This is a genomic window from Pseudomonas sp. 24 E 13, from assembly GCF_900004715.1.
GTDB classification, from domain to species: Bacteria; Pseudomonadota; Gammaproteobacteria; order Pseudomonadales; family Pseudomonadaceae; genus Aquipseudomonas; species Aquipseudomonas orientalis_A.
Map to the genome: position 1 here is coordinate 1 of NZ_CVTO01000150.1, position 89,216 is coordinate 89,216.

General features: G+C 60.6%; 84 protein-coding genes, 1 tRNA gene and 2 pseudogenes. 39 read left to right on the plus strand and 48 right to left on the minus strand.

Annotated elements, in window-relative coordinates; genetic code table 11:
• The first annotated feature begins 149 nt into the window (after positions 1-149).
• From BFP90_RS21525 to BFP90_RS21545, 5 genes are all read left to right on the plus strand, one after another.
• On the plus strand, positions 150-608 hold the full coding sequence (locus BFP90_RS21525; protein WP_057722310.1) for an Hsp20 family protein: 459 nt from the start codon (positions 150-152) through the stop codon (positions 606-608).
• Between the two features lie 341 nt (positions 609-949).
• Entirely contained in the window at positions 950-1,165 is a 216-nt protein-coding gene (locus BFP90_RS21530; protein ID WP_065897936.1) for a hypothetical protein, read from the plus strand.
• Between the two features lie 516 nt (positions 1,166-1,681).
• Entirely contained in the window at positions 1,682-4,369 is a 2,688-nt protein-coding gene (locus tag BFP90_RS21535; protein ID WP_065897937.1) for a phosphoenolpyruvate carboxylase, read from the plus strand.
• Between the two features lie 76 nt (positions 4,370-4,445).
• Entirely contained in the window at positions 4,446-5,501 is a 1,056-nt protein-coding gene (locus BFP90_RS21540; RefSeq protein WP_065897938.1) for an NAD(P)-dependent oxidoreductase, read from the plus strand.
• Between the two features lie 27 nt (positions 5,502-5,528).
• Positions 5,529-6,182 (plus strand): RraA family protein, encoded by a 654-nt coding sequence (locus tag BFP90_RS21545; RefSeq protein WP_065897939.1) that lies wholly within the window; start codon positions 5,529-5,531, stop codon positions 6,180-6,182.
• 91 nt (positions 6,183-6,273) lie between these two features.
• Here BFP90_RS21545 and BFP90_RS21550 read toward each other — a convergent pair whose 3' ends face one another.
• From BFP90_RS21550 to BFP90_RS21560, 3 genes are all read right to left on the minus strand, one after another.
• Entirely contained in the window at positions 6,274-6,837 is a 564-nt protein-coding gene (locus tag BFP90_RS21550; RefSeq protein ID WP_065885604.1) for a cytochrome b, read from the minus strand.
• Between the two features lie 96 nt (positions 6,838-6,933).
• Positions 6,934-8,388 carry an aldehyde dehydrogenase family protein gene (locus BFP90_RS21555; RefSeq protein ID WP_065885606.1) on the minus strand — a complete coding sequence of 485 codons (1,455 nt, stop codon included), beginning with the start codon at positions 8,386-8,388 and terminating at the stop codon, positions 6,934-6,936.
• 42 nt (positions 8,389-8,430) lie between these two features.
• A complete protein-coding gene (locus BFP90_RS21560; protein WP_065897940.1) occupies positions 8,431-9,807 on the minus strand; it encodes an aspartate aminotransferase family protein in 1,377 nt (458 codons plus the stop codon).
• A 214-nt stretch (positions 9,808-10,021) separates the two neighbouring features.
• Between BFP90_RS21560 and BFP90_RS21565 the strand changes: the two genes are divergently transcribed.
• Complete coding sequence (locus BFP90_RS21565; protein WP_065897941.1) at positions 10,022-10,984, plus strand: helix-turn-helix domain-containing protein; 963 nt, start codon at positions 10,022-10,024, stop codon at positions 10,982-10,984.
• Between the two features lie 34 nt (positions 10,985-11,018).
• Here BFP90_RS21565 and BFP90_RS29695 read toward each other — a convergent pair whose 3' ends face one another.
• The 3 genes and pseudogenes from BFP90_RS29695 to BFP90_RS21575 form a co-directional block, all read right to left on the minus strand.
• Positions 11,019-11,774, minus strand: a complete 756-nt coding sequence (locus BFP90_RS29695; RefSeq protein WP_370671706.1) for a methyl-accepting chemotaxis protein — start codon at positions 11,772-11,774, stop codon at positions 11,019-11,021.
• A gap of 102 nt (positions 11,775-11,876) precedes the next feature.
• A pseudogene (locus BFP90_RS29700) lies at positions 11,877-13,157 on the minus strand (HAMP domain-containing protein); the annotation flags it as partial.
• 104 nt (positions 13,158-13,261) lie between these two features.
• Positions 13,262-14,752 (minus strand): MFS transporter, encoded by a 1,491-nt coding sequence (locus BFP90_RS21575; protein WP_065891981.1) that lies wholly within the window; start codon positions 14,750-14,752, stop codon positions 13,262-13,264.
• A 264-nt stretch (positions 14,753-15,016) separates the two neighbouring features.
• Here BFP90_RS21575 and BFP90_RS21580 point away from each other — a divergent pair, with 264 nt between their 5' ends.
• From BFP90_RS21580 to BFP90_RS21590, 3 genes are all read left to right on the plus strand, one after another.
• On the plus strand, positions 15,017-16,465 hold the full coding sequence (locus BFP90_RS21580; protein ID WP_065897943.1) for an APC family permease: 1,449 nt from the start codon (positions 15,017-15,019) through the stop codon (positions 16,463-16,465).
• Between the two features lie 83 nt (positions 16,466-16,548).
• Complete coding sequence (locus tag BFP90_RS21585) at positions 16,549-17,970, plus strand: aldehyde dehydrogenase family protein (RefSeq protein WP_065897944.1); 1,422 nt, start codon at positions 16,549-16,551, stop codon at positions 17,968-17,970.
• An 89-nt stretch (positions 17,971-18,059) separates the two neighbouring features.
• Positions 18,060-19,382 (plus strand): hypothetical protein, encoded by a 1,323-nt coding sequence (locus tag BFP90_RS21590; protein ID WP_065891978.1) that lies wholly within the window; start codon positions 18,060-18,062, stop codon positions 19,380-19,382.
• Between the two features lie 26 nt (positions 19,383-19,408).
• Here BFP90_RS21590 and BFP90_RS21595 read toward each other — a convergent pair whose 3' ends face one another.
• Positions 19,409-20,167 carry an IclR family transcriptional regulator gene (locus BFP90_RS21595; RefSeq protein ID WP_065891977.1) on the minus strand — a complete coding sequence of 253 codons (759 nt, stop codon included), beginning with the start codon at positions 20,165-20,167 and terminating at the stop codon, positions 19,409-19,411.
• 302 nt (positions 20,168-20,469) lie between these two features.
• Between BFP90_RS21595 and BFP90_RS21600 the strand changes: the two genes are divergently transcribed.
• The 9 genes from BFP90_RS21600 (at position 20,470) to BFP90_RS21640 (ending at position 30,033) form a co-directional block, all read left to right on the plus strand.
• Positions 20,470-22,011: an acetolactate synthase large subunit gene (locus tag BFP90_RS21600; protein WP_065885618.1), complete on the plus strand. Its 1,542-nt coding sequence runs from the start codon at positions 20,470-20,472 to the stop codon at positions 22,009-22,011.
• Positions 22,012-22,022: 11 nt separating this feature from the next.
• Positions 22,023-23,513 (plus strand): aldehyde dehydrogenase family protein, encoded by a 1,491-nt coding sequence (locus tag BFP90_RS21605; protein ID WP_065897945.1) that lies wholly within the window; start codon positions 22,023-22,025, stop codon positions 23,511-23,513.
• A gap of 27 nt (positions 23,514-23,540) precedes the next feature.
• Positions 23,541-24,335 (plus strand): SDR family NAD(P)-dependent oxidoreductase, encoded by a 795-nt coding sequence (locus BFP90_RS21610; RefSeq protein WP_065897946.1) that lies wholly within the window; start codon positions 23,541-23,543, stop codon positions 24,333-24,335.
• A 12-nt stretch (positions 24,336-24,347) separates the two neighbouring features.
• Positions 24,348-25,388 (plus strand): WD40/YVTN/BNR-like repeat-containing protein, encoded by a 1,041-nt coding sequence (locus BFP90_RS21615; protein ID WP_065897947.1) that lies wholly within the window; start codon positions 24,348-24,350, stop codon positions 25,386-25,388.
• An 11-nt stretch (positions 25,389-25,399) separates the two neighbouring features.
• Positions 25,400-25,858, plus strand: coding sequence for a VOC family protein (locus BFP90_RS21620; RefSeq protein ID WP_065885625.1), 459 nt, complete (start codon positions 25,400-25,402; stop codon positions 25,856-25,858).
• 15 nt (positions 25,859-25,873) lie between these two features.
• Positions 25,874-26,476, plus strand: coding sequence for an amino acid synthesis family protein (locus tag BFP90_RS21625; RefSeq protein ID WP_065897948.1), 603 nt, complete (start codon positions 25,874-25,876; stop codon positions 26,474-26,476).
• 157 nt (positions 26,477-26,633) lie between these two features.
• A complete protein-coding gene (locus BFP90_RS21630; protein ID WP_065891974.1) occupies positions 26,634-28,241 on the plus strand; it encodes a bifunctional 3-(3-hydroxy-phenyl)propionate/3-hydroxycinnamic acid hydroxylase in 1,608 nt (535 codons plus the stop codon).
• Complete coding sequence (locus BFP90_RS21635) at positions 28,238-29,017, plus strand: 2-keto-4-pentenoate hydratase (protein ID WP_065891973.1); 780 nt, start codon at positions 28,238-28,240, stop codon at positions 29,015-29,017. Before BFP90_RS21630 ends, BFP90_RS21635 begins: the two co-directional genes overlap by 4 nt.
• A 74-nt stretch (positions 29,018-29,091) precedes the next feature.
• On the plus strand, positions 29,092-30,033 hold the full coding sequence (locus BFP90_RS21640) for a helix-turn-helix domain-containing protein (RefSeq protein WP_065885629.1): 942 nt from the start codon (positions 29,092-29,094) through the stop codon (positions 30,031-30,033).
• A gap of 1 nt (position 30,034) precedes the next feature.
• Here the strand turns inward: BFP90_RS21640 and BFP90_RS21645 are convergent, their stop codons facing one another.
• From BFP90_RS21645 to BFP90_RS21665, 6 genes are all read right to left on the minus strand, one after another.
• Positions 30,035-30,943: an ABC transporter six-transmembrane domain-containing protein gene (locus BFP90_RS21645; protein ID WP_065885630.1), complete on the minus strand. Its 909-nt coding sequence runs from the start codon at positions 30,941-30,943 to the stop codon at positions 30,035-30,037.
• Complete coding sequence (locus BFP90_RS21650; RefSeq protein ID WP_240997021.1) at positions 30,931-31,233, minus strand: hypothetical protein; 303 nt, start codon at positions 31,231-31,233, stop codon at positions 30,931-30,933. The genes BFP90_RS21645 and BFP90_RS21650 overlap by 13 nt, the downstream gene beginning before the upstream one ends.
• Before the next feature lie 102 nt (positions 31,234-31,335).
• Positions 31,336-31,545, minus strand: coding sequence for a hypothetical protein (locus BFP90_RS27705; RefSeq protein ID WP_083203298.1), 210 nt, complete (start codon positions 31,543-31,545; stop codon positions 31,336-31,338).
• A gap of 62 nt (positions 31,546-31,607) precedes the next feature.
• On the minus strand, positions 31,608-32,684 hold the full coding sequence (locus BFP90_RS21655) for a sensor histidine kinase (RefSeq protein ID WP_065891970.1): 1,077 nt from the start codon (positions 32,682-32,684) through the stop codon (positions 31,608-31,610).
• On the minus strand, positions 32,681-33,409 hold the full coding sequence (locus BFP90_RS21660; protein ID WP_065885633.1) for a response regulator: 729 nt from the start codon (positions 33,407-33,409) through the stop codon (positions 32,681-32,683). Before BFP90_RS21660 ends, BFP90_RS21655 begins: the two co-directional genes overlap by 4 nt.
• A 167-nt stretch (positions 33,410-33,576) precedes the next feature.
• Positions 33,577-34,401: an AraC family transcriptional regulator gene (locus BFP90_RS21665; RefSeq protein ID WP_065898012.1), complete on the minus strand. Its 825-nt coding sequence runs from the start codon at positions 34,399-34,401 to the stop codon at positions 33,577-33,579.
• Positions 34,402-34,585: 184 nt separating this feature from the next.
• Between BFP90_RS21665 and BFP90_RS21670 the strand changes: the two genes are divergently transcribed.
• From BFP90_RS21670 to BFP90_RS21690, 5 genes are all read left to right on the plus strand, one after another.
• Positions 34,586-35,725: a tyramine oxidase subunit B gene (locus BFP90_RS21670; protein WP_065897949.1), complete on the plus strand. Its 1,140-nt coding sequence runs from the start codon at positions 34,586-34,588 to the stop codon at positions 35,723-35,725.
• 33 nt (positions 35,726-35,758) lie between these two features.
• Complete coding sequence (locus tag BFP90_RS21675; protein ID WP_065891967.1) at positions 35,759-36,181, plus strand: RidA family protein; 423 nt, start codon at positions 35,759-35,761, stop codon at positions 36,179-36,181.
• 58 nt (positions 36,182-36,239) lie between these two features.
• Positions 36,240-37,532 (plus strand): NAD(P)/FAD-dependent oxidoreductase, encoded by a 1,293-nt coding sequence (locus BFP90_RS21680; RefSeq protein ID WP_065891966.1) that lies wholly within the window; start codon positions 36,240-36,242, stop codon positions 37,530-37,532.
• 157 nt (positions 37,533-37,689) lie between these two features.
• Positions 37,690-38,544, plus strand: a complete 855-nt coding sequence (locus BFP90_RS21685) for an alpha/beta fold hydrolase (RefSeq protein WP_065897950.1) — start codon at positions 37,690-37,692, stop codon at positions 38,542-38,544.
• Positions 38,545-38,959: 415 nt separating this feature from the next.
• Entirely contained in the window at positions 38,960-39,571 is a 612-nt protein-coding gene (locus BFP90_RS21690; protein ID WP_240997020.1) for an alginate export family protein, read from the plus strand.
• Positions 39,572-39,692: 121 nt separating this feature from the next.
• Here the strand turns inward: BFP90_RS21690 and BFP90_RS21695 are convergent, their stop codons facing one another.
• The 3 genes from BFP90_RS21695 to BFP90_RS21705 are packed head-to-tail and all read right to left on the minus strand — an operon-like array spanning position 39,693 to position 45,337.
• Positions 39,693-41,132: an efflux transporter outer membrane subunit gene (locus BFP90_RS21695; RefSeq protein WP_065897951.1), complete on the minus strand. Its 1,440-nt coding sequence runs from the start codon at positions 41,130-41,132 to the stop codon at positions 39,693-39,695.
• Positions 41,133-41,134: 2 nt separating this feature from the next.
• Entirely contained in the window at positions 41,135-44,275 is a 3,141-nt protein-coding gene (locus BFP90_RS21700; protein ID WP_065897952.1) for a multidrug efflux RND transporter permease subunit, read from the minus strand.
• Between the two features lie 15 nt (positions 44,276-44,290).
• A complete protein-coding gene (locus BFP90_RS21705) occupies positions 44,291-45,337 on the minus strand; it encodes an efflux RND transporter periplasmic adaptor subunit (protein ID WP_240997019.1) in 1,047 nt (348 codons plus the stop codon).
• A 459-nt stretch (positions 45,338-45,796) separates the two neighbouring features.
• Between BFP90_RS21705 and BFP90_RS21710 the strand changes: the two genes are divergently transcribed.
• Complete coding sequence (locus BFP90_RS21710; protein ID WP_083203300.1) at positions 45,797-46,747, plus strand: helix-turn-helix domain-containing protein; 951 nt, start codon at positions 45,797-45,799, stop codon at positions 46,745-46,747.
• Between the two features lie 72 nt (positions 46,748-46,819).
• Here BFP90_RS21710 and BFP90_RS21715 read toward each other — a convergent pair whose 3' ends face one another.
• Genes BFP90_RS21715 through BFP90_RS21730 form a run of 4 tightly spaced genes read right to left on the minus strand, consistent with a single transcriptional unit; the run spans position 46,820 to position 51,115 of the window.
• Entirely contained in the window at positions 46,820-47,770 is a 951-nt protein-coding gene (locus tag BFP90_RS21715) for an HlyD family secretion protein (RefSeq protein ID WP_065892124.1), read from the minus strand.
• Complete coding sequence (locus BFP90_RS21720; protein WP_065897953.1) at positions 47,767-48,519, minus strand: ABC transporter ATP-binding protein; 753 nt, start codon at positions 48,517-48,519, stop codon at positions 47,767-47,769. The genes BFP90_RS21715 and BFP90_RS21720 overlap by 4 nt, the downstream gene beginning before the upstream one ends.
• A 5-nt stretch (positions 48,520-48,524) precedes the next feature.
• On the minus strand, positions 48,525-49,655 hold the full coding sequence (locus BFP90_RS21725; protein ID WP_065892128.1) for an ABC transporter permease: 1,131 nt from the start codon (positions 49,653-49,655) through the stop codon (positions 48,525-48,527).
• Positions 49,655-51,115 carry an efflux transporter outer membrane subunit gene (locus BFP90_RS21730; RefSeq protein WP_065897954.1) on the minus strand — a complete coding sequence of 487 codons (1,461 nt, stop codon included), beginning with the start codon at positions 51,113-51,115 and terminating at the stop codon, positions 49,655-49,657. The genes BFP90_RS21725 and BFP90_RS21730 overlap by 1 nt, the downstream gene beginning before the upstream one ends.
• Before the next feature lie 277 nt (positions 51,116-51,392).
• Between BFP90_RS21730 and BFP90_RS21735 the strand changes: the two genes are divergently transcribed.
• Positions 51,393-51,986, plus strand: a complete 594-nt coding sequence (locus tag BFP90_RS21735; protein ID WP_065897955.1) for a GNAT family N-acetyltransferase — start codon at positions 51,393-51,395, stop codon at positions 51,984-51,986.
• Positions 51,987-52,075: 89 nt separating this feature from the next.
• Here the strand turns inward: BFP90_RS21735 and BFP90_RS21740 are convergent.
• Together BFP90_RS21740 and BFP90_RS21745 are read right to left on the minus strand one after the other, a co-directional pair.
• Positions 52,076-52,162 (minus strand) — tRNA-Leu (locus BFP90_RS21740).
• Positions 52,163-52,298: 136 nt separating this feature from the next.
• A complete protein-coding gene (locus BFP90_RS21745; protein ID WP_065897956.1) occupies positions 52,299-52,826 on the minus strand; it encodes a DinB family protein in 528 nt (175 codons plus the stop codon).
• A 123-nt stretch (positions 52,827-52,949) separates the two neighbouring features.
• Here BFP90_RS21745 and BFP90_RS21750 point away from each other — a divergent pair, with 123 nt between their 5' ends.
• On the plus strand, positions 52,950-53,639 hold the full coding sequence (locus BFP90_RS21750; protein ID WP_065897957.1) for a tellurite resistance TerB family protein: 690 nt from the start codon (positions 52,950-52,952) through the stop codon (positions 53,637-53,639).
• On the opposite strand, the gene BFP90_RS21755 is transcribed toward BFP90_RS21750, so the two are convergent.
• The 6 genes from BFP90_RS21755 to BFP90_RS21780 all read right to left on the minus strand — a co-directional run bounded on the left by BFP90_RS21755 (position 53,636) and on the right by BFP90_RS21780 (position 60,545).
• The gene (locus BFP90_RS21755; RefSeq protein WP_065897958.1) at positions 53,636-54,457 is read right to left on the minus strand and encodes a hypothetical protein; all 822 of its coding nucleotides are present in this window, start codon (positions 54,455-54,457) and stop codon (positions 53,636-53,638) included. The genes BFP90_RS21750 and BFP90_RS21755 overlap by 4 nt on opposite strands.
• 19 nt (positions 54,458-54,476) lie before the next feature.
• Positions 54,477-54,824, minus strand: a complete 348-nt coding sequence (locus BFP90_RS21760; protein WP_065892147.1) for a DUF2493 domain-containing protein — start codon at positions 54,822-54,824, stop codon at positions 54,477-54,479.
• 61 nt (positions 54,825-54,885) lie between these two features.
• Positions 54,886-57,603 (minus strand): magnesium-translocating P-type ATPase, encoded by a 2,718-nt coding sequence (gene mgtA / locus BFP90_RS21765; RefSeq protein ID WP_065897959.1) that lies wholly within the window; start codon positions 57,601-57,603, stop codon positions 54,886-54,888.
• A gap of 234 nt (positions 57,604-57,837) precedes the next feature.
• Positions 57,838-58,131, minus strand: coding sequence for a hypothetical protein (locus BFP90_RS21770; protein WP_065885662.1), 294 nt, complete (start codon positions 58,129-58,131; stop codon positions 57,838-57,840).
• Positions 58,132-58,436: 305 nt separating this feature from the next.
• The gene (locus BFP90_RS21775; protein WP_065892152.1) at positions 58,437-59,048 is read right to left on the minus strand and encodes a LysE family transporter; all 612 of its coding nucleotides are present in this window, start codon (positions 59,046-59,048) and stop codon (positions 58,437-58,439) included.
• 213 nt (positions 59,049-59,261) lie between these two features.
• Positions 59,262-60,545, minus strand: coding sequence for an arsenic transporter (locus tag BFP90_RS21780; protein ID WP_065892154.1), 1,284 nt, complete (start codon positions 60,543-60,545; stop codon positions 59,262-59,264).
• A 348-nt stretch (positions 60,546-60,893) separates the two neighbouring features.
• On the opposite strand from BFP90_RS21780, the gene BFP90_RS21785 reads away from it, so the two are divergent.
• From BFP90_RS21785 to BFP90_RS21800, 4 genes are all read left to right on the plus strand, one after another.
• Positions 60,894-61,109, plus strand: a complete 216-nt coding sequence (locus tag BFP90_RS21785; protein WP_065885664.1) for a hypothetical protein — start codon at positions 60,894-60,896, stop codon at positions 61,107-61,109.
• A 71-nt stretch (positions 61,110-61,180) separates the two neighbouring features.
• On the plus strand, positions 61,181-61,876 hold the full coding sequence (locus tag BFP90_RS21790) for an AzlC family ABC transporter permease (protein ID WP_065897960.1): 696 nt from the start codon (positions 61,181-61,183) through the stop codon (positions 61,874-61,876).
• Positions 61,873-62,184 (plus strand): AzlD domain-containing protein, encoded by a 312-nt coding sequence (locus BFP90_RS21795; protein ID WP_057722326.1) that lies wholly within the window; start codon positions 61,873-61,875, stop codon positions 62,182-62,184. The genes BFP90_RS21790 and BFP90_RS21795 overlap by 4 nt, the downstream gene beginning before the upstream one ends.
• 171 nt (positions 62,185-62,355) lie before the next feature.
• Complete coding sequence (locus tag BFP90_RS21800; RefSeq protein ID WP_065892159.1) at positions 62,356-62,709, plus strand: hypothetical protein; 354 nt, start codon at positions 62,356-62,358, stop codon at positions 62,707-62,709.
• Positions 62,710-62,864: 155 nt separating this feature from the next.
• On the opposite strand, the gene BFP90_RS21805 is transcribed toward BFP90_RS21800, so the two are convergent.
• The 11 genes from BFP90_RS21805 to BFP90_RS21850 all read right to left on the minus strand — a co-directional run bounded on the left by BFP90_RS21805 (position 62,865) and on the right by BFP90_RS21850 (position 72,596).
• Positions 62,865-63,569 (minus strand): YoaK family protein, encoded by a 705-nt coding sequence (locus BFP90_RS21805; RefSeq protein WP_065897961.1) that lies wholly within the window; start codon positions 63,567-63,569, stop codon positions 62,865-62,867.
• A gap of 66 nt (positions 63,570-63,635) precedes the next feature.
• A complete protein-coding gene (locus BFP90_RS21810) occupies positions 63,636-65,270 on the minus strand; it encodes an ATP-binding cassette domain-containing protein (protein WP_065897962.1) in 1,635 nt (544 codons plus the stop codon).
• Positions 65,271-65,395: 125 nt separating this feature from the next.
• A complete protein-coding gene (locus BFP90_RS21815; RefSeq protein ID WP_065885669.1) occupies positions 65,396-66,445 on the minus strand; it encodes a DNA topoisomerase IB in 1,050 nt (349 codons plus the stop codon).
• Positions 66,446-66,520: 75 nt separating this feature from the next.
• A complete protein-coding gene (gene modC / locus BFP90_RS21820) occupies positions 66,521-67,600 on the minus strand; it encodes a molybdenum ABC transporter ATP-binding protein (RefSeq protein ID WP_065897963.1) in 1,080 nt (359 codons plus the stop codon).
• A 5-nt stretch (positions 67,601-67,605) separates the two neighbouring features.
• Positions 67,606-68,286 carry a molybdate ABC transporter permease subunit gene (gene modB, locus BFP90_RS21825; RefSeq protein WP_065892172.1) on the minus strand — a complete coding sequence of 227 codons (681 nt, stop codon included), beginning with the start codon at positions 68,284-68,286 and terminating at the stop codon, positions 67,606-67,608.
• Positions 68,287-69,039, minus strand: a complete 753-nt coding sequence (gene modA / locus BFP90_RS21830; protein WP_065897964.1) for a molybdate ABC transporter substrate-binding protein — start codon at positions 69,037-69,039, stop codon at positions 68,287-68,289.
• Between the two features lie 105 nt (positions 69,040-69,144).
• Complete coding sequence (locus BFP90_RS21835) at positions 69,145-70,203, minus strand: NAD(P)H-dependent flavin oxidoreductase (RefSeq protein WP_065897965.1); 1,059 nt, start codon at positions 70,201-70,203, stop codon at positions 69,145-69,147.
• A gap of 109 nt (positions 70,204-70,312) precedes the next feature.
• Positions 70,313-71,359 (minus strand): bifunctional DNA-binding transcriptional regulator/O6-methylguanine-DNA methyltransferase Ada, encoded by a 1,047-nt coding sequence (gene ada, locus BFP90_RS21840; protein WP_065892177.1) that lies wholly within the window; start codon positions 71,357-71,359, stop codon positions 70,313-70,315.
• 75 nt (positions 71,360-71,434) lie between these two features.
• The gene (alkB, locus tag BFP90_RS21845; RefSeq protein ID WP_065897966.1) at positions 71,435-72,100 is read right to left on the minus strand and encodes a DNA oxidative demethylase AlkB; all 666 of its coding nucleotides are present in this window, start codon (positions 72,098-72,100) and stop codon (positions 71,435-71,437) included.
• Positions 72,101-72,103: 3 nt separating this feature from the next.
• A complete protein-coding gene (locus tag BFP90_RS28870; RefSeq protein WP_163001619.1) occupies positions 72,104-72,268 on the minus strand; it encodes a hypothetical protein in 165 nt (54 codons plus the stop codon).
• A 25-nt stretch (positions 72,269-72,293) separates the two neighbouring features.
• The gene (locus BFP90_RS21850; RefSeq protein ID WP_003173824.1) at positions 72,294-72,596 is read right to left on the minus strand and encodes a DUF1883 domain-containing protein; all 303 of its coding nucleotides are present in this window, start codon (positions 72,594-72,596) and stop codon (positions 72,294-72,296) included.
• A gap of 212 nt (positions 72,597-72,808) precedes the next feature.
• On the opposite strand from BFP90_RS21850, the gene BFP90_RS21855 reads away from it, so the two are divergent.
• Both BFP90_RS21855 and BFP90_RS21860 read left to right on the plus strand, forming a co-directional pair.
• Positions 72,809-73,159, plus strand: coding sequence for a hypothetical protein (locus BFP90_RS21855; RefSeq protein WP_065885676.1), 351 nt, complete (start codon positions 72,809-72,811; stop codon positions 73,157-73,159).
• A 245-nt stretch (positions 73,160-73,404) separates the two neighbouring features.
• The gene (locus BFP90_RS21860) at positions 73,405-73,635 is read left to right on the plus strand and encodes a hypothetical protein (RefSeq protein ID WP_065885677.1); all 231 of its coding nucleotides are present in this window, start codon (positions 73,405-73,407) and stop codon (positions 73,633-73,635) included.
• Positions 73,636-73,644: 9 nt separating this feature from the next.
• Here BFP90_RS21860 and BFP90_RS21865 read toward each other — a convergent pair whose 3' ends face one another.
• Both BFP90_RS21865 and BFP90_RS21870 read right to left on the minus strand, forming a co-directional pair.
• Positions 73,645-73,926, minus strand: coding sequence for a hypothetical protein (locus tag BFP90_RS21865; RefSeq protein WP_065885694.1), 282 nt, complete (start codon positions 73,924-73,926; stop codon positions 73,645-73,647).
• Positions 73,927-74,088: 162 nt separating this feature from the next.
• On the minus strand, positions 74,089-74,274 hold the full coding sequence (locus tag BFP90_RS21870) for a hypothetical protein (protein WP_003173828.1): 186 nt from the start codon (positions 74,272-74,274) through the stop codon (positions 74,089-74,091).
• 299 nt (positions 74,275-74,573) lie between these two features.
• Here BFP90_RS21870 and galU point away from each other — a divergent pair, with 299 nt between their 5' ends.
• Complete coding sequence (gene galU, locus BFP90_RS21875; RefSeq protein ID WP_003230743.1) at positions 74,574-75,413, plus strand: UTP--glucose-1-phosphate uridylyltransferase GalU; 840 nt, start codon at positions 74,574-74,576, stop codon at positions 75,411-75,413.
• 106 nt (positions 75,414-75,519) lie between these two features.
• Entirely contained in the window at positions 75,520-76,878 is a 1,359-nt protein-coding gene (gene gorA, locus BFP90_RS21880; RefSeq protein ID WP_065892179.1) for a glutathione-disulfide reductase, read from the plus strand.
• Here gorA and BFP90_RS21885 read toward each other — a convergent pair whose 3' ends face one another.
• Positions 76,879-77,886, minus strand: a complete 1,008-nt coding sequence (locus tag BFP90_RS21885; RefSeq protein WP_065897967.1) for a DNA-binding protein — start codon at positions 77,884-77,886, stop codon at positions 76,879-76,881.
• A gap of 171 nt (positions 77,887-78,057) precedes the next feature.
• On the opposite strand from BFP90_RS21885, the gene BFP90_RS21890 reads away from it, so the two are divergent.
• The 3 genes from BFP90_RS21890 to ahpF all read left to right on the plus strand — a co-directional run bounded on the left by BFP90_RS21890 (position 78,058) and on the right by ahpF (position 81,387).
• Positions 78,058-78,990 carry a site-specific integrase gene (locus BFP90_RS21890; RefSeq protein WP_065897968.1) on the plus strand — a complete coding sequence of 311 codons (933 nt, stop codon included), beginning with the start codon at positions 78,058-78,060 and terminating at the stop codon, positions 78,988-78,990.
• 145 nt (positions 78,991-79,135) lie between these two features.
• Positions 79,136-79,699 carry an alkyl hydroperoxide reductase subunit C gene (gene ahpC, locus BFP90_RS21895; protein ID WP_005788226.1) on the plus strand — a complete coding sequence of 188 codons (564 nt, stop codon included), beginning with the start codon at positions 79,136-79,138 and terminating at the stop codon, positions 79,697-79,699.
• A 122-nt stretch (positions 79,700-79,821) separates the two neighbouring features.
• A complete protein-coding gene (ahpF, locus tag BFP90_RS21900) occupies positions 79,822-81,387 on the plus strand; it encodes an alkyl hydroperoxide reductase subunit F (RefSeq protein WP_065885681.1) in 1,566 nt (521 codons plus the stop codon).
• Between the two features lie 108 nt (positions 81,388-81,495).
• Here ahpF and gloA read toward each other — a convergent pair whose 3' ends face one another.
• Positions 81,496-82,017: a lactoylglutathione lyase gene (gene gloA, locus BFP90_RS21905; protein WP_065897969.1), complete on the minus strand. Its 522-nt coding sequence runs from the start codon at positions 82,015-82,017 to the stop codon at positions 81,496-81,498.
• A gap of 179 nt (positions 82,018-82,196) precedes the next feature.
• Between gloA and BFP90_RS21910 the strand changes: the two genes are divergently transcribed.
• Positions 82,197-82,727, plus strand: a complete 531-nt coding sequence (locus tag BFP90_RS21910) for a DUF4946 domain-containing protein (protein ID WP_065898014.1) — start codon at positions 82,197-82,199, stop codon at positions 82,725-82,727.
• A gap of 270 nt (positions 82,728-82,997) precedes the next feature.
• Here BFP90_RS21910 and BFP90_RS21915 read toward each other — a convergent pair whose 3' ends face one another.
• Both BFP90_RS21915 and BFP90_RS21920 read right to left on the minus strand, forming a co-directional pair.
• Positions 82,998-83,363, minus strand: coding sequence for a histone-like nucleoid-structuring protein, MvaT/MvaU family (locus BFP90_RS21915; RefSeq protein WP_065892186.1), 366 nt, complete (start codon positions 83,361-83,363; stop codon positions 82,998-83,000).
• A 199-nt stretch (positions 83,364-83,562) separates the two neighbouring features.
• On the minus strand, positions 83,563-85,104 hold the full coding sequence (locus tag BFP90_RS21920; RefSeq protein WP_065897970.1) for an EAL domain-containing protein: 1,542 nt from the start codon (positions 85,102-85,104) through the stop codon (positions 83,563-83,565).
• Between the two features lie 395 nt (positions 85,105-85,499).
• Here BFP90_RS21920 and hppD point away from each other — a divergent pair, with 395 nt between their 5' ends.
• Positions 85,500-86,576, plus strand: coding sequence for a 4-hydroxyphenylpyruvate dioxygenase (gene hppD, locus BFP90_RS21925; RefSeq protein ID WP_065892196.1), 1,077 nt, complete (start codon positions 85,500-85,502; stop codon positions 86,574-86,576).
• Between the two features lie 47 nt (positions 86,577-86,623).
• On the opposite strand, the gene rarD is transcribed toward hppD, so the two are convergent.
• The 3 genes and pseudogenes from rarD to BFP90_RS29320 all read right to left on the minus strand — a co-directional run.
• Positions 86,624-87,505 (minus strand): EamA family transporter RarD, encoded by an 882-nt coding sequence (gene rarD / locus BFP90_RS21930; RefSeq protein ID WP_065897971.1) that lies wholly within the window; start codon positions 87,503-87,505, stop codon positions 86,624-86,626.
• 148 nt (positions 87,506-87,653) lie between these two features.
• Positions 87,654-88,664, minus strand: a complete 1,011-nt coding sequence (locus BFP90_RS21935) for an aldo/keto reductase (RefSeq protein WP_065892197.1) — start codon at positions 88,662-88,664, stop codon at positions 87,654-87,656.
• An 81-nt stretch (positions 88,665-88,745) separates the two neighbouring features.
• Positions 88,746-88,856 (minus strand): annotated as a pseudogene (locus tag BFP90_RS29320) (LysR family transcriptional regulator); the annotation flags it as partial.
• Between the last annotated feature and the right edge of the window lie 360 nt (positions 88,857-89,216).

Consider the following 89,216-nt stretch of genomic DNA (forward strand, 5'->3'; position numbering starts at 1 on the left):
CCGCCGTTCCTGCGATAGCGATATCAGCCAAGAAAAATTTTTTTCCGCCCCCCCTTGAAATCCTTTTGAGCGTCCATAAATTTTTGATCACGCGATGCCGAATGCGGGTCGCGTACTAAATCACTTGGAGAAACTCAGGAGATTTTAAAATGGCTACTACCCTTTCGTTGGCCCCACTGTTCCGTCAATCGGTGGGCTTTGATCGCTTCAATGACCTGTTCGAGTCGGCGCTGCGCAGCGAGGCTCCGAATTCCTATCCACCTCACAACGTGGAAAAGCACGGTGATGACGCCTACCGGATTGTCATCGCAGTGGCTGGCCTGACCGAGGAGGATCTGGATATCCAGGTCGAACGAGGTGTATTGACGGTTTCCGGCGGCAAACGCGAAACCGACGAGAAGGTCGCTTACCTGCACCAGGGCATCGCCCAGCGTGCTTTCCGGTTGTCGTTCCGCCTGGCGGACCACATCGAAGTGCGTGGCGCGGCCTTGAACAACGGGCTGCTGAGCATCGACCTGCTGCGCGAGGTGCCTGAAGAGGCTAAACCGAAGCGCATTATGATCGGTGGCGAGGCCAAGCCCGAGCTGCGTCAGGTCAGTTTGCAGTAAGGCAATCGGCGGTAAAAAAGGCGCTCTTCGGAGCGCCTTTTTTGTATGCGCGCAGAGTCGCAACCACACGGTCGCGGCCCGCGCGACCATTCATTTTGAACTGCCCGCGCCGCAGAGTGCCGAATCTCTACAACCTGGAGGAATCAGCCATGACCGAAGAAAAGCCCAAGGAACCCGAAGAGCAAACACCGGCGCACTCCACCGAAGAGGAGCGTGAGCGACTGAAGGATTTCAACAAGGACGGTATCCCGCCGGGCGCGTGCTGAAGGGCACTCTCACGTTCTGTCTGAACAGCCCACTTAGCCCTGTGCGCAACCGCGCTAGTGAAATAGAGGTGATTTATGGTCGATGACAATAACGGTCCCGCAGCGCCCTATCCCGGACCGGAAAAGCTAGTGCCCGACCTGGGCGAAGGCCACGCGTCAGGTCTGGAGCAAGCTGAATCCGAGCCCAAGCAGGGCACAGGCGAGAAGCCGGAAGATTGGAACCCCCCGCCGGGCAATCCCGGATCGGATCAGGACGCCCAGACCGACCGTAACAATGGCGGTGCGAAGTAGTTCATCCCACAGCATGAACTGACAAAACCCGGCCAAGCGCCGGGTTTTTCTTTTGCAGGCAGGAAGGATGTCTGCTCCCTGAGTAGGAAATGGTGTTTATGAAGAATTATTTAGGTTGCGCCCGCGGGTGATTCCTACTCGATATCCCCCTCGGCTCAGCCGGTTTTCGTGCCTGCAGATTAATGTCAAGTAATCAGCACGTTAGAAAATATGCAGGCAGTTAACCGGACTTCAGTGCCGTTATTTTTATTAGCTTCCTATCTTTATTTTCAAGTTGGCTATTCCAAAAAGGTCTTTTGTGGAGAAATCCAAGCCATGTTTTATTGCGGGCGGATGTAACAATTTGTTTCAGTTTTCAGCCGTTTTTCGGTACCGGCTAGGGGGCTTTCTGTCGGCGAACAGGTAATTTCCGTTCGTTGCGACGCTGTGGGTTAAGCCTGGGACATTGATGATTTTGCGTGTGTCTGTCCGGCGCACTGCAAACAAGGGATTTGACAATTATCGAGGCTTGAACCCATGAATCATGTGATCAATTCCATACTGGAAAATGCATCAACTCGCCCCTCAATCGGCCATACCAACCCCGCGCTACTGCATGACGTTCTATGGCGAGCACTGGAGCACGCACTCAAGGCCAACACGGATGATGCTTCCCAAGCCCCGCACACCCGCGCCTGCCTGAGAATCTATGCTGAAATCGATACGCTGTCGTATCTGGACAAGGGGGATTCGAAATTGGCCGCTGCCCTGGGCAAGGCGTTCTTTGAATCCCGTTCCAGCAAAGACGTCGAGGCGTTCTGGAAGTTGTTGCTGATCAAGCAACTGCTGTTCGAATTGTCGGTCAGGAGCGTGGCGACCCAGATTGCGTCGCAGGCCAGCCTGCCTCGTCAGTTGCTCACGCTTGACCCGCAGTTGATTACAGCGCCTGCGGGAGTAAATATCAGCCTGGGAGTGCTGTGCAAAGAGACTGACCAGCTCAAGCATTCCGTTGTGCTGGTCTTGCAGAAACTGGCCCAGCACGTCGAAGACCGTGGCCTCAAAAAGCCTCAAGTCACTGCGCAGCTCCTGCTGGAGCTGTACAACGCCGTGTGGTCGGGCAGTAATGGCACGGATATCGAATCACAGATTTTTTACGCCGACAGTGTGTATGACGCGTTGCCCGACGTGCATCACGCCCTGGGCCTGGCGCCGCAGGAAAAATGGCTGACCTTGTTCACCTGGTTATACGGCGACAAGGATGGCCGCCCTTATGACACCAACCAGCACACCGAAACCCTGGTGCTGGCGCTGGAAACGGCGCTGCGCAATCGCTACATCGCCGATATCGACAGCCTGATCAAGGACGGCGGCGCACGGCATCGCCTTGAAGAGATTCGTGCCCGTGTGGGCCGGGATCATCCCGAGCATTTCGAGCGTCCCGCCGAACTGATAGATGCACTGAGCAGCATTCGTTTTACCCAGCCGGCCGCCATCGACCGTCTGCTGCTGCGGGTGCATGCGTTTGGCTTTCACTATCTGGATATCGAGTTTCGTGAAAACGCCGAGATGTTCAGCAGCGTGGTCGATGAGATTCTGTCCAGCCAGTGGCTGGAAACCATTGGCCTGGGCCAGGGCCGGCACTATCACGAACTGGATGAGCGTGCGCGTCAGGCCGCACTTGAGGTCGCGCTGGAAGGCGGATCGGCCCAGACGCCCGCTGGCCTGTGGCAGGAGTATCTGCAACGCACCACGCCGCTTTACACCCGCAAAGTCGAGCAATACGCCGGCCAGGATTACATTGCGCTGATGGAGCAGGACCCAAGCTATATCCGCATGCACGATGCGCGCAACGCGGTGGAACGGTTTGAAATGATCGACCATTATCGCGACCGCATGAAAATCCACGGAATCGCCGAGTACACCTCGGCCCTCAGCGCGCTGGAGGTGCTGTTTCTGATGAAAGCGGCCCAGGTGCGGGATGGGATCGACATCGCCCTGCAACCCGAAGACCTGGCAGGTGCCGAGCGCACGCTGGCCACCGTGCATGAGGTGTACGAAAACCCGGTGTACCGCCAGCACCTGGCAACGCGCGGCAACCGCCAATACATCACGTTTGGCCCCAGCGACACGGGCAAGCAGGGCGGCAAGGCCATGCACAAACTGAACATGGCGATTGCCAACCAGCACAAGCTGATCGCGGCCCGTTATGGCATCGAGGTGGTCGTCCACGTCATCATGGGCGGGGAACACGCACGGTGTAATGGGGTGATCGCCGAGACCTTGCAGGAGTTCGGCGCGCTGGAGGGCCCGGAAACCCGCTTCATGCTGGCCGGCTGCGCGGAGATGCGCGCGCATCTGCTGACCCGCAACCAGTCCGTCAACTTTCTCAGCCAGTTGTACCGTATGCACGCCGAGCCCCAGCCGAAGCTGTCCGAGGAGGTCATTGCCGGCAGGATTCAACGTTGGGGGGACGTAGTGCGCCGCTACCAGGCGACGTTCTTCGAGCATCCTGCGCTGCCTTCCCTGCTGCGCGACCTGGCGCGATTCGATGTGGTCAGGGCCACCGCCAAAGGCACCCGGCCGCCTTCTCGTATCTTCAACATCAAGGTATTCGAGTCGCGCCCCGATGCCATTCGTGCGATTCCCTGGACCCGCGCCTTGCTGGCCGGTGGGTTGCACAGCGAACTGATCGGCGTCGGGCAGTTCGCGCCAGCGCCGGCAACGCAGCTGTCGAAGGCTTTTAACGAGGATGAGAGCTTTCATACCTATGTCAAAGGGATGGCCTACGCCATTGCGCGAACCGACCTCAAATGCGCCTGGCTGACCCTGACCGGCAGCATTCCGGAGAAGGCCCACATCCTGGCGCTGGCGCAGGCCTTGAAGACTGAAGCTGTCGGCACGGCCGAACAGTTGCTGGCCAGCCTGCACCTGGAAGTGATTGAAGGTAAGCGCTTCGTGTTCAAGGCCACCACCGGTACCGAGCCGGCGGACCCATGGAAAATCAAGGAAAACAGCGTGCTCAACCTGTGGCCCAGTCTCAAGGCCGAGGTCTACCGCAAGGAAAAGAACCTGCGAATCTATCGGTTGTTCCTGATCTACGCCAAAAGCAATCCCTCGTTCATCCAGTCTTCATCGCTGAATGATTTCTACAGCGGGTTCCTCGCGGCCGTGAGTACCGACGCGGGCCTGGTCGATCCTGCAAGTGCGCACCATTTCACCTGGTGATTAACCCGATGGTTAACCCCGATGCCTGGGGCAACCCGGGTATCGGCAGGCGCTACCCTCCAAGAGGATCAACGGTATGACATTGACCACCCTGATACTGGATGCCCCCGGGCCGCCGTTACTGTTTGAGGAAGTCGATCGCTTTCTCGAACGGGGCCTGGGCGTCACCCTCAACCTGCACTATTTCGCGGACAAAGAGCGCATTCGGCAGCACTACGGCACGCGCATTGACTATGCCGAGATCAACTGCCATGACGAGCCTGGATTTATCGCCGCCGTGAGTCAGGCCGGGGGTTACAGCGTGTTCAAGACGCGCCTGAACATCCCCCTGGGCGCCGGCCTGATCCGAGCCGCCACCTCGTCGGCGCTGGCCACGCCACTGCGCGCCATTGCCCAGGCTGGCACAGGGGTCAATCATATTGATCGGCTGGCGTGCGAGCAGTGCGGCGTGGTGATCCTTAATACGCCGGGCTCCAACGCGGCCGCTGTTGCCGAGTACGTCCTGGCCCAGGCGCTGTTTCTGTCGCGCGACCTGGATGACTACAACGCCGAAACGCACAACGGCCATTGGGCAAAAGGCACCTTGGCACCTGCCTCCGAATACGCCGAACTGACGCTTGGGCTGGTGGGCACCGGCAGCATTGCCCGGCAGGTGGCGCGCAAGGCTGCGGCGCTGGGCATCAAGGTGATCGCCACCGGGTCCGAACGTTTTACCGAACCGGTAGCGCACAGCCTCGGACTTGAACGACGCGCAGGTCTTGAACAGTTACTGGCCGAGGCGGACATCGTCTCGATCCACGTACCGCTCACCCCCCAGACCCGAGGCTTGTTCGGCACTGCCGAGTTCCGGCAGATGCGCCAGGGCTCAATCCTCATCAATACCGCGCGCGGCGGGATCGTCGACGAGCAGCAATTGGCCGCCTTCATGCGCCAGTTTCCCAGGCACGTCAAAGCCGTGGCCATCGATACCTTTGCCCTGGAAAAAGACCGTTTCGCCTCGCCATTGACCGCTATTGCCAATGCGCAATTGACGCCGCACATCGCCGGCAATACCAGCACGGCAATCCGGACGGCGTCACGCCAGATCGTCGACAAAATCCACGCATTCAGTGCCGCCGCCACCGCGCGTTAACCCACAGGACACAAGGAAGGCCCCATCATGCAAACCTCTATTTTTACCCGTCTTGACGCCCTGAGCTGCACCGACCTCAGCGATGCGATGGACCGCCTCAATATCGTTTGCCAATGCACCGACATCATGCCCCTGGACCGCACGTTCAAGCTCACGGGCAAAGCCTGGACCCTGCGCTACGGCCCTATTGGCCTGGACGGTGGTTCGGTGGGTGATTACATCGATGACCTCGAAGCCGGCCAGGTGGTGGTGATCGACAATCAGGGACGGCAGGACACCACCGTGTGGGGGGATTTGCTGACCTCGACCGCCTCGCGCCAACACTTGGCCGGCACGGTGATTGACGGCATCTGCCGCGACGTTGACCGTGCGCTGGAACTCGGCTACCCGATCTTTTCCCGAGGTAACTGGATGCGCACCGGCAAGGACCGCGTGCGTGTCGAAGCGATCCAGGCACCCGTGACGCTGGGCGGCGTGCGGGTACAACCCGATGACTGGTTGCGCGGTGATGGTGATGGCCTGGTGGTGATTCCATCCGGTTCACTGAGCCAGGTGCTGGCGGTGGCCGAAGAAATCCACCAGGCCGAAGAGCATATTCGTGCGGCGATCGAGGCGGGCGTGCCGTTACGCCAGGCCCGCGCCGATTACGGCTACCACGCCTTGCAGACGCCGCGCCGCTGACAGCCCAACGACAGAAGCCGCAGTGGACGCGGCTTTCGTCTTGGGTACAACTGCCGGCCTCATCGCAGACGCGTGCCCGGGATGTATCCGTTCACAGCATGCGGCGCAGTACGTCGTTGCGAGGGTCGCGGTCGAACAAGCGGTGTTTGAGCGCGCCCGCGATATGCAGCACGATCAGGACCAGCAAGGTATAGGCCAGGACTTTGTGCAGCCATTGGAATACCACAAACCAGTTGTCATTCTTCGGCAGCAGCTCCGGCAGGTTGACGCCGAAAAAGAACACGCCGTCGCTCATGGTGAAGGTGCTCGACATCGAGTACCCCATCAGCGGCACGGCCACGATCAGTACGTACATGGAGCGTTGTACGAACCGTGAGAGGAATCGCTCATGCGCCGCCAGGGTGAGCGGTGGCTGCGGAAGGGCCGGGGTGCGAACACGCAGGGCGATCTGTACCAGCACCAGCAGAAACGCCAGCACGCCGAACGATTTGTGCCACGGGTAGTAGAGGGTGAATTTACTCACGACTTCATCATCAAGCCCGGTCATGTGCCAGCCGGCCCAGAGCAGCCCGGCTATGACGACGGCACGCACCCAGTGCAGGATGCGCAGGGACACGGGATACCGATCGATTGCCGTTTGTGTTTGGTTGTTCATCGCAGTCTCTTTATTGATCATCAAGGCGTCGAAACGCACGGCTGAATCCCACCCTCTGCGACCAGGGCCGAGAGGGTGGCAGGTGCAGTGACTGTTCTAGGCAGGCAGCAGCACGGTGATCACTTTCTCCTCGGTGTAGGCCAGCGCGCCGCTGATTCCGCCTTCGCGGCCAATACCGCTGGCCTTGACGCCGCCCCACGGCAGGTTGGCGTCCAGCGGGCTCCAGCAGTTGACGCCGATGGCGCCGGCCTTTACCGCTGCAGCCACGCGGTGCGCGCGCGCAAGGTCGGTGGTCCACACCGTGGCGGCCAGGCCGTAGGCAGAGTCGTTAGCCAGTGCCACGGCCTCTTCTTCGCTGTCGAAGGTGATCACCGTGCCGACAGGGCCGAAGATCTCGTCCTGGGCGATCGCCATGTCATTGCGGGCATTGGCGAAAATCGTCGGACGCACGAACCAGCCCTGGTCAGGGGTGGATACGCCGCCGGCCAGCAGCGAGGCGCCTTGGTCGATACCCAGCTGGATGTAACGGTTGACGCGATCAAATTGCGCTTTCTTGGCCACCGGCCCCATCTGGATGTCAGGCTGGCGAGGGTCGCCGACCTTGATCGAGCGAGCGGCCTCGGCCAGGGCGGCCGCGAAGCGCTCGGCGAGGCTGCGCTGGACCAGGATGCGCGAGCCGGCGGCACAGATCTGCCCCTGGTTGACGAACAAACCCAGTGTGCAGCCGAACAATGCATCGTCGAAGGGCGCATCGTCGAACACAATCTGCGGGCTCTTGCCGCCCAGTTCCAGGGCCACGCGCTTGAACAGCACACCCGCAGTGCGCTGGATCTCACGCCCGGCCTCGGGGCTGCCGGTGAAACTGATCTTGGCCACATCCGGGTGTTCGCACAGGGCCCGACCGACCTGCGCACCGTAACCGGTCACCACGTTGATCACGCCGTCGGGAAATCCCGCTTCCTGCGCCAGCGCCGCCAGGTGCAAGGCCGATTGCGGGGTTTCTTCCGAGGGTTTGATCACCACGGTACAGCCTGCCGCCAGCAATGCGGCGAGCTTCCACACGGTGATCATCAGCGGTGAGTTCCACGGCACAATCGCGCCCACCACGCCTACCGGCTCGCGGACGGTGTACGAGAGGGTCTTGCGACCGAAGTAGCCGCCGGTGGGAATGGTGCGCCCTTCAAGCTGATTGGCCCAGCCGGCGGCCGCGCGCAGGTTGGCGATGGCGTTGGGCAGGTCCATCCGGCGCGGTTCGAGCGGTGAGCGGCCGATGGCGTCGGCGTCCATGTCGGCCAGTGATTCGCTGTCGCGCTCCACCAGGTCGGCGAGTTTGGATAGCAGCCGACCGCGCTGGGCGCCGTCAAGCTGGCTCCAGGCGCCACCTTCCAGTTGGGCGCGCGCCGCTGCCACGGCACGGTCGACATCGTCGGCGGTGCCGCTTGCGCAACTGCCGTATACCTGTTCGGTCACGGGGTTGATGAGGGGGATGCGCGCTCCGTCGCTGGCGTCGCAGGGCGCGCCCTGGATAAAGTGTTTCAGGTGCTCGGTCATGTGGGTGTCCATGCGTGATGGGAGGGGTTGGAGATGACGCACTCAGGCCTTGAGGGAGGCCAGGGCATCGCCGAAAATGTCCAACGCCTTGAAGAACAGCTCGCGCGTGATCGTCAGCGAAGGCATCACACGCATCACGTTGCTGTAACGCCCGCAGGGAATCATCAGTACGCCGTGGTTCATCAGGTAGCCCATGAGCTGGCCGATCTTGGCGCCTTCGAGCGGTGTCTTGGTGGCGGCGTCTTCAACCAGCTCGATACCGATCATCAGGCCGCGACCGCGAACTTCGCCGACGAACGGGCTGTTGAACCCGCGGATACGTTCCTGCGCTTCCAGGCCCAGGGTGTGGGCGCGATCGAGTAGGCCGAGTTCCGGGTCCTGCAGGATGCTGATATTGGTCAACGCCACGGCCGCAGACAGCGAGTTGGCGGCGAAGGTATTGGGCATCGAACCGTCGGGAATCTGTGCGGCGAGGTCCGCTCGCATGATCAGCCCGGCCATCGGCAGGTCGCTGCCAATACCCTTGCCGAAGGTGAGCATGTCGGGTTTGACGCCGGAGTGCTCGACCGCCCACATCTTGCCGGTGCGGCCCGCACCGGACTGGACTTCGTCAACGATCAGCAACGCGCCGGCGCGGTCGCAGGCCTTGCGCAACAGTTGCAGGAATTCGGGGGAGGGCGGCACGTAGCCGCCTTCGCCCTGCACCGGTTCCACAATCACGGCGGCCACGTCATCGGCGGCGGTGTAAGGGCTGTTCAGCAGGTAGTCCACGTAGTCGCCGGCAATCTGCTCGGCACTTTTTTGCGTGGTGTCGAAAGGAAAACGGTAGGCATAGGGGTAGGGTGCGTGAATCACGCCGCCCATCATCGGACCGTAGCCCTTGCGGTAGGCCGTGCCGGTGGTCAGCGCGCCCGAGGCGTTCCACACGCCGTGGTAGCCGCCGTGGAAGGCGAGGATCTGGTGGCGCCCGGTGATGCGCTTGGCAAACTTGATGGCCGCTTCCAGCGCATCGCTGCCGCTTTGCGTGAAGAACGTGATGCAGTCACCGCGCAAGCCCTCTGGCGCGATCTCGGACATCTTGGCGGCCAGTTCGGTGCGGCGGGTGCTGTTGATTTCCAGGGCATGCATCAGCACTTCGGACTGTTCGCGGATGGCTTTTACCACCAGCGGATGACAGCGCCCGACGCTGCTGACGCCCACGCCTGCGGAAAGGTCGATGTAGGCGTTGCCGTCGGGGTCCTTGAAGGTCGCGCCGAACGCGCGGTCCATGGCAATAGGCATACGGCCGCCGCCGCGCGCCATCGATTCGGTACTCGCCGACAACGCCAGCGCTTCGCGGGTCAGCGGGCCGGGCAGGGTGCTGGAAATAATGTGCGGGGCATCCGCGAAATGCAGGGGTTCTAGTTTGGACTCAATCATGACGCACTCTCTGGAATGTCGGTTTCAGTATGTGGATCATTCTCATGGAGTGTGCCTGTCCGTTAGCCCGAATCGGCAAATGATGAATCGGTCCATCGGCAGGCTCCGCCAAAGGCCCTATTTGAGAAGAAACTTCGCGGTAATTGATCTATGTGCGAATATTGCAAGGTAGCTTGAAATAAAAACAAAAATTGGCAGAGGCTTTTCGCACATTATGAAAAATCATCATATAAGCCATTTTCGCGATATCCACGTCCATGCGGCCAATGTCCAGGAGTGGAGCCAGGATTACAGCCAGTTGACGGCCGGTCCGGCCGAGAGTTCGTTGATGCAGCTGACCACTGCGCGTTGCCACGTGTTTCGCGAGCAGATCAACCAGCGGGTGGTGCAGCGCGGTGTGGCACCGCGAGACAAGATGTGCTTTGCCGTGCCGATCAGCGTGCCGGGTTCGACGCGCATGCAGGGTCGCGAAGTCGATGACAGCAGCCTGTTCTTTCTGCAGGGGGGCGAGGAGTTCATGTTCCATATGCCGATGGGCATGGAACTGCTGTCCGTGACCTTCGAGCGCGAGTGGTTCGAGCAGGTACTGGAGCAAACGGCGTCGGCCAGTGAGATCAGTCGGTTGCTGCGCCAACCGGTGATCCGGGTGTCTGCGCAACGCTTCGCCCAGGCTCGGCTTGGATTGCTCGCCGTGCTCTCCCTGGCGGAGGCCGGCGAGGAACTCGACAGCGCGGGCGAGCAGGGGCTGGAGCGGGCATTGCTCGGTGAGTTGTTGCAATTGCTCACCGACCCGGCCTGCGACAAGCTCCAACGCAGCCCCAGTTCCACGCGCAGCTTCATTGTCGAGAAATGCCACCGACTGGCGACCGCCGAAAGAATCGACGTGCCCAGCGTCAACGAGTTGTGCCAACGCCTGCAGGTGAGTCGGCGCACCGTGCAGAACAGCTTCCGCTCGGTAGCCGAGACCACGCCGCTGAACTACTTGCGCTCTGTCCGGCTCAATGGCGTGCGTCGGACCCTGATGTGTACCCTCGCGTCCCGCCTCTCCATCGGTGATGCCGCCGCCCAATGGGGCTTCTACCACCTCAGTCATTTTGCCGAGGAGTACCAGGCACTGTTCGCAGAGTTACCGTCCCATACCGTCCGCGCCGCCATCCCCGTCTGCGCGCGCGCCTGATGGCCTGCACGGCGGCGCAACTGCACGCCACGCGCTAAGCGCGGAACTGATCCATCAGTTTCATTTGCTGATTGGCCCGTTCGTTGAGCTGGCTGCTGATCTGCGCCGACTCGCCCGCCTGTTCGGTCAATGTCTCGGTGACACCGCGAATGGTCGAGACATTGCGATTAACCTCTTCAGCCACCGCGCTCTGCTCCTCTGCCGCGCTTGCGATCTGCAGGTTCATGTCATTGATCACCGTCACCGCATCGCTGATTTTACCGAGCGCCTCCACCGCCAGGTGGATCTGGCTGGCGTTGCTCTGGGCCTGAGTCTGGCTTGAATGCATGGTTGCCACCACGCCACGCGTGCTGGCCTGGATGCGCTCGATCACCAGGCGAATCTCCTCTACCGAATCCTGGGTGCGCTTGGCAAGGTTGCGTACTTCGTCGGCCACCACTGCGAAACCTCGGCCGCTTTCGCCGGCCCGCGCGGCCTCGATCGCGGCGTTGAGGGCCAGCAGGTTGGTCTGTTCGGCGATGCTGCGAATCACTTCCAGCACTGAGCCGATCTGTTCGCTGTTGACCGCCAGGGCTTCGACTTCCGTCACGGCCTTGCTGACTTCGCTGGCCAGCGCGTTGATGTCACGGGTGCTGCGCTCGATGATGGTGATGCCTTCCCTGGACGCCTGGTCTGCGCCCCGGGCCGCCATCGCTGCGTTTGACGCGCTGTTGGCGACTTCGTGGGCCGTGGCGCTCATTTCGTTGGACGCGGTTGCCAGTTGATCGATCTCGCGAAATTGCACCTGCATCCCTTCGCTGGTCTGGCGCGCGATGTGCGACGACTGGTCGGCGGTGCCGCGCGCAGCGATGATGCTCTGCTTGAGCTGCGCAATGGTGGGTTGCAGTTTGTCGAGAAACCGATTGAACCAGTTCACCAGTTCGCCCAGTTCATCTTTCTTGCGGTAATCCAACCGCTGGGTGAGGTCGCCGTCGCCGCTGGCAATCGCCTTGAGCATCCGAGCGACGCTGTTGATCGGGCGTGTCACACCGGAGGCGGTGAACCAGATGAGCAGCAAGCCCAACAGCCCTGCACCGACGGCGACCACCAGCGACTCCAGGGTGTCCCGGGTTTGCGTCTGGTCAAGCAAGGTCTGCAGCTTCATCGAGTCCGCCAGCAAGACATCCTTGGGCAGGTCGATGGCCACTCCCCACGCCGGCGCTTCGGCGATGGGTGCAACGGGGTACACAGCGCGAATCAGCGCATCACCGACCAGCACCACAGGTTTTTGTTGCGCCAATGCCGCAAGCACGACCTTGCCCTCATCCTTCAACGGAACGTCGATATTTTTGCCGACCTGGCTCGCATCCGCGCTGTAGGCGGCAAGTACGCCACTGTCGGAAACAATCAGCATGCGCCCTGAACCGTTGAACAGGGTGCGCTGGGCATCGCTCGCGGCAGCTTGCAGGGCGCCGAGCGCGAGGTCGACCCCAAGGGTGCCGATCACCTTGCCATCGGCGATCAGGGGCATCGACAGCGTGGTCATCAGTTGAACCTGCCCGGCCTGGGTGTCGGCATAGGGGGCCATCAGGCAAGTGCGTCGCGTGTCTCGCGGGCAGGTGTACCAACTGTTGTAGGGCGTGCCGCTGATGCTCAACTCGGTCTTCTGCAAATCGCTTTCGGGAACCAGAATATTCATCGCTTGACCCGCGCCGCGATTCCAGGCGCTGGCAAAACGTCCGTTCTCGTTGGCGGCGCGTGCGGCGTCGTTGACGAACTCACTGTCTTTGCCATCCAGCGCATCAGGTTCGTACACCAGCCAAAGCCCGAGAATCTCGGGATTGCGTTCGAACGTGGTCTTGAGCGCCAGGTTAAGTTCTTCACGCAATGTCGCAGCCGCCAACCCCCGCTGGGCGGCCATGGTGCGCAAGCCGGCCGCCTGGTCGGAAAAAGCGGTGATGATCTGCCGGCTGCGGGCGAATTCGCCCTGCAGGTTCTTCGCCTGTTCCGCCGCCCTGGCCAGCAGCAGGGTCTTGCCGCTGTCAGTCAGCATCGTACTGCTCGAGGTGCTGATCAACTGGTTGTTCTGGTTGCCCTGGTAGAGATTCATGCCGACGATCAGACCGATCACGCCAAGCAGGCACAAACCCGACAAGAGGACGAATTTCAAACGGATGGAAAGGGCGTCGAGCATTGGGCTATCTCACTGGTAAACCGCGTGTTGATCGATCATCGGTTGGTGTGGCACCACCGACTTTTTTTATTGGATGTGTTACTGCATCGGCTGATGTCACTGATTCATGACACCCGGTTGCGTGGCCTGACCAGCAGCGCTGCCATCAACAGCAATGCCGCACAGGTGGCCAGTACGGCGACGAAACCCGCGTCGAATGCCGAACGGGCCGACCCGATCAGCATCGCCGCGTCCTCCGGCGCCAGCGTCGCGGCGACCACCAGCGCATCGTCGAGGCTCTCGAAGATCATGGGGTTCAGGGCCAGCCATGGCGCAATCGTCTGGCTCGCCGAGTACGCGTAGATGGCCGATAACAGGCTGCCCGCCAACGTCACGCCTGCGGCGCCGCCCAGTTCAAAGGAGACTTCCTCAAGGGAGGCGGCCATGCCGGCTTTGTCGGCGGGCACGCTGAGCATGATCGTGCTGGACGCTGCGGTCAGTGCGGCGCCCATCGTAAGGCCCAGCAGCGCGAGGCTGACGATCTGCACTGGCACTGCGGCGTTGTGCGCCAGCAAGTAGGTCAGCATTGCGGCAGCCGAAAGCAGCAGCGTCCAGAACAGCATGCGCTGCTCTCCCAGGCGCGGCAGGTAATGCCCGGCTAGCGGCCCGGCGACGAACGAACCCAGCGGCAGCGGCAGGATGAACAGCGCCGCCTCCAGCGGCGACAGGTCCAGCACCAGTTGCAGGCGTTGGCTGAAGACCAGTTCCATGCCGATCAAGGCGGCGGCTGATACCACTGCCGAAATCACCGCATTTCTGAAGCCAGACGTGGAGAACAGCGACAGATCCAGCATCGGCTGATCGGCCCGCCGTTGACGTCGAATGAAAAGCGCCAGAAATAGCGTGCCCAGGACCAGTGCTATCAGCATGGCCTCGAAGGAGGGTTGCCGTTTACCCAGCTCCTTGACCGCATAAGCTACGCTGATCAAACCGATCATGACCTGCAGCGAACCCAGCCAGTCCCAGCGTGTCTGGCTATTTCCCGGATGATCGGGAATGGCTATCGCCCCCAGCAGCAAGGCCAACAGCACAATTGGCACATTGATCAGGAATACCGAACCCCACCAGAAATGCTCCAGCAACAATCCACCTACGACCGGTCCGAATGCGGCGCCCCCTGAAGCCACTGATGCCCATAGTCCGAACGCCATCGCCTGTTCGCGTCGGTCGGTAAACGTCAACCTTACCAGGGCCAATGTGGCGGGCATCATCATCGCCGCGCCCACCGCCAGGAACCCACGGGCAACGATCAAGACGCTGGCCGATGGCGAGAACGCAGCGATCAGCGAGAACAGGCCGAAAACGCTCAGGCCGCCGATAAACAGCCGTTTGTGCCCGAGACGGTCGCCGAGGGTGCCCATGCCCAACAGCAGGCCGGCGGCGATCAACGCGTAGATATTGATGATCCAGAGCTTTTGCGACGCCGTGGCGCTGAGCTCCCGCGTGAGTGTGGGCAGCGCGGTGTACAGCACCGTCATGTCAATGACGATAAGCAGCAGCGCGCTTGAAATGATGGCAAGTATCAGCCAGCGACGTTTGGAGTCGGTAAAGGGCATGGCTGGCGTCCGTAAAAGAGGGCTGGACCTAGCATGCCTGAATGCACAAGGGCGCCGTTATCCCAAATCGGCCGTGACTTTCGGGGCATTGCCGGTCGGGGGTGACGCCGGCGATGTTACCGATTTGGGATAGCGGGGTGTTCGTGGGCGGGCATAGGATCGAATACAGCGTGCAATCCCAAAAACAAAAGCGCTATCTGGTACCGATGGCGCCTTGATCGGTCCTATACCACAGCGACTGCCTCATACAATAAGGTTAATAAGATGAGTGTATCTATCCCGGTCAACAGCTCCACGGAGCTCAAGCGTGGCGCCTTGGGTGTCGGCTTTATCATCTTCTTCGTGATTTCGGCGGCGAGCCCGCTCAGCGTCATCGCCGGAGGTTTCCCGATTGGCATCATGCTGGGCAACGGTGCCGGCACCCCGGCCTTGTTATTGCTGGCCCTGGCGGTGCTGCTGGCGTTTTCGGTCGGTTACACCACCATGGCCAGGCATGTCACCAACGCAGGTGGTTTTTACGCCTTTACCTCGCGCGGCCTGGGCGGCCTGGCCGGAGGGGCGGCGGGCGTGCTGGCGATGTTTGCCTACAACATCCTGCAGGTCGGCCTCTATGGCATGTTCGGCGGCGTGGTCAGCGGCACCATGGAAAGCGTATACGGCTTGGTATTGCCCTGGTGGTCCTACTCGCTGATGGCGATGGTCAGCATCGCGATCCTGGGCTATCGCAAGATCGATCTGTCCGCCCGCGTCTTGTCGGTGGTCGTGATTGCCGAATACCTGGCGATCCTGACCCTGGATATTGCGATTCTCAAGACTGGCGGCGACAGCGGTGTCAATCTCGACTCGTTCACCAGCCAGCATGTGCTCAGCGGTACCCCGTCGATCGGCCTGCTGTTCTGCTTCGCGGCCTTTATCGGCTTCGAGGCCACGACGATTTACGGCGAAGAAGCGAAAAATCCGCACCGCACCATTCCGATTGCCACCTACAGCTCGGTGCTGCTGATCGGCGGCTTCTACGCGCTGTCGGTCTGGTCGATGGTGGTGGGCGTAGGTACGGATAAAATCGTGCCGATGCTGCAAGCCCTGCAGGACCCAACCACCTTTATCTACGGCATGTCGGACCACTTTGTCGGCCCGTATCTGACGCAGATTATCCGGGTGCTGTTCATGGTCAGCATTTACGCCGGGATGCTGGCATTCCATAACGCCGCGGCGCGCTATTTCTACGCTATCGGGCGCGACGGTCTGCTGCACAGTCTGTTGGGCACCACCCACCGTGTGCACCAGAGCCCGCATATGGGCTCGGCGTTGCAAAGTCTGATCGCCGCCGTGGTGGTACTGATCTTCGCCGCGATGGATGCCGATCCGATCCTGCAACTGTTCGCCTGGTTCTCCAACCTCGCCACCTTGTGCGTGATCTTGCTCATGGCGATGACTTCGATCTCGGTGTGTGTGTATTTCCACCGGCACCCGGAACTCAATGTCGGCCTCTGGCGCGGGCGTATCCTGCCGATTTTCTCCAGCCTGGCCTTGCTGATGGTGCTGATACTGGCGGTGGTGCATTTCGATGTGCTCACCGGCGCCAGCCAGCTCTTGTCCTACGCACTGTGCGCGGTCATTCCAGCGGCGCTGCTGGGCGGCATTTTTCTCGCCGTGCGACTGCGCAAGGTCTCGCCACAGCGCTTCCTGGCGCTGGGCAGCCACAAACTCTAAGGCATCAAGCGATACCGCCCCACTGCACACTGTTCGCTTGCCGTTGTCCGGCAAGGCTCGCCAGCGTTAAAGGAAGATGACACATGCACCACTATAAGATGCTTATCAATGGGATTCAGGTTGCCGGTGAAAACGGGCAGTTTGATGTGATCAATCCGGCTACCGGCGCCGCATTCGCCCAATGCCCGGCCGGCTCGCTGGCTCAATTGGACGACGCGGTGGCCGCCGCTCAAGTGGCCTTCAAGGCGTGGCGTCACGTTTCCCATGCTCAGCGCTGCGAGCGACTGTTGGCGATTGCCGAGAGTATCGAGCAGGGCGCCGATGAGTTGGCCCGGTTGATCGTGCAGGAACAAGGCAAACCGTTGGAACTGGCGTTTTCCGAAGTCATGGGCGCCGCCGCGTGGACCCGCTATGCGGCCGGGCAGCAGATTGAAGTGGAGCTGGTGGAAGAAACCCCGACCCAGCGCATTGAGCTGCACCGCAAACCCCTGGGTGTGGTGGCGTCCATCACGCCATGGAACTGGCCGTTCATGATTGCCGTGTGGCACATCATGCCGGCGCTGCGGGCCGGCAACTGCGTGGTCAGCAAGCCGTCGAGCCTGACGCCGCTGAGTACCCTGCGCCTGGTGGAAATCATTGCGAAGCATGTACCCAACGGTGTGATCAACTGCGTGACCGGCGAGCGGGGTTTCGGCAGTGCGATCACTTCGCACCCCGGCATTCAGAAGATTGTCTTCACCGGTTCCACCGCCACCGGCCAGAGCGTGATGCGCGGCGCTGCGACCAATCTCAAGCGCCTGACCCTTGAACTGGGCGGCAACGACGCTGCGATTGTATTGCCCGGCACATCGGTGGAAGAGGTCGCCGAGGAAATTTTCCAGGCGGCCTTCCTCAACATGGGCCAGACGTGCGCAGCGCTCAAGCGTTTGTACATTCACGAATCCCAATACGAGGCCTTCGCCGACGCGCTGACGCTGATTGCCCAGCGCCAGGTGGTGGGGGATGGCCTGGAGCCCGGCGTCAACTTCGGGCCGGTGCAGAACCTTGAGCAATTGCAGTTGGTTGAAGCCCTGGTCGCCGATGCACGGGATCAGGGGGCGCGGGTCCTGTGTGGCGGCGCCCGTCTGGACCGTCCGGGGTTCTTTTACCCACCGACATTGGTTGCGGATGTGACCGATGGCCAGCGCCTGGTGGACGAGGAGCAATTCGGCCCGGTGTTGCCGCTGATCGCTTACAGCGACGTCGAGGACGTGCTGCGCCGCGCGAACGCCGGTGACATGGGCCTGGGCGGCTCGGTATGGGGCCCGGATGTCGAGCAGGCGCAGGCGTTGGCCAGTCGCCTGGAAAGTGGCGTGGCCTGGGTCAACTGTCACGCCCGGATCCAACCGAATACGCCATTCGGCGGAAGCAAGATGTCCGGCTTCGGTGTCGAGTTCGGCCTCGAAGGGCTGTTGGAGTTCACCGGCCAGCAATTGCTGTTCGTCAATAAGCGCGCGGGCGAGTAACCCTCGGCCAACAGGGGCGCAGCGTTGCTGCACCCCTGTTGCCGCTATCTGAGACAGCCTTTAACGACGCGCTTCAAGGAGCTTCGATCATGCGCTACCCATCCACTTTATTCTTCGGCGGTACGCTGGCATGCAGCTTGACGCTCTGCGCCATCAGCCAGGCCCAGGCCTATGAGCTGTACAGCGATGACAGCCGCCATCTCAACGCAGACATGACTGCCGTATTCGGTATGTTCAACAGTCGCAAGAACTACAACGGCACGTCGGGCGGCTCAACCTGGCGTGAAGGCTTTATCAAATACGGCCTGAGCGGCGACCAGTCCCTGGCAGGCAACGGCACCGCCTACGGTGCGTTCGCCCTGCTCAGCTCCGCCACCTGGGGCGACGGCGACGCGGCCGGCAATACCCTGGGCACCGAACGCACCACCAAAATCGAAGACGCTTACCTCGGGTGGCGCTCCGGCGACCTGTTCCCGGCACTGGGCCAGGACGGCGTGGATATTTCCGGCGGGCGCCAGGTGGTCAAGCTCGGCAGGGGCTTCCTGGTCAACGACGACGGGCCGAACCTGGGCAAGGGCCCGGCCGATGGCGCGCTGAACCGGGGCGGTGCCTACTATCTGGCGGCGCGGCATGCGTTCGATCAGACCGCGTTCCTGCGCCTGGGTGGCAAGGACGGCCTGCATGGCAGTCTGTTGTGGCTCAAGTCCGACAACCGCGCCCAGGCCGAAACCGAAGTGGCCGCCGGTACCCTCGATTACACCACCAAGCCCGGCACCCTGGGGTTGACCTGGGTGCATGGCATTGATGTAAACGATCGCTGGGCCAGTGATTTTCAGCGCCAGCGCAAGGGTATGAATATCTACAGCGTGCGTGGCGAAGGCGACGCGGGCCTGCCCAATGTCAGCCTGGCCTTCGAATACGCCTGGCAGGACAAGGACAGCGGGCCGGAAAAAGCCTGGTACGGCGAAGCCGGTTACACCTTTGCCGATGTCGCCTGGGCACCCAAGGTCACCTACCGTTACGCCCGCTACTCACAAAAATGGGATTCGCTGTTCACCGGGCAAAGCACGGGCTACGGCACCTGGCTGCAAGGCGAAGTCGGCGGCAACTATTCCGGACCGTTCAACAGCAACACCCGCATCCATCATGTGGGCCTCAAGGCCACGCCGCTGGAAAACCTGACCCTGGGCGCGTTGTACTTCGACTTCGAGACCGTGCGCAAAAGCAATGCACTGAACCTCGATGCTCGGGAGCTGGACGTGTACGCCGAGTGGGCGGTCAACCCGCACCTGATCATCACGCCCCTGATCGGTCTCTACAAACCGAAACAGGACTCCACCACGGGCGGCAACCAGGCCGTCGGCAACGGCACCAATGTGTACAGCCAAGTGACCGTCGCCGTACCGTTCTGATCCACCCTGGCTGTCGCGTCTTGACCTCAGGACGTGGCGGCGCCCGGCTGATTGCGCATGTTCTCGGCAATCCGCCGGGTGGTGTCCATCACCATCTCGATCACGGTTTCCTGGCGCAGCAGCTTGAAGCTCTGGGTGCTGCCGACAGCGGACAGGCTGCCCACCACCTCGTCGATATCCGGCTGGATGATCGGCGCCGCGATGCCGGTCAGGCCCAGGTTCAGTTCATCGTGGGTCATGCAATAGCCGTCCTTGCGAATCTTCTTCGTGGCCTTGGAAAAGCTTGCCCAGTCGTAGGCACTGTCCGCATCGCCGGCCATGTGTTCTTCGAACAGGCGTTGCAGGCGACGACCTTTCTGAAAGGCGATCAATACCTTGGATTGCGCGCCACGAAAAAACGGCAGCGGGTGACCGCGCCCGAAGGAGAAGTGGTAAGTGTCGGTGGGTTCGGCGATGTAGGTGTTGATGATGCGTCCGTCATAGAAAACGCTGGCGAACACCGCAAGGCCGGTCTGCGCCGACAACTCATGCATCAGTTCGCGCCCGGCGAGGAGGATGGGGTCGTACTGTCGCATCATCCAGTCCAGCTCGATCACGCGCGGCCCCAGGCCATAGTTGCCGGCGTCCACGCGCGTCAGCAGCCCGGCGTCGCATAACTCCTTGACGTAGCGGTACGCGGTGGCACGCGACAGGCCCATGCGCTCGGCGATGGTGTCCGGGTCGATCTTCAACGTCTGTGGACCGATCAGATCCAGGACCCTCAACAACTTGTTCAGACTGCTCATTTCGTTCCTAGAGAAGGGGTTGCACGCGGGTATGCACTATAGGCGAAAACGCCCCGGATCCACTGTAGGAGCGAGCTTGCTCGCGAAAAACTCACAGGCACCGCGTTCCTTCAGGAGGCACGCGTTATCGCTGACGTTTTTCGCGAGCAAGCTCGCTCCTACAGGTCATCACATTAACTTATCTCGGTTTAAATATCGCATAAATCTCAATATAAGAGATTTATGATTAAAAATACTTGTCCTGTATGGTTTTATGTGTGATAAATCTCATCAAAGAAAACGCTCAAGTGAGAGGGCTGACAATGAATGGTGCGCAACTGATAGTGAATGCGGCAGCGGCAAGCGGTATCGAGTACTGCTTCGCCAACCCGGGAACCACCGAGATTCCACTGGTGGCCGCGATGGCCAGTGCACCCGCCCTCAAGCCGGTGTTGTCGTTGTTCGAAGGGGTGTGTACCGGTGCCGCGGACGGTTACGGCCGCATCGCCGGCAAACCGGCAATGACCCTGACGCACCTGGGCCCTGGCTTTGCCAACGGCATCGCCAACCTGCACAACGCACGGCGCGCCAACACGCCCATCGTCAATGTGATTGGCGACCACGCGTCATGGCACGTCAATTACGATCCGCCTTTGGCCAGCGACATCCAGGCCCTGGCCGGTACTGTGTCCAGCTGGGTACGCACCTCGCGCACCGCGTCGGGTGTGGGCGAAGACTTGCAGGAAGCCATGCGCGCCGCCTGGCAAGCCAAGGGCCAGATCGCCAGCTTGATCCTGCCCATGGACCTGCAATCCAATACCGTGACCCACAACGGCCAGTTCAGCCCGCTGCGTGCGCCGGTGCGGCGCTTTGCCGGCGACCGCATCGAAGCCGTGGCCCAGGCCCTGCGCGACGGCCAGCGCCTGGTGTTCATCGTCGGTGACCAGGGCTTGTCGGTGGCCGGCCTGGAAGCGGCGGGGCGCCTGGCGCAGCTGCCCGGCGTGCGTATGTTTGCCGAAACCTTCCCGCGCCTGAGCTACCGGGGGGGTGGCTTGCCCGACCTGGATCGCCTGCCGTACTTCCCGGAAGTGGCCATCGAGATCCTCGAGCAGTACGACAAGGTCGTGTGCGCCGGTGTCGTGGAGCCCATCAGTTATTTCGGCTACGAAGGTATCCCGTCGCGACTGGCTGAGCGTGAGCGTCTGTTGTCGCTGGCCGAAGTGGGCGACGATGTGGCCGGGGCGCTGACCGCGCTGGCCGATGCGCTGGACGCGCCTGCCTACATACCGACGCCGCAGGACATCCAGCTGCCGCCGGGCGAGGCCGCGTTGAGCCCGCAGTCGGTGGGACAAGTGTTGGCCGCCGCGCTGCCGGACGACTGCATTGTCTCGGTCGAGGGCGGCACCTGCGGCTATCCGTTTTTCACCGCCTCTGCCCGTGCCGCGCGGCACCGTGTATTGACCAATACCGGTGGCGCGATCGGCCAGGGCATTCCGGTGGGGTTTGGCGCGGCCCTGGCTGAGCGTGGCAACCGGGTGTTCTGCCTGCAATCGGACGGCAGCGCCCAGTACACCATCCAGACCCTGTGGAGCATTGCCCGCGAGCAGTTGCCGGTGGTGATCCTGATTGCCGCCAACCACCGCTACGCAATCTTGCAGAACGAACTGCGCCGTTTCGGCATGACCGAGCTCGACCCGCAGTCGCTCAAGCTGACCGTGCTCGACACTCCGCGCATCGACTGGAAGGCCCTGGCCAAAGGCTACGGCGTGCCGTCCTGCACCGTACACACCAATGCCGAACTGCAACGGGCGCTGGCCAATGCCGCCGCCGATGCCGGGCCTTGCCTGATCGAAATGGCGCTTTGAAGGAGTCGACCATGAACCAGCTCCCATTATTACCTGCCGTCCAGGCGTTCCTGGACCAGCCCGGTCGCCTGTTCATCGGCGGTACCTGGCAGGACGCCGCCAGCGGTCGCCGCTTTGCGGTGGAAAACCCGGCCACTGAACAGACCCTGACCGAAGTCGCCCAAGGCGATGAGCGCGATGTGAATGCCGCCGTTGCGGCCGCCCGTGCAGCGTTTACCGGCGCCTGGGCCTTCCAGTCACCGGCGCAACGCGGACTGTTGCTGTTTCGCCTGGCCGATCTGTTGGACCAGCACCGCGAGGAGCTGGCGCAACTGATCACCCTGGAGAACGGCAAGCCGATCGCCAACGCACGGGGTGAAGCGGCCAGCGCGGCCAACATCATTCGCTACTTCGCCGGCTGGCCCAGCAAGATCGAAGGCAGCACGCTGCCCGTCTCGCCGGCCAGCGGCGCGCCGATGCTCAACTACACGTTGCGTGAACCGGTCGGTGTCTGCGCGTTGATCGTGCCGTGGAACTTCCCGTTGACCATGTGCGTGTGGAAGCTCGGCCCGGCGCTGGCCACCGGTTGCGTGGCGGTGCTCAAGCCCGCCGAGCAGACGCCGTTGGTGGCGATTCGCCTGGTGCAACTGATCGAGGCCGCCGGTTTCCCCGCCGGCGTGGTCAACCTGATCACCGGCCTGGGCGCCGACACCGGCGCACCGCTGGCACAGCACCCGGACGTGGACAAGATCGCCTTTACCGGCTCGACCCAGGTCGGGCGGCTGATCGCCCAGGCGGCCACCGGCAACATGAAAAAGGTTTCGCTGGAGCTGGGCGGCAAGTCACCGAACATCATTCTTCCAGACGCCGACATTGTGCGCGCCGCCAAGGGGGCCGCCGATGGGATTTTCTACAACCAAGGGCAGGTGTGCACGGCGGGTTCACGCCTGTATGTACACGCCAGTGTGCTCGACCAGGTGCTCGAAGAATTGCAGCGCCATGCCGCCGCCTATGTGCTGGGTAACGGCCTGGACCCGGCCAACAGCATGGGGCCGTTGGTCTCCGCGCGGCAGTTGAACACCGTCAAGGGTTACCTGCAGCGGGGCCAGGAGGAGGGCGCCGAACTGATCTGCGGCGGCGGCCGTCCCGAACACCTGGAGCAAGGGCATTTCATTCAACCGAGCGTGTTCCTCGACCGTGCCGAGCGCGCCTGTGTAGCTCGCGAAGAAATCTTCGGCCCGGTACTGACCGTCATGAGCTGGAACGAAATCGACGACCTGGTGCTGCGCGCCAACGATTCGCCGTATGGCCTCGCCGCGGGCCTGTGGACCCGCGACCTGCGCTCGGCGCATCGCGTGGCCGCACAGCTCAAGGCCGGCTCGGTATGGATCAACTGCTGGAACGTGGTCGATCCCTCTTCACCGTTCGGTGGCTACAAACAATCCGGCTGGGGCCGGGAAATGGGCAAGAACGTGATCGATGCCTACACCGAGACCAAGAGTGTGTTTGTCGATCTGGCCTGAACTGAATAATCACAAGAGGTAATTGCTATGGATCTGGAATTGAAAGGCCGCGTGGCCATTGTCACCGGTGGCGGTATGGGCATCGGCAAGGAAGTCGCACGTTTTCTCTCCGAGGAAGGCTGCAAGGTGGTGATCTGCGCACGGCGCATGGCGTTCCTGCAGCTGGCGGCCGAAGAGATCACCGCACAGACCGGCAATGAAGTGCTGCCGCTGTTCTGTGACACCAATGACATGAAGGCCGTGTCCGAGATGGTCGATGCGGCGTACAAGCATTTCGGCCGTATCGACATCCTGGTCAACGGTGCTGCGGCGCCATCGGGTGTGGTGCGCAATGACATCGAACACGCCGGCGACGATGAACTGCTGTCGGACCTCAACACCAAGGTGATCGGCTATTTCCGCTGCGCCAAGGCTGTGACCCCGCACATGAAGGCGGGCGGCTTCGGTCGCATCATCAACATCGGCGGCCTCACCGGGCGCAGCAGCAAAGTGCTCTCGGGCATGCGCAACCTGGCCATCGCGCACATGACCAAGACCCTGTCCGACCAGCTTGGCCCGTCGGGCATTACGGTCAACCTGATTCACCCCGGCGTCGTCGATACCCCGCATATCCAGGAGCTGTACGAGCGCGAAGCAGTCAAGCAGGGCAAGACTGCCGAGCAGGTCGAGCAGGCCTACATCGACGCCACACCGATTCGCCGCACCCTCGCACCGATTGAAATGGGCTGGTTGATTGGCTTCCTGGCGTCGCCGAAAGCCGGCGCGGTAACCGGTGAGTCCATCGGCATCGACGGTGGTTTGACGCGCGGCATCTATATCTGAGGAGTATCAGAGATGAGTAACGGAACCCTTTTGGTCGCCACTGTCGGGCAAGCGGTGATTCGCAGCGCCGACGATGGCAAGACCTGGCACCGCCTGGGCCTGGGGCAGGACCTTGAGTTCGATGCAATCACCCGGTCCCTGAGTGTGCATCCTGGCACGCCGGAGCGGATCTACGCCGGTACCGACGTGGGCTTGTGTGTCAGCCAGGACACCGGCGGGCATTGGCAGCGCATCGATTCGCCGTTCAACGGGCAGACCGTGTGGAAGGTAGCGGTCGACCCACAGGACGCCCAGCGGATTTTCGTCGGCACCGGCGCGCCGTCGCGTGCCGTGTTGTGGCGCACCCTGGACGGTGGCCTGAGCTGGGATCGCGCTCCGGTGGAGATCCCGGAGTTCTGCGACGGCGTCAGCCGTCCCCGCTTGCTGGCCTTCGCCTATGACCCCACCGACCGCAACCAACTGTGGTTCGGCCTGGAAGAGGGTGGGCTGTTTCACTCCCGTGACGGCGGTGACAGCTGGACCCGCGTCGACGACCGGCTGCTGTGGGACTACAACTCGGACATCCACAACATTGTGGTACTGCCCAATCACGGTGAAAAAGTCATCGTGGTGGTTTGCGTCAATGCGGTTTACCGCAGCCTGGACGAGGGGCTGACCTGGACCGGCATTGTCGGTCGCGAAGCCTTCGGCCTGTATTACCTGCGCGCCATGAACGCGCCGCTGGGCACGGAAAACGAGCTGTACCTGAGTATTTCCGATGGTACGCCGGGCACCACCAGCAAGATCCTGATATCCCGTGACGCTGCACTCACGTGGACCGTGCTGCCCCTGCCGCAACAACCCAACTCCTGCGTTTGGGCGATTGCCTTCAACCCGGCCAACCCGCGCCAGATCGTGGCGGGCACCAAGTATGGGCACTTGTTCACCTCCGACAATGGCGGGGATAGCTGGCAGAAGCACTGGCGCGAATTCAGCGAGATCGCAGATGTGCTCTGGACGCCTGCCGTGGCGCAGATCAAGGCCGGGCATCAATCCATCGTCAAGAAGAACTGAGGTAATCAGTGATGAAAGTCAAAATCCTTCGGACTCACTTATCGCTATTTGTGAGTGATCCTGATGTGTCGGCACTGTGGTACGCCGACATCCTGGGCATGCACGAAAGTGCCCGGGGCGAAAGTTGGGTCATGATGGCATTTGGCACCAAGCATCACGACATCGCCTTGATTCGTGCAGAACCGGGCGCCCACCAGGGCGGCCTGGGCCTGCAGCACTACGGATTGGAAATCGAAGGTGACATGACCACCTTGCGCCAGCTCTACGGCATGTTGCTGAAGAAGGGGGTGGAGGTGGTGAAAATTACCGATCATGAAATCGGCAACGGCCTGTATTTCAACGACCCCGATTGCAATCGCATGGAATTCTTTCTCGAGACCGAGCATGACGATGCGTGCGGCAAGGCCCGCTTCAAGGCCGCCCGTGCGCCGAGTCGCAACATCACGCTTGATCCCCTTGACCCGATTTGAACCGAGGTTCACCTGATGAAAACCGCGAATTTCGCCAGCTATCACATCCGCAAATGGTACAGCTTCGTCGAAGAAACCCTGGCTAACGAAAGTGGCCAGTTGGCCGATGGCGAACCGGTGTTCAAATACGCCGTGGCCGCCGTGATCGCCAACCCGTACGCCGGCCGTTACAGTGAAGACCTTGCGCAATTGATCGAGCCGTCGCCGTTGCTGGGCGAAGAGTTCGGCCGGCGCATTCAGGCCCTGGCCGGTGCCCGCACGATCGAAAGCTACGGCAAGGCTATCCTGGTAGGCAGCGCGGGTGAGTACGAGCACGGCAACGCGTTCCTCACCAACCCGGCCGCCGACCCGATCCGCGTTGCCCTGGGCGGTGGCAAGTCGTGGGTGCCGTCCACCGGCAAGCGTGGCGGCCCGGGTTCGACCATCGACGTGCCGCTGGCGCACAAGGATGCACTTTACGTGCGTTCGCACTACGACACGTTCTCGGTGACATTCGGCGACGGCCCCTCGCCGGATGAGCTCGTCGTGATCTGGGCTTTCGCCACGCGTGGACGTCTGCATGCACGCTTGGGCGGGCTGAAAGTAGAAGATGTAAAGGGCCTTGACGGCCTGCACTGATAAAAGCACAGCAATTGTAGGAGCGAGCTTGCTCGCGAAGAACCCACAGGCGCCGCGTTCGCTCAGCAAGAACGCGTTATCGTTGAAGTTCTTCGCGAGCAAGCTCGCTCCTACGCGGTGCCGGACCCAAACCACAACAAGAAAGCGGTGAATAGCGATGAAGCAGGAGAAAACCCAGGTTGTCATCGTGGGCGGTGGCCCCAACGGCATTACGGCCGCGCACTATATGGGAATGTACGGTATCGACTGCATCGTCCTTGAACTGGCCGATGGCATACTGCCTTATCCGCGTGCCGTGGGCATGGACGATGAGGCATTGCGTGTGTTGCAGGGCATCGGTATCGCCGAACTGGCGGTACGCGACATGATTTGCGATGTGCCGCTGCGCTACTACAACGCGCGCGGTGTGTGTTTTGCCGAGGTCAAGCCAAGTGCTGCGCAATACGGCTGGCCGATGCGCAATATTTTCATGCAGCAACTGCTCGAAGGCACCTTGCGCGAAAACCTTGGGCAGCACACCAGTGTCGAGTTGCGCCAGGGGCATGAACTGCTTGAACTTGAGCAGGACGGGCAGGGCGTGACGCTGCAGGTGCGCGGCGCCGACGGCGAGCTCTACCAGCTCCAGGCCGACTATGCGATCGGCGCCGACGGCGGCCGCTCCACGGTGCGTAAAAAGCTTGGCATTGAACTGCTGGGGTTGACCCATCCACGCAAATGGGTGGTGGTCGATACCGCCAACGACACGCTGGACGCACCTTATACAGCCCTGCATGCCGATCCGCAGCGGCCCTTCGTGTGCATCTACTTGCCTTACCAGCAGCGGCGCTGGGAGTTCATGCTGATGGAAGGCGAGGACGAAGCGAAAATGTGCGAAGAGGCGACGATTCGCAAGCTGATCCACGGGCATATCGGCGACGCCGTCGACCAACTCAACGTCATTCGTATTCGTGCCTATACGCACCACTCGCGCGTCGCGGCGCGCTTTGTCGAAGGGCGTGTGGCACTGGTGGGTGATGCGGCGCATATTTCCCCGCCCTGGGCCGGGCAAGGCCTCAATTCCGGCCTGCGCGACGTGGCCAACGTGGCCTGGAAGCTCGCCGCGATCATCCAGGGCCGGGCGGCGCCATCGATCCTGGCCAGTTACGACCAGGAGCGACGTGGCCACGCCACCGAACTGGTCGCCCTGGCCGACAATATGGGTGCTGTCCTTGGCTTGACCAACCCGCTGATGGCCGGCGTGCGCGACTGGCTGTTCCAGGCCGTCAACAGCGTCGACAATCTGCGCTCGCACTTGCTGGAGTTCAAATTCAAACCCAAGGCGACCATCACCAAGGGGCTGGTCTATCACGAGCGGGCCGAATTGCGTGAGGATGACCTGGTCGGGCAACTGTTCATCCAGCCCAATATCGAGGACGCCCAGGGCCAGCGCCGGCGCCTGGACGAAGTCCTCGGCAACGGCTATGCCGTGCTGGGTTATCGAGTGAACCCGCGCGCACACCTCAGCGAACCGATGGCCGAGTATTGGGCTCGTTGGGGCACGCGTTTCATCCAGGTCAATCGGTCGCGCAGCGGCGTGGGGCGTAACCAGCCGCTGACGGCCAATGACGCCGTGAGTGTGGAGGACGTGGATAACCGCTTGGGCGAATGGTTCTCCAAGGTGCGCGACTGCATCGTGGTGGTGCGTCCGGACCGTTTTGTCGCGGCGATTACCACCCCGGAGCGGCTTGATGGGGTACTGCGCAAGCTGGCGGAGCAACTGTCATGAGCGGCGCCAACGCGTTGCTCGTTGAACTGGACGAGGCCTTGCGCAGCGTCCAGCCCATTGCTCCTTTGGCGCCCGAAGCGCTGGACCGGCTGGAAGGCTACGGTCTGCAGCGCCAGGGGCTCGTGCGGCGCCAGGCCGGCGGCGAGCGGTTGAGCGGCTGGAAGGTCGCCTTTGCCGGCCGTGCGGCGCAAGCACGCTTCGGCCTCGACGAACCGGTGTACGGCGGCCTCACCACGGTCATGCAGGTCGAGCCGGGCAGTGCGGTGTCACTTGGGCGGTTGATCCAGCCCAAGCTTGAGATCGAACTGGCGTTCGTCTTCGGGCGCGCGCTGGAACCGGGCGACTACGCGGATGAGGAGATTCTTGCGGCCATCGCCCAAGTGGCGCCGGCGTTCGAAATCGCCGACTGCCGCTGGCAAGGCTGGCGTTTCGGGCTTGGCGCGTTCCTGGCCGATAACGCCGCCGCCGCACTTTACTGTGTAGGACCGCATGTGCCGTTCGACCCTGTGCGGCATGCCTGCGTGGCGTATCACCTGGAACATGAGGGTGTGTATCTGGGGAGCGGCGATACCCTGGACCGAGAAGACACGCCCCTGTTCAACCTGTGCTGGCTGGTGCGACGCCTGCTGGCCGATGGTCATCGCGTGGAGGCCGGGCAGGTGGTGCTCTCCGGTGCGCTACTGGCGCCGATGGATATTCAACCGGGCACTTATCATCTGCACATGCTTGGCACGGAACTGGCTTTGGTTTTCCAGGCGGGCGTTGTGCCTGTCTAACGCCAACCAATGTCACGGACGACTGAGCCCCTTCGGGCCAATAGCAATAACCCGGCGGCCGAGGAGTGACGAATATGCTCGCTGAAGTCCGAACCTTCAATGACTCCCAACAGCACGCCGGCTCGATCCATGGCTGGCAGCAGGTGTATGACCAGCTCGGTCGTGGCTGCCTGACCAGTGAGCTGCGGCAGCTGTCCGGCGATCGCTTCCAGATCTTCCAGGAGGTGCTGGACAAGCGCGTGGTGCAGCATGGCCGCTCGCCCCAGGGCCGCTTGTGCGCAGCCATGTCACTGGGCAACCCTCCGGTGGTCCAGGGGCAGCGGGTAAGTGCGCAAAGCGTAGTGCTGCTGCGTGATGCCGAAGAGTTCGTATTGCATGCGCCGGAAGGCACGCATTTTTTCGCGTTCAACGTCGATGCCGTGCGTTTCGCCAAGCTGGCGGCCTTCGAGTTATCCAATGAGCAACTCAAGCGTTTGACCAGCGTGCCCGCGCTTAACGTGGATGAAACGTTACTGCTGCGCATTCGTCAGCGCATTCACCCCTTGTTTCGTCACTTTCTGCAACACGCGGACGCCATCAGCCCGGCGTCGGAAAAAATCCTCGAAGACGAGCTGCTCGGTGCGTTCCTCGACCTGTTCAGTCACGCCAGCGATGAAGTCCGTTGCCGGCGTGGCAATTTTGCCGTCAGCGCCTATCTGGTCAGGCGCAGCCAGGAATTGATCATCGCCAGTGGCGATACCCCGTTGAGCATCCTGGACCTGTGCGAGCAGTTGCGTGTCAGTCGCAGGACGCTGCAGAACAGTTTTCAGGCGGTAACCGGCATGCGGCCGGTTGAATACTTGCGCAATTTGCGCCTCAACGCGGTCAGGCGACGCCTGATCGAAACCTGCCCGAGCCAGAAAAACGTCGGAGATATCGCCGTGGCCATGGGCTTTTTTCACCTGAGCCATTTCGCCACGCATTACCGCGAGCTGTTCGGTGAATCGCCCTCCGAAACGCGCAGGTCACCGCGCTGAATCACGCCAGGCCTGGGTCCACGCGCTTGCCGATATCCTTGAGCCGCGCCAGTTGGTCGATCATCGAGGGGGCTTCATCCAGGCAACTGACGAAGGTCCACAGGTAGGTCATCACCGCATAGATATGCCCGGCTTTCACCGCCGGCGCCAAGGCCAGTTGGGTGATCGCGACCACGAACAGCAGCGCCGCCAGAATGCCGATGGACAGGAAAGCCACGGCTTCACGATCCGATAGCCAGATGCGCAGCCGCGACAGCACCTGATAGTGGCGGTGCAAGGTGTGCGCACCGACCGTTTCCACCAGGCCGATTTCCTTTTCCAGTCGATTGTTCAGGCGTTCATGCAGGCGTTGATTGCGTCGCGCAAAACCCGGCATGAGCGTGACGCACAGCAGCAGCGCCAGCAGACAGGCCAGGCCGACCCAGGGCTCGATCACCAGCAGCATGCCCGCCGCCCCGACGATTGACACCAGCGCGGTGGCGATTGTCGGCACGTGCTTTTCAAAAAAGTCGACGAAGTCCCGTGCCAGCACGACCCGCGCCGCCGCCTTGGAGGTGCTGTGGCGCTGCAGGCGCTGGTTGAGAATCACCGGCACTGCAAGGTCTGCGTAGATGCGCGTAAAGGTCCGCGTGTCCAGCGCCCGCCGCGCCGCGCCGACTACCCAGAAGCCAAGGACCACGGCGGCATACCACAATGCACTGGCGGCATCGCCGCGGATGATCGAGTCCACGGCAAACCCGGCGAACAGCGGGTAGGCCAGCAACAGCGCATTTTCCAGTGCGACAAGCGACAAGGTGCCGAACAATTTACCGGGGTAGGCCCGGGCGATGGCCTTGAGCGTCTGGCTGGCGGATTGCTGCCCCAGCTTTTTACTTTCTTCGAGCAGAATCGGCGGTGTTACGGATGCCATGGTGCACCTGTGGCGCGCGTTGCGCGTTGATCATCGTCGCGGGAGATGCCCAGGCGATAACGCGCTTCATCGGTCATCAACAACAGATCGGTCTGGACTTCTTCGATAATGATTTCCAGGGTGATCAGGATGCAAATGGCCGGCGCCATCAACAGCCAGTGATAATAGGACTGAGTGATCAACGACGCACAGACGCCCACCAGCCACAGCGCCAGGACACACGAGGGCGCATGCCGCTGCAATGGAATCCAGAAACGCTGCAACTTTCTGAGTTTGAACGTATAGAGCATCAATGATGCTTCCAGTTGTTTAAGGGTAATAGTGTTGCGAGCTGAATGCATTGTAGGCATAACAGTTATCCACGCTAGAGCGTTAAACAAGGGAGCCAGGCGTTACACAGTGCGGTTATTCGCTGCCTGGCGTTCCAGTTCAGGCAGCGTTTTATTGAGCCAGGCGAGATTGACTGCTTCGACTTCCACCCAGTCACCCGGGCTTGGTACTCCTTCGCAACTCATGAAAGCGATACAACGTCCGTGTATGTCCAGTAAGGCAAAGTGGCGATATTTAGTTGCTCTTTTGAATAGGGAAATACACAGGCGCATGCCATCACCTTGGTGAGTGCTGATAAAGCAAACCTCGCTCTACGGTTGTCAGGATTGGATAGTCAAATGGGTGCCGTTGGCCAACTGAGTTCAAATAACGTGCCGCCATGTACAAGTGTTCGACAGGCCACGGCGCCGCCATGGGCCAGTGCAATCGAACGCACCACGGCAAGGCCAAGGCCACTGCCGCCCTGGGCACGGGAACGCGAACTGTCGCCGCGTTGAAACGCATCGAAAATAAGCTCGGCGAACGGTTCGGCGACACCCGGCCCCTCATCCGCAACCCTGAGGAAATGACCGCGTTCGTCACTGCCGAGCTGGACGCTGACCTTGCCCGGCGTGGCATGCCGGCGCACGTTGTCCAGCAGCGCGAGCAATGCCTGGCGAATGCGGGCAGGGTCGCAGTTCACGGGGCCTTTGCGCAGGTCCAGCAGCAGCACGAACCCGGCAGCGTTCAGGCTGGGTTCGAACAACCGCGCTTCGGCCTCCAGCGCATCGGACAACTCGACTTGCCGGATTTCAAGTTTCAGGTAGCCGTTATCCCCCATGCCCACGACACGTAAGTCTTCGACCATGCGGGTCAAGCCTTCGACCTGGCTCAGCAGGCTGTAGAACTGCGCGGTGTCCGGCTCGAATACGCCCTCGGCCAACCCCTGCAGACGGCCACGCAGGATGGTCAGCGGGGTGCGCAGTTCATGGCCAATCGCGGCGTTCCAGAAGGCTTGTTCTTCGGCCATGCGTTTCAATCGGTTCGCCATGCTATTGAAGTCATTCACCAGCCGGGCGGCTTCGCCCGGAGAAACGTCGGGCGCCACTGCCCGTGCATCCAGGTCGCCGTCAGCCAGGCTGCGCAGACTGGCCGCCACCGAGTTCAGCGGCATGAGAATGCGTCGGGCCAATTTGACGGCCACCGCCACGCCGACGCCCAGGCTGACGCAGGTGATCAAGCCCATCCAGGCCCATTCCACGCCGCTGGGCAGCCATTCATCCGACTCCAGCTCCAACTGCGTCGGCGGCGACAGCGCCCACAGCAACGAATAGAACACGTAGGTACCGACGACCGCGAGTGCGATGACGCAGAGCACCACGGCGGTCATCGACAAGATAATCTGGCGGCTCATGCCGCTGCCGACGTTCATGCCTGGCTCCCGAAGCGGTAACCGACGCCACGGATGCTGGTCGGTACGCCGCGCAGGCCGAGGTCTTCGATCTTGCGGCGCAGCTTGCTGATATGGCTGTCGACCGTGCGCTCCAGGCTGTCGCTCTCGGGGGAGCAGAGCACCAGCAGTTCGGCTCGGCTGAACACACGACGCGGCGACTTTGCCAACTGCGCGAGCAACCTGAATTCGGTCACCGTCAGCTGCAACGGCTGTTTTCGCGTGCCGATGCGCACGCTCACCTCATGGTTGTCGATGTCGATCTCGAAGGGGTCGACGCGCAGCACACTGTGGCCACCGCCATGCCCCTGGTCGGCGCATCGACGCAGCACGGCCTGGACCCTGGCGATGACTTCCGCCGGGTTGAAGGGTTTGACGATGTAGTCATCGGCGCCTATGCGCAGCCCCATGAGCTTGTCCATGTCCTGATCCTGGGCCGTCAGCATGATCACGGGCGTGTTACCGCGATGACGAACTTCGGCCAGCACCATCCAGCCGTCAAGCTTGGGCATCAGCACATCGAGCAGCAACAGATCGGGCTTGAGCGTCTGATGCAGCTCCAGCGCGCGCCGCCCGTCCTGAGCATGCGCGGTTTTAAAGCCGGCGCGCTTGAGGTAGGCCGAGAGGATGTCGGCAATTTCCGGCTCGTCTTCGGCGATCAGGACCAGTGCCTGGTTGGAGCTCGATGCAAGGAGTGATTCAGTCATGGTGTGCTCGGTCGATGTGCTGGGCGGTGGCTCAATGCTGCAACGGCGCGCAGGCGTTCAGCAACGGATAGGATGATGCCTCGTCAGCATGCACGTTCAGCGTAGGATTTATGGAGAAATGATGGAGGTGCTAAATAATTTTTTCGGCGAGGGCAGGGGACAGGGATTCAGGCGAAGCAGATGCGGTCGTTATAGGCGTTTCGCAGCATTTTGCGTTGGTATTCGCAGGGCGTGGTACTGACCAGTTTCTTGAAGTCGCGCAGGAAGTGCGACTGATCGGAAAAGCCCAGGTCCAGGGCCAGTTCCGAGAACGACACATCGTGTTGGGTATTGAGGGTTTCCAGCGCCGCCTGGCAGCGGATGATCCGGCAGAAGGTCTTGGGCGACAGGCCCGTGTCCTGGCTGAACTGACGATGAATGGTGCGGCTGGTGTAGCCACTGAGGTGTTCCAGCTGTTGGATGCGCAGGTCGCCGCGATGGGCGAGCGCCTGTTGAATGACCATGGCCGTCAACTTCGAGGTCCTGCCCATCAGGCGCGGGATCAGATAGTCGTTGAACAGCTTCATTTGCTCCTGCAACTGCGGGGCCTGGACGATGCTCTCGAAAATGCGCTGAGCAAACGCAGACACCTCCAGCAGGTCCCATTCCCGTTCGGTCAGGTCCTCGGCCATTACGGTGATAAAGCCGGGAATCACCCCCGGCGAAAAGCGCACGCCAAAATAATGATGACCCTGCAGCAACTCCACGCGCTGCGCCACCAACGGCGTGCCGCAAATCCTCACGCTGGGGCGCGTGGGGTCACAGTCGAACACGATGTCCACACAGCCATCCGGAACCGCCAGCAGGTCGGCCGAGTGGGCAACGTCGAAGGCGTAAAAATGCGAGATCGCCGGGTGATCCGAAGGCATTACCGAATAGCGCGATGAATTGAGTACGAACCAGGGTTGTTCGTATGCAGTGTGGTGCTTCAGCGGCGCACACAGGTTGACCATGACCGGACCTTTAAATGGTGTTATGCGCGAATATTCACGCATTTATCGCGCCAATTCCTGCGCGCGGAATAGATGTCGATGTCCGAAATTTACAATACCGCCCAGGTTCGCCCGCTGATACTCAAGGTCGATAGCGTGGAGCCGCGCCTACCGCGGTGATATCACCTTCAGTCCGAGAATAATTATGTCCATTACTACAAAAATAGACTTCATCTACTTGTCCGAGCAGGACATGATCCGCGCCGGCGTGACCGACATGCTCGCCTGTGTGAACACCATGGAAGAGATGTTCGCGCTGCTGTATAGCGGCGACTATCGCATGGCTGGCCCGAACAACGATTCCCACGGCGCAATGGTGATATTCCCGAAGGAATCGCCGTTCCCGAACATGCCCAAGCCCACCGCTGACCGGCGCATGATGGCGATGCCGGCCTACCTGGGCGGCAGTTTCTGCACCGCAGGCGTCAAATGGTACGGCTCCAATATTGCCAACCGCGACAAGGGCCTGCCCCGCTCGATCCTGATGTTCACCCTCAACGACCCCGACACCGGAGCACCGTTGGCGCATATGTCCGCCAACCTGCTGTCGGCCTATCGCACCGGTGCGATCCCCGGTGTGGGTGCACGCCACCTGGCGCGCAAGGACTCGAAAGTGGTCGGCCTGCTCGGCCCGGGCGTGATGGGCAAGACCACGCTCGCCGCATTCATCGCCGTTTGCCCGTTAATCGATACCTTGAAAATCAAGGGCCGTGGCGAGAAGAGCCTGAATGATTTTCTTGCCTGGGTGAAGGACACCTACCCGCAGATCACCACGATTAAAGTGGTCGACAGCCTCGAAGAGGTGGTCCGTGATTCCGACCTTGTTACTTATTGTAGCTCCGGTGAGACGGGCGACCCCTCAAAGTACCCAATTGTGAAGCGCGAGTGGGTCAAGCCGGGTTGCTTCATGGCGATGCCGGCGGCCTGCTCGCTGGACGAAGGCATGGAGCGCGCCGACGTGCGCAAGGTGCTGGACAACACCGGCCTTTACGAAGCCTGGTTCGAAGAACTGCCCAAGCCTGCGCACCACAACGTGCCGGTGATTGGCGTGCGGTTCATGGACATGATCGCCGAAGGCAAGATGCAGCTCGAGGAGCTTGAAGACATCGGCAAGATCATCGCCGGCGATGCCCGGGGCCGCCGCAACGATGAAGAAATCATCATCATGTCGGTCGGCGGCATGCCGGTCGAAGACGTGGCCTGGGGCACGGTGGTGTACCGCAATGCGATCGAAAGAGGCATCGGCGTGAAGTTGAATCTGTGGGAAACCCCGGAGCTGCGCTGAGCCATTCCCTTTACAACTGACGAGACCTTCGACATGACAAAAATCATCAAGCTCAAGACCGGTTCCCCGTTTGAAGACCAGGCCAGCTATTCGCGCCTGGTGGTGGTGGACAACTGGATCTATGTGTCCAACACCGCCGGCCGCAACCCGCAAACCAAGCTGATCCCCGAAGACATCCTCGAGCAGACGCACCAGGTGTTCGCCAACATCGAATCGGCCTTGAAGGCAGTCGATGCCAGCCTGGCCGATGTGGTGTGCTCGCGGGTGTTCATCCAGGACCCCAAGGATGTGCCGGCGGTAATGGCCTTGATCGGCGAGAAGTTTCGCGGCGTCGACCCGGCCAGCACCGTCACGTGCCCGCCGCTGGGCTCGACGGTCTACAAGGTGGAACTGGAAGTGACGGCTTATCGCAACGCTTCCAAGGCGCAAGTCGAAGTCATTCGCCTGTCGCAGTAACCCGTTATGCGGCCGTGCGTGTGCGCGGCCGACCTCTATTGCTTATCGAGTCTTGATCATGGCCCCGACGATTGCGCCCGTGAATACGTCCACCGAGTTTCCCACTGCGACCAGCGTCGTCATTATCGGCGGCGGCATCATTGGCCTGACGGCTGCACTGACGCTGGCCGAACGCAATATTCCGGTAGTGGTGCTGGAAAAAGGCCGTATCGCCGGCGAGCAGTCCTCACGCAACCTGGGCTGGGTGCGCAAGACCAGCCGCCACGCGCACGATATCCCGCTGGCCCTGGCCGCAGACCGCTTGTGGGCACAAATGCCTGAGCGGGTGGGTGCGGATGTGGGCTACCGGCAAGAGGGCATCATGTTCGTCGCCCGCAACGACACGCAGTTGGCCATGCATGAAGGCTGGCTCAAGTCGGTCGACCACCTGTCCCTTGATTCTCGGATGCTGAGCAAACGCGAGATCGAACAGTTGGTGCCGGGCGGCGCGGGCAATTGGTCCGGCGGCATCTACACGCCGTCCGACGCGCGTGCGGAACCGACGCTGGCCAGCAGTGCGATTGCCAAGGCCGCGATGGCCCTGGGCGTGGTCATCATCGAGCAGTGTGCAGTGCGTACGCTGCAGATGTCCGCCGGCAAAGTCAGTGGCGTGGTCACGGAAAAAGGCGAGATCCGCTGCGACCAGGTATTGCTCGCGGGCGGTATGTGGTCGCGGCGCTTCTTGGGTAACCTCGGGGTGTCATTGCCGACCCTGGCCTTGACCTGCTCGGTGTTGCGTACCCACCCGATGGAGGGCCCGACGGAAATTGCCGTGGGCGCACCGGACTTTTCGTTTCGCAAACACAAGGATGGCGGTTTCATCGTTACTCAGCGAGGCAAGCTGGACGCTTTTCTGACCCTCGATCACCTGTTGCTTGCCAAGCAATACATGCCGCAATTTCGTGCGCAGCGCAGCGTGTTGAACGTGTCGCTGGGCAAGTATTTTTTCAACGACCTGGCGCTGCCCAGGCGTTGGTCGGCCGACAGTGTCAGCCCGTTCGAACGTGTACGCATGCAAGACCCCGCCGCCAACCCGCGGCTCAACAATGATGCGATGAACAACCTCAAGGCGGCCTGGCCGGTATTCGAGCAAGCCCGGATCGCCCAGACCTGGGCAGGCACTATCGACGTGACTCCGGATTCCAACCCGGTAATAGGCCCGGTCGCACAGATTCCCGGGCTGACCGTGGCGACCGGTTTTTCCGGGCACGGCTTTGGTACTTCACCGGCGGCGGGTCACCTGGCGGCGGATATCGTCAGCGGGCACACGCCCATCATCGATCCAAGCCCTTATCGTTTCGACCGTTTCTAAGTCGACCCAGGCCCCTGATGCCACTGTAGGAGCGAGCTTGCTCGCGAAGAACTCAAATGCACCGCGTTCATACAGGATGCCCGCGTTATCGTTGACGTTTTTCGCGAGCAAGCTCGCTCCTACAGGAAAATCTTAACTGTACTTACGGAGCAAACCCATGTCCCCAGACAGCCGCTTTTTCATCAATCGCACCGGCTTGCGTTTGCATTTTCTACGTTGGGGCGATCCGAGCGGCGTGCCGCTGGTGTTGTTGCATGGCTTGCGCGCCTATGCACAGACCTGGGAGTCGCTGGTCGAGGCCTTGGGTGCCGGTTATTGTGTCTACGCGCTCGACCAGCGCGGTCGCGGCCTGAGTGACTGGGGCCCGGCCGCGAGCTATCACACGCAATCCTATGTCGAGGACCTGCAGGACTTCGTCGCTGATGTCGGCTTGCAGCGCTTCGTGTTGCTGGGCCATTCGCTGGGCGGTGCCAATGCCCTTGAATACGCACGGCAGGCACCGGGACGCTTGATGGGGCTGATCATCGAAGACATCGGCCCCGGGTCGTCGAGCCAGGGCGACGGTGCGGCGCGCATCCGCCGCGAGATGAACCAGACCCCCCTGCGGTTCGACGATTGGCAAGCCGCCCACGCTTTCTGGCAGGCGTCCCGCCCGGGCTTGTCGGAGCAGGGCCTGGCGTCACGCCTGGCGCATTCGATGAAGGAGAGCGAGGGCGCGATCATTTGGCGCCACGATCAGCAAGGCATCGCCGAGGCGCGCCTGAGCATCGAACCGACGGACTTGTGGCCGGCGGTGCGCGCCCTGGATTGCCCGACCCTGTTTATCCGCGGCGCGCGTTCGGACTTTTTGCCGGCGGCGACGCTGCAGGCGATGCGCGACTGCAATGCGCAGGTGCGCACCGCCGAAGTCGCGGATGCCAGCCATTATGTGCATGACGATCAAGGCGAGGTGTTCAACGGGCTGGTCATTGAGTTTCTTGAGAGCCTGGCGACGTCGGCCCCGTCAGCGTAGGTATCTATTTACAGCGCTCCTGGTCCAAATGTGGGAGGGGCGGTGCGACGATTCGACTTGCTCCCAATGGCGGCCTCAGAGCCGACCAGGATTTGAGTCGATCCTGGCTCAAATGTGGGAGGGGGCTTGCTCCCGATGGCGGCCTCAGGGCCGACCAGGATTTTGTGTCGATCCAGGCCCAAATGTGGGAGGGGGCTTGCTCCCGATGGCGGCCTCAGAGCCGACCAGGATTTTGAGTCGATCCTGGCTCAAATGTGGGAGGGGGCTTGCCCCCGATGGCGGCCTCTGGGCCGACCAGGATGCTGGATCAGTCGAGTACATATCCGTTGCTGCGGTAACGGCCACTTAGGGTTCCGCCCTGACGGCGGCTCACTTTTGAAAAGCGCAAAAGTAAGGTTCTATCGGTTCGACCTACGTGCACGGCCTGGATGTGGAAGAGAAATACGCCTTCGGAGATCGGGCTGAGCGCAAGGGCATGAACGTCTACAGCATCCGTGGACAGGGCAATGCCGGGATCGAGAACGCCGATTTTGCGTTCGAAGTGGCCCGTCAGGAAAAGCGTTCGGGCTCGCAGCGGGCGATGTTCTTCGACGCGGGTTACACCTTCGTCGACAAGCCATGGCAACCGACCGTCAGCTATCGTTATTCGCGCTATTCCGAAGGCTGGGACTTCCTGTTCCAGGGCGGTTATCGCAAGCGCCTGCAGGGAGAAATCGGGCTTAATTATGCGGGCTCCGTGACCTCGAATATGGAGATCCACGACGTGCTCCTCTCGGTCAAGCCGACCGAGAAGTTGACCCTTAATGCGATGGCGTTCAACTATCACCAGCTGTCCCGTCGCCATGAGTTGGACTTCGCTGCGCAGGAGGTCGATTTTTTTGTCGATTGGGCGGTCACGGAGAACATCACGCTGTCGCCGCTGATTGGCTTCTACAAACCGGAGAAGTGGCTGGGCAACGGTGGCCGGCAGAGCGGCGACGCCTCAACCAACACCTACATGCAGTTCATTGTGTGGGCGACGTTCTGAGTCGTCTGAGTCGTCATTGAGGGCTGGTGCAGTCAGGGCAGGCGTTGACGTTTTGCGTCAACGCCTCCTTGCGTTCATGCCCATGGTTTCTCGAATCTGCTCAACCCCTTCTCGTATCAGCTCAACCCTGCGGCGCGGCAATAGCCGCGCCGCTGCGGTCCTGCAAACCCCCTCCCAGAGACTTGTACAGCGCGACCGTGTTGACGATATCGTCACGTCGCAACTCCAACAGCGCCTGGCGTGCGGCGTAGAGCAGACGCTGTGCATCCAGCAGCTCCAGCCTGCCATCCAGCCCCGCCTGATAGCGCAGGGTTGACAGCCCAAGGCGGCGTTCCGCGGTCTTTACGGCACGTAGTTGCGCTTCGATTTGTCTATCGAATGTCGCTGTACCGGCCAAGGCGTCCGCGACCTCCCGAAAAGCCGTCTGGATGGTGCGCTCATAGAGGGCAATGGCTTCGGATTTACGCACCTTGGCCAGGTCCAGTTCGGCGCGCAGCTGCCCGGCCTGGAACAGCGGTTGGGTCACCTGAGGCACGAATCTCCAGACCTGCCGCGAGGGGTCGAACAAATCCCCGATTGATGAGCTGGCATAACCAAAAGAGGCAGTCAGTGAAATTCGCGGAAAGAACGCCGCACGCGCGGCGCCGATATTGGCGTTGCTGGCGATAAGGTGTTGTTCGGCCTGGCGCACATCGGGACGCGTCAAGAGCACGTCAGCCCGCAGTTCGGCGGGCAGTCGTGCGATGACGGGTTGCCGTTCCAGCGGCAGTGCCGAAGGCAGATCGTTGGGCAGCTCGCTGCCGACAATCAATTGCAGGGCGTTGCCGGCCTTGGCAAGCGTACGCTGACGTGCCTGCAAGTCGGCTTCGGCCAGTGCGACCTGGTTTTCGGCCTGGGCGACGTCCAACTCACTGCTCTGCATCGACGTCTTCATCAGGCGAGCCAGTTCCAGGGACACTCGCCAATCCGCGAGTGTGCGCTCGGCCAGTTGGCACTGCTCACGGGCCAGTTGCTGTGCGAAATACGTCTCGGCAACGGCACTCACCAGGATGATCTGAGCAGCGTCACGGCCATTTTCACTGGCGAAGTAGCGTGCCAGCGCGGCATCGGAAAGTGCCCGTACACGTCCGAATAGATCCAGCTCGAACGCATTGATGCCCACGTTCACACCCACCTGCTGAGTGACTTGGCGATTTTCGCTGCCCTGGCCGCTCACGCCTGCGGCCCGCTCGCGAGTGGCGCTTGCATCGGCGGACACGGAAGGAAAACGTCCGGCGATTTGAATCTGTGACATGGCCCGGGCGGCTTCGACATTCAGCGTAGCCAGACGCAGATCACGGTTGTTCTGCAGCGCCAGGTCAATCAACCGCTGCAAACGCAGATCGCCGAACATCGTTCGCCAGCCCAGGGCTGCAGCCGTCAACGAAGCGCCTGACTTCATCGCGGCCCCTTCCTGCAGTGGAAAGTACGAAGGAACGGGCAGTGCCGGACTGTCCAGCTTGGGCGTCAGCACACAGGCGGACAGGCAGCCAGCCAGGGACAAGCAAACCAACAGGCGCATGTTTAATTTTCCGGGGTCATGGTTGAGGTGCTTTTGGAGCGGCGTGCACGCCATGCCTCGAAGCGTTCCTGGCTGCCGATTACGAAGACGAAGAACGCGGGCACAAAGAACACCGCCAGCAAGGTGCCACTGAGCATCCCGCCGAATACGCCAGTGCCGATTGCATGCTGGGTTTCCGCGCTGGCGCCCGAGGCGAGCATCAGGGGGACAACGCCGAGAGTGAAGGCCATGGACGTCATCAGAATCGGGCGCAGGCGTAGCCGAGAGGCGGTGACTGCCGCGTCGATCAACGTTCGGCCTTCAGCATGCAACTGCCGCGCGAACTCTACGATCAAGATGGCATTTTTCGCCGACAAACCGATGATTGTGATCATCCCGACCTTGAAAAATACATCGTTGGGCAAGCCTCGCAGCATCACTGCGGCGACTGCCCCGAGCAGGCCCAATGGCACCACCAGCACCACTGAAAGCGGAATCGACCAGCTTTCGTACAATGCGGCGAGCACCAGGAAAACCACCAGCGCTGACAACAACATCAACAACGGCGCCTGCGCTGCCGACTGTTTTTCCTGTAGCGATTGGCCTGTCCACGCCACAGCGAAGCCCTGGGGCAACTGCGCGACCAGGCGCTCCATTTGCGCCATCGCCGCTCCGCTTGAGACACCCTCGGCAGCGCCACCGGTAATGCGCACCGCCGGGAAACCCTGGAAGCGCATCATTTGCTGGGGGGACTCGGTCCACACCGGCGTCACCACTTCGCGCAACGGCACCATGCCATTTGTCGAGTTGCGTACACGCAGGCTCAGTACGTCTTCCAATTGCATACGCGCAGCGGCATCGGCTTGCAAAATGACGGATTGCAGGCGTCCTGCGTTGGGAAAGTCGTTGACGTAGAGTGAGCCCATGGCCGAAGACAACGTGCTGTTCACGGCGGCGAACGACAGGCCCATTGATTCGGCCTTCTGCCGATCAATCTCCAGTCGGACGCTCTCGCCAGGTGGCAGGCCATCGGCGTAAACGCCGCTGACCAGCTTGTCCTGCGCGGCCAGTTTCAGCAGTTGCGCCTGGGCCGCCAGGAGCGCTTGCTCTCCACGATTTGCCCGGTCCTGTAGAAAAAAGGTGTAGCCGGACGACGTGCCCAGGTCATCTATCGGCGGCGGCATCAGGCTCATCGTGGTGCCTTCGACACTGTCGGTCATCGCGCTCTGGGCCAGCGCGGCCTCATTGCTCGCTGTCGCACCATTGCGTTGATTCCAGTCCTTGAGCATGGTGAACGCCATGGCCGTGTTGGGGCCGGAACCTGCGAAGCTGAAGCCCTGCACCACCAGGTTGGCGGCAAGCGCCGGACGTGACGCCACATGGGCTTCGAACGCCTTGACCACATCCAATGTGCGCTCGCTGGTTGCGCCGGTTGGCAACTGGATCGATGTCATGAAATAACCCTGATCCTCCTCAGGCAGAAACGAGGAGGGCAACTGCGCCATGGCAACGGCCAATACGGCGCATATCGCCGCAAAAATCAGCATCATCCTGCCGCTGCGCCCGACCATTTGGCCTACGCGCTCGCTGTAGCGGCCAGTGAGTCGCTCGAAGGCTCGGTTGAACGCACCGAAAAAGCCGCGCTTGTCGTAATGACCAGGCGTGACCGGGCGTAGCAGCGTTGCGCAAAGCGCGGGCGTCAGGGTCAACGCCAGCAGCGCCGAGAACAGGATCGATACCACCATGGACAGGGTGAATTGCTGGTAGATGACGCCGACGGACCCGGTGCCGAATGCCATGGGTATGAACACCGCCGTGAGCACCAGGGTGATCCCGATCACCGCACCGCTGATTTCCTTCATGGCCTGGGACGTCGCCGCTCTTGGCGATAACCCCTGGGTAGCCATCAGGCGTTCCACGTTTTCCACCACGACGATGGCATCATCGACAATGATGCCAATGGCCAGCACCATGCCAAACATGGTCAATGCGTTGATCGAGAACCCCGCCAGCAACATCACGGCGAAGGTGCCGAGCAGGGCAATGGGTGCAACGATGGCGGGAATCAACGTGTAACGTACTTTTTGCAGGAACAGGTACATCACCAGAAATACAAGGACCATGGCTTCGAGCAAGGTATACACGACCTTCTCGATAGAGACCTTGACGAAGGGTGCTGTGTCGAAGGGGATGGAGTACGACATGCCTGTCGGCATGCTGGGTGCCAGCTCGGCCAATCTGTCGCGCACCGCCTGGGCGGTGCGCACGGCGTTTGCGCCTGGCGCGAGCTGAATGGCGGCGCTGGTCGCGACCTTGCCGTTTTCTCGATTGGAGAATGCGTAGGATTGCGCACCCAGCTCGACACGCGCTACGTCGCCAATCAGCACTTTTGAACCGTCCACATTGGCGCGCAGTACGATAGCCGCAAACTGCTCCGGGGTTGATAGCTGCCCTTGCACGGTCAACGGGATCGTCAGGCGCTGGCCGCGCAGTGTGGGTTCGTCACCCAATCTACCCGGGGCGATCTGCGCATTCTGCTGCTCGACTGCCTGGGCCACATCACTCATGGTCAAGCCGAACGCCGTCAGCTTGGCGGGCTCCACCCAAATACGCATGGCCTGTTCAGCGCCGAATAACTGCACGCGACCCACGCCTTTGATCCTTCGTAGCTCCTGCACCACGTTGCGCGCCAGGTAATCGTTGAGGGCGAGTTCACCGAAGCGCAAGTCGGGCGATGTCATGCCGATCATCATCAGAAAACCCGACGCCGCCGACTCGACCTGCATGCCGTTCTGACGCACCACCTGCGGCAGGCGTGTTTCGACCGCCTTGACGCGATTTTGTACATCGATCTGGGCCATTTCGGGGTTGGTGCCAGGCACAAAAGTGGCGCTGATCTGCGCGGTGCCCGATGCGTCGACAGCGGATTCGAAGTACAGCAGATTCTTCACGCCTGATAGTTCACGCTCAATCAGGCTGACGACCGAGTCGTTAAGCGTTTGCGGCGAAGCCCCCGGATAACTGGCCGTCAGGCTGACTGACGGAGGCGCTACCGAGGGGTAACGCGCGATCGGTAGTTGCGGAATGGCAATAAGGCCGAACAATACAATGAACAACGCGATCACCCAGGCGAACACCGGGCGATTGATGAAAAACTGAGACATGAGGGGGTTCTCTGCCTAACGCGCAGTGGCGTTGAGTGGGAGCGCAGCGGCATTCGCCTGCCAGGAGGCGGCGCTGACTTGCGCGTTTTCGGTCAGGCGCTCCAGACCCTCGATGACCACGAGCTGTCCAGCGCTGAGCCCGGACACCACGCGGTAGCGGCGATCGACCAGTTCCCCCAGTTCGATTGCGACAGCGTGTGCCTGCTCCTTGGCATCTATCACCCACACGCGTGCCTGGCCGCCGCTACGCAGTACGGCTTGCTGCGGTACGCTCAGCGCCTGCGGATAATCGGCCAGTGGCACCCGCGCTTGTACAAACAGGCCTGGCAGCAGCTGGCGATGGGGGTTGTCGACCAGTATGCGGAGCAACACGTCTCCGGTACCTGCATCTACATTAATCCCGGAGAACAGGATGCTGCCGTTGAGGCCGGTGGGGTTGCCGGAACTGTCGAGAATCTCTACGGGCAAGCCAGGCGCGCGTTGACCGTCCTGGGCGCTGAGTGATTCACGCAGCGAGCGCAGTGTCGATGCGGTTTGACGAACATCGACATACACTTGGTCAATCTGCTGGATTCTCGCCATCGGTGCGCTGTCAGTTGATGACACAAGCGCGCCTTCGCTCACCAGGGTCTGGTCAATGCGTCCGGCAATCGGCGCGTCGACTGTCGCGAACCTCAGGTCCAGCCGGCGTCGAGCCAGGGTTGCCTTGGACTGGGCGACATCCGCCTCAGCCTGATCGCGCAGTGATATGGCGTCGTCGTAGACTTGGCGGCTGACTGCCTCGGCGTGCATCAAAGGCGAAAGCCGTTCGGCCTGGATACGTGCGCGTTTCAATGCAGCCTGCGCTTTGAGCACCAGCGCTGCAGCGCTATCGACTTCGGCTTTGAAGGGGGCCGGGTTAATCTGAAACAAGGCCGTGCCGGCAGTCACTTCAACGCCCTGATCAAATAGACGCTTGTTCACGATGCCGCTGATCTGCGCGCGAATGTCGGCAGTGCGAACTGCCGAAACACGGCCAGGCAGTACCTCGCTGACTTTTATGGAAGCGGGTTCAAGGGGCATTACGGAAACCTGTGGGATAGGCACGTCGTCGGCGACTTGCCCCTCGGGGTGACACCCGGTTAAGGCGAACATAAAAAGCCCGATCCATAAGGGACACGGTCGCCTGGATCTAAAAGACATACCTGAATAACCTCATTAAAAATATTGCCAGGCTCAAGGCCATGGCGCTCGAATGGAATGTTCAACTAAAAGAGTTGGGATTCATTCGACGTTATGTGTAGGTAGTGTGGATTTTGAAACTAACGTGGCGGGCGGTAATGATGTTCGGAGTATCCGAAAACAGTAGCGTGGTTAAATCTCCATCAAAACTCCATCGTTTCTCCACACGGTCTTGGCATTGTTCATGGAGCATGCGTTATATATAAATAGCCCCTGAAAACCTGGCGCTGAATCGATCTGGCTGTTGGCAATAACGGTTGAGTCAGGGTGCGCAGAGGCAAGTTGGCACAGGTCGATAGAATGAAATTTGATGGTTTTAATCAGCGGCTTAGACAGGCGATTGGCGGTGAAACAATCTATTCATTCGCGAAGAAAAGTGGTATTTCCGAACCCTTGTTGCGCAAATATTTGAGTGGTGAATCTGTCCCGAGTCTGGAAAAAGCCTGGAAAATGGCCGTCACGGCCAATGTCTCGCTTGATTGGTTGGCGGGGAAGGGAGCCCCGCACGTTATCCAGCAATCAAGCAGTATGGTATCCCTGGATCACAACTCACAACGTTTGAGCATTCCTCCTGGTGACGGCGCTGTCAAAGAATTTGGCGGGTTCAGCGCACGCTTGAAAAAAGCGCTGGGCGATGAAACACCCCACGCATTTTCAAATAAATGCGGAATTGCTAACAGTTCGCTATACAGTTATCTAAAAGGACGGGTTGTACCTAATATTGAAAGGGCCTGGAAAATGGCTGTCGTCGCCAACGTATCACTTGATTGGTTGGCGGGTGGGGGCTGTAAGGAGAGTCAGCCCGATCAAAATGGAGCAGGCAGTGGGGATAATGACGCCTACGTCTATATTCCACTTTACGAGCCTGTTTTGCGTGGCCGTAAGGGTCCAGGGAATCTCAGCGCAAACGTTCTCACCCACCTTGCGTTCCCCGCCGACTCATTGCACAAACAGAAACTGTGCCCGCAGCAGCTTTTAGCGATTCCAGTAATGGGTGATTCGATGGCTGGAATATTGAATGCGGGCGATATCGTAATGATTGACCTGGAACGCAACCAGCTCGATGCCGATGCCCTCTATGTGATTCGGTTGAACGACCAGTTGTATGCCAAGCGGTTGCAGCGACTTTCGGACGGTTCGGCATGCATCATCAATGAAAACAAGGCATACCGTGATGTGCTCGTAACAAAGGCTCAGGTCAATGATATTGACATTATGGGCCGTGTGATATGGACCTCCAGCTGGATGTAGGCGCTCAATATCGGGAAGCCTGCGTAGCGGCGTTGGCGCACAAGCGACATGCCGCAGGCAGAAGCGAGTGCGTTATTCCGCATCAGCGGGAAAAGGGCTATGGAAGCGTTTGCGCTGGCTGCGATCAACGCCAAAATGTACCAACATCCTTTGTCCTATACGTACGGAAGCGGGCACCGCCTGATCGAGCACCAATATGCATTCGACGGTACGCAGATTACCGCGTGTCTGCGGATCGTCCTCAAGCGTGCTATTACCAAACACAGGGCTGACACGCAGTACATGGGCAGATATGGCCGGTAGTCCGCTGCCGGTATCATCGGTGACTTGTGCCTTCATACCCGGGACAACGATGCCGATAAATGACTCGTTCAACTCGGCCCGTATGATGCGCTCTGTAGTGGGCAATAATATGAATGCGGGTCCTGATGACGCGGAGAGAGACGCGCCCAGTTGAACAAAACTACGAACAATCTGCGCATCCGCGGGTGAAACAATATTGCGCTGTTCCAGTTCATAGCGCGCACTGGCCAGTTTTCTCTTGGTGACGGCTGCGTCCGCGTCATTATCTTCAATTCGATCGTGCAACTGCTGCGCAGCTTCACGCGCATCGTCAGCACTCTGTTGATCGCCGGCGCCGACGCTTGCAGCGGTCGTCAACCGTTTGGCCTTTAGATCAGCGGCCTTGAAGTGTCTGGCCAATTGCTTGGCGCGAACCTCGAGTTGTTGTTGCTCGGCCTGCGCCGCACTGACGGCCAGTTGCGCAAGTTCGCTGTCCAGGGAGGCTAGCAATTGGCCTTTACGTACCTGATCGCCCTCGCTTACCCAGATTTTTTTCACGACACCCTCTCGCTGCGTGCCAAGCTTCAAGACCCCGCCTTCAACATCGAGACGGCCGCGCGCGATGGCCAGGTAGGGAGGGGCGGCAGGCACTGCGCCTGAAGAGGTGTCTTCCATACCGCAGCCGGTAAGACCCAGGGCGAGAACCAGTGCCAGCAATGGCCGAAACGAACCCGGATTCATAACACATGTTCCTTTTTACTGACGATGTTGATTGCGTGGGAGAAAGAGGCGTGGTCAGCCAGGATTCGACCGTCTTCAATGGTCAAGACACGGTCGCTATGATTTATCAGCCGTGGGTCATGGCTTACGCACAACACCGTTGTGCCTCGATTGCGCGCAATCTTGTGCAGTATGTCGATAATGATCTGGCCGTTGGCCGCATCCAATGCGCTGGTGGGTTCGTCGGCGAACAGCAGTTCAGGTTCCTTTGCCACGGCTCGCGCAATGGCGACGCGCTGCTTTTCACCGCCGGACAACTCGGAAGGACGCAGGTGCATGCGCGGCCCCAGGCCAACGTCTTCCAAGGCTTGGGTAGCACGTCTGGTGACGTCCTTGGCCGAGAGACCGAGGTAGCTCAGGGGCAGCTCGACCTGTTGCAGCGCATTCAAGGCAGGAAACAGATTGAAACCCTGGAAAATAAATCCCGTGTGTTGCAGGCGAAATTTTTCCAGCTCATGGGTATCGAGTTTCCCAAGGTCATGCCCCAGCGCGCTAACGCGGCCTTGTTCCGGCCGTTGCAAGCCGCTGAGAATTGCCAGTAACGTACTCTTGCCACAGCCGGACGGTCCTGAGATCAACGTCAGCTCGCCTGGCCTTATCGCCAGATTGACATCATGCAGCACAGCCGTAGTCACGCCACCCGCTATAAAGGATTTGCGAATATTGCTTGCCTGAAGTGTGGCTGGAATTGCTGATCTTAACGGTTTCATAAGGCCTATCTCAGAAGACTCGCCGGATCGGCTTGACGTAAGGTTCGAATGGCTGCCAGTCCGGATACCAGCGCCAGAATCATGCTTAGCAGCAGGCAAGCCCCCACCGCAGCGGGTGAAATTTCCACGGGAACGTTGAAATGCCAGGCGATGGCGAACAATCCGCAAGCCAGGATGCTGCTGCCCAGCAGGCCGATCGCCCCGACCCAGAACGCCTGCTCCATCACCACTTTACGCAGCGCGTTGACGCCGACGCCAAGCGCGTTCAAGGTCGCGTATTCACGAATGGAACCGGCCACTGCGGCCACCAGGGTTTGGCTGGTAATCACCGCACCGACCAAAAATACGATGGCGGCCATGAACAACACCCCAGCCCCGGCCCCGGTGTCGAAAATCCAATACATCTGTGAGCGATGAGCAAATTGCTCTGCAGTCCAGACCGCGTAGCTGCCGAACGCCGTCGCCCCTTCGAGACGACCGGCAACCGCATCCGCCTGGGCCGGATCGCGCACTTTGGCCACCAGGTAGGTGGTGCGGTCACTGGCGATGGCGGTATCGAGTAGCCGGGCGGTGGACAACGACGTCAGCACATTCACACCCCCCAACGCCCGCAGTCCGCCGGTGATGCCCACGACGTGTACGCGACGGCCGTTAATGGTGGCCACGTCCCCCAGATTGACGCCCAGGGTCACCAGGTCGGCGCGGTCGACGATGACGGCTCCCGGCTCGTTCAAAAGCGCGCGTAGCGGCGTAGACAGTAGTTGCTGAAACATCAATCCACGTGGCCCTGTCTCAATACCAGAGACAAATACCGAGACACCGCCGGTATCGCGTGCGCCTCGCCAATCGGCATCCAGCCATTGAAATTGTTCAACCCTGGTGATGTCGGGATCCATGCGCAGCCGCATCTCCACGCCGGCGTCTATCGTTCGGCCCAGGTTGACGCTTTGAGTGCCTGGGAATCCCACCCAGACATCGGCGGCGGAGCGGGTGATATAAACACTGGCGCTACTGAAGATTCCCGTTACCAGACCCACCTGGAGCAATTGCAGCAATCCGGCAAAACCCACCGCAATAATCGCGGGAAGGAACCGGCGCCATTCGTAGAGGAGCGTTTGACGCGCAAGGGCAACCATCAGTCAATGTCCTTCAGGGTATCTGCCGGCAATGGCGCACCGCCTAATGCTTTGTACAACGTGATGTAGGCCAAACCTCGCTCGGCGTTGGCGCGAGCCACCTGTTGCTGGGCGTTCAGCTTCTCAATCCGGGCATCGTCGATGTCCAGTTCACTCAGTAAACCCAATCGAGCGCGTTGCTCCAGCGCGTCAAGGTAAGCTTGAGATTCGGTTAACGCGTGCAGGGACGACTGTTCATACACACGCAACTGTTCGAGGTCTCCCAGCGCGGTTTCGGTTTCAGCGACGCCCTGTAATACGGATTGTTGATAGGCCAGGACCGCGGCCTGCAGTTGATGGTCCTTGGCCTGTGCATTGGCCAATCGCTGACCCCAGTCGAACAACGGGATACTTATCCCAGGTCCGGCCGAGAAGATGCTGTCGCCACTGCGTGTTCGTTTGCGGTTGCTGGCAATATTGACCGACCACTGCAATGACGCACCTAAACTGATACGCGGATAGATATCGGCCCGACTCATACCCAGTTCGCCAGCGGCAATGAGTACCTGAGCTTCGGCAATACTGATCTCAGGCCGCGTTCGCAATAGGTCAGCCGGTAAGCTGGTCAGCTGCCAAGGCCCCAGTTTGGGTGGGGGGCCGGGCTGCAGCCACAGCGGATCCGGCTCGCTTTGTCCGACCAGTAGCGCTAACTGTTGCGCGCTTCGGTTTATGGTTTGTCGTGGTGCATTCAGCGCCATTGCGCAACGCGCCAGTTCGGCCCGCGCCTTTGCAATTTCAGTCGAGGCGGTGAGATTCAGGTGCTCGCGAACAAGCAATAATTCCAGCTTTTTACGTTGCACTTGCTCAATGGCGCTCAAAGTGGCTTCAAGCTGCTGCGCCGCGCGCAGTTCGATCCAACGACTGCTCACTTCTGCGACCAATGACACGCGTACCGTGCGTAAGTCGCCCGTCATCAGCGCTTCATGGCCATGGGCAAGACGATCGGCACTCTGTTTTGCCCCAAACAACGGGAGTTCCCATTGTGCGTCGAGCCCCAGGAGCAAGTAAGACGTGCTGGTGTCGGGGCTGACGGCATCGGTGGTCTTTATTCCCAGTGCGGGCAAGTAGGGCGACTGCGCGCGCTGACTGAGTATTCGTGTTGCCCGTAATCGCTCTGTTGCCTCGGCAACATCCAGGTTTTTCTGTAAGGCGCGAATCACCAATGCGTCCAGCTCGGGATCACCGAACGCATGCCACCATTGCTTGAACTCCGGGTGTGCAGGCGCGGTGTAGGGACGTGAGTTACGCCATGCGTCAGGCGGCGCCGGGTTCAGCGGAGGCAGCGGCGCCACGGAGCAACCGGCAAGCACCAATAGCACTATTAGCGAAAGAGCCAACCTAGTCCTACTTGTTCTAAGTCTGATAAAAGGCTTGATGTTCTTCACCTGGTAGTAAATGGCTGTTCGAAGCTTTAGGGGCATGTGGTTAATTGCAAGAACCGCATCGTAGGTTGCGGTTCTGTATGGTTATTTTATTTTTTCAATAAGGATGGATCTTCTGAGCGCAGAGGTAGGGTTTTGCCCGCATGCTGAAAGTTGGGTTTTAAACGTTATCGTTGCAAATGGCGGATGCCCCGCAGCGGATGCAATGGTACTTACCCAATGTGTGCTTTTGCGCAAGGCTTGATGGAGAGTTTGTGGAGAAAGTGCTTTTGATTAGCGAGACGGTGTAGTGATATGGGTATTACGGGAAACCGGCATGGAGCCGCGTCAGAAAAAAGTGAGCCATAAATTGTCTGGAGAATTTCCAGAATTCTCGCTCAGGAGAATCAAGCTGAGAAAAGTCCGCCCTGGGGATGTTGCCTCTGTTTACGCGGGACTGTCGGATCCCCGTGTGGTCGCTCAGTACGGTGTTTCCTATACAAGCCTGGTTGCTACCGATGAGCAGATGAGGTGGTTTGAGCACATAGTCGCGCAGAAGACAGGAATGTGGTGGGCTATCGCCCTGAAGACCGATGACGCAATGATCGGAGCATGCGGCCTGAATGATTGGTGCCACAAGCACCGCAAGGCTGAAATCGGCTATTGGTTGATGTCAGAGCACTGGCGACAAGGCCTTTTGACTGAAGCTCTGCCGTCAGTTGTGCGATACGGCTTGCGCAATATGGGACTCCATCGTATCCACGCAGACGTAGAGCCCGATAACGAGCCCAGCTGCGCGCTTTTGAAAAAACTTGGGTTTCACCTTGAAGGAACGCTTCGTGACGTTGAGCTGAAGGAGGGCAAGTTTTTAAGCCTCCACCAGTTCAGCTTGCTTGCATCAGACGCGGGTGCAGAGCGGTTCCTGGATTAATTAGCGAGACGGGTTATGTGGGTCTAATCATCGCGGAGCACAAAAGATAAGGGCCTGCCCAGGTTTCCCCGGCAAGCCCTTGATATCTATGGTGCCCGAACCCGGAATCGAACCGGGACGCCCTTACGAGCGGGGGATTTTAAGTCCCATGCGTCTACCAGTTTCGCCATTCGGGCGGTAGCGCGGTGCAGCAGGGTTGCGAATATATAGATCCAGACGCTTCGGTGCAACCTCGATGCATCCTTTCCTGCACAAACACAGGTCTGAAAAAACCTGCCAGATCAGTGATCTACGCTGCGGGGCAGGCTCCGCTCAGTCAATCAGCGCGAGCAGGTCGGTATCACCCACGTCCACGCCGGCTTGACTCAATAATGTGGTGACCTGGCCGCGATGATGGGTCTGGTGGTTGAAGAAATGCATCAGCAGGCCGAAAAACGGTTTTTCAGACGCTACGCCGTCCATGGTGTGATAACTCAATCGCAGGTCCAGGTGGGCGTCGCGCAAGCTGTGGGCCCAATTCAGGATGAGTTGATCCAGCCAGGCCCGATGGGCCGAGAGTTCACGGATGTCTGCGAACGCCAATTGCCTGAGGTCGCCGGGTGTGGCGATGGCGTTCAAGGGCGCCAACGCGCTGAATTCCGCCGGGTGCTGGGCAAAGCGTTTGAGCCAGACGGTGTCGCCCAGTGCCAGGTGATTGAGGGTGCCGAGGATCGAGCCGAAAAATGCCTGGCGGTCCGCAGTCAACGCCGCGTCTGTGAGGGTGCCGACAGCCTCATAGACCTTGCGATTCATCCATTGATTGTAGTTGGCCATCAACCCGATGTGCTCGATGCGGTTCACCTGGGTTCTCCCTTGAGGTTGTTGTGGCGCCATCATAAAGCTTGCCCGCCCGGCGGTCATGGTGTTCCATCAAGGGCGGACTAAGGTTGATTAACGCCACTACGTACCTGGGAGGGCGACACCATGAATACCGGCGATTTACTGGAGCAATTGTTGCGCGGCGCAGGGCAGGGCGGCGCTTCTTCGAGCGGCGGTTTGGGCGGGGTGCTTGGAGGACTGCTCAAGGGCAACCGCGCCGGTAATGCTTCGGGCGGCGGCCTCGGCGATTTATTGGGTGGGCTCGGCGGCATGCTGGGCGGTGGCGCGGCTACGCGTCCAACACAAGGGCGCTCCGGTGGGATGAACTATGCCGCGTTGGCGTCTCTCGGGATGATGGCCTACAAAGCGTATCAGGCCTGGCAGAGCCAGCAGGCGAGCCAGGCACAACCAGCGTTCCAGACGGCCGACCAGCTCTCGGGCGCGCAAGTCGAAGCGCACAGCCATGCAGTGCTGCGCGCACTGATCGCTGCCGCCAAGGCCGACGGCCACATTGATGAAAAAGAGCAGCAGCTGATTTCCAATGAGCTGGGCAAGCATACTGACGACCCGCAATTGCAGCAGTGGCTCGACGCTGAAGTCGCCAAGCCGCTGGATGCTGCGGATTTCGCCGAGTTTGCCGCAGACCCGGCGGTGGCGGCCGAGGTGTATCTGGCCAGTGTCCTGTTGGTCGATGACCAGCAGGATGCAGAGCGCAATTACCTGGACGACCTGGCGGGGCAGCTGCACATCGATCCGCAGTTGCAACTGCACCTGGAGCAACAGGCCAAGGCCTAAAACCTCAGGGTTGCCGCCGTGGTCAGCCACTGGTCAAGCTCACCGATCAGGCTGCGCCCGAGTACCAGGTCCACGTCGACACGCTTGCCGACGTGGAATCGCGGCCCGGCCTGCCAGGCCTGATCGCCGCCTTCCTGGCCGTAGCGCTCGGCGAGCAGCGTAAGAACCTCGGCCACGCGATATTCAAACCCCGTGCCCCAGGTCAGCCGGTGCTGCTGGTCGCCATCGTGGTAGGCATGAGTCCAGCCAGCATTCAGATTCAGGCGTAACGCGTCCAGGGCTTGCCACGTCAACGGCAGGTTGAAGTCAGCACCATCGAATGTGTGCTGCCTGTCCAGGGCAAAGTGCGCCCCGGCGGCAACCGCCAGTTCAAGCCCCCAATCGTCCCGCGACAGCACCTGTACCTTCACTTGCGGACTGATTTGAGTCTCGCCCTTGCCCTCGGCAGTCGCGCGCGACAATGCCGTTCCCCACTGCACCGATTGCAGCTCGTTGAACGTACAGGCCGGCGACAGCGTTTCGTTATGGGTATCGCCAGCGTGGCGGTTGGCGGTGTGCCAGGCGTCGACATTACATTCGCCCGGGGCATTGATGGCGCCATCGTCGACCACATAGGCGCCGCCTGCCGCATGAGCCTTGGCAAAAAACACCATGAGCAGGACAACGCCCAGGCTCACCCCGATAAATATCAGATTGCGCTGCAGCGCCCGGCGCCTGGCCGGCGGCAACAGCAGCAGGCTGGGACGTACGGGACGCGAGTGACGCGCGCGGTATTTGGCAAACCCGTCCGCCTGCTTTGGTTTGTGAGGGTTGTGCATGATGCACCTCGCTTGAATTTCAGTTTTCTACGCTCAGCACCGAAATGCCGCTGGCTTTGGCCTGGCAGACCAGCTCCGAGGTGTCATCACCACCCGGCAGGGCGATGATCACGTCGGGGCGGCTGTCGGCCAGCATGAAGTGGTTGCGCTGGCGTTCCGCCTGCTTGCCGTGGCGTTGCCAATTCGGCGGATAGCGCACCACGTCAATCGCGTTTTCGCGGGCCCATTCCTCGATGTCGCTGCCCAGGAACTGGTTGCCGCCATGGATCAGCACCTGCACCGGGCGCAGGCGGTGGTAAGCGTCCAGCACCTGGCGGGACTTTTTGCTGTCGGCGTAATGCCGACCTGCACAGATCAACACGCGCATGAGTAAATCCTTGTGTTGCACGGTGAGGGCCGGGCGGCCTTCACCGTTTGAACGGAGGGGGTCAGTACCACTGCTTGAAGCGGCGGATGTAGATCGTCTTCATCAGTTGGGCGACGCAGCAGTAGGCGAGCAGGGTGCCCACCAGCCATGGGAAGTACGCCAGCGGCAGCGGTTGCAGGCCCACCAGGGTGCCCAGGGGCGAGAACGGTACGTAGATGCCCAGGGCAATGACGATGCAGGTCATCATCAATACCGGCCAGGCGGCCGTGCTCTGGAAGAACGGGATCTTGCGGGTGCGCAGCATATGCACCACCAGGGTTTGCGAGAGCAGGCCCTCGATAAACCAGCCGGACTGGAACAGGGTCTGCATTTCCACGCTGTTGGCCGAGAACACGTACCACATCAGGGCAAAGGTGGTGATGTCGAAGATCGATGAGGTTGGTCCGATCCAGATCATGAAGCGGCCGATGTTCTTCGCATCCCATTTACGCGGCTTGGCCAGGTATTCCTTGTCCATCTTGTCCCACGGCAGGGCCAGCTGGGAGATGTCGTACATCAGGTTTTGCAGCAACAGGTGAATCGCCAGCATCGGCATGAACGGAATGAACGCACTCGCCACCAGCACCGAGAACACGTTGCCGAAGTTGGAGCTGGCGGTCATGTTCAGGTACTTCATGATATTGCCGAAGGTCTCGCGGCCTTTGAGCACGCCTTCTTCGAGCACCATCAGGCTCTTTTCCAGCAGGATGATATCGGCCGACTCCTTGGCGATATCCGTGCCGCTGTCCACCGAAATGCCCACGTCGGCATCGCGCAGGGCGGGCGCATCGTTGATCCCGTCGCCGAGGAAACCGACGGTGTGGCCGTTGGCTTGCAGCGCCTTGAGCACCCGCGATTTCTGCAGCGGCGTGAGCTTGGCAAACACCGTGCGTTGTTCCACGCAGCGCAGCAGCGTCGCGTCGTCCATCGCTTCGATTTGCGGCCCCAGCAACGGTTGGCCGGGTTCGAGGCCGACCTGGCGGCAGATCTTGCTGGTCACGACCGCGTTGTCGCCGGTCAGCACTTTGACCGCCACACCGATTTGTTGCAGCGCTGCAATCGCCGGGCCGGCGGTTTCCTTGGGTGGATCAAGGAACGTCAGGAAGCCATGGATCACCAGGTTGCGTTCATCGGCGGTGGTGTACTGCTGGCGCGCCAGCGCTGCAGGGATAGTGCGGGTGGCGACGACCAGTACGCGAAAGCCGTCTTCGTTGTAGTCATTGGCGATCGCCAGCAACTGCTCGCGGCGGCGCTCATCCAGCGGTACGGCGGCGCCGTTTTCCAGGGTGTGGGTGGAAATGCTCAGCATCTCTTCCACGGCGCCCTTGCACACCAGCAGATGATCGCCGGCGGCGTCCTTGACCATGATCGACAGGCGCCGGCGGACGAAATCGAACGGCAATTCATCGACCTTGCTGTAGGCAAACGGCACTTCGAACCTGGGATTCTGCGCAGCGAACTGCACCACGGCCTGGTCCATCAAGTTCTTCATGCCGCTCTGGTGAAAGCTGTTGAGCCAGGCCAGGGACAGCACCGCATCATCGCGCTGGCCACAGGCGTTGACGTGATGCTCGAGGATAATCTTGTCCTGGGTCAGGGTGCCGGTCTTGTCGGTGCACAGCACATCCATCGAGCCGAAGTTCTGGATCGCATTGAGGCGCTTGACCACCACTTTGCGCCGGGCCATGGCCGTGGCGCCCTTGGCCAGGTTGGCGCTGACAATCATCGGCAGCATTTCCGGGGTGAGGCCTACGGCAACGGCAAGGGCGAACAGGAAGGCATCGCCCCAATCGCCTTTGGAGAAGCCGTTGAGCAGGAACACAATCGGCACCATCACCAGCATGAAGCGGATCAGCAGCCAACTGACGCTGTTCACGCCACGGTCGAACGCGGTTTGCACCCTTGAGCCGACAATCGCCTTGGCCAGCGAGCCGAAATACGTGCGCGGCCCGGTGGCGACCACCACGGCTGTCGCCCGGCCGCTGACCACATTGGTGCCCATGAAGCAGATGTTCGGCAGGTCCAGCAGGTTGTCCGGGTCGGCAGACAACGGGGACGCGGACTTTTGCGTGACATCGCCCAGGGTGTCGTATTTTTCCACCGGCAAGGCTTCACCGGTGAGCACTGCCTGGCTGATAAACAGGTCGCGGGATTCGATCAGGCGGATGTCGGCGGGGATCATGTCGCCGGCCGACAGGTGCACGATGTCACCGGCGACCAGCTCGCGCATCGGCACTTCGCGCAGGGTCGGCTGCGCGCCTACCTGTTCGCGGCGCAGCACCGTGGCGGTGGTGCGCACCATGGCCTTGAGCGCCTCGGCGGACTTGGCCGAGCGGTGTTCCTGCCAGAAACGCAGCAGGCTGCTGAGCAGCACCATGGTCATGATAATGATGACCTTGGTCGGGTCGGCTGCATCGCCGTCCTGCATCGGCAGCCAGCAATCGGTGATGAAACTGATGCCGCCCAGGGTCAGCAATACATAGATAAACGGATTGTTCAGTGCCTGCAGGAACTGGACGAGGGCGTGAGGCGGCTTGTCATGGGCCACTTCGTTGTAGCCTTCGCGATGCAGGCGCGCCGAGGCGTCCAGCTCGGTCAGGCCATCCTGGGTGGCGCGCACGTTGGCCAGGGTGGCGGACAGGCCGTTGCGGGCCTCACGGGCGGCGCGCATCGACAGTTTGGGGGTGCTGCCGTCGCTGCCTTTTTTGTGCTGCAGTGGCGTGTTTTTTACGGCGCTCATGGTGTGTACTCCTGTCGCCAACTCTCGACGCAACATGCCCGATACTTGCCTGATAACAGGCGAGCGAAAGCACGCCGAGCCGCGAACTTTGCGATCGGTTTAAATAAGGTCTGGACAACCCTTAATAGTGAATACTGACGGCGCGTTAATTAACGTGCGCGCAGCCATTCACGACTGGGAAAGTTCATAAGGAACTCCAGTGCATCAATAAGAAAGTTGCTGTTTCCAGTCAGGTCAGGCGGCGCGAGCGCTCAAGTAAAAACCGAGCATCACGGCAGCCTGGGCCAGGCTGGAAACGATCGGTCTCTGCGGGTCCTGAGGGTCGGCGTGATCCCACTGCTGCACCAATTGGCCGCTTTGCGGGCAGACACGCCAATGCGCCAGCGGGCGGGCCGGACGCACTTGGAGGGAGGATGAATCAAAGGCCGCGCGGGCAGGGCGCAAGCCAGTAGGCGCACGACGCAGCTTGGCGCGCAGGGCCGCGGCCAGGGTGCATACATCAGGTAAAACAAGGGTTTGCAAGGTCATAACACACCTCGGGACCGGACACGCGACCGGCGAGGCAGTTACGGTGGAGCATCAAGCTCTAGCGCAGCTTACCGGGCCTGGAGGGCAAGTCCCGTCATGTTCTGGGTTTGGCGCCCGACGCCCGCTGAGGCGGTGCTCGGACAGCGACTAGATACTGTGTCCATTGGCTTCTTTTGTGAGGTTTAAAAAAGGCCCCTGTTGCGGGCAGGGGCAATTTACTCAGGCAGTTACAGAATGTCAACGCATGGTTAATTAAATGAGTCGATGTTCAGAATTTATTCAGATAAGTGGCGGCCTATGTAACTTCAAATACTCTGTGCCGCGAGGACTGCCAAATAAATCAATACAATACCGCAAGCGCCATAGCTGATGCGTTGCCAAGTCGGCGAAGCATTCTTGCGCAGCAAGTTGACCAGCGCGGCAGTAAGAAAGCAGGACAGCACCGACGCAAGCATAAAGCCTGCAAAAAACATCAGCGTTTGCCCATGGCTCGGAGTAGCACCAACGATGCCCGACAACGCGCTGCCCAAGGCGCCCCAGTAAACGATGTTCTTGGGGTTGGCCAGGGAGATCGTCGCGCCCACCACCAGTGCGTTTTTTGCCGAACTGGCGGGTGCGCTTTCGACTTGAGGTAGCTGCCAGGCATCGATCAGGCTGCGGATGCCCAGCCAGGCCAGGTAAAGCGCGCAGATCACCGTCAGCGGCACGCGTACCGCCTCATGCTGGATCAACAGCGCGATGCCCGTCAGCCCGATCACCGCCCAGACGGCGTCGCCCACCAGCGAGCCAACCTGTACCAACAGGGCCGGTGTGAAACCGTGGAGCAAACCACGGCGCAGGGTTTCGGCGAGCACTGCGCCGGGAGACAGGCAAAATACAAAGCCGAAAACCAGCGCGTAGAAAAAGATCGTCAGCATGCCCGTGTCCTTTCGAGAAAGTGCGAAAGCATACGTCAGTCCGAGGGCAGGAAACCATGCAGCATTGAATGTGCAAGAGCGGGCGCCTAGCTCTTGCTCGCGAAAAACTCATAGGCACCGCGTTCATTTAGAAAGCACGCGTTATCGTTGACGTTTTTCGCGAGCAAGCTCGCTCCTACAGACGGCCGTATACGCTCAACTGAATGGCATTCCTCAGACACTCAGGCGCAAGGCGAGGGCGGCGAGGGTGATCAACAGCACCGGCACGGTCAGCACAATCCCGACCTTGAAGTAGTAGCCCCAGGTGATGGTGATGCCCTTGCGTGCCAGGATATGCAGCCACAGCAGGGTGGCGAGGCTGCCGATAGGGGTGATTTTCGGGCCCAGGTCGCTGCCGATCACGTTGGCGTAGATCATTGCGTCCTTGACCACGCCCACGGCATGGCTGGACTCTATGGACAGCGCGCCGATCAACACCGTTGGCAGGTTGTTCATCGCCGAGGACAACAGCGCGGTCAGCACGCCGGTGCCCATGGCCGCGCCCCACACGCCGTGGGCGGCGAAGGTGTCGAGCCAGGTGGCCAGGTAGTCGGTCAGGCCGGCGTTACGCAAGCCGTACACCACCAGGTACATGCCCAGGGAAAAGACCACGATCTGCCATGGCGCGTCTTTCAAGACCTTGCGCGTGGAAATCGTGTGACCCTTGGCGGCGATCACCAGCAACAGCACGGCGCAGACCGCGGAAATCGCGCTGATGGGAATGCCCAGGGGCTCCAGCGCGAAGCAGCCGACCAGCAGAATACCCAGCACCCACCAGCCGGCACGAAACGTCGCACGGTCGTGGATGGCACTGTCGGGTTGTTCCAGGTCGGCCGGGTCGTAGCTCTGCGGAATATCGCGGCGGAAAAACCACAGCAGCACCGCCAGGGTCGCGGCGACGCTGACCAGGTTCACCGGCACCATCACGGCGGCATATTCGTTGAAGCCGATCTTGAAATAATCCGCCGAGACGATATTCACCAGGTTCGACACCACCAGCGGCAGGCTCGCCGTGTCGGCGATAAAGCCTGCGCCCATGACGAATGCCAGTGTCGCCGCCGGAGAAAAACGCAGGGCCAGCAGCATCGACATCACAATCGGGGTGAGGATCAACGCCGCGCCGTCATTGGCGAACAGCGCCGACACCAGTGCGCCGAGCAGCACCATATAGGCAAACAGGCGCCGGCCTCGGCCACGCCCCCAGCGCGCCACATGCAGCGCGGTCCAGGCAAAGAACCCGGCTTCATCCAGCAACAGGCTAATGATGATCAAGGCGACAAAGGTGCCGGTGGCGTTCCAGATGATGTGCCACACCACCGGGATATCCGCCAGGCTGATTACCCCGCAGGCCAGGGCCAGGATCGCGCCCAGGCTGGCGCTCCAGCCCACGCCCAGGCCCTTGGGTTGCCAGATGACCAGCACGATGGTGACAAGGAAAATCGCAATTGCGACAAGCATGAATTAACGCTCCGATGGCTCAGCAGCAAGTGCTGGCCGGTTATGGTCTGTCGCCCAGTGCATCCGGACGCGGCGCGTCGTTCTGCCAGCAGGGCCGGCTGTCATCCAAGGCATGGATCAGTTCGCCTACGTAAAGTTCGCGCACGCGCAGGATTAATAGTGTCGGACGTGCTCAGGCGGCAGCGGCCAGCATTTGAACAGGATTGCGGATAAAGGGCCACGTAGGTCAAATCCTGATTTCGGTTGACGTGGATCAACTGCCCGATGATCGACCACAAGTGATTGAAATTAAAATGAAACATCAATGTCCTAAAGTGCCCGCCCATTGCTGATGAAGGAAGCTCCCGCGTGACCCGAGCCACTCGTAACCTGCGCAAAACCCTGGATTCCGTCGCGGATAATAACGAAACCGCGGCGTTTGACCTGATGCGTGCCGTCGAAAAACTCGGCGATGAAGTGCTGCGCCAGCGCCTGCTCAACACCATCCACCGGTTGAACCAGGACGCCTACGAACTGCGCGAAGCGCGCGATTCGGTGGAGATGGTGTCGGTAAAACTGGCCTGAGCAAGATCGTTCAAGACAAGCACCCGCGTGCGCCGGCATGCTGGACGACTGTTTGTCGATGAGCCCCGTCCATGCCTGCTGCCCTCCCTTATGACGCGTTCACACGTGGCGCGATTGCTGTCATTCCGTTATCCCTGGCCTGCGCCCCCTGGGGGTTGCTCGCCGGCTCCATGGCCATCGATGCGCAGTTCACGCCGCTGCAAGCCCAGGGTCTGTCCGCCATCGTGTTTGCCGGCGCGGCCCAACTGGTGGCGATCGGCATGGTCAAAAGCGGCGCCAGCCTGATCTCCATCGTGCTGACCACCTTGCTGCTGACTTCCCAGCATTTGCTCTACGGCATGCACATGCGCCCGACGCTGTCCTCGCTCAACACCCGCTGGCGCATGAGCCTGGGTTTTCTGTTGACCGACGAGTTCTTTGCCCTGGTCAACCACTATGACCGCCAGACCTTCAATCGCTGGTATGCCCTGGGTGTGGGCCTCACGTTCTATATCATCTGGAACCTGTTCACCCTGGCCGGCATTGTGCTGGGCAAAAGCATTCCCGGCCTCGATCAGTTGGGGCTGGAGTTTTCGATTGCCGCGACCTTTATCGCCCTGATCACGCCGGTAGTGCGCGACGTGCCGACGCTGGTCTGCGTCGCCGTCTCGCTGTTGTGTTCGGTGTGGCTGAGTTACCTGCACTGGGAATCGGCGGTGGTGGTCTCGGGTATATTGGGGATGAGTGCAGGGTTCGCCTGCAAACGCCTGGGAGTCGGGCAGCGATGATCTACCTGATGATTGTGGCAATGGCGCTGGTGGTGTTTTTCAACCGCTACCTGTTTATCGAGCCGCGCCTGCCGGTACGGCTCAATCGGGGGACGCGTGAGTTCCTCGGGTTTGCCGTACCGGGCATGCTCACCGCGATTTGCGGGCCGATTATTTTCATCAAAGACCACCAGCTCAACCTGAGCCCGAGCAACCCCTACCTGCTGGCCGGGATCTGCGCCGTGGGGTTGATGCTGTGGACGCGCAGCGTGCTGGTCACGGTGCTGTCGAGCATGGCGCTGTTTTATCTGCTGCGCTGGTGGTTGTGAACCGCAGGCGAAAAAAAGCCCGCGGGAGGGCGGGCAGAAGGGAGACTTCTAAAAATGAGCGTGGCCACTATAAGCGGCCGGCTTTGCCTTTACAGTGAAACAAAGTTCATGGGCGCGTCAGTTGGCGGCGGCGCAATGGTAGAGTCACGGTTTTTCCAAGGAAGCACAGGCATGTACAAAGTGGTGATAGGCGCAGTGGTACTGGCGACGCTGGCCGGCTGCGCGGGTTCGAAGATGAAGGAGGCGCGTGCGGGCAGCCCGTACAAGACCATGGCGTCGGACAAGGCCACCCTGGTGGTCGCCCAATGCATTCAGTACGGCTGGCAGGACGAAGGCGTGTTCGGCGTCGATGCCGGCGGCTTCAAGGAAGCCACCGAGGCCGGGGGCTTTACGGTGTACACCACGGGCGGTGATTACTTTGTGGATGTGCTGAGCACGGGCGCAGGTTCTACCGTCAAGTATTACGCCGCAGAGGACACGATGCCCGCCAAACGTCGTCTGGCTGCGCTCGCCACTTGTCTGTAATACCTTGCCTTAGTCATATTCAGAAACGCCCGGCGGGACAGCCGTCGGGCATTGGCTTATTATTCACCGGCTCGCCCGACGTGATGGCTCTTTACCGGTACACGGATGTCGAGGCCGAAACGTCGGGCGGGCACCTTTTTTCCATACTCTGCTGTTCAGCGTGGCATGAAACCCAACTGCCAGCGCCGTGGTATCGCCAGGGTCGCCAGGCCCAGTGACCCCGCCAGCGCGCCACTGACCCACAGCGCGCGCAGCCCGATCTGCTGTTCCAGCAGCGCCCCGATCACCGCGCCGACAAACATCCCTGCCCACGGCACCAGCTGCATGCGCCAGCCATTGCGGCGTTCGCCCATCAACCAGCGGCCCAGCCCGCGACCGAAACGTGAGAGCGCCCCGGTGACATAGGTGAGCCCCACGGGCACGCCATTGACTTGCTCGACGGCCGCGTTAAGCATGCCCATGGCGATAATCGCCGCTAACAGCGCGGGCAGCGTATCGGACCATGGCAGCAGTGCCGCACCACAGAGCAGGGCGCCGATGCTGAGCAACAGGGGCAGCGCGTGGCGCTTGCTCAAGCGGCTGACAATCACCCCCAGCGCGTTGCCGATGATGAAGGTGGCAACCAGCAATACCAAGCGTGCGGTCAGCACCCCGTCGCCTGCACTGATCGCGACCGCCAGGCGCGTGGTGTTGCCGCTCATGAACGAGACAAAATCGCCGCTGGCCATGAAACCAATGGCATCGGTCATGCCGGCAAGTACCGACAAACCAGCCACCAGCAGCAGGCCCACGCGTCCACGCCAGCGTTGTCGATGGGCGAGCGCGGCATTGGCGTAAGGCTTGACGGGTGAAGGCAGCATCGGCCGGTTTCCAGTGAGATTATCCGGCCACTACCCTAGGACGCTTTGCCACGGCGCGCAATCAGATCACACAGGCTCCAGGCGCCACCCGGTGCTGTACCAGCTCAAGTAATGGCTGGGTTGGATCGCCTGCAGGAACGCCTCGTCGTGGGACACCGCCATCAGCGCGCCAGTAAATCCCTGCAAGGCCTGTTCAAAGGCCATCACCGTCTCCAGGTCCAGGTGATTGGTCGGTTCGTCCAACAGCAACAGTTGCGCCGGTGCCCCGCGCCATAAAGCGATCGCCATCGCCGCTTTCAACCGCTCGCCACCGCTGAGTTGCCCGGCGGGTTGGGTCACGCGTCGGGCATCCAGCTGCAGCAAGGCCAGGCGTGTGCGCAGTTCAGCTTCCATCAGTGGTGTTTCGAGCAGGTTGAGCTGTTCGACGATACTGCGCTGGTCGTCCAGCAGCGTCAGGTGCTGGTCGATATAGGCGCAGGGCACCGTGACCGCGCAGGTGCCACTGACGGCGTGCCATTGCCCGGCAAGCAGCTTGAGCAAGCTGGATTTGCCGCAACCGTTCGGCCCACGCACTGCCACGCGCACCGGTCCGGTCAGGTCCAGGCTCAGGTAGGTCGAAGGTGCACGCGGGTCCAGCCAGGGCAACTGCGCCTGGTGCAGGCTGACCACCTGGCGACCGTTGGCCAGCGCCGAACCGGGCAGGGCGAGCAGGGTCGGCGTCTCGTCCACCACACGTGCGTAGGCCTGGCGCACCTGCGCGTCGAGGGTGTCTTTGTGATCGCGATGGGCGCTGCCCCGTGCGCTGACGATTTGCGTGGCCGCGCTCTTCCAGCGCGCCCTGGTAAAGCGGTCGACGTTGGCAGTCTCTGCCTGTTTGCGTGAGCGCGCCGCGTGGCGCTGCAGGCTGTCATGGGCCTTTTGCAAGCGTTGACGTTCGCGGCTGCGCTGCTCGCGCGCGTATTCCCACGCTGCGGTAGCCGCCTGCTGTTGGGCGTCGCGTTGCTCAAGATAGGCGGCGTAGTTGCCGCCGTAAGCCTGCACACCGAGGGGCGACAGTTCGATGATCCGGCCCATGGTGTTGAGCAACTGCCGATCATGGCTGACCACCACCAGGCCACCGCGCCAGGGCGCCAATTGCCGCAGCAGCCAGGCCCGCCCGTCACTGTCGAGGTGGTTGCTGGGCTCATCGAGGATCAGCAACGTCGGCGCCGCCAGCAACGCACCGATCAGCGCCACCCTGGCCAGTTGTCCACCGCTGAGTTGATCGACCTGAGACGCGGCGCTGAGCGATGGCAACCCCGCCGTATCAAGGGCGCTACGCAGGCGTTCGGCCAGGTCCCAGCGCTCATCGATCAGCGCCAAGTCGCCGGCCAGGGCCACGCCCTGATTCATGCGTTCAAGGGCGGCCAGGCACTGGGCGGTACCGGTGAGGTCCGCGACGCTCGCACCGGGTCGCACCACCACGTTCTGGGGCACATACACCACATGGGCCGGGGCTTTCAACGTACCGGAGGTGGGCTGCAGGATGCCGGCCATCAATTGCGCCAGGATACTTTTGCCGCGCCCGTTGCGACCGACGATTCCGGTGGGGGCCCGGTCTATGGACAGATTGAGGTCTTCCAGCACGGTTTCGCCATTGGCGAACTGGAAACACAGGTGTTGCAGGGAAATCAATGCGGGCAGCCGGTTGACGTGAGTCATCAGCACCTCCAGGAAAATGTCGAACAGGCCAACAAGCGCGCCAGGCGGCTCGTTGCAGATGCATTTTTGGAAGGCTTAGTTGTTCACGTCGGCAATCATCCCGAGAGTCATAGGGGCTTTGGAGGCTAACCCGCCTTGGCGGGCTTGGGCAAGTCTGCGACCAGTTGCTCAAGGAACATCGCCAGGGCGACTTCTTCGGCCTTGAGGCCCTTGCGCACCCTTGGCTTGGGCAGCTTGGACAGCTCACCCAGGCTGAAATGCTCGAGCACCGCCGGGTGGATATAGCACTTGCGACACACCGCCGGCGTATTGCCCAGTTGCCGTGCGACGTCCTTGACCATCGCCACCACATGGCGCTTGGCGTCGGACTCCGGTTGCCACGCCAATTCGCGCAACACCGCCAGCGCCATGGCCGTGCCGGCCCAGGTGCGGTAGTCCTTGGCGGTGAAATCCTCGCCGGTCAGGCTGTGCAGGTACGCGTTGACGTCCTGGGAGCTGACGGTATGGCGCTCGCCGTTTTCGTCCAGGTACTGGAACAGGTTCTGCCCGGGCAGTTCCATGCACCGCTTGACCACACTGGCCAGGCGTCGGTCCTTGACGCTGATCTGGTGTTCCACGCCGCTCTTGCCGCGAAACTGGAATTTTATCTCGCTGCCCTTGATGTCCACGTGACGGTTGCGCAGGGTGGTCAGGCCATAGGATTTGTTGTCGCGGGCGTACTGGGTATTGCCGACGCGGATCAGCGTGGCATCAAGCAACATCACCACCGTGGCCAGCACCTTGTCGCGGGTGAATCCGGGCTGGGCGATCTGTGCTTCCAATTGTTTGCGCAACTTGGGCAGGGCCGCGCCGAACGCCTGCAGACGTGCGTACTTGTCGCTGTCACGCACCTCGCGCCAGCGCGCATGGTAGCGGTACTGCTTGCGACCACGGGCGTCGCGGCCGGTGGCTTGCAGGTGACCACGCGGGTCGGCGCAGATCCACACATCGGTGTAGGCGGGCGGCACCGCCAGCGCATTCAGGCGCTTGATCTCATCGGCATCGGTGATGCGCTCGCCGTCGGGACGGAAATACTGGAACTTGCCGCGCAGCTTTTTGCGGCGAATGCCGGGTTGGCTGTCGTCAACATAGTGCAGGTCGCGGGGCAGATCGGCGGGCAGCGAAGAGTCGGGCATGGTGCGGGTTCCTTGGCAACGGATCAGGCCGGTATGTCTGATTGACCGCGTCGTCCTGCGGTCGTGCCAAATGGTTTAGGCGAGCACCGCCACCGCCTTGATGTGCGCCCACAGCACTTGCCCCGGCTGCACATTCAACTGGTCCCGCGAGAACCGCGTGATGCGTGCCAGCAACGGCGTGCCGGCGGCATCCAGGCGCACCAGTGCATGGGCGCTGTTATCCGCTGCAACGTCCTGGATGACGGTCACCGGCAGGCGGTTGAGGATGCTGCTGTGCGTGTGCGCCTGGTGGCTGAGGCTTACGTCCCGTGCCTGAATCTTCACCCGCAACTGTGTGCCCAAAGCCATCGGCGTGTGGGCTACGCGTATCTGCAAGAGGCAATCGGGCAGTTGCAGGGTGAGCAACTGATAGTGCTCGTCATAGGCAATCACGCGGCCAGTGACGACCACACCAGCATCGTCGCCCCGCGCCAGGGGCAGGTCGAGCCGCGCCAGTGTTTCGCCGATGGGGCCGCTGGCCAGGGCCTTGCCGTCGCCGAGCAGGACGAGGTGGTCGGCCAGGCGCGCCACTTCGTCCTGGGCATGGCTGACGTACAGCACCGGAATATCCAGTTCGTCGTGCAGGCGTTCGAGGTAAGGCAGGATTTCGTTTTTGCGCTGGCTGTCGAGGGCCGCCAGGGGTTCATCCATCAGCAGCAAGCGGGGACTGGTGAGCAGGGCGCGGGCGATGCCGACGCGCTGGCGTTCACCACCGGACAGGTGCTGCGGGTCGCGCGCAAGCAAGTGAGCGATACCCAGCAGCTCAGTGGCCTGGGCCATATCCACGCGCCGCTGCGCACGTGGGATGCGCTTGAGGCCGAACGCCAGATTGGCCTGCACCGACAGATGGGGAAACAGGCTCGCCTCCTGGAAGACGTAGCCCAGGGCGCGTTTGTGCGGCGGCACGAACACCCCGTTACGGCTGTCTTGCCAGACCTCGTCGTTGATCTGCACAACGCCGTCATCGGCGCGCTCCAGGCCGGCGATACAGCGCAGGCAGGTGGTCTTGCCGGAGCCGGAAGGGCCGAAAAGGGCGGTGACGCCACGGCCCGGCAATTGCAGCTCCACGTCCAGCGCAAAGCCTGTGTACTTCAGGTGCAGGCGTACCTCAATCATCGCGATCAGCTCCAGCCCATTTTGGTTTTACGGCTGGAGTAGAGTGCCAGCAATACAAGGAACGCGAACACCACCATCGCCCCGGCCAGCCAGTGGGCCTGGGCATATTCCATGGCTTCGACATGGTCGTAGATCTGCACCGAGACCACCCGGGTCTTGTCCGGGATATTGCCGCCGATCATCAGCACCACGCCGAACTCGCCGACGGTATGGGCGAAGCCGAGAATCGACGCGGTGATAAAACCTGGGCGAGCCAACGGCAGGATCACCGTGAAAAACGTATCCCACGGGCCCGCACGCAAGGTCGCCGCCACTTCCAGCGGGCGCGTGCCGATGGCCGAGAACGCGTTTTGCAACGGTTGCACCACGAAGGGCATGGAGTAGATCACCGAGCCGATCACCAGCCCGGCGAAGCTGAAAGTCAGAGTGCCCAGGCCCAGCCACTGGGTGAACTGGCCGACGTAGCCATTGGGCCCCATGGTCAACAGCAGATAGAAGCCGATGACCGTCGGCGGCAGCACCAACGGCAGTGCGACGATTGCGCCGATGGGGCCGCGCCACCAGGAACGGGTGCGCGACAGCCACAGGGCGATTGGCGTACCGATCAGCAGCAGGATCACCGTGGTCAGCGAGGCCAGTTTGACCGTCAACCAGATCGCGGAAAAATCAGCACTCGTGAGCGGCATTTACAGTTCATAACCGTAAGACTTGATTACCGCAGCGGCCTTCGGGCCTTTCAAATAATCGACCAGGGCCTTGGCGGCGGCGCTGTCCTTGCCTTTGGTGAGGATCACCGCGTCTTGTTTGATCGGGTCATGCAGGGACGACGGCACGATCCACGCCGAACCGCTGGACAACTTGCCATCCTTGTAAATCTGCGAAAGCGCCACGAAGCCCAACTCGGCGTTGCCGGTGGACACGAACTGATAGGCCTGGGTGATGTTCTGGCCTTCGACGATTTTGTCCTTGACCTTGTCGGTCAGGCCTTCCTTGGCCAGCACCTGAGTGGCGGCCAGGCCGTACGGCGCGGCCTTCGGGTTGGCGATGGACAGGTGCTTGAACGCATTGCGCTTGAGCACTTCACCCTGGGCATCCACGTAGCCTTCTTTCGCCGACCACAGGGCCAGGGTGCCGACCGCGTAGGTGAAGCGCGAGCCCTTGACGGTATCGCCTTCGGCCTCGAGTTTTTGCGGGGTGGTGTCGTCGGCACTGAGGAACACCTGGAACGGCGCGCCATTCTTGATCTGGGTATAGAACTGCCCGGTGGCGCCGAAGGACGCGACCAGTTTGTGGCCGGTGTCTTTCTCGAAGTCGGCGGCAATCGCCTGGATCGGCGCGGTAAAGTTGGCGGCGACGGCCACTTGCACTTCATCGGCCTGCGCCGAACCCAGGGCGAAGACGGCAAGCAGGGGGGCCAGGCGCGCGGCGCGGATCATCATGAAGCAACTCCTTGAGGGTGTACGGCCGATTGCCGCTATGTACGAGAATATATAGCGGTTACCGGCTGCCGGTACAGTACGAAATTGCGCCACGTGCCGACAGGCCTAGCGCAGCCTGGCCAATGCCTGCTCGGCCAGGTCGCGGGTCAGGTCATACGTCGAGCGGTCGTGACCCAGACGCAAGGCCTGGCCCGCCCACAGGTTGCTGAAGCCGGCTTCGTCCCTGGCCTTCAGCGGCAGCAATGCGCCACCGGCCCGTGGAAAGGCAGGCGCGGCGGGGTTGATCGCGCCCAGCTCGCGCATCACGCGGTTGACAATGCCCCGCGCCGGGCGCCCGGTGAACAGGTTGGTGAGGGCCGTTTCGCTGGCCTGGGCATGGCGCAAGGCATGGTGGTGGGAAGCGCTGACGCTGGCTTCGGGGGTGAACAGGTACGCCGTGCCGATCTGCACCGCCGAGGCGCCCAGGGCAAACGCGGCGAGCATTCCGCGCGAATCCGCGATACCACCGGCCGCGATCACCGGCACGCTGACGGCGTCGACGACTTGCGGCAGCAGCGCCATCAAGCCGATCTGGCTGTTGAGGTCGTCACTGAGGAACATACCGCGGTGGCCTCCGGCTTCAAGGCCCATTGCGATAATCGCATCACAGCCGTGCTGTTCCAGCCAGATCGCTTCCTCGACCGTCGTCGCCGATGAAAGTACCTTGGCTCCGGTGGCTTTTACCCGGTCCAGCAAGGCTTTTTCCGGCAGGCCAAAGTGAAAGCTGACGACTTCGGGGCGAAAGGTTTCGATCACCTCACACGCCGCTTCATTGAAGGGCGCACGATTGGAGACCGGGGTTGGTGCATCAAAATCGGCGCTCAGCTCGCGGTAGTAGGGCTCCAGCAGCGCTTTCCAGCGCCGCTCGTGTTCCTCGTTCGCTGCGGGCGCCTGGTGGCAGAAGAAGTTGACATTGACCGGGCGGGTGCCGGCCTGGCGGATGGCGGTCAACGCCTCACGCAGTTGCTCGATGCTCAGCGCAGCGGCAGGCATGGAGCCCAGTGCGCCGGCCTGGCTGGCGGCAATCACCATGGCGGTGGTGGTCGCGCCCGCCATGGGGGCCTGGATGATGGGCAGGTCGATGCCCAGCAGGTCGAGAATGCGCGTGTCTGGCCAGGTGCTCATGGGGTGCGTCTCCAGCGTCAGTGAGGCTTTTCGCTGTTTTAACAGGCCCCTTGGCACCCGGCCACTCTGTTTTATTCACTGGACGAGGGCAGTGCTTTATGCAGCCGGGTCAGTCCGAGGTTTCCCGCGCCAGCAGCGTGCGCTTGCGCTCTACGCCCCAGCGGTAGCCGGACAGCGCGCCGTCGCTGCGCACCACGCGGTGGCAGGGGATTGCCACCGCCAAGTGGTTGGCGCCACAGGCCTGGGCCACTGCGCGAAATGCCGTGGGCGCGCCGATACGCTGGGCAATCTGCGCGTAGCTGGCCGTGCTGCCCACCGGAATATCCCGCAGCGCCTGCCACACTCGTTCCTGGAAGGCCGTGCCGCGTAGATCCAGCGGCAAGTCCAGGCCCAGGGCGGGCGCTTCGATAAAGCCCACGACCTGGGCGATCAATTGTTCGAAATCCCGATCCGCGCCGACCAGTTCGGCGTTGGGGAATTGGTCCTGCAGGTCGCGCACCAGCGTATCCGGATCGTCACCCAGCAAAATCGCACACACGCCGCGTTGACTCTGCGCCACCAGAATCGCCCCCAGTGAGCATTGGCCCACGGCAAAGCGAATCAGGTTGTTGGCACCGCCGGCCTTGTACTCCTGCGGCTTCATGCCCAGCACCTGGTCAGCCGCCGCGTAAAAGCGGCTGTTGGAATTGAAGCCGGCGTCGTACAGCGTATCGGTGACCGACTGCTGCGCTTTGAGCCCATCACGCACCTTGCGTGAGCGCAGGGCGCCGGCGTAGCCCTTGGGGGTGAGGCCGGTGATGGCTTTGAACACGCGATGGAAATGGAACGAACTCAAGCCGGCCTGGCGGGCGAGGGCCTCCAGGCTGGGCGGTGTTTCGGCCTGTTCTATCTGGCGACACGCGTCGGCAACCAGCTTTGCATGGTGGGCGGCCAGTTGAGTCTGGTCGCCGGCGGCGCGGCGGCTGGGACGATAACCGGCAGCTTCGGCGTGTGCCGGGGTGTCGAAGAATTCGACATTTTCCGGACGCGGCAAACGTGAGGCGCTGCTGGGGCGGCAGTACACGCCGGTGGTTTTCACAGCGTAGACAAACAGTCCATCGGCTTTGGCATCGCGGGCAACGATGGCGGCCCAGCGTGGGTCCAGTGAGTGGTTCATGGCCTGCACTCTTGAGTGGTGATCGGCAGATTAAACCTACAGTTGGCGCTCGACACTCCGAAGCTTGCGGTCAAATCAGCCGGCGGTGCGAAAGGTCAGGTTGATGCGTTGCGGTCCCATGATCGGGTGCTCGCCTTGCTTGATCGGCATCACGCCATGAAAACGCAGGCGATCCACTCCACCCCAGACCACCACATCACCGTGGAACAGCGAGACTTTTTGCGTCTTGTCACTGCGCTGATGGCCGCCGAACAGGAAAATCGCCGGCAAGCCGAGGGACACCGACACCACTGGCGCGTCATAGCGCTGCTCGTTCTTGTCCTGATGCAGCGACATTTTGGCGCCGGGTACGTAGCGGTTGATCAGGCAGGCATCCGGCGAGAAATCGCTGAAACCCGCCGCTTTTGCTGCCGAGATGGCCAATTCGTGCAGCGCGTCGGGCATTGCCGGCCAGGGTTGCTGGCTGCGCGGGTCGAGGGCGCTGTAGCGGTAGCCGCGGGTGTCGGTGGTCCAGCCCAGCGCGCCACAACTGCTCAGCGCGGCCGACATGGTAAAGCCGCCGGGCGTGACCATTTGCCGAAACGGCGACTGGGCCAGGACACGCCGCAATTCGGGCAATAAACGCTCAATCCAGGGCAGGGCGTAACCTCCCAGGACGTAAGACTCTTCGCCAATCTGTTCGCGCCTTGCCGGTTGCTGCAAGGCCTCATCGGCGAACAGGTCAGCGGTAGGCCCGGCCATGGCTTACAGCGCCTTGCTCACGTTGATGTCAGTAATCTCGTCGCTGGCATCGTGGATTTTCGCCAGGGCCTGCCGGGCCTCCTCGACGCTGTTGCTGGTCAGTTGGGCAAATTCGAAGCGACGTTCGCCGTTGAGCTTGTACTTGATGACGTATTTGGTGGTGTTCACAGCTTTTTTCCTTACGGTGTTCAGGTCAGCTCAGCTTGGTGCTGGTGCGACGAACGATACGAATCTTGTGGGACAGCGCCGGTTTGCGGGTAACGCTGATGGCGCGGCGCGTGACCACATCCAGGGTAATGTTCCAGAAACCGGTGCTGGGCGCGGTGATTTTCGCCGGGAATTTATCGAAGGCGCCACCGTGGTAGGTATGCCGGCCACCGTTCTTGAAACTGCGAAAATTCGCATCGCTCATTAGACGAATATTACAGGTCTGTGAGCATTCGATGACGACAATGTCTCCCTCGTTGAGGTGCTCACGCTGGTGGATGAATTTCATGGGGTGTCTCCAGAAGGGCTTTTTCTGAAAAATCAGAACGATACGTAGGTTAAGATGGAGTTTATCAGCCCCAGCGCGTTTATTATCGGGCCGTCGTCGACGACTTCGACAATTTAAAACAGTTATTTACCGAGTTTTTAGAGATAAATCCTACATTGGCGGGAGAAATTTCCTATGCCCGCTGTCGTAGGGTCTTTATCGGAGGTTTTAGTATGAAGTGGAGTGTGTTGGTGCTGGCCTTGGCAATCGCTGGGTGTGCTTCGGTTGCAGATATCAAGCAGACCCCACCCACGTTGGTGGTCATTTCCGGGAAAAAGCCGCAGGAGTATGCGGCGTGCGTCGTGCGCAAGTTGGAGGCGACACGTCGTCCGCCACAGATCGAACCGCATAAGGAAGGTATTCAAGTGATCGTGCCGCAGAAATTTTCGTCCGATCCATCAGCGATCTTCGAAATCGAGGACCGCTCCAGCGGCAGCAGCATCAAGCTCTATGAAAGCATGTCCAACGTGCCGATTCGGCCGGGCGACGTGAAAAAAGCCGGGGAGGATTGCATTTCCGGTTAAGCCAGGGCGTATGTCCACGAACTGAATCCGATGAGAACCCCACCCGGCAGGACGAGCCTCTTCGCGCCTGCCCGGTGGGGTTTTTTATGCGTTATTCGGTATTGAGGCTATAAAGCCGAGCGTGCTGATGAGAAGGCCCAATGGCGTGTCGATCGGCAGAGCATCCGTTAAACTGTCGGTCACTGCCTACAAGAATGCCGCTCAAACCCATCTGGGCAGCATCGCACCGCCTGGAATATCCCATTATGAAGCGAGAACACGTCAAAGCCCGCCATGCCGAAGGTCAGATCACGGCGACCCACGTCATCCAGAACCCTGCCGACCTGGGCGAGTGGATTGTCTTCTTCAAGAAAAGTGACGGCCGCAGTTACTTCCTGGTGGACGATCAGGATGAGGTCGAGTCATTCCCGCGCCTCGATGACTTGATCGAAACCCTGCGCGGCCTGGGGATCAAATTCGCCGAAGTTCACCTGTAACACCAAGGCTTACTTGCACACCACCACGACGCTGCGGCCTTTGAAATTGCCTACATCCTTGCCCAGGGTCTGCTCGCTTTCCTTGAGTGACGGAGTGCCGTCGGTGCCGACGATGCGGTAACCGGTGCCCGCGCAGGAGGCGTCGGCTTTCTCATAGCAACTGGCCCATGAATTGGCTTCGCCCGAGCAGTCGATGGTCAGGCCTTGTTCACCATTTTTCAGGTAAGTGTCGGAGGTGGTGGTGCAACCGGCCAGCGCCAATACCGCAGTGAGTGCCAGGATCTTGTTCATAGCCAGCATCTTGTTCATAGAGAGTCGTCTTCGAAGGTGTGGGGGAGAGCGCTGACACGGACGTGGGGCGTTGGCGGAAGATTATAGCGAACTGCCATCTAGGTACAGCCAAACACAAAAAAAGCCCCGCTCTGCGGGGCTTTTGCTGCAAGACCGCGTGGCTTACTTGCCCTTCGGCCGCTTGCTCGACGCGTGACCGGCTTCATCCACGAATACCTCAGCCACCGCAATCGCCATGCTTTCAGTCTCGAAAACGCCCGCGACGCTGTCACCATGGAAGTTGATCAAGTGCCAACCGTCCGCACGCTGGGTGATCAGGTAGCCGTTTACGCCTTTGGGTTCTGACATCTAATTAGCAATCTCGTAAGCTGATTCAAGGGTGCAATGATAGCCGCAAATACCCCGCCGTTGCCCAAGTAATTCCAGCCCGGTGCCAGGCTTGGAAAAGCGTGCTACAAAGGATCAGGCCCTTTGGAAAATCAACACTTGAGCGCCGGCCAGCCTGCCGGTTGAAAGATCAGCGGAACTTACGCCGACATTTTTTCTCTATGATGACATCGCGGCGCCAGCAGGACCCATTGTAAGGTGACTGCGGCCTGATTAGACTGCGCCGAATTCCGTACGCACAGCCCTTTGTAAGGACTCATATGATCAAGAAATGCTTGTTCCCGGCAGCCGGTTACGGCACTCGCTTCCTGCCAGCGACCAAAGCCATGCCCAAAGAGATGCTGCCGGTGGTGAACAAGCCACTGATTCAGTACGGCGTCGAAGAGGCACTGGATGCCGGCTTGAATGAAATCTCCATCGTGACCGGCCGCGGTAAGCGCGCACTGGAAGACCACTTCGACATCAGCTATGAGTTGGAAAACCAGATCAAGGGCACCGACAAGGAAAAATACCTGGTTGGTATTCGCAAGCTGCTCGACGAGTGCTCGTTCTCCTACACCCGTCAGACCCAGATGAAAGGCCTCGGCCACGCCATCCTCACCGGTCGCCCGCTGATCGGTGACGAACCGTTTGCCGTGGTACTGGCCGATGACCTGTGCGTAAACCTGGAAGGCGACGGCGTGCTGACCCAGATGGTCAAGCTCTACCAGAAATACCGCTGCACCATCGTCGCCGTAATGGAAGTCAACCCGGCGGAAACCAACAAGTACGGCGTGATCGCCGGCGACGACATTGGTGATGGCCTGATCCGCGTGCGTGACATGGTCGAGAAGCCAGCGCCGGAAGATGCACCGTCGAACCTGGCGATCATCGGCCGCTACATCCTGACCCCGGACATCTTCAAGCTGATCGAAGAAACCGAGCCAGGCAAGGGCGGCGAGATCCAGATCACCGACGCCCTGCTCAAGCAGGCCAAAGACGGTTGCGTGATTGCCTACAAGTTCAAGGGCCAGCGTTTCGACTGCGGCGGCGCTGAAGGCTACATCGAGGCGACCAACTTCTGCTACGAGCACTTCTACAAGACTGGCAAGGCGTACTGATTTCACGCTTGCCGATCTGTTTCAACTGAAAGCCACCTTCGGGTGGCTTTTTCGTTTTTCAGCCCCATGTAAGTCAGTATGCTGGTGTCCTGCCGAGGAGAATGAAATGGCCTATGATTTTGACCTGTATGTAATTGGCGCCGGTTCCGGCGGTGTTCGCGCGGCGCGCTTTGCCGCAGGTTTTGGCGCCAAGGTGGCCGTGGCGGAAAGCCGCTACCTGGGCGGTACCTGTGTGAATGTCGGCTGCGTGCCGAAGAAGCTATTGGTGTACGGCGCACATTTTGCCGAGGACTTCGAACAGGCCAGCGGTTTTGGCTGGTCGTTGGGTGAGGCGAACTTTGACTGGGCGACCCTGATCGCCAACAAAGACCGGGAGATCAACCGTCTCAACGGTATCTATCGCAACCTGCTGGTCAACAGCGGTGTGACCCTGCACGAAGGGCATGCGCGCCTGGTGGATCCACACCAGGTGGAAATCAATGGCGAGCGCTTCACCGCCAAGCATGTCCTGATCGCCACGGGCGGCTGGCCGCAAATCCCCGACATTCCAGGCCGCGAACATGCCATTGGCTCCAACGAAGCGTTCTTTCTCAAAGAGCTGCCAAAGCGCGTACTGGTGGTAGGCGGTGGCTATATCGCCGTTGAGTTCGCGGGCATTTTCCATGGTTTGGGCGCGCAGACGTCGTTGCTGTATCGCGGTGACCTGTTCCTGCGCGGCTTCGATGGTTCGGTGCGCAAGCACTTGCAGGAAGAGCTGACCAAGCGCGGCCTGGACCTGCAGTTCAATGCCGACATCGAGCGCATCGACAAGCAAACCGATGGCAGTCTCAAGGCCACCTTGAAAGACGGTCGGGTGCTGGAAGCCGACTGCGTGTTCTACGCCACCGGCCGGCGCCCGATGCTGGACAACCTGGGCCTGGAAAATACCGGCGTCACCCTCGATGAGCGTGGCTTCGTCAGCGTGGACGAGCTGTATCAAACCAGCGAGCCGTCGATCCTGGCCATTGGCGATGTGATCGGCCGTGTCCAATTGACCCCGGTCGCCCTGGCCGAAGGCATGGCGGTGGCGCGTCGCCTGTTCAAGCCCGAGCAGTACCGTCCGGTGGATTACGCGATGATTCCGACGGCGGTGTTCAGCCTGCCGAATATCGGTACGGTGGGCCTTACGGAAGAGGAGGCGAAGAAGAACGGCCATAAGGTGCAGATCTTCGAGAGCCGTTTCCGGCCGATGAAGCTGACCCTGACGGACTGTCAGGAAAAGACCCTGATGAAGCTGGTGGTCGATGCCGACACCGACAAAGTGCTGGGCTGCCACATGGTCGGGCCCGATGCCGGCGAAATCGTGCAGGGCCTGGCGATCGCGCTCAAGGCCGGCGCGACCAAACAGCATTTCGACGAGACCATTGGCGTGCACCCGACGTCGGCGGAAGAGTTCGTCACCATGCGCACGCCTGTGGCGGACTGATCAGGTTTCGCCGGTTGCCTCTGGCGTCGTTGCAACGACGGCGGCCAGACGCAACGCTTCAATACTGGCCTGGGCCTTGAGAAGGTCCAGCTCCAGCGCCTTGTTGGCCTGCTGATGCTCAGTCAGCGCTGCCTGGCGTGACTGGCTTTCCAGCAGCGCCACCCGCAGGCGCTCCTGAAGCAGTGTGCGCTCGCTGTCGACCTGGCTGATCTTCTCGTTCAGCTCGAGTTGCAAGGCCTGGTCTTTGCGCCGTTGCTCCTGCAATGCGTTCAGCTCCTTCGCGGTCACCCGGTGTTCGATCAACAAGCGTTCGTTGTCTCGATGCAATTGGGTGATTTCGTCCTGACGCACCAGCGCACTCTGCTGGGCCTGGCGCAGCTCGGCTTGTACCTGCTGCAACTGGCCTTCATGACGGCGCTGCTCCTGTTCACGCTGCTCCTTGACCGCATTGCGGTAATGCTCAAGGGCATCGCGGGCGTGCAGGTGCTTGTCTTCCAGTGAGCGAATCTGCTCGTCCTTGTCCTTGAGCCTCAGTTCGTAATCGCTGCACGCCTGGCTGAGCCCGGCGTTGCGCGTTTGCTCGGTCTGCAGGCTGGTGCCGGCGGTTTGCAGGGCGGCGCTTTCCTCGGCGAGGGCGGCGGCCTGGATGTCGAACTGCTGTTGCAGCTGATCATGGGCTCCTTGCAACGTTTCAAGCTGAGTGAGCAGGGCGCTTTTGTGCTGCTCAAACTGCGCCAGGGCGAGGTCGATGGGCTCCTGGGCCTTCTCTTTCAGGCGCTGGGCGAGCCGTGCCACCAATTCGCCAAGCTCCTCATCAATGGGGGCTTCGGTGATGGTCTGGCGGGTCTCGCTTTCGTCCAACTCCTTGAGGTAGCGGTGAATGGTGGTTTTCGAGCCGGTATTGCCCATTTCGATGCGCACGGCGTCGATGCTGGGGTTTTCGCCACGGGCGAGGATCGCCAGGCGTGCCGTCTGAACGACTGCTTTGTTTATGCCACCACGAGCCATGGGGTCTCCGTCGATTTCGTACTGTGGTACAGGGTATGTATTTACATACTATATCACAGCTAAAAACTGCTTTAAATTCATGATTTAACAGATGGGATATTGGCGTATTATCCCGTGTCATCAGCATTTTTAGCGTCGAACCAGGCGTTCGCAGTACGAATAGGCCCTGCCATGAGTGATCTTGATCGTTACCTCAACGCCGCGACCCGTGACAACACGCGCCGTAGCTATCGCGCGGCCATTGAGCATTTCGAGGTCAGTTGGGGTGGCTTCCTGCCCGCCACCAGCGACAGCGTGGCGCGCTACCTGGTTGCGCACGCGGGCGTGCTGGCCGTCAACACGCTGAAGTTGCGGCTCTCAGCACTGGCGCAGTGGCACACCAGCCAGGGGTTTGCCGATCCGACCAAGGCGCCGGTGGTGCGCAAGGTACTCAAGGGTATCCGCGCCGTGCACCCTGCGCGGGAGCGGCAGGCCGAGCCGTTGCAGCTCAAGCACCTGGAGCAGGTGGTGGCGTCGCTTGAGCGTGAAGCCAGCGAAGCCCGTGACAAGCAGGACCGGCCTGGGTGGCTGCGCGCCAAACGCGACACGGCGCTGATCCTGCTGGGGTTCTGGCGTGGCTTTCGCAGCGATGAGCTCTGTCGCTTGAGTGTCGAGCATGTCCAGGCGGTGCCGGGAGCCGGCATCAGCCTGTACTTGCCGCGCAGCAAAAGTGACCGCGACAACCTCGGCAAGACCTACCACACACCCGCACTGCTGCGCCTGTGCCCGGTACAGGCCTACAGCGAATGGCTCAGCGCCTCGGCACTGGTGCGCGGCCCGGTGTTTCGCGGGATCGATCGCTGGGGCAACCTGGGGGAGGAGGGGCTGCACCCCAACAGCGTGATTCCACTGCTGCGCCAGGCGCTTACGCGCGCGGGCATCCCGGCCGAGCAGTACACCAGCCATTCTCTGCGACGTGGCTTCGCTACCTGGGCTCATCGCAGCGGCTGGGATCTGAAGTCGTTGATGAGTTACGTCGGCTGGAACGACATGAAATCGGCCATGCGCTATGTTGAAGCGACGCCTTTTCTCGGCATGACGCTGGCGACCCAACCGCTGCTATGAGATTTCTTCTATTAATACAGTCATCTGATAGAGAAACCCAATCGTCAGCATCAGGTTTGCCAATGAGCCATCGTCACAGAGAGTGGGTAGGATTCACCCCATCAACTTGTTAAGCCCTTCTACAAACCCTGACGGAGAGTCAACGATGCCTATCATCAACAGCCAAGTAAAACCGTTCAAAGCCACCGCGTTCAAAAACGGCAGCTTCCTCGATGTGACCGACGCTGACCTGAAAGGCAAGTGGTCTGTGGTGTTCTTCTACCCAGCCGACTTCACCTTCGTTTGCCCAACCGAACTGGAAGACCTGGCTGACAACTACGCCGAATTCCAGAAACTGGGCGTAGAAATCTACAGCGTGTCCACCGACACCCACTTTGCCCACGCTGCCTGGCACAACACTTCGCCAGCCATCGGCAAGATCCAGTACACCATGATCGGCGACCCGACCCTGACCATCTCGCGCAACTTCGACGTGCTGATCGAAGAAGCCGGTCTGGCGGACCGCGGTACGTTCGTGATCAACCCGGAAGGCCAGATCAAGATCGTTGAACTGAACGACGGCGGTGTTGGTCGTGACGCGTCCGAGCTGCTGCGCAAGATCAAGGCAGCCCAGTACGTTGCTGCCCACCCTGGCGAAGTGTGCCCAGCCAAGTGGAAAGAAGGCGAGGCCACCCTGGCTCCGTCCCTGGACCTGGTCGGCAAGATCTAAGTCTGTGAAGTCTCAAGGGCGGGTATCCGCACCTACCCAGTAAGCTGCAACCGCCCTCAAAAACGCCCGGGCGAGATTCGCTCGGGCGTTTTTTTTACCCAGAATTAAAGGAAATCGCCCGTATGTTGGACGCCAATCTTAAAGCTCAGTTGAAGTCATACCTGGAGCGGGTTACCCAGCCGATCGAGATCGTCGCCTCCCTCGATGACGGCGCGAAATCCCAGGAAATGCTCGCTCTTTTGCAGGACGTAGCCAGCCTCTCCACGCTGATTACCCTGCACAGCGATGGCAATGATGCGCGCAAGCCGTCGTTCTCCATCAACCGCCCGGGTGCCGAGATCAGCCTGCGTTTCGCCGGCATCCCCATGGGCCATGAATTCACGTCCCTGGTGCTGGCCCTGCTGCAAGTCGGTGGCCACCCATCCAAGGCCAGTGTCGAAGTGATTGAACAGATCCGTGCCTTGAAAGGCGAGTTCAGCTTCGAGACTTACTTTTCGCTGTCGTGCCAGAACTGCCCGGACGTGGTCCAGGCGCTGAACCTGATGGCCGTGCTCAACCCCAACATCCGCCACGTAGCCATCGACGGCGCGCTGTTCCAGGCTGAAGTCGATGAGCGCCAGATCATGGCGGTGCCCAGTGTCTACCTCAACGGTGTGAACTTCGGCCAGGGCCGTATGGGCCTGGAGGAAATCCTCGCCAAGCTCGATACCAGCGGTATCGAAAAGGCCGCCGAGAAAATCAGCGCCAAGGATGCCTTTGATGTATTGGTTGTCGGCGGTGGCCCGGCCGGTTCATCGGCTGCGATCTACGCTGCCCGCAAAGGCATTCGTACCGGTGTGGCCGCCGAGCGTTTTGGTGGTCAGGTACTGGACACCATGTCCATCGAGAACTTTATCTCGGTACAGGAAACCGAAGGCCCGAAACTGGCCAGTGCCCTGGAAGCCCATGTACGTCAGTACGACGTCGATATCATGAACCTGCAGCGTGCCAGCAGCCTGGTGCCGGCGAAAAACGCCGGTGAGTTGCACGAAATCCGCTTCGAAAGCGGTGCGACGCTCAAGTCCAAAACCGTGATCCTGGCCACTGGTGCGCGCTGGCGTGAAATGGGCGTGCCGGGCGAGCAGCAATACAAGGCCAAGGGCGTGTGCTTCTGCCCGCATTGCGATGGCCCGCTGTTCAAGGGCAAGCGCGTAGCCGTGATTGGTGGCGGTAACTCAGGCGTCGAAGCCGCCATCGACCTGGCCGGTATTGTCAGCCATGTCACGTTGCTGGAGTTCGACAGCAAGCTGCGCGCCGACGCTGTGTTGCAGCGCAAGCTGTACAGCCTGCCGAACGTCGACGTAATCACCAGCGCATTGACCAGTGAAGTCAAAGGCGATGGTCAGAAAGTCACCGGTCTTGCCTATAAGGATCGCGACAGCGGCGAGTTCAAGACCCTCGACCTGGAAGGCATCTTTGTGCAAATCGGTCTGTTGCCCAACACTGACTGGCTCAAAGGCACTGTGGAACTGACGCCTCGCGGTGAGATCATCGTCGATGCGCGTGGCGAGACCTCATTGCCGGGTGTATTCGCCGCCGGTGACGTGACGACTGTGCCGTACAAGCAGATCGTGATTGCCGTGGGCGAGGGCGCCAAGGCTTCCCTGAGTGCGTTCGACCACCTGATCCGCACGTCCGCCCCTGCGTAAAATCCAAAGCGCAAATAAAAAACCCCATGAGTGATCATGGGGTTTTCTCGTTCTCGTTCCCACGCTTCGCGTGGGAATGCCTACCGTGACGCTCCGCGTCACACAGCGTTACATCGGTGCTGGCTGAATGATTTCAACCCAGTACGCATCCGGGTCCTTGATAAAGGCCAGGCTTTTCATGCGGCCATCGCTCAGGCGCTTCTGGAAATCGCAGCCCAGGGCTTCGAAGCGTTCGCACGCCGCGACGATGTCCGGCACCGAGATGCAAATGTGGCCAAAGCCACGAGGGTCGGTGTTGCCGTTGTGGTAGGCGAAATCGGCATCGTTTTCGGTGCCGTGGTTGTGGGTCAGTTCCAGAATGCCAGGGATCGACTTCATCCACTGGGTGCGCTCAGTCGCGTCAGCCGGGATCTGGGCCTTGTCCACCAGGGCGAGGAAATACAGGCTGAATTCGGCTTCCGGGAAATCGCGTTTTTCAACCAGGGAAAAACCCAGTACGCGGGTGTAGAAATCCAGCGACTTGGTGATGTCCTTGACCCGCAGCATGGTGTGGTTGAACACGAAGTTCGCGGTGGCGGTATCAGGTTGGGCAGTAACGCCGGGGAAGGTGTTCAGTTCGTGCAGGCTCATGGGCCCTCCAGAAAAAAATGGGGCAATGCGGTCCCTTGGCTTGCGGCAAGCATCCGTGCAGATGGGCCATGATACGCAAGGCCTGCCGGTCACGCCAAATGAAAAAGCTGACGCAACCCTTGCGAGCTGTGGGTCCGGGGCCGCAAACTTTGGCGCTGGAACCCTGGATGCTTTTTGCAATGATCGAGTTTCGTAAAGCGCTGTTGAGTACCGTGTGTCTACTGCTGGCGAGCCCGCTCGTATGGGCGACCGACCCCGAGATCCATTGGCCCAGCGGTTGGCAGGTGGAGGAAGTTGAACCCGACGCCGCCGGAAAGAGCCAGGCCGTGACGCGTCAACGTGCGATCAAGAATGACGAAAATGGCCAGACCTTGATGGTGATGGAGTTGACCGGTACGCCAATTGAGGCCGGGCACCAAGTCAATCTTCAAGGCGTGTTGCTGGAGATGCGCAAGTCCATTCAAAAAGATTTTGCCCAGGGTGGTTATCAAAGCGTGTGCACCAAAATGCACGCCGCTACATTGAGCCGCCTTGATGCGCTGGAAACTACCTGTGTGATTACCGAGAACGGTCGGCATGTGCTATCGCAGACACTAGTGGGCGCGGTGGATAAGGAAAAGGCCTACGTGTTTTCATATGCGGGCCAGGCGCAAGCGTATGAGGCCAGTCAGGATGAAGTCAATTCAGTACGTGACAGCCTGAAACTTTGAATGGGTGTATGCGAAAGAAAGTGAACTTTAATTTAAGTTCGCTTGCGAACCTGAAAACGAAAAAGCCCCGCGTGAGCGGTAATGCCGTTCAGTTAAGGCTTTTTGTAGGAGCGAGCTTGCTCGCGAAAAACCACAGGCGCCGCGTTCAATCAGGAAACACGCGTTATCGTTGACGTTTTTCGCGAGCAAGCTCGCTCCTACAGAGGGCGATGTACGCTTAACTGAACAGCATTACCCGCGTGAGCGGGGCTTTCTATTAGTGCATGTTAATCAACCGCGAAGCCAGGAATCTACAGTGGCAGCGCCGTGCTCTTCTTTCCAGGCTTTCAGGCCGCGATGGTTGCCGCCTTTGGTCTCGATCAGCTCACCGGTGTGCGGGTTCTGATAGACCTTGACCACGCGGGCGCGGCGCTGTTTCGGTGCGGCCGCAGGCGTGGCGCCGCGCTTGGCCGGGTTTGGATCAAGGATGGAGATCACATCGCGCAGGCTCTTGTCGTAGCTGCCCATCAGTTTTTTAAGTTTTTCTTCAAATTCGATTTCTTTCTTCAGCCCGGCGTCGTTCTTCAGGGATTCCAGCTGGGCAAGCTGCTCTTGAAGGGCTTTTTCTGCTGCGCGAAATTCGGCGAGTCTGGACAAAATCTGTACTCCAATAGTGTAGTTAGCTGATATCTACTGCGAAGAAAGCCTTAAGCCAAGAGGGTTAAGCTAACTCAAACGAAAACACCTGACTGTGAGTGTATCGCCGGCAAGAAAAATTGTAGTAGTTAATCCACTTCGAGTAAATCATGTCTTTTGTCTAAATAACGTGCTGGCCGTGAAGGCAGTCGGTGACTGTTCACTGACGGGTCACCGACTTAATGAATTCATCGCCGGGTAATGGACGCCCGAACAGGTAGCCTTGCAGGAAGTCCACGCCTTTTGCGACGAGGTAATCACACTGTTGCGCTGTTTCCACACCCTCAGCCACGATGCCCAGGTCGAGTTTGACGGACAGTTCGATGATGCTGTCCAGAATATGCCGTGAGAGGGCATCCGCACCGATCATGGCGACAAAGCTTTGATCGATCTTCAAGTAGTCCACATTGAAGTGACGCAAGTAGCCCAGGCTGGAATGCCCGGTGCCGAAGTCATCTATGGCGATCATCACGCCCAACTGGTGCAGCGCGTCGAACAAGCGCCGTGCGATGTCGGTGGGCTCGATCAACTCACGCTCGGTCAGTTCCAGTACCAGGGTTATCTGGCCGGGCGGGAACGCCGCAAGAAATGCTCGGCAGTCGTCCACCAGCTCCAGGTCCTGGCAATGACGCGCGGTGATGTTCACGCCGATATGAAACCCCGGGCTGAAGCGCTCTGCGTGCGGCGCCAGTTGCGCGGCCGTCTGGCGCAGCAGGGCGCGTGTCATGGGCACGATCAGCCCGGAGTGCTCGGCCAGGGGAATGAACAGGTCCGGTCGCACCAGGCCTTCCTTTGGGTGTTGCCAGCGCATCAGCACCTCGCAACCGGCCCATTGGCGTGTGTCGCCGCGCACCACCGGTTGAAAATACGGAATGAACTCATCGGCGCCCAGGGCACGTTGCAACTCGTGGGTAGGCGCCGAAGAGCGCTTTTGCAGCCAATGGGCAAGGAGGCCGGCCAGCACACCAAAAAACACCACCAGGCTGAACACAGCCGGATAGCGCGCCTGCATGTAACGCCAGACCTCACCCTCGGGCATGCCCACGTCGACGCTGTATTGATAGCGGTTGGAGGCCAGGAAGTGAGGGGCTATGGCAAACTTCGGCGGCGCGTCGGTATGGACCTTGCCGTCGGCGTCCAGCCAGTTGGGGCCCACCTTTAACACCAGGGAGGCGTAGCGGCTGATCAGGCGCAGGGCATTGGTGAGGTGGTAACCGTCAATCGAGGCAAACGCGCCTCGATCACCGTCGACCAACCGGTACACCAGCAGTGCGGTATCCGGCGTGACGGGGTTGCCGTTCATCAACCACAAACGCCCGCCAACATAGTCGTCCGGGTTGACCGGCGAGTTATGCCGGCTGCCGAACAATGAACTGCAATAAATCTTTTTCTGCCAGGACAAGGTGGTAGCGCGCACGAACGGCCGGCGGGTGACCTGTTCACGCAGTGCCAGCGTTGCCGCGTTGTCACACGGCAAGCCGGCCAGCGGCAACAGGTCCTGGGCGGCGAGGGCGGTGTTGTCGAGCATCAAGTCGAACTGACGCACCGCTTCCCTGGCCGTTTGCGCAGTGTTTTGTTCAAGCGTGCGCTCGGCTTGCCAATAAAGAATCACGACCCCCAATAAAACGGGGAGCAGGCCGCAGACGATGCTCAGGCAATGACGGGCAACTCGGCTTCGTGGGCCTTGGGATGTAAAGGGCATAGAGGAGCGGCCGTGCAAAAAAAAGAAGGGGACAATGCCGATGATAGATGGCATTCACACAAGTCGCTCAGCAAAACGTAACAGCGTCTGCCCGGGTGACAAAGCCCTTGCGCGCGGCAAGGCAATGGGGATTTGATAAGCGTACGGGCAAATAGAGCGCGGACAAAAAGTGTTACGCTGTGTAGAATCGATTTACGCATACAAGAATATGGACTTACGCTCACGCAAGCCTCGCCGTCAGAGACTGATGACACCATGAAGCAACTCGGTTCTCCCCTGATTTTTGGTGACTTCCTCGCCCGCAGTGTGCGAGGCCTTTCCTGTGCGCCCCCCGCCGACCTCATCCTTGCCGGTAAATAACCAGTTGTTAATCCAAGCATGATGAGGCACCCGACATGACCGACCAATACGAAAACCCGATGGGCCTGATGGGCTTTGAATTCATTGAGTTCGCATCGCCGACCCCGGGCATCCTGGAGCCGATCTTCGAGATCATGGGCTTCACCAAGGTGGCGACCCACCGTTCCAAGGACGTGCAGCTGTTTCGCCAGGGCGAGATCAACCTGATCCTCAATAACGAGCCCAACAGTCTGGCCTCCTACTTCGCCGCCGAACACGGCCCGTCGGTGTGCGGCATGGCGTTTCGGGTGAAGAACTCGCAGCAGGCCTACCAGCGCGCCCTCGAACTGGGGGCCCAGCCGATTCATATCGAAACCGGTCCGATGGAGCTGAACCTGCCGGCGATCAAAGGCATCGGCGGTGCGCCGCTGTACCTGATCGACCGGTTTGGCGAGGGCAGCTCGATCTATGACATCGACTTCGTCTACCTCGAAGGCGTAGACCGCAACCCGCAAGGCGCCGGCCTCAAGGTCATCGATCACCTGACCCACAACGTCTATCGTGGCCGCATGGTCTACTGGGCCAATTTCTACGAAAAACTGTTCAACTTCCGTGAAGCGCGCTACTTCGACATCAAGGGTGAGTACACCGGCCTGACGTCCAAGGCCATGAGCGCGCCGGATGGCATGATCCGCATCCCGTTGAACGAAGAATCGTCCAAGGGCGCAGGCCAGATCGAAGAGTTCCTGATGCAGTTCAACGGCGAGGGCATCCAGCACGTGGCGTTTCTCACCGATGACCTGGTCTCGACCTGGGACGCGTTGAAGAAGATCGGCATGCGCTTCATGACCGCGCCGCCGGACACTTACTACGAAATGCTCGAAGGCCGCCTGCCCAACCACGGCGAACCGGTGGACCAGCTGCAGGCCCGCGGCATTTTGCTGGACGGCTCGTCGATCGAAGGCGACAAGCGCCTGTTGCTGCAGATTTTCTCGGAAACTCTGATGGGCCCGGTGTTCTTCGAGTTCATCCAGCGCAAAGGCGACGATGGGTTCGGCGAAGGCAACTTCAAGGCGTTGTTCGAGTCGATCGAGCGCGATCAGGTGCGTCGCGGTGTGTTGACCGCCGACTAGGCAAAAAATAAAGCCCGGCTTCGGCCGGGCTTTATTTTGCCTGGGATTCAGGCTCTGCGCTGACGCACCAGGTGCTTGAAACCTTCATACATCAGCACCATCACCGCCAGCCAGATCGGGATATAGGTCAGCCATTGCCCGCCCTTGATGCCTTCACCCAGCAGTAGCGCTACGGCGAGCAACAACACCGGCTCCACATAACTGAGCAGGCCGAACAGGCTGAAGGCCAGCAATCGGCTGGCGATGATGTAGCTCACCAGCGCCGAAGCACTGATCAAGCCCAGCATGGGAATCAACGCGTACAACTTCGGCTGCGCATCCAGTACCGCGAAACCCTGCTCGCCGCTTTGTACAAACCACCAGGCCACCGGCAACATCAGCGCCATGTCCAGCCACAGGCCGCCCAGATGGTCGGTGCCCAGGTACTTGCGCACCACGAAGTACACCGGGTAACCGATGATCACCACCAGCGTTGCCCAGGAAAACCCGCCAGCCTGATACAACTCGTTGAGCACGCCCAGCGTGGCAAACACCACGGCGATCTGCTGCAAGCGCGACAACTGCTCGCCGTAGACCAGCCGTCCGGTCAGTACCATGGTCAGCGGCAACAGGAAATACCCCACCGACACGTCCAGGCTGCGCCCATTGAGCGGCGCCCACATGAACAGCCATAACTGCACGCCGAGCAGCGCGGAGGACCCCAGCACGCCGCCGATCAAGCGCGGCCTGGTTGCCAACATGCGCAGCAACTCCCACGCCCGTCGCCATTCGCCGCTGACCACCATGAAGACGGTCATGCAGGGCACGGTCAGCAACATGCGCCAGCCGAAAATTTCCAGGCCACTCAGGGGGGTGAGCAGCGACGTAAAGTAATACATCACGGCAAACAACACCGAGGCCGATACCGATAACACAACACCTTTAGACACGCAGTCCTCGCGAAAGCCGATTTGAGATAAACAGGAAGAATCGAGAGGCAGATTATGGTGCTTTTGGTGGCTCAGGTGCGCTGATTTGGGGCAAAAGGCGGAAAAAGGTTGAAAATGGTCGTTTTACACGCTTGGGCTCAAGGGTTGTCTATGAGCGCACCGTACGACCCGAGACAAAGTGACTCACATCATTGAACCCCGGCGTGGACGAGTGCCCAGGGGTTACCAGCGAATCGATGAATGCTTCATCTTCCGCGCTGATCTTCACCTCAAGTGCGCCGGTATAGGCATCCCACTGCGCCTCGGTGCGCGGGCCGACAATCGTCGAGCTCACCGCTGCGCTATTGAGCACCCAGGCAATCGCAAACTCGACCATGCCCACGCCACGCCCCTGGGTGTATTGCTGGATCTGCTGGGCGATGCGCAGCGATTCGACGCGCCATTCGGTTTCCAGGATGCGTTTGTCCTGGCGTGCAGCGCGGCTGCCAGGCTCGGGTGTCAGGTCCGGCGCGTACTTGCCGCTGAGCACGCCCCGCGCCAGCGGGCTGTACGGCACCACCCCCAGGCCATAAGCGGCAGCGGCGGTGATCTGCTCGACTTCGGCCTGGCGATTGACGATGTTGTACAACGGCTGACTGATGATCGGCCGGTCAACGCCCAGGCGTTCGGCCACGCGTATAACCTCGGCAATACGCCAGCCGCGGTAGTTGGACAACCCCCAGTGGCGAACCTTGCCCTGGCGAATAAGGTCGCCGATCGCTGATACCGTGACCTCCAGCGGAGTGTCGGGGTCCTCGCGGTGCAGGTAGTAGATGTCCAGGTAGTCGGTGTCCAGGCGGCCCAGGCTGGCCTCCAGCGCGTTGAACATACGCTTGCGGCTCAGCCCGTTGCGGTTGGGCATGCCATCCGCCGGGCCCATCCCGACCTTGGACGCCACCACCCAGTCCTGTCGGTTGCGCGCGATGGCCTCGCCGACGATTTCCTCGGAGCGTCCGCCGGTGTAGACGTCGGCGGTGTCGATAAAGTTGATGCCTTGGTCCCAGGCCTTATCGATGATGCGCAGCGAGTCTTCAGTGTTGGTCTGTTCGCCAAACATCATGGTGCCCAGCGTCAGGGCGCTGACCTTTAATCCGGACTGGCCCAATGTGCGGTAAATCATGCAGAGCTCCTCATGGTAGGCAAGCGTGTGTCATGCAATACCAGACACGAGCGCTTTGGAACAAGCGCTGTGTGTGTTTTTTCATGCACTCAGCAGGGGCTGGCAGCGCTCGTGTAAAAATCGCTGCGGCACTTTCATCCGTTTCGGGACCTGCAGGCGGTGGGGACACATCAGGTTGAACGGCGCCGGCTGACGGATGCTTCACAATCCAAATGTGGGAGGGGGCTTGCTCCCGATGGCGGCTTCTGGGCCGACCAGGATTTTGTGTCGAGCCTGGTCCAAATGTGGGAGGGGGCTTGCTCCCGATGACGGCCTCAGGGCCGACCAGGATTTTGTGTCGATCCTGGTCCAAATGTGGGAGGGGGCTTGCCCCCGATGACGGCCTCAGGGCTGACCAGGATTTTGTGTCGATCCTGGTCCAAATGTGGGAGGGGGCTTGCTCCCGATGGCGGCCTCTGGGCCGACCAGGATGTTGGATCAGCCCGAGTACATATCCGTTTCTGCGGTCACGGCTGCTAATGGTTCCGCTTTTACAGCGGCTCACTTTTGAAA

Coding starts and splice junctions, on each gene's coding strand:
- BFP90_RS21525 (WP_057722310.1), top strand. CDS start 150: ATGGCTACTACCCTTTCGTTGGCCCCACTGTTCCGTCAATCGGTGGGC.
- BFP90_RS21530 (WP_065897936.1), top strand. CDS start 950: ATGGTCGATGACAATAACGGTCCCGCAGCGCCCTATCCCGGACCGGAA.
- BFP90_RS21535 (WP_065897937.1), top strand. CDS start 1,682: ATGAATCATGTGATCAATTCCATACTGGAAAATGCATCAACTCGCCCC.
- BFP90_RS21540 (WP_065897938.1), top strand. CDS start 4,446: ATGACATTGACCACCCTGATACTGGATGCCCCCGGGCCGCCGTTACTG.
- BFP90_RS21545 (WP_065897939.1), top strand. CDS start 5,529: ATGCAAACCTCTATTTTTACCCGTCTTGACGCCCTGAGCTGCACCGAC.
- BFP90_RS21550 (WP_065885604.1), bottom strand. CDS start 6,837: ATGAACAACCAAACACAAACGGCAATCGATCGGTATCCCGTGTCCCTG.
- BFP90_RS21555 (WP_065885606.1), bottom strand. CDS start 8,388: ATGACCGAGCACCTGAAACACTTTATCCAGGGCGCGCCCTGCGACGCC.
- BFP90_RS21560 (WP_065897940.1), bottom strand. CDS start 9,807: ATGATTGAGTCCAAACTAGAACCCCTGCATTTCGCGGATGCCCCGCAC.
- BFP90_RS21565 (WP_065897941.1), top strand. CDS start 10,022: ATGAAAAATCATCATATAAGCCATTTTCGCGATATCCACGTCCATGCG.
- BFP90_RS29695 (WP_370671706.1), bottom strand. CDS start 11,774: ATGCAGGTGCAATTTCGCGAGATCGATCAACTGGCAACCGCGTCCAAC.
- BFP90_RS21575 (WP_065891981.1), bottom strand. CDS start 14,752: ATGCCCTTTACCGACTCCAAACGTCGCTGGCTGATACTTGCCATCATT.
- BFP90_RS21580 (WP_065897943.1), top strand. CDS start 15,017: ATGAGTGTATCTATCCCGGTCAACAGCTCCACGGAGCTCAAGCGTGGC.
- BFP90_RS21585 (WP_065897944.1), top strand. CDS start 16,549: ATGCACCACTATAAGATGCTTATCAATGGGATTCAGGTTGCCGGTGAA.
- BFP90_RS21590 (WP_065891978.1), top strand. CDS start 18,060: ATGCGCTACCCATCCACTTTATTCTTCGGCGGTACGCTGGCATGCAGC.
- BFP90_RS21595 (WP_065891977.1), bottom strand. CDS start 20,167: ATGAGCAGTCTGAACAAGTTGTTGAGGGTCCTGGATCTGATCGGTCCA.
- BFP90_RS21600 (WP_065885618.1), top strand. CDS start 20,470: ATGAATGGTGCGCAACTGATAGTGAATGCGGCAGCGGCAAGCGGTATC.
- BFP90_RS21605 (WP_065897945.1), top strand. CDS start 22,023: ATGAACCAGCTCCCATTATTACCTGCCGTCCAGGCGTTCCTGGACCAG.
- BFP90_RS21610 (WP_065897946.1), top strand. CDS start 23,541: ATGGATCTGGAATTGAAAGGCCGCGTGGCCATTGTCACCGGTGGCGGT.
- BFP90_RS21615 (WP_065897947.1), top strand. CDS start 24,348: ATGAGTAACGGAACCCTTTTGGTCGCCACTGTCGGGCAAGCGGTGATT.
- BFP90_RS21620 (WP_065885625.1), top strand. CDS start 25,400: ATGAAAGTCAAAATCCTTCGGACTCACTTATCGCTATTTGTGAGTGAT.
- BFP90_RS21625 (WP_065897948.1), top strand. CDS start 25,874: ATGAAAACCGCGAATTTCGCCAGCTATCACATCCGCAAATGGTACAGC.
- BFP90_RS21630 (WP_065891974.1), top strand. CDS start 26,634: ATGAAGCAGGAGAAAACCCAGGTTGTCATCGTGGGCGGTGGCCCCAAC.
- BFP90_RS21635 (WP_065891973.1), top strand. CDS start 28,238: ATGAGCGGCGCCAACGCGTTGCTCGTTGAACTGGACGAGGCCTTGCGC.
- BFP90_RS21640 (WP_065885629.1), top strand. CDS start 29,092: ATGCTCGCTGAAGTCCGAACCTTCAATGACTCCCAACAGCACGCCGGC.
- BFP90_RS21645 (WP_065885630.1), bottom strand. CDS start 30,943: ATGGCATCCGTAACACCGCCGATTCTGCTCGAAGAAAGTAAAAAGCTG.
- BFP90_RS21650 (WP_240997021.1), bottom strand. CDS start 31,233: ATGCTCTATACGTTCAAACTCAGAAAGTTGCAGCGTTTCTGGATTCCA.
- BFP90_RS27705 (WP_083203298.1), bottom strand. CDS start 31,545: ATGCGCCTGTGTATTTCCCTATTCAAAAGAGCAACTAAATATCGCCAC.
- BFP90_RS21655 (WP_065891970.1), bottom strand. CDS start 32,684: ATGAACGTCGGCAGCGGCATGAGCCGCCAGATTATCTTGTCGATGACC.
- BFP90_RS21660 (WP_065885633.1), bottom strand. CDS start 33,409: ATGACTGAATCACTCCTTGCATCGAGCTCCAACCAGGCACTGGTCCTG.
- BFP90_RS21665 (WP_065898012.1), bottom strand. CDS start 34,401: ATGGTCAACCTGTGTGCGCCGCTGAAGCACCACACTGCATACGAACAA.
- BFP90_RS21670 (WP_065897949.1), top strand. CDS start 34,586: ATGTCCATTACTACAAAAATAGACTTCATCTACTTGTCCGAGCAGGAC.
- BFP90_RS21675 (WP_065891967.1), top strand. CDS start 35,759: ATGACAAAAATCATCAAGCTCAAGACCGGTTCCCCGTTTGAAGACCAG.
- BFP90_RS21680 (WP_065891966.1), top strand. CDS start 36,240: ATGGCCCCGACGATTGCGCCCGTGAATACGTCCACCGAGTTTCCCACT.
- BFP90_RS21685 (WP_065897950.1), top strand. CDS start 37,690: ATGTCCCCAGACAGCCGCTTTTTCATCAATCGCACCGGCTTGCGTTTG.
- BFP90_RS21695 (WP_065897951.1), bottom strand. CDS start 41,132: ATGCGCCTGTTGGTTTGCTTGTCCCTGGCTGGCTGCCTGTCCGCCTGT.
- BFP90_RS21700 (WP_065897952.1), bottom strand. CDS start 44,275: ATGTCTCAGTTTTTCATCAATCGCCCGGTGTTCGCCTGGGTGATCGCG.
- BFP90_RS21705 (WP_240997019.1), bottom strand. CDS start 45,337: ATGCCCCTTGAACCCGCTTCCATAAAAGTCAGCGAGGTACTGCCTGGC.
- BFP90_RS21710 (WP_083203300.1), top strand. CDS start 45,797: ATGAAATTTGATGGTTTTAATCAGCGGCTTAGACAGGCGATTGGCGGT.
- BFP90_RS21715 (WP_065892124.1), bottom strand. CDS start 47,770: ATGAATCCGGGTTCGTTTCGGCCATTGCTGGCACTGGTTCTCGCCCTG.
- BFP90_RS21720 (WP_065897953.1), bottom strand. CDS start 48,519: ATGAAACCGTTAAGATCAGCAATTCCAGCCACACTTCAGGCAAGCAAT.
- BFP90_RS21725 (WP_065892128.1), bottom strand. CDS start 49,655: ATGGTTGCCCTTGCGCGTCAAACGCTCCTCTACGAATGGCGCCGGTTC.
- BFP90_RS21730 (WP_065897954.1), bottom strand. CDS start 51,115: ATGCCCCTAAAGCTTCGAACAGCCATTTACTACCAGGTGAAGAACATC.
- BFP90_RS21735 (WP_065897955.1), top strand. CDS start 51,393: ATGGAGCCGCGTCAGAAAAAAGTGAGCCATAAATTGTCTGGAGAATTT.
- BFP90_RS21750 (WP_065897957.1), top strand. CDS start 52,950: ATGAATACCGGCGATTTACTGGAGCAATTGTTGCGCGGCGCAGGGCAG.
- BFP90_RS21755 (WP_065897958.1), bottom strand. CDS start 54,457: ATGCACAACCCTCACAAACCAAAGCAGGCGGACGGGTTTGCCAAATAC.
- BFP90_RS21760 (WP_065892147.1), bottom strand. CDS start 54,824: ATGCGCGTGTTGATCTGTGCAGGTCGGCATTACGCCGACAGCAAAAAG.
- mgtA (WP_065897959.1), bottom strand. CDS start 57,603: ATGAGCGCCGTAAAAAACACGCCACTGCAGCACAAAAAAGGCAGCGAC.
- BFP90_RS21770 (WP_065885662.1), bottom strand. CDS start 58,131: ATGACCTTGCAAACCCTTGTTTTACCTGATGTATGCACCCTGGCCGCG.
- BFP90_RS21775 (WP_065892152.1), bottom strand. CDS start 59,048: ATGCTGACGATCTTTTTCTACGCGCTGGTTTTCGGCTTTGTATTTTGC.
- BFP90_RS21780 (WP_065892154.1), bottom strand. CDS start 60,545: ATGCTTGTCGCAATTGCGATTTTCCTTGTCACCATCGTGCTGGTCATC.
- BFP90_RS21790 (WP_065897960.1), top strand. CDS start 61,181: ATGCCTGCTGCCCTCCCTTATGACGCGTTCACACGTGGCGCGATTGCT.
- BFP90_RS21795 (WP_057722326.1), top strand. CDS start 61,873: ATGATCTACCTGATGATTGTGGCAATGGCGCTGGTGGTGTTTTTCAAC.
- BFP90_RS21800 (WP_065892159.1), top strand. CDS start 62,356: ATGTACAAAGTGGTGATAGGCGCAGTGGTACTGGCGACGCTGGCCGGC.
- BFP90_RS21805 (WP_065897961.1), bottom strand. CDS start 63,569: ATGCTGCCTTCACCCGTCAAGCCTTACGCCAATGCCGCGCTCGCCCAT.
- BFP90_RS21810 (WP_065897962.1), bottom strand. CDS start 65,270: ATGACTCACGTCAACCGGCTGCCCGCATTGATTTCCCTGCAACACCTG.
- BFP90_RS21815 (WP_065885669.1), bottom strand. CDS start 66,445: ATGCCCGACTCTTCGCTGCCCGCCGATCTGCCCCGCGACCTGCACTAT.
- modC (WP_065897963.1), bottom strand. CDS start 67,600: ATGATTGAGGTACGCCTGCACCTGAAGTACACAGGCTTTGCGCTGGAC.
- modB (WP_065892172.1), bottom strand. CDS start 68,286: ATGCCGCTCACGAGTGCTGATTTTTCCGCGATCTGGTTGACGGTCAAA.
- modA (WP_065897964.1), bottom strand. CDS start 69,039: ATGATGATCCGCGCCGCGCGCCTGGCCCCCCTGCTTGCCGTCTTCGCC.
- BFP90_RS21835 (WP_065897965.1), bottom strand. CDS start 70,203: ATGAGCACCTGGCCAGACACGCGCATTCTCGACCTGCTGGGCATCGAC.
- ada (WP_065892177.1), bottom strand. CDS start 71,359: ATGAACCACTCACTGGACCCACGCTGGGCCGCCATCGTTGCCCGCGAT.
- alkB (WP_065897966.1), bottom strand. CDS start 72,100: ATGGCCGGGCCTACCGCTGACCTGTTCGCCGATGAGGCCTTGCAGCAA.
- BFP90_RS21850 (WP_003173824.1), bottom strand. CDS start 72,596: ATGAAATTCATCCACCAGCGTGAGCACCTCAACGAGGGAGACATTGTC.
- BFP90_RS21855 (WP_065885676.1), top strand. CDS start 72,809: ATGAAGTGGAGTGTGTTGGTGCTGGCCTTGGCAATCGCTGGGTGTGCT.
- BFP90_RS21860 (WP_065885677.1), top strand. CDS start 73,405: ATGAAGCGAGAACACGTCAAAGCCCGCCATGCCGAAGGTCAGATCACG.
- BFP90_RS21865 (WP_065885694.1), bottom strand. CDS start 73,926: ATGAACAAGATCCTGGCACTCACTGCGGTATTGGCGCTGGCCGGTTGC.
- BFP90_RS21870 (WP_003173828.1), bottom strand. CDS start 74,274: ATGTCAGAACCCAAAGGCGTAAACGGCTACCTGATCACCCAGCGTGCG.
- galU (WP_003230743.1), top strand. CDS start 74,574: ATGATCAAGAAATGCTTGTTCCCGGCAGCCGGTTACGGCACTCGCTTC.
- gorA (WP_065892179.1), top strand. CDS start 75,520: ATGGCCTATGATTTTGACCTGTATGTAATTGGCGCCGGTTCCGGCGGT.
- BFP90_RS21885 (WP_065897967.1), bottom strand. CDS start 77,886: ATGGCTCGTGGTGGCATAAACAAAGCAGTCGTTCAGACGGCACGCCTG.
- BFP90_RS21890 (WP_065897968.1), top strand. CDS start 78,058: ATGAGTGATCTTGATCGTTACCTCAACGCCGCGACCCGTGACAACACG.
- ahpC (WP_005788226.1), top strand. CDS start 79,136: ATGCCTATCATCAACAGCCAAGTAAAACCGTTCAAAGCCACCGCGTTC.
- ahpF (WP_065885681.1), top strand. CDS start 79,822: ATGTTGGACGCCAATCTTAAAGCTCAGTTGAAGTCATACCTGGAGCGG.
- gloA (WP_065897969.1), bottom strand. CDS start 82,017: ATGAGCCTGCACGAACTGAACACCTTCCCCGGCGTTACTGCCCAACCT.
- BFP90_RS21910 (WP_065898014.1), top strand. CDS start 82,197: ATGATCGAGTTTCGTAAAGCGCTGTTGAGTACCGTGTGTCTACTGCTG.
- BFP90_RS21920 (WP_065897970.1), bottom strand. CDS start 85,104: ATGCCCTTTACATCCCAAGGCCCACGAAGCCGAGTTGCCCGTCATTGC.
- hppD (WP_065892196.1), top strand. CDS start 85,500: ATGACCGACCAATACGAAAACCCGATGGGCCTGATGGGCTTTGAATTC.
- BFP90_RS21935 (WP_065892197.1), bottom strand. CDS start 88,664: ATGATTTACCGCACATTGGGCCAGTCCGGATTAAAGGTCAGCGCCCTG.